A 111,042-nucleotide genomic window follows, 5' to 3' on the forward strand; every position below is an offset into this window, starting at 1 on the left:
GGTGCGGGGTGCGGGGTGCGGGGTGCGGGGTGCGGGGTGCGGGGTGCGGGGTGCGGGGTGCGGGGTGCGGGGTGCGGGGTGCGGGGTGCGGGGTGCGGGGTGCGGGGTGTCGTCAAACTCCGCCAGCGGTGACTTGGAGGCCGTATCCAACTCCAGCGGTCGAGTTGTGGAGTTCTGGCGACAGCGCGCACCGCTAGCGGCTGGTCGAACCCTCCTGGATCCGGACGGCGCGGCGAGCGAAGATCAGGTAGCCGACGAAGCCGATGATCAGCGCGGCGGCGACGCCGAGGTTGGCGCCGGCCCAGTCGCCCTCGCGGCCACCGATCGGGCCGAGCAGGTAGCCCTGCCAGCCGAGCCAGGGGGCTGCGGCGTTGGTGACCAGGCCCCAGCCGATCACCGTACCTACGATGATCAAGATGATCGGGACCGGCCGGACGTCGCCGTAGCGGCCGTCGGTCCGGTAGAGGTCGTCCTCGGTGTAGTCGGTGCGGCGCAGGGCGATGTCGGCGAGCATGATGCCGCACCAGACCGCCACCGGTACGCCCAGCGTGATCAGGAAGCCCTGGAACGGGCCGAGGAAGTCGCTGGCGACGAAGACGATGTAGATCGAGCCGATGATCATCAGGATGCCGTCGATCCCGGCGGCGACCCAGCGCGGTGCCTTCAGCCCGGCGCTGAGCAGGGCCAGCCCGGACGAGTAGATGTCCAGCACCGCGCCGCCGACCAGCCCCAGCACGGCGACGATCGCGAACGGGATCAGGAACCAGGTCGGCAGCAGGGTGGTCAGGGCGCCGATCGGGTCGCCGGCGATCCCCTCGCTGAGCGCGGGCGACGAGCCGGCCAGCAGCACGCCGAAGATCAACAGCAGTACGGGGGCCAGCGCCGCGCCGAAGGTGGTCCAGCCGACCACCGCGGCACTGTTCGCCGAACGGGGCAGATAGCGGGAGTAGTCCGCGGCGACGTTGACCCAGCCGAGCCCGAAACCGGTCATCATGAAGACCAGCCCGCCGATCACCTGCGGCACGGCGCCGGGCGGCAGCGAGCCGACGGCGGCGAGGTCGACGTGGCCCAGCACCAGGACGGCGTAGACCACGGTCAGCACGCCGGTGACGACGGTGATCACGACCTGCAGTCGCATGATCATCGTGAACCCGAACACGCCGCTGACGAAGATCAACGCCGCCACCACGATCAGGGCGACGATCTTGGTCGAGGTGCCGCCGTGCCAGCCGAGCGCGGTGAACACGGCCGACGTCGCCAGTACGGCGAGCGACGTCAGCGCGGTCTCCCAGCCGACCGTGAGCAGCCAGGAGATCACGGCCGGCAACCGACCGCCGCGGACGCCGAACGCGGCCCGGGTCAGCACCATCGTCGGCGCCGAGCCGCGCTTGCCGGCCAGCGAGATGATCCCGCAGAGGGCGAACGAGACGACGATGCCGATCACGCCGACGGCGATCGCCTGTCCGGCCGAGATGCCGAAGCCGAGCACGAACGCGCCGTAGCTGATCCCGAATACGGACACGTTGGCGCCGAACCAGGGCCAGAACAGTCCGCGCGGGCGTCCGGTCCGCTCGGCCTCGGCGATCGGATTCAGGGCATTGGTCTCGATCCCGCCGAAGACCCGGGCCGCCCGGCCGCCCGGATCCGCCGAGCCGCCCGGTTCTGAGGGTGCGGAGTCCGTCATCCCATGATCATGGCACGCGCGGACCCGTTCCGGATCCCCTTCCGCGGGTCCGGCGAACGTCGGCTCAGGGGCCGCAGGTCAGCGCGGTTGCGGCGGGGGAGGGTTGCGGTAGTCGTCGTACGTCCGGTCCACCTGCCGCCGCCACTGCAGGACTTCGGCCCGGTACCGGGCCAGGTCGTCGGCGGGGATCGTCTCGGCCAGATTCCTGGTCTCGCCGGGATCCGTGGCCAGGTCGAACACCTCGTCCGGCCGGTAGCCGTAGTGGTGGATGTACTTGAGCGAGCCCTCGATCCGGGCCAGGCACCGAGCCTCCTCGAAGCAGCTGATCATGACCGGCGGCCGTGCGGCCCGGCTGAGCAGCGACGCCGACCGGTAGCTGCCGCCGGTGATCGTGTAGCCGAGCAGGTCGGTGACGGTCGGCAGGATCGCCGGGTGCTGGACCGGCGTCGCGACCCGTTCGCCGCCGCCGAACCGCTGCGGGTCGTGCACGATCAGCGGGACCTGGACGCCCTCCTGATAGATCGTGTTGTCGTGCTGGCGCAGCTTGTGCTCGCCGAAGCCCTCACCATGATCACCGGTGATCACGAAGATCGTGTCGTCGTAGAGCCCGAGATCCTTGAACTGCTGGATCACCTTGCCCACAAAGCGATCCTGGTAGCGCAGCCCGTTCAGGTAGTCGTTCAGCTCCGGATCGTCGGCGAGCTGCTCGGTCTCGAACCCGTCCGGCATCGCGTAGTCGTGGTGGGCGGTGACGGTCAGGTAGCCGAGCAGGAACGGCAGGCTCTTGTCCCGCTCGATCCACTCGCGGCTCGGCTCCAGCATCACGTCGTCCTCGTAGCCGAAGTAGTTGGCCGTCGAGAAGCCGTCGGTCGGCAGGTCCTCGGTGCCGGCGAAGTCCTCGAAGCCGAACTGGTTCGTGATCACTTCGCGGCGCTGGTCGTAGGTCTCGGTCGCGGACTGGAAGAAGCCGGTCCGGTAGCCCTGCTCGGACAGCAGCTCCGGCAGGCAACGCGCGGCGACCCCACGCCCGTCCGGCTCCTCGAGGCCCGACTCGCTGTTCCGGGTGTCGAACGGCGGCTCGATCCCGCAGTACGTCGCGGTCAGCGACTTGGAGGTGTGCGGCATCACGGCGTACGCCTGCTCGGCGACCAGGCTCGACTCGGCCAGCGCGGCGAGATTCGGCGTGACGGACGGATCCGCGGAGTACGGGGCGGTCGAGATCGCCCGCTGCGACTCCAGCGTGATGATCACCACGTTGCGCCGCTGGGTCTTCGAACCCGCCACCAGCCGGGTGTCGACCGGCGGCGTGATCGTGTCCGGTTCCGGCAGATCGACCGGGCGGGTTGCGGCTCGGTCGTCGAGGCCGCTGAGCCCGACCGCGAGCACCGGCGCCCGGGAGAAGTAGCTCGGCGAGGAGGGCCCGCTCCAGACCGCGCCGGCCAGCAGCCCCAGGGTGAGCAGCGCCGCCGCCAGCGGCGGCCGGCGGGCTCCGGTGCCACGACCGGCAGCGCCACGACCGGCAGCACGCCGATCCGCGGCCCGGCGGGCGAACACCCGGAGCAGCAGGGCCGGCCCGGCGATCACGTACCCGACGGCGGACAGGAGCAAGATCACGATCGCCGGCTGCAGCTCGGCGGCGACCAGGCCGGAGATCTCGCCGGCCGAGTCGACCGCCGACGTGAGCCGCTTCAGCGTCAGCGGGGATCCCGTGCGCAGGTAGTAGACGTGGAAGGCCGTGGTCACCGCGGCGACGATGATCGCGGACAGGTGCAGGGCGCCGACGGCGACCGGCCGGCCGTAGCGCAGCCGGCCAAGGGTGGCGAAGATCACCATCCAGGCCAGCCCGAAACCCGCACCGAACAACAGATCCGAGCTCAGCTGGTCGAGCAGTGCGATGGGTCCGGGCAGCTCGCCGCGGTCGGCGATCCTGATGATCTTGAGGACGATTCCGTACCCGGCGAGGGGGATCAGCAAAGCCCCCAGATACCAGGCAGTACGGCGATCCAGGAACCACAGCCGGTGAGAGATCCGGTGATCGTCGGCGGCGGTCGAAGGGCTCGTCGGCTCGGCGGTCATCGTTCGTACGATACCTGTCGGCCGCGAACGATTCGCCGAGCGGTCACCCGGCCGTCGGTCGCCGTTCGCCCGGTCGCAAGATCAGGATCGCGGCCGTGATCAAGATCACCAAGCCGAGCAGTGCGGTCGTCGAGGCGATCAGGTTCTGCAGCGGCGACCAGCTGAGTTCGAGGTCGGCCCCACCCGGCAGTTGCTTGTACGGAGCGATGACGACCCAGCCGACGAAGACCCAGCCGAGGATCTGGAACCACCGCGGCAGCCCGCGCACTCGGCCGACCTGCCGGGGCAGCAGCGGACCGGCCAGACAGAGCGCGATCGGCACCACCCAGACGAAGTGGTGACTCCAGGAGACCGGCGAGGCGAGCAGCCCGGCCAGCCCGCACAGCGACACCGCGAACCCGGTCATCCCGCGGCGGTGCCAGAGCAGGCCGACCCAGGCGCCGAGCAGGGCGACGACGGCGCAGGCGGCGAGCGCGGCCAGCTGACTGCCGCGGCCGATGCCGAGCACCCGGACCACGTCGGCCATCACGGACTGGTTGGTGAAGTAGACGAAGCTGTTGCCGAGCCCGGTGTCGCCGTGCGCCAGTCGGCCCCAGAAGTCCAGCGAGGTGGCGGGGGCGATGGCCGCCGCGGCCAGGGTGAGCGCCGCCGCCGTGGCGATGCTGACCAGGCCGGCCCGCCGCTCCGGATCCAGCCCGCGCCGGCCGGCGCCGAGCAACATCAGCCAGAAGATCGCCGGGGTGAGCTTGACGGCGGCCGCCAGCCCGGTCAGCACACCGGGCGGCAGCAGCCGGCGGCCGGGCAGGATCCGCGGTCCGGGCACCAGGTCGAGCACGACCAGGGCGACCAGGAAGATGCCGACCTGGCCGAAGCTCAGGGTCTGGTTCACCGGCTCGGTGACGAAGATCGTCGCCGCGCCGATCAGCGACAACCGCATCCCGCTCAGGCCGAAGCGATGCAGCACGGCCAGTACGGCGAGCACACCGCCGACCGTCCAGACCACCTCGACCAGGGCCAGCGGCAGCAACGCCATCGGGACCGCGAGCAGGGCGGCGATCGGCGGGTAGAGGAACGGCAGCGATCCGGGCAGGTGATAGGGGTCGCCGCCGTCCAGCAGCGTGCGCCCGGCCAGCCGGTAGACCTCGAGGTCCACCATCACCGGATCCCACGGGAAGAGCGTTCCGCCGCGGAACGTGGTCGAGCCGACGTAGAGCCCGATCAGGATCGCCGGCAGGCTGATCAGGAACCCGGCCAGCAGCCGGCGCGGAGTCAGCGGCGGACCAGGCTCCGAGTCCGTGAACGGGTTGGCCCAGCGGCCGCGCCGGCGGCTGGAACTCGTCGCGCTCGACGTCGGCGTCGCAGATCTACGCGTGGACGGACCCATGGGTTCGATCTAACCAGTTGGCAGCGCGGCCCGTGAGGACGGTCGGCGGCCGCCGCGGTCCGCGTGACCGGGAACACCGTTGACCTCAACCTCACTTCAGGTCGCACCGTGGTGGGCATGAGAGCGATCAGACTTCATGCCTTCGGTGCGCCGGAGCAACTCGTCCTGGACGACCTGCCCGACCTCGAACCGGCGCCCGACCAGGTCCGGGTGGCCGTCGAGGCGAGCGGCGTCCACCTGCTCGACACGGTGCTGCGGCGGGGCGAGACGGGCGGCCCGATGCCGCCGCCGGAGCTGCCGACCATCCCCGGCCGGGAGGTGGCGGGCCGGGTGGACCGGGTCGGCGCGGCGGTCGATCCGGTCTGGCTCGGCCGCCGGGTGGTGGCCCATCTCGGCCTGGTGCCCGGCGGGTACGCCGAGCAGGCGGTGACCTCGCCCGACCTGCTGTACGACCTCGACGCCCTCGGTGGAACGGTGCCGGCGGCCGAGGCGGTGGCCCTGGTGGGCACCGGCCGGACCACGGTCGGCGTCCTCGGCAAGGCGGCGCTCGGGCCGGAGGACACGGTGCTGATCCCGGCCGCCGCGGGCGGGATCGGCTGGCTGCTGGTCCAGGCCGCGCGCTCGGCCGGGGCTGCCGTGATCGCTGCGGCGGGCGGTCCGGAGAAGCTGGACCGGCTGCGCGCGCTGGCGCCGGACGAACTGGTCGACTACCAGCGGCCGGACTGGGCGGAGTCGGTACGGAAGCCGCCGACGGTCGTGCTCGACGGCGTCGGCGGCGCGGTCGGCCGGGCCGCGTTCGACCTGCTCGCGCCGGGCGGCCGGATGATCATGTTCGGCTACTCGGCCGGCGAACCGACCCGGTTCAGCAGCGACGAACTCGTGGCCCGCAGCCTCACCGCGTCCTGGGGCTTCGGCTTCCGGCCGGGCACCGGGCCGAGCGCCCTGCGCCCGTACGTGGAGGAGGCGTTGCGCCGCGCCGCCCGCGACGAGTGGCATCCGCTGGTGAGCCCGTACCCATTGGCCGAGGCGGCCCGCGCCCACACCGACCTGGAACAGCGCCGCACCGTGGGCAAAGTCGTCCTCACCTGATCCGCCCCGAGAAGACCGATGCCCGAATTCCTCCCGACGTGCATTGGCGCGCACTGCTATAGTGCGTTTTGCACTAATCAGGAGGAGGGGTTCATGGCGCGCGGCGCTGATCTGGTCGGGCTCACGGTGCTGGCGATGCTCTCGGTGCGGGACAGTCACCCGTACGAGCTGCAGCGGTTCATCGTGGCGACCCACAAGGACTACGTGACCGGGTTGCCGCGCAGCCTGTACCACGCGGTGGAGCGGCTGACCCGGGACGAACTGATCGAGCCGGCCGAGACGGTCCGGGACGGGCGGCGCCCGGAGCGGACCGTCTACCGGATCACCGACGAGGGTCGCGGCCACCTGGCCGGCCGGCTGCGGACCTTGATCGAGGTTCCGGAGCTGGACCGGCGGACGTTCGTCGCGGCGGTGTCGCTGCTCGGCTGCCTGCCCGCGACGACGGCCCGGCAGGCGTTGCGGACCAGGGCGGCGACGATCACCGGCACGGTCACCGGGTTGGCCGAACAACTCACCGCGCTCCGCGGCGAGGGCCTGCCGGACGTGGTGCTGCTCGAGCTCGAGTACGAGCGCGCGGTGCAGCAGGCCGAGCTGGACTGGATCGGCACCGTGCTGGACCGGATCGAAGGCGGCGACCTCGACTGGTCCGGAACCGTCCGGCTCGACCTCCTCGACGACGTGCTGCGCGAACCCGACGAAACCCAACCAGGGAAGAGGACACCATGATCAACTCCACCGAGCCCGTGCACCAGCTGCTGCACCGCCTGACCGACACCTGGAACGCGGGCGACGCCGCCGGCTACGCCGAGCTGTTCACCGAGGACGCCGACTACATCACGTTCTTCGGGCTGCGGATGCGCGGCCGGGCGGCGATCGAGGAGGGCCACCGGGAGCTGTTCCGGATGCCGATCAAGCTCGAGCCGTACGCCGGCGAGGCGGACATCAGGTCACTGGCCGACGGTGCGATGTTGATCATCGCCGGCGGCTCGTCGTCCTTCGACGGCAAGCCCGACCCGACCCGCGACTCGGTGATCAGCCTGACCGCGGTGGACACGTCGGAGGGCTGGCGGTTCGCCTCGTTCCAGAACACGAGGGTGTCGGATCCCCGTGGCTGAACGGAAACTGCTGGTCGAGGTCGCCGGCCTGGTCGACGCCCCGGTCGACCAGGTCTGGCCGCTGCTCCGGGACAGTCTCGCGGCGACGGAGACCGACGGCTACACGGCGGCCCATCAGGGCGGCTGGTGGTACCGCGGGGAGTGGTCGGCCGAGGTCGCCGGCACCGGGACCATGATCATCCACCGGGTCTACAACGTCGCCCGGTGGCTGCGCTGGGGCGTTCCGCTGGCGAACCGGTTCTTCGTCGGCTTCCGGGAGGCGACCAGCTCCGGTTTCGAGCAGGGGATCGCCGAGGTGGCTCGCCGGCTCGGCACCGGCCACCGGCTGGTCGAGGTCGGTCAGCTCGCCCGATAGGTCCAGTCGCCGCCGAGCAGGGTGCCGTACACCGGCATCGCACGGAGTTGCTCGGCATTGGCGGTCAGCGGATCCAGCTCGGTGATCACCAGATCCGCCGGGTCGCCGGGCCGGACGAAGGCCCGGCCGTCCGTCGAGGCGTTCAGGGCCTCGGTGACGCCGATTCGCTGCTCCGGGTGCCACGGCGGCTCCGCTCCGGCGGTACGGTGCACGGCGGCGGCGATGGTGATCCACGGGTCGAGCGGCGACACCGGGGCGTCCGAACCGAACCGCAGCGTGGCCCCGGCCGCCAGCAGGCTCGCGAACGGGAACGCCCGCCCGGTCCGGCCGGACCAGTGGTGATCGGCGACCGCCCGGTCGGTGATCAGGTGATCGGGCTGCACGCCGGCGATCACGCCCAGCTCGGCGAACCGGGGCAGATCCTCGTCGCGGATCAGCTGGGCGTGCTCGATCCGGCCGCGGCGCCCGGCGGCCCGGAAGGCGTCCAGGGCCACGGAATTCGCCCGGTCGCCGATCGCGTGCACCGCGCTGTCCAGCCCGGCCGCACCGGCCTCGGTGATCATGGCGGTCAGGGTCGCGAGGTCGTACTGCAGCAGGCCGTGATCATGATCATCGGCCGGCTCGGGGTAGCGGTCCCAGCAGGCGGCCGTGCGGGTGTTCAGCGACCCGTCGGACATGATCTTGAACGGGCCGAGGGTGAGCAGCCCGTCGCCGTCGGGCAGCGGCTGGCCGGTGCGTAGGCCGAGTCTGGCCGCGTCGGCGAGCTGCGGGGGATAGACGCCGCACTCGACCCGGAGTGACCGGATGCCGGCCGCGACCCGGCGGGACCAGGCGGCGAGGTTGTCCTGCAGCTCCAGCTCGACGATCCCGACCACGCCGCGGGCCGCCGCCGCCCGGGCCGCCTCCGCGACCTGGCCGTCGGAACGTTCCTCGTCGCCGTCCCGGACCTGCTGCAGCACGGCGAACGCCGGGGTCTCCCGGACCAGGCCGTCCGGTGTCGGCTCGAGACCGTACCGGCGGAAGGCGGCCGAGTTCAGCCAGACACAGTGCAGGTCGTTCGAGGCCAGCACCACGACCGGCTCCGGTGCCGCCCGGTCCAGCCCGGCCAGCGTCGGCGGATCCGGCCAGGCGGCATCCCGGAAGCCGTACCCGATGATCATGGCCGGCGCGCTCGCGGCACGGTCGGCGACCAGCGCGGCGGTGGCGGCCGCCGAGTCCGTCCCGGTCAGGTCGAGCCGGCGCCGGGCGGCCGCCCAGTGATCGAAATGGACGTGGTGATCCCACAAGCCCCGCAACAGGAACCGGCCGTCGAGGTCGACCACCTCGGCACCGGCGGGATCACCGCCGACCCGGCCGTCGGTGATCACCAGATCGGTCGGGTCCGCCGCCGACCCGACCAGGCGTACCCGGCGGAGCAGGAGCGGGTGGCTCACTCCAGCCAGCCGCTGATCGTCCGGCCGACGCCGGACTCCTCGTTGCTCGGCACCACGGTGAGGTCCAGGTCGAGCAGCAGCGGGTGGGCGTTGCGCATCGCGTGCGGACGCCCGACCGTCGTCAGCAGATCAAGATCGTTCGGCATGTCGCCGAACGCGGCGACGTCGGACAGCGGGATGGCCAGGTCGGTGCAGACCTCGGCCAGCATCGAGGCCTTGCTGACGCCGAGCCGGCTGATCTCGATCAGGCGGGAGCCGGGCGTCGAGGAGTGGGTCACGGTGAGCAGATCGCCGACCAGCTCGGTGGCCGCGACCGCCAGTTCGTCGGAACTCTTGGACGGATGCCGCAACAGTACCTTCACATGATCACCACCGACGGCCAGTTCGTCGGCCGGGCCGACCGTCACCGCGGGATCCTCGACGGCGTCGTCGGTGAGCAGGTAGCCGGGTTCGTAGCCGAAGTTCTGACCGGCCTCGAACGCGAACCGGGAGCCCGGCAACGCATCGCGGAGCACTCGGATCGCCTGCAGGGCCAGCGATCCTTCGATCGTGTGGGACCGGACGATCCGCCGTTCCGTGACGTCGTACAGGACGGCGCCGTTGCTGGCGATCACCATCGGATGGATGCCCGGCAGGTCGCTGATCACGTCGAGCCACCGGATCGGCCGGCCGGTCGCGAAGATCACCGGGATGCCGGCCCGCTGGGCCGCGACGACGGCGTCCGCGTTGATCGTGGACACCGTGCCGTCGGGGGACAGGAACGTCCCGTCGAGATCGGAAACGATCATGGCCGGCGGAGCCACCGTGTCCCGCGTCCCGCCCGTGCTGCCCGGCCGCCGGCCGGGTTCCAGATTCGTCATCGCGCTACAGCCTGGACCGCGGCGAGGGCGTACCGGCCCCGGATTCGGACGGCGTCGGACCACCGGTCTGACCCGGCGACGGAGACCCCGACATGGACGGCGTCTGGCTGGGCGACCCCTCGGTCGGCGACGGCGAACCCTCGGAGGGCGACGGTGAGCCGGACGAGGGCGACGGCGAACCGGACGACGGGGACGGCGAACCCGAGGACGGGGACGGCGAACCCGAGGAGGGCGGCGGCGAGCCGGACGACGGCGGCGGCGAACCCGAGGACGGCGGCGGCGAACCGGACGGTGGCGGACTCGCTGTCGGCGGGACCGGCGGCGGCGGCGACTGCGGCGGCTGGTTCCGGAAGATCAAGATCGCGATCAGCACGGCCAGCGCGGCCAGCAACATCATCAGCAGCCAGGAGATCAGGATGCTCACCCAGCCGGCCCGGTCGTAGCGACCCGGCCAGGGCAGCGGCCAGAGCCGGGCCAGCCCCGGCTTGATCCGGTCGATCCAGTAGAGCCGGTAGTCCGGACCGGACGGCTGCCCCTGCATCGGCAGGGTGGCCAGCGTCACCTGGTCCAGCACCCGCTGCGCCTCCGCGGCGGCGGCCGGTGAGCCGTCGTAGGCGAGCGCGGCCCACGGTGCGGCCGGCTGCCCGTCCGGGGTCACCGGGTCGTTCTCGTCGGGCTGGTAGCGGCGGCCGAGTCGGCCGGAGTCCTGGCCCTCGCCGCCGCGCGCCAGCACCGTGTCGATGTGCATGGCGTTGACCACGCCGGCGAACCGGTCCCGGGCCGCGGCATCGCCGGCGGCGCCCTCGGACAGCAGCACGATCATCACCGGAACTCCGCCGGTCGGCGAGTCCCCGTGACCGGTGTAGACCACGCCGGACGGGGCGGCGGTCAGCCGCGCGTCGAGCCAGAAGCCGCCGATCTTGGGCGGATCGTCGGGCAGCAGCGGATGGACCGGGACGTACTCCGGCTGCCCCGGCGGCGGTTCGGGTGTGGACATCGCCACCCATCTCACCACATCCCGGGGCATCGCAGCGCGCCGACCGGGACCGTGGCGGACCCGCGCTGTGCGGAGCCTGTGAATCGATCCCCGCCGCGTGAATCCGGGTCTGCGCCTTTGTACGGTGGGAGGCCCTGAAGGTGGGCCGCTGCGATGGTGGAATGGCGCTGCCGCGTCGGCATCGGCCCGCGCCGCAGGCTGCTCCGGTGCCAAACCACGTCTGCGAGAATGACGTGGCGCCGGGGGCACCGGTAGGTTCGTGGGGCAAGCGGGCCAGCCGCACGACGGACCCGGTCGGTTCCGCGCGGCAGGCGAAGAACGACGAGGAGACTGAGTGAGCAGCGCGACACAGGGCCAGCAGACCCAGGGCGCCAATCAGCGAGTGGCCCAGCTGCTCGGCGAGGCGATCTCCCAGGTGCAGCGGGTCATCGTCGGCCAGGAACACATGGTCGAGCAGTTGATGGTCGGGCTCCTGGCCAAGGGACACATCCTGCTCGAGGGCGTGCCCGGTGTGGCCAAGACGCTGGCGGTACGGAGCTTCGCGACCGTGGTCGGCGGCGAGTTCGCCCGGATCCAGTTCACCCCGGACCTGGTCCCGTCCGACATCGTCGGCACCCGGATCTACAAGGCGAGCCAGGAAGGCTTCGACGTCGAGCTCGGCCCGGTCTTCGTCAACTTCGTGCTGGCCGACGAGATCAACCGCGCGCCGGCCAAGGTGCAGTCCGCGATGCTGGAGCTGATGGCCGAGCGGCAGGTGTCGATCGGCGGCAAGACCCACCCGGCGCCGAAGCCGTTCATCGTGATCGCGACCCAGAACCCGGTCGAGTCCGAGGGCGTCTACCCGCTGCCGGAAGCGCAGCGCGACCGGTTCCTGCTCAAGGTGGACGTGCCCTACCCGCGGGGCAACGAGGAGTTCGAGATCCTGCGCCGGATGAGCGTCGATCCGCCGAGCTCGAACCCGGTGCTCAACCCGGACCTGGTCCGCGACCTGCAGCGGCGGGCCGAGGACGTCTTCGTCCACAACCTGGTCGCCGAGTACATCGTCCGGCTGGTGCTGGCCACCCGGACCCCGGCCGAGTTCAACATGCCGGACCTCACCTCGGTGATCCAGATCGGCTGCAGCCCGCGCGCGACGCTCGGCCTGGTCGCCGCCTCCCGCGCGCTGGCCCTGATCCACGGCCGCGACTACGTACTGCCGACCGATGTCCAGTCGGTCGCCAAGGACGTCATGTCGCACCGCCTGGTGCTGGGCTTCGACGCGGTCGCCGACAACATCAACCCGGCCCAGGTGGTCGAGCGGATCGTCGCCATGGTGCCGCCGCCGACCCCGGTCTGGAACAACAACCAGCAGCAGGGTTCGCCGAACCACCAGCAGGCGCCGCAGCCGGACTTCCACTAGGAGAGCTGAGGGCCCAGCCGTTGTCGCAATTCCCACCACCCTCGGGGGCTCCCGCCTTCCCGCCGCCGTCGGGACCACCGGCCATGCCGTCGCCGGCAGTACACCTGCCGCCGCCCGGCGGCCAGCCGGTCGAGTTCGCCGAGCCGAGCCCTGGCCAGGCGGCCGAGCACGGGGCACTGTCCTCGGTCCTCGGTATGCCCACCCGGCCGACCATCCCGCTCAACAAGCTCGCTCCCGAGGCCGCGCTGCGCCGGCTCGAGCTGGCGATCGTGCGGCGGCTCGAGGGCTACCTGCAAGGTGATCATCTGGGCCTGCTGCCGGGCCCCGGAACCGACGCCAACGACGCCCGGGTCTACATCGCGGGCGAGGACGACGTCCGCAAGATCGACTGGGCGGTGACCGCCCGCACCACGGTGCCGCACGTCCGCGACACGATGGCCGACCGCGAGCTCGAGGTGTGGGCGCTGCTGGACGTGACGCCGTCGATGAACTGGGGCACCGAGGGCGTCACGAAGCGCGATCTCGGCATCGCCGCGGTCGCCACCATCGGCTTCCTGAGCCAGAAGATGGGTGACCGGTTCGGTGGCTACATCATGCGGCCGGAGACCCTGCGCCGGCTGCCGGCCCGGTCCGGCCGGTCCGCCCTGTACGGACTGCTGCGCCGGATGCTGACCGAGCCGTTCGTGCCCGACCACGCCCACGGCCCGATGTCCCTGGCCGCGTCGGTGGAGCAGCTGTCCCGGACCCAGCGGCGGCGCGGCCTGCGGGTCGTCGTGTCCGACTTCCTGACCCCGGGTGATCATGAGCTCGATCCGAACATCGAGCCGGAGTGGGAACGGTCGATGCGCCGGCTCGCCGTCCGCAACCAGGTGCTCGCCATCGAGGTGGTGGACAAGCGCGAGGTCGAGTTCCCCGACGTCGGCGACATGCTGATCCGGGACCCGGAGACCGACTTCGAGCGGTACGTCAACACGGGTGACTCCGACGCGCGGGCCCGGATGGACGCGGCCAGCTCCGCGCAGCGGGAACGGATCCGGATCGCGCTGCGCCGGGCCGGCGTGGGTCACATCCAGTTGCGTACCGACAGAGACTGGGTGCAGGACATCGCCAGGTTCGTGCTGGCGTACCGTCGGGTGGCCAGCATGTTGCACGCGCCACCGCAGGGAGTGGCCAAATGAACTTCATCGACTGGCTGAAGGACCTGACCTTCCTCTCGCCGGACCGGCTGTTCGTGCTGCTCGTCATCCCGCTGCTGATCGTCGGCTACATCTTCGCGATGCTGCGGAAGAACCGGCGCGGGATGCGGTTCACCAACACCTCCATGCTGGAGGCGGTGATCCCGAAGCAGTCGCAGTGGCGGCGGCACCTCGCGGTCGCGCTGTCGATCCTGAGCCTGGTCACGCTGACCGTGGCCTGGGCCCGGCCGAGCAACAAGGTGCCGGTGCCGCGGGAGCGGGCGACCGTCGTGATCGCCCTCGACTCGTCGCTGTCGATGCAGGCCGTCGACGTACAGCCGACCCGGTTGGACGCGGCCAAGAAGGCGGCCAACGAGTTCATCGAACAGTTGCCCGACAAGTACAACGTCTCGGTCGTCGCGTTCGCCGGCTCGGCGTCGATCCTGGTGCCGCCGACGCTGGACCACAACACGGTCGAGAACGCGATCAACGGCATCCAGCTGGCCGAGTCGACCGCGATCGGCGAGGCGATCGCGACCTCGATGCGGGCGCTGCGGCAGGCGCCGAAGGATCCGGACAATCCGGAGAACGTCGCGCCGGGAGCGATCGTCCTGCTCAGCGACGGTACGAACACGGCGGGCCGGGCGCCGAAGCAGGCGTCGGCTGCGGCGGCCGAGGCCAAGGTGCCGGTCTACACGATCGCGTACGGCACCGAGAACGGTTATGTCGACCTGGACGGCAAGCGGGAACCCGTTCCGGTCGACCATGCGTTGATGCAAGAGATCGCCCAGGACACCCAAGGCGAGTACTTCAAGGCCGCGACCGCCGACCAGCTGAAGCAGGTGTACGAGAACATCGGCTCCGAGGTCGGCTACCAGGACTCGACGGTCGAGCTGACCGCCCGGTTCGCCGGCTACGGCCTGCTGTTCGCCGTGCTCGCTGCGCTGGGCGCGATCTCGTTGGGGGCAAAATGGCCGTGATGATGATTCCGATGATCGCCTTCATGGAGCCGCTCCGGCTGCTGCTGTTGCTGCTGGTGCCGGCGCTGGTCGGCGTCTACCTGCTGCTGATCTGGCGGAAGAAGCAGCGCAGCAACACCTCCGGGCGCAGCATGTTCGACTTCGTCATCCCCAAGGAACGGACCTGGCTGCGGCACCTCGCGGTCGGGCTGGCCGTGCTCAGCCTGGCCACGCTGACGGTGGCGTTCGCGAAGCCGAAGGACGAGGTCGCGGTGCCGCGGCAGCGGGCCACGATCGTCGTCGCGATCGACATCTCGCTGTCCATGCTCGCCGAGGACGTCCAGCCGAACCGGTTCGACGCCGCCAAGGTCGCCGCGGCCGACTTCGTGAACTCGCTGCCGGCCAAGTTCAACGTGTCCCTGGTGTCCTTCGCCGGTACGGCCTCCACGCTGGTCCCGCCGACCACCGACCGGGACATCGTCACGGCGGCGATCCGCGACCTGCAGCCCGACCAGGGCACGGCGATCGGCGAGGGCATCTACACCTCGCTGGCCGCGCTGACCCAGGTGCCGCCCGATCCGGACGACCCGAAGGCCCCGGTGCCGGCCCGGATCGTGCTGCTGAGTGACGGCAAGACGCAGCTGGGCCGGTCCTCGGCGACCGCGGCCGAGCAGGCGAAGGCGCAGAAGGTGCCGATCTACACGATCGCGTACGGCACCCAGACCGGGACGATCGAGATCGGCGGCCGGATCGAACGGGTGCCGGTCGACCTGGCCGAGCTGCAACGGATCGCCAAGATCACCGGCGGCGAAGCGTACGAGGCCCGATCGGCCGGCCAGCTGAAGGAGGTCTACGCCGACATCGGCACCTCCGTCGGCACCGAGAAGGTGGAGCAGGAGGTCACCGAACGCTATGCCGGCTTCGGCCTGGCCTTCGCGATCCTGGCCGCCGTCGGCATGATCTCCCTCGGCGCCCGCTGGCCGTAGCTGTCGCGTCAGAGGATCGTGGCGAAGGCGGCGGACAGGGCGAGCGCGCCGCCGCCGAGCAGGGTCATCCGTTCGGTCGGGTCGGCCATGATCACGGTCGGCGTGACGCCGTCCCGGTCCGGGCTGTAGACGACCAGCCAGCGCTCCAGTAGTTCTCGCATCCGGGTCCCGCCGGCGCACACGTCGCCGTGCATCAGGTAGCGGCCGGAGGCGATCATCTGTTCGTTGTTGGCCAGCCCGACCGCGAGGTTCTGGGCGTAGAGCTGGAGCAGGTCCGCGGCTTCGGGATGATCTTGGTCGGCCAGCGCGGTGAGCCGGCCGCAGTCGATCATGGTCGGCTCCGGCAGCCCGCGCCGTTCGGCCTCGGCGCGGAGCCAGTTGAGGGTGGCGATCGTCTCCCAGCAGCCGATCCGCCCGCACGGGCACGGTAGGCCGTGCAGGTCGACGACGGTGTGGCCGTACTCGCCGCCGGCACCCTGCTCGCCGCGGACGATCTCGTGGTCGTAGACGAGGCCGAAGCCGAGCGCCTCGCCGGTGTAGACGGAGGCGAAGCTGGCCAGCCCGCGGCCGTGGCCGAACCACTTGTCGCCGAGCGCCTGCACCCGCGGATGGTGATCGATGTAGACCGGGACCCCCAGCTCGCGGCCCAGCCGTTCGGTCGCGGGGTAGTGGTTCAGTACCGGAGCCAGCTGGAGCGAGATGATCGAACCGCTGGCCGTGTTGATCGTGCCGGAGGCCGCGATGCCGACGCCGAGCAGGCTGGCGTCGTCGAAGCATTCGTGCGCGACGTCGAAGATCGTTTGCTCGATCTCGGCCAGCGGGCGGCTCGCGTCGATCGGCCGCTCGACCTGGTGCCGGATGGTGCCGTCCACGCCGAGCCGGGCGCCGATGATCGCGTGCGGTGCGATCCGCATCGAGCCGAGTTCCGGGCCGTCGGGCCGGAACCAGACCGGCCGGGCGGGTTTGCCGCCGGCGGGGGAGGCGGCGACCGACGCGCCCTCGACCAGGGTCCCGTTGTCGATCAAGGGGGTCAGGATCGAGGTGATCGTGGCCCGGTTGACGCCGAGGGCCCGGGCGAGCTGGGCCCGGGAGGCGGGGCCGTCGCGATGGAGCAGCTCCAGCACGCGGGAACGATTGGTCCGCCCGATCGCCGCGGGACTGAGTAGCCCCGCGCGACCACCCGAGCCGGTCACCGCCATCCAGACCTCCTTGCAGCGCAACCTTCGCCGTGACCGTAACAAGAGCTTCACCCAAGGGTCTCGACGGTCCTACTCGAAGTATGTATGGTTCTACAACAAACCTACTGGATCGAGGTGGAGCGCATGTCAGAAGCCAGCCGGCCACGGCTCGGTGTCGTGGGAGGTGGGATCCGCGGATCGGTGTTCGGTGCCGCGATCCAGCAGCACCGACAGGCCGACCTGGTGGCGCTCTGTGACCCCGACCCCGGGGTACGGGAGCGCGTCGGCGCCGAGCTCGGCGTCCCGACGTACCCGGATCTGGAGGCGTTGCTGTCGGCGCATCCGGACCTGACCGCGGCGGTGATCGCGACGCCCGATTTCGCCCATCGCGACGCCGCCGTACGGTGCCTCGACCAGGGGCTCGATCTCATGATCGAGAAGCCGCTGGCCACCTCGGCCGCCGACGCCGACGCGATCGTCGCCGCCGCCGAGGCGCGGGGTGCGAAGATCATGATCGCCTTCGAGAACCGGTGGAATCCACGTTTCGCCGAGGTCCGGCGGCAGCTGGCCGCCGGCGAGGCCGGAACGGTGATCAACCAGGTGATCAATCTGAACGACACGATCTTCGTGCCGACCTCGATGCTGTCCTGGGCGGCCCGGAGTTCACCGGCCTGGTTCCTGATGCCGCACAGTCTTGATCTTGCCTGCTGGCTGTCCGGCAGCCGGCCGGTGAGCGTGTTCGCCCGCGGCGTGAAGCGGGTGCTGCCAGGCCTCGGCATCGACACCTGGGATGCGATCAGCGCAACCTTCACGATGGCCGACGGGTCGATCACCGCGCTCCATTCGCAGTGGGTGCTGCCCACCTCGATGCCGGCCGTCTTCGATTTCCGGTACGAGCTCAATGCCGAACGGGCGAGCTATCGGCTGAACATCTCCGACAGCGGCCTGACCCGCTACGACGGCACCGCCGGCCAGTGGGTGCAGCTCGGCAATCACCAGCACTACGGCGAGCTGCGCGGTCTCAGCGTGGACATGATCAACGACTTCATCGCCCTGCTGCACGACGAGGACCGCGACGTCCCCGACGTACGGACGGGCCGGCTGATCACAGCCTCGATCGAAGCCGTCCACGCCAGCCTGGAGAGCGGCCTTCCGCACGACATCTGATCAACTCCGAGAAGGAGCAGCCATGCACAGCGTTTCAGGATTCTCTCGTCGAGCAGCACAGGATCGTCGACCGCTGACTCGCCGATCGGTGCTGGGGCTCGGCGCCGCGACGGTGGGTGGACTTACCTTCGGCGGCTGCGTCAGCGCCAACGACGCCGGCACCGGAGCCCCCGCCGGCGCGGACGCCCCGCTGAAGCCGGGCACGCAGCCCACCGGCCAGCTCACGATCGTCGACGACAACGCCAATGCCCTGTTCAAGACCTCGATCGTCGCCGCCTTCGAGAAGGCCAGCGGGATCAAGGTCGCGTCCTACAGCCAGGGCAACTTCAACGATCTCCATGATCGTTACACGACCCTGTTCGCGGCCCAGGACAGCAGCGTCGACGTGATCATGACCTGGGCCGGCTGGTCGGCCGAGTTCGGCCAGGCCGGCTGGCTGCAGGAGTTGGATCCGGCCGCCGTGCCCGGGGACTTGATCAAGCCCGCCCTGGATGCGGTGAGCTGGCAGGACAAAGTCTACGGCCTGCCCAAGTTCGGCAGCGTGCAGACCATGTTCTGGAACAAGACCGCGTTCGCCGATGCCGGCCTCGATCCGGACGCCGCGCCGGAGAACTGGGACTCCTTCGTGGCCGCGGCGAAGAAGCTGACCACCGATGATCGTTACGGCTACGCGTGTGACCTCGGCAACGCGTCCGGCGCGTACCAGAACTTCCTCCGGATGCTGCTGCTCAACGGCGGCGAGATGTACGACGCCGACTATCAGCCGATCTTCAACAGCGAGGCCGGCGTCGAAGCACTGACCCGGCTGGTCGAGCTGCTGCAGCTGCACAAGGTGATGGATCCGTCGTCGCTGCAGATCAGTCATTCCGCCGATCTGGCCGACCTGTTCGCCCGCGGCGGGGTCGCGACCGTGTTCAACTGGCCGTTCCAGTGGGCGACCGCCACCGGTGAGAAGTCGTCCCTGGACGCGGCCACCGTCGGCAACGGACTGATCCCCGGGATCAGCGTCCGGTCGGCGACGATCGACGGGGCCGAGGGACTGGCGATCAACAAGTTCTCCAAGAACAAGGAGGCGGCGCTGGCCTTCCTGCAGTTCGTCGCGTCCGGCGAGGTGCAGCGCGAGATCGTCGCCGAGGAGGGCTGGTTCCCGGTGTCGGAGTCGGTGCTGACCGACCCGGCGAGCGTCAAGGCCCTGCCGGTGCTGACCACGTATCAGGAGACGACCAAGTACGCCTCGAAGCGCTACGGGACACCGTGGTCGAGCGAACTGGACCAGCTGTTGTCGGTGCAGCTGAACCAGGCGATGAACGCCAAGATCACGGCCAAGGAGGCGCTGGACTCCGCGGTCACCGGCACCAAGGAGCTGGTGACGAAATACCTGCCGCGGTAGGAGGGTGATCATGAGCGTGGCCAACAGGACGGATGTCCGCCGGATCCGGGACGTACGGTTCGGAGTGCTGATGGCGCTGCCCGCGGTCGCGATCGTGGTGGCGCTGCTCGGTTACCCGATGGGATACGCCCTCTACATGTCGGGCTTCCAGTGGAACGACAAGATCGCCGGGGCCCGCCCGTTCGTGGCCTTGGGCAACTACGTGGAGCTGGCCACGGACGGCCAGTTCCTCGCCGCGCTGGGCCGAACGCTGTATTTCTCCGTCTTCACGGTGCTCGGCGGGGTCGCCCTTGCTGTCGCGATCGCGGTGCTGCTGAACCGGGAGTTCCGCGGCCGGACCGTGGCCCGGGTGCTGTTGCTGGTGCCCTGGGCCGTGCCGCCGGTGGTCAACGGGATCATCTGGAAGTTGATCTTCGACGGACCGGGCGGCATCGCCAACACGATCCTGCTCCGGCTCGGCCTGGTGCCGGAGCGGGTGCAGTGGCTGGCCGATCCGGGACTGACCATGAACGTGTTGATCTTCGCCGAGCTGTGGAAGCTGCTGCCGTTCCTCTGCCTGCTGATGCTGGCCGGGCTGCAGGGGATCCCGGCCAACATCTACAAGGCGGCGGTGATCGACGGCGCCGGCCCGTGGCAGCGGTTCACCCGCATCACGCTGCCCAACCTGCGCGGCCCGATCCTGTTCGCGCTGGTGGTGCAGTCGATGTGGTCGCTCAAGGTGTTCGACACGATCTTCGTGCTGACCGGCGGATCCGGCGGTCCGGCCGAAGGCACCACGACGATCAACTTCCTCGCCTACCTGACCTCGTTCAGCTTCCTCGACCGGGGTTACGGAGCGGCGATGGCCGTCCTCACGATGGTGCTGGTGATCGTGGTGACGCTGGTCTGGATCCTGATCTTCCGGCAGCGCGGTGAGGGGAGTCGATCATGAGCGCTCCGACGGGCTCAGGGCGCGGGCGCCGGGACCGGCGGCGGCTGGCCGGCACGATCGTGCACCGGGCGCTGGTCGCCCTGTTGTTGATCTATCTGTTGGCACCCTTCTGCTGGATGGTGGTGTACAGCCTCTTCCCGCCGGAGTCGTTGCAGGGCGGGGGATTCGCGATCGACCAGCTCACGCTGGGCGCCTATCAGCGACTGCTGGCCGACGGATCGTTCCTGGTGCCGATGGCGAACTCGGCGATCGTCGGGATCGCCACCACGGTGATCACGATGACGCTCGGCTCGGCCTGCGCCTACGTGCTGGCCCGGGCCCGGTTCCGCGGCCGGCAGGCGCTGCTGCTCGGCATGCTGACCGTGCAGGCGATCCCGGTGATCGTGCTCGCCGTACCGCTGTTCATCCTGCTCCGGGCCTTCGGGGCGTACGACCAGCTGATCGGGTTGATCATCACCTACACGGCGTTCATCCTGCCGCTGGTGGTCTGGATGATGGTCGGCTTCTTCGCCGACCTGCCGCCCAGCCTGGAACGGGCGGCGCGGATCGACGGCTGCAACCGGCTCCAGGTGATGACCCGGATCGCCGTACCGCTGGCGGCGCCGGGGATGGCCGCGACCGCGATCCTGGCCTTCATTACCAGCTGGAGCGACTTCTTCCTGGCCAAGGTGCTGACCACCAGCAAGGCGGTGACGCTGCCGGTCCGGACCGCGGCGTTCCAGGGGCTGTTCGCGATGGACTACACGTCGGCGGCGACCGCCGGAGTGATCACCGCGGTGCCGGTGTTGATCTTGGCGCTGCTGGCTCAGAAGTGGATCATCCGTGGCCTGGTCGAGGGCGCGGTGAAGGGATAATCATGGCCGAGATCAAGTTGGTCGGCGTCAGCAAGTCGTTCGGGCGAGGCAAGCGGTCCGCGATCGCCGTGCACGACCTCGACTACACCATCGAGGACGGACACTTCGTGTCGCTGCTCGGGCCCTCGGGCTGCGGCAAGTCGACCACGCTGAACATGATCGCCGGCCTGGAGGACGTGTCCACCGGCGAGATCCTGATCGACGGGCACCGGGTGGACGACCTGGAGCCGGACAAGCGCGACCTCGCCTTCGTCTTCCAGGACTACGCGCTGTATCCGCACATGAACGTCTACGACAACATCGCGTTCGGACTCCGGATGCGTAAGGTGCCGCGCGACGACACCGACCGCCGGGTCCGCGACGCCGCCCGCCGGCTGGACATCGAGCACGTCCTGGACCGGCGGCCGCGGCTGCTCTCCGGCGGCCAGCGGCAGCGGGTCGCGCTGGCCCGGGCGATCGCCCGGCGACCGGCGGTGTTCCTGTTCGACGAGCCGTTGTCCAACCTGGACGCGCTGCTGCGTGATCAGACCCGCAGCGAACTGAAGTTGCTGCATGCCGAGCTCGGCGCGACCAGCGTCTACGTCACCCATGATCAGGAGGAGGCGATGACGCTGTCGGACAAGATCGCGGTGATGAGTCGCGGCCGGCTGGAGCAGTACGGCACCCCGTACGAGATCTACCATCGGCCGGCCACCGAGTTCGTCGCGTCCTTCGTCGGCAAGCCGCGGATGAACCTGCTGGACGCCGAGCCCGCCGACCGGGGCCGGCTGGCGATCACCGGCACCCGGCTGCGGCTGGAGACCGCGGATGATCACGGCGGCCCGGTCCGGGTGGGACTCCGCCCGGAGGAGTGCGGCCTGCGGCCGGCCGCGGCCGAGCAGGCGGACGGGACGGTCCGGGTCGTCGAGCCGCTCGGCAACGCCTCGGACGTGATCGTCGACCTCGACGGCACCCCGTTCACGGCCCGGGTGCCGGGCTTCGGCGAGCTGAGCCCGGGCGACCCGGTCATGATCGACACCGGCCGCGCCACCGTGCACTGCTTCGACCGGGAGTCCGGCCTGCGTCGGTGACCGCAGCCGAATCAGACACCTACCGCTCATGAGCCGAAGTCGTTAGGATCACCCGTAATTACTCATTATGGGGGACCGAAATGGTGGCACGGTGGTGCGTTCCGCTGGCCCTGGCGGGCTTGTTGATCATGATCGCCGCGGGGTCGCCGACCCCCGCCACGGCGGCCGAACCGCAACAGCTCTACGTCAGCACGACCGGGTCGGACACGAATCCCGGCACCGCGGAGGCGCCGGTGGCGTCCCTGACCCGGGCCGCGCAGCTGCTCGCGGAGTCGTCGACCGCTGACCCGGCCGGCGAGGCGACGGTGTGGATCGGCCCCGGCACCTACTTCGAGCCTGCGGTGGTGTCGTGGGGCAAGGTCGCCCTGAGCCGGGTGAGCCTCCGGCCGACGGACCCGGCCGACGCGCCGACGTTCGACGGCAGCCGGGCCACCGGGACGCTGCACTACTGGATGAACACCGCAGGCGGGCCCGCCCTCGACGTTCGGGGCCTGGTGGTCACGCACTACCGGACCGGCGGCATCCGGCTCGACACCGACGGCAACGTGATCGACAACATGATCTTCACCGAGCTCGGCAACGCCTTCGTGCCGAACGGCCCCGGCTATGCGGCCCTGCACCTGCTCGGCTCGTCCGGCAACACCGTCACGAACACCGTGTTCCGCGACCTGATCAACACCGACTGCCCCGGCTGCATCCATGCCGCCTACGTGGCGAACGGGAGCAGCGACAACACCTTCGCCCACCTCACGATGGCCCGGATCACCGGCGATCCGGTACGGCTGCGTCACGACACGCACCGCAACGTCTTCGAGGAGATCGTCTTCGCGCAGTCGGGCAGTGCGTTCCCGCACCGCGCGATGGCCTCGTTCTGGCGGTTCAAGGACACCGAGGTGTGCGGGGTCGGCAATCGGGTCGAGCGGAGCGTCTCGGACGGCCGCTACTTCGACGGTACGGCCGGGCAGCGGACGATCGGGAACGGCGCCGAGCCGGGCCTCGAGGTCTGTGATCAGGCGCTGCGCGGCGACGGCAACGTGATCATCCCCGGGCTCGAGGTCCCCTGATCGCGATCCTCGTCGTACCACCGGCGCGCGCGGCTTCTGCTGGCTAGGCTGCCTCGTGCCCGACCGGAGGAGATGCCGATGACCGACCGTTCCGTGCTGCGCGCCCTGCGCGAGGACGACCTGACCTTCCTGGAACGCCTGAGTACGGACCCCGAAGCGCTCGGGCCGTTCGAGTGGCCGGGGTTCACCGACGTCCAGGCGCGGCAGCGCCGGTGGGAGCAGGACGGCTTCCTCGGGCCGCACTTCGGGATGATCGCCGTCACCGACGAGGACGACAACGCGGTCGGCATCGTCTCGTGGAAGTCCGAGGGGCGGGGATCCCCGATCGGCGTGACGTACGAGATCGGCATCGCGATCATGCCCGAGCACCGCGGCCGCGGCCTCGGCACGCTGGCCCAGCGGCAGTTGATCGACTACCTCTTCGACCACACCACCGCGAACCGGATCGAGGCGACCACGAACGGCGAGAACCACGCCGAGCAACGGTCCCTGGAGAAGGCCGGCTTCACCCGCGAGGGCCTGCTCCGCGGCCGTTCCTTCATCGGCGGCCGCTACCACGACACGGTCTACTACGGCTTGCTCCGGGCCGACGCCCGACCCTCCTCCTGACCGGTGCCGGGCTCGTCGAGCTCGGTGTGCAGGCCGAAGCTGGCCTGGTCAAGATGATCATGCATGGCCCGTTCGGCCCGGTCCGGGTCGCCGGCCTCGACCGCGTCGATGATCACCGTGTGCGCGTCGGCGATCTGGTCGATCGTCCGGCCGGCGTGCAGCCAGCCGCGCCAGCCGACCACCCGGGCCTCGTAGAGCAGGGCCGCGACGGCGTCCATCGACATCAGCAGCACCTCGTTGCGGGCCGCCTCGGCGATCGCCCGGTGGAAGGCGATGTCGGCCTCGAGCAGGGCCGGCGAGTCCTCGGGCAGGGCGCGCCAGGCGTCCATCCGGTCCCGCATCGTCGCGACGTCGGCCGCCGTGGCCCGGTCCGCGGCCAGCCGGGCCGCGCCGACCTCGAGCACCCGGCGGTAGTCGTGGAACTGCAGCACCGCGTCGGCCTCGCGCCGCATCCGGGACCGGAACATCCCCTCCAGGTCGGCCGCCGACGGCACCCGCGCGACCGTGGCCCGGCCCTGCGACCGGGTCAGCCGGCCCTGCCCGGCGAGCTCGGCGATCGCCTCCCGGACCACCGGTACGGACACCCGGAACCGTTCGGCGAGCTCCCGGGTCGGCGGGATCGGGTCGCCGGCGGCCAGCTCCTCGTCGTCGAGGTAGCGGCCGATCATGGCGGCCACCTGGAAGGACAGGGTGGTCCGCTGGACCTCATCGATCATGATCATGCTCCGTCACCGGGTGCGGGTTGGTCCGGCCGAGGGCCAGCACGGCGACGATCGTAGCGGCGCAGCAGACGGCGACGTAGCCGCAGACCAGCCAGGGCGAGCCGCCGCCCACCAGCACCAGGGCGGAGGCGATGAACGGGGTCGGCCCGGCGATCAGCACCCCGTTGGACTCCCGGGCGACGGCGACCCCGGAGTAGCGGTAGCGGACCGGGAACAGGTTGACCAGGAACGCTCCCTGGGCGCCGGCCATCGCGCCGAAGCCGAGCCCGAAGGCGATCGCCATCACCACGGTCGCGATGATCACGCTGCCGCTGCTCAGGCCGAGGAACAGCGGCACCACCCAGACGATCGCGAAGGCGGCGCCGAGGATGAAGATCCGCCGGTGGCCGAACCGGTCCGCGGCCAGGCCGATGAACGGGCAGCAGATCATGCCGGCGAACGCCGCGGTGATCACCGGGATCAGGGCCTCCGTCCGCGGCATCCCCATGGTCGTGGTCAGGTAGCTGAGCGCGAACGTGTTCAGCAGGTACGCCCACGCGTTGTGCCCCGAGATCGAGAGGAAGCCCAGGACCACCTCGCGCCGGCTGCCGCGGAACAGCTCGCCGAGCGGGAGCCGTTCCCGCTGCCGCCGCCGCTCCGCGGACTCCATCGCGGCCACGTACTCCGGCGTCTCGTCCATCCGGTTCCGGATGTAGAGGGCGGTGACGAACAGGACCGCCGAGATCAGGAACGGGATCCGCCAGCCCCAGGAGAGCAGCAGGTCGTCGGGCAGCCCGGCGACGGCGAGGAAGGCCAGCGTGGCGAAGGCCGAACCGCCGGCCGTGGCGGCGTTCGGGATCGCGGTGTAGAGCGCCCGCCGGCGTTGCGGTGCGTACTCGGCGATCAGGGTGATCGCGCCGGCCAGCTCGGCGCCGGCGCCGAAGCCCTGGACCAGCCGGAGCAAGATCAACAGCAGCGGCGCCAGCACGCCCAGGGTCTGGGCGCTCGGCAGCAGCCCCATCAGCACCGTCGCGCCGCCCATCAGGGCCACCGACATGATCATCGCCGGCTTGCGGCCGACCCGGTCGCCGATGTGGGAGATGATCACGCCGCCCAGCGGCCGGATGAAGAAGCCGACCGCGAACGTGGCGAAGGCTGCGAGCACGCCGGCTGCCGGGACCAGGTCGGGGAAGAACAGCCGGTTGATCACCAGTCCGGCGGCGGCACCGTAGAGCGCGTAGTCGTACCACTCGATCAGGGTGCCGACGGTGCCGGCGACCACCGCCTTGCGTGCGCCCGGACTCAGTCGGGTGGTCTGCTCGGAGGGATGGGTCATCGCACGCTCCCGTCGGCCGCGGCGCCGTGGTGGCAGGACTCTCCTAACTTATCTGAGAAGTTGATAGGTTGCACGCATGACCGAACCGGGCCTGCCCGCGGCGGACGCCGACCGTCTCGCGCTCGTCACCGAACGGCTCTACACCGCCGTCGTCGGCGACGTGCTCGACGCGATCGGCCGCTATCACCAGTTCCTGCCCTCGGCGGTACGGGCGCTGCGGCCGGACCTGCCGGTCGCCGGCCGCGCGATGCCCGTGCTGATGCGGGACGTGTTCGGGCCGGGTGAGCGGCCGTTCGGCGGGCTCACCGAGGCGCTCGACCAGCTGCAGCCGGGCGAGGTCTACCTCGGGCTGCCCGGTCGCTCCGAGGCGGCGTGCTGGGGCGAGATCCTCACGGCCGCGGCCCGGGCGCGCGGTGCCGTGGGCGCGGTCCTGGACGGTCACCACCGGGACACCGCGGCCGTGCTCGCGCAGGACTTCCCGGTCTTCTCCCGCGGTGCGTACGCGCTCGACTCGGGACCGCGGAGCGCCGTCGTCGACTACCGGATCGAGGTCGAGCTCGGCGGCGTGCGGATCCGGCCGGGCGACCTCGTGCTCGGCGACGTCGACGGCGTCCTGGTGGTCCCGCGGGAGGTCGAGGACGAGGTGCTGGAGCGGGCCCTGGCCAAGGCCTCGGCGGAGAACCTGGTCCGCCGGGAGATCGAGGCCGGCCTGTCGACGACCGAGGCGTTCGCGAAGTACGGCGTCCTCTGAGGGTCAGGACAGGCGATAGACCGGGAACGGCGTCCCCGGCTGCTGCTTGACGCCGACCATGATGCGCCGCACGCCGCCGCTGAGCGGATCGGTCTCGACCTTGACGCCCTCGGCCTCCGGCGTGCCGACGCCGTCCACCGTGTAGGTGGTGCTCTGGGTCGTGTTGCCACCGTTGGTGTAGAGGAACGAGTAGAGGGTCGGCAGGTCGCCGTCGCCGCCGCCGTACACGTAGAGGTATTTGTTGCCCGAGCCGACGCCGACGATGTCGAAGCCCTGGAACGATCCGTGCGGCCGGCTCGGCTCCTTGAACCGTGACTTGGTGAGGTCGGCGTTGCCCAGCACCGAGGCGATCGACAGCTGGCCGCCGGAGGCGGAGAGCATGGCCGCGGTCAGGGCCGACGTGTCGAAGACCCCGTAGTACGAAGACGACCCGGTCGCCCCGACCTGCACCCGCAGCGCGATCCGGTCGTCGCCGTCGGCCGTGGCGACCGCGACCCGGACGCCCTCCCCGGAGTAGCCGGGCGCGACCGCGGCGAGGCCGGTCAGCGAGCCCAGCCGGCCGTAGCTCGCGGGTTGGCCGCCGGCCGCCGGGTGGTACTCGATCAGGGAGACCCGGGTCGACCAGTAGAACTGCGTCGCCGTACTGCCGCTGGAGCCGACCCAGAGCAGGATCCGGCCGTCCTGTTGGTACGCCTCGAGCGACTCGCCGTGGCCGTAGCCGGTCAGCGTCACGCCGTCCACCCGGGCGCAGGTCCGGGCCGTGATCACGCAGCGGCTGAGCACGGTGTCCGCCCCGACCCGCTGGGTGACGAACGCCTGGCCGGCGCCGAGGTAGTCGAAGGTCTGGACCGCGGTGGTCGCCTGCAGCCCGGTCACGCTGAAGACGGGGGTCGGAGTGACGGCGGCGGCGCGACTCGGTGCGATCAGGGGCACGAGACAGGCGGCGACGAGGAGGGCGAGGGCGGTCCGGCCGGCACGCGTCAGACTCATGGGTCAAGGTCTCCCGCCGTTGAGGGTCCATGGGTTGGTTCTTGTCATGGACGGTTGCGGTGAGAGTACTGGCCGGTGGCCGACCCTGTCCCGGAATCGGTGCCGGAGGTGGACACATAGGGTGGCGTCCGTGGCGACGATTGTGGAGAACCTGGCGGCGGTCCGCCGGAAGATCGAGCGGGCCTGTGCGGCCGCCGGCCGGGATCCGTCGGAGGTCCGGCTGCTGCCGGTGAGCAAGACCCATCCGCCGGAGTTGATCATGGAGGCGTACCGGGCGGGGGAGCGGCTGTTCGGCGAGAACCGGCCGCAGGAACTGGCCGCGAAGGCCGAGCAGCTGCGCGACGTCGACGACCTGAAGTTCGCCGCGATCGGTCACCTGCAGACCAACAAGGCGAAGTTGATCACCGACTGGGCGTCCGAGTTCCACGCGCTGGATTCGATCAAGGTCGCCGAGGTACTGGACCGCCGGTTGCAGCAGGCCGGCCGCAGCCTGGACGTCTTCCTCCAGGTCAACTCCTCCGGTGAGGATCAGAAGTTCGGCCTGCCGCCGGAGGAGGTGGCCGGCTTCGCGGCCGCGCTGGCCGACTATTCCTCGCTCCGGGTGCGCGGCCTGATGACGCTGGCGATCTTCTCCGACGATCAGGTACGGGTCGGCGCCTGCTTCGCCCTGATGCGGGACCTGCAGGCCCGGCTCCGGGACGACGACGCCGCGGTCGGGAGCTACGACGAGCTGTCGATGGGGATGTCCGGCGACTTCGAACTGGCGATCGCGTACGGAGCGACCACGGTGCGGGTCGGCCAGTCGATCTTCGGCACCCGCCTCAATCCCGACGACTACTGGAATCCCGCGGGCTAGTGTCCTGACAGGACACTAGCCGAGGCGCTGGAGGGCTGCCTCGACAACGATCTCGACCCGGGGCGTCATGCCGGGTACGTCAACAGGGCGGCGCCCGGCGACCTGACGCCCCATCCACTTCAACTGGTTGTCGTTGTGGTGCAGCAGCGCGTACAGGTCCCACCACGGATGCAGGGTCACGCCGGCGATGGACTCGTACAGCGACCGGAGCTGCTCCGACCAGTCGGGCGATTCGAGCGCCGCCAGGTAGCGCCGGCACTGCCCGACGTCGATCGCGCGGGAGCCGCGATGGATGCCGTTCCAGTCGGTCAGGCCGGTGATCTTCCCGCGTGACCAGAGCAGGTTGACCGGCAGGAAGTCGCAGTGCAGAAAGACGGCCGGGTCCTCGGGCGGTGGCGCCGCCAGGACGCCGAACGCCGCCTCCCACACGGCCGGCTTCCGGGCGCCGGCCGGCACCCGAAGCTCGTCCAGCGGGGCGATCCAGGAATCCGTCCAGGGACTGAAGCTCTTTGCAGGCAGATCGAGGGAATGCACCAGGACGGCGAGTTCCGCGATCCGGGTCAGCCAGGATCGTGGTTCTGCCGGATCGAGTTCGACCCGCCCCGGCAGCCGGGTCATCAGCAGCGACGGCGCGCCGCCCGTCGCAGCACCGATGACATCGGCGGCCAGGATCTTCGGCACCGGGAGCCCGCTTCCGGCCACCACGCCAAGATGGGCGATCTCGTTCTGCAGGGGCTCGGCCAGGCCGAGCCCGGCCGGGTACTGCCGCAGGACGACGAACGTCCGCTCGCCACCTCGCTCGACGGACAGCCGGTGCACGGCAGAGCAGGCGCCACCGGTCATCCGGCGATGGCCGACGACGCGACTGCCCCGGCCCATCGCCGCCGCAACCCAGGCAAGCGTCTCCGCGGAGGGCCGCCGCCGCATGAACTCGCCATCTCGCCAGCTGCCGTCGGACATGAGCCCGACCCTAGTGTCCTGTCAGGCTGATCCGTCACATAATTCGCCGCACTGAAGCGGCGATCTACTGCGTTGTCGTCGGTCGACGTATTCCCGATACGCCTCTCTCCTCCGCCTTGTAGCTCACCACTTCAGCACGCCGACTTATGCAACGGATCAACCTGACAGGACACTAGGCGTCAGGGACCTGCGGCGAAACGGGATTTACAGGTTGTCGATCTTGATCGGCGGCAGGTCGTCGGCGGGCGTGAAGCCGAAAACCCTGCCCAGGAAGAACAGTTGGGCCTGGATCGAGGCCTGGATGTTCTCCGAGCGGCGGAAGCCGTGGCCCTCGCCGTCGTAGATCACCATCGCGACCGGCAGGCCCTTGGCCCGGACCGCGGCGGCCATCGTCTCCGCCTGGTTCGGCGGCACCACCTTGTCCTCGGCGCCCTGCAAGATCAGGATCGGCGCGTTGAGCTGATCGACATTGTGGATCGGCGAACGGTCCTGGTAGGTGTCCAGCGCCTCCGGGTACGGACCGATCAGCCCGTCCAGGTAGTGCGACTCGAACTTGTGGGTGTCCTTGGCCAGCGCCTCCAGGTCACCGACCCCGAACAGGCTGATCCCGGCGGTGAACCGCTCGGTCGCGGTCAGCGCGCGCAGCGTCGTGTAGCCGCCGGCGCTGCCGCCGAGGATGGCCAGCCGCTGCTCGTCGGCCAGGCCCTGCTCCACCATCGCCGTCGCACCCGCGACGCAGTCCTCGACGTCGACCAGGCCCCAGGTGCCGCGCAGCCGCTCCCGGTATTCCCGGCCGTAGCCGGTGCTGCCGCCGTAGTTGACGTCCAGCACCGCGATCCCGCGGGAGGTCCAGTACTGCACGTCGAGGCGCAGGCTGGCCGGGGTGAATCCGGTCGGGCCGCCGTGGCAGCGGGTGATCAACGGCGGCCGTTCGCCGTCCGGGCCGGTGTAGCCGGGATTCGTCGGCGGGTAGTACCAGCCGAAGACCGGTCCGGCCTTGCTGGACCAGGAGACCGGCATCGGGATCGAGATCACGTCGCGGGGGAGTGCCACGTCGCCGGCGGCCCGCAGCTCGGTCCAGGCGGGCTTGGCCAGTTCCATGATCGACAACGAGTCGGGCCGGTCCTCGTACCGCATGACGGTGGCCAGCCGGCCGCCGCCGGCGGTCACCGACCCGGGCTCGCCGCTGTCCGGGAACGGATGCAGGTCGCCGGTCCGTACCCCGAGCCGGCCGATCCCGGCGGCGCCGTTGCGGCGCCAGGTGCAGATCAGCTCGGTCGCGTCGATGATCACGTACGGCCGGTCGCCGATCGACCACGGCGGCTCGCAGAACTCGGCCTCGGCCCGATGCAGCGGGCGGACCGCGGCACCGTCCCAGAGATAGAGGTTCCACCAGTTGGTGCGGTCCGAGATGAAGATCAACTCGCCGGTCGGCAGCCACTCCGGGTAGATCGCCGACTCCGAGGGCCCGCCGGCCACCGGCGTCTGGTCCCGGATCCGGCCGCCGTCCAGCCGGCCCGCCATCACGGCGGTGGCGTCCCACGGCATGTTCGGGTGGTGCCACTCGACCCAGGCGATCCGGCCGTCGTGGCCGAGCCGCGGTGCGGCGTAGAAGTCGGACCCGGAGCAGAGCACCGTGCCGCCGTCGGCGTTGTCACCGGCCAGCTCGAGCGCGACGACCGTGTTGACCGGCTCGGCGTCGCCCCGGTGCTCCTCCCGGACCGCGAGGACCAGGCCACGCTTCGGGTGCAGCTCCAGATCGCCGTAGCGGTACCCGCCCGCCGGCGTGATCGGCACCGGCTCGGATCCCTCGGCGTCGGTGCGGTAGAGCCGCTGGTCGGCGAAGTTGGCGAAGACCACGACCCCGTCGACCGCCGCGTAGGCCCCGCCGCCGTACTCGTGCACCCGGCTCCGCACGTTGAACTCGGGTCCGGTGATCTCGGTCAGGGTCTCGTCGCCGGCGCGGCACCGGATCGTCGTCCGTCCGCCCTGGTCGGCCCTGGTTTCGGTCCAGAAGATGCGATCGCCGTCGATGATCGGCGAGCCCAAACTCGTCGTCTGGGCGGTCATCAGATGGGGGGTGACGGGCGAGGACCAGGATCCGAACGGCTCAACCGACATGATCACCACCCTAAACGCTGCAATCGCAAGCGCTTACCCGAACTGTGCCCGCTGGTGCAGTTGGTACGGATGGTGCAGAATGGGTGGCGATCAACCCGGAGCGTGCCGAGTCGAGGATGTCGGGGAAGGCAGCCCTCTGGCGCCGGTAGGAGCACTGGGAGGATCAATGAGCACAACTCGTGGCGTCCTGTACGTCCACTCCGCGCCGTCGGCGTTGTGCCCACATATCGAGTGGGCCGTCGGAGGCGTCTTTGGCACGCCCGTGCGGGTTGACTGGACCCCACAGCCGGTCGAGCGGGCGAGCTACCGTACCGAATATTCGTGGTCTGGCCCGGCGGGCACCGCCGGGAAGCTGGCCAGCGCCCTGAAGGGCTGGCAGCGCCTGCGGTTCGAGGTGACCGAGGAGGCGACCGCCGGGACCGAGGCGGAGCGCTACTCGTACACGCCCACGCTCGGGATCTTCCACGCCATCACCGGGATCCACGGCGACATCATGATCCCCGAGGACCGGATCCGGCACGCCATGGCCACCGCCTCGCTCGGCCGGCGTGAGCTGACCGCCGTCCTGGACGAGCTGCTCGGCAAGGAGTGGGACTCCGAGCTCGAGCCCTTCCGGTACGCCGGCGACGGCGCCCCGGTCCGCTGGCTACACGAGGTCGTCTGACGCGCCGGCGGTTCGTACACGCATCAGCAGGAACCCGGCTGCGATGAGGACCAGCACTCCGATCCCAGCCCAGACGAGGTACGCGCTGGCAGTCGACGCATAGTCCGCGAACGCGCCGAGCCCGGGGCGTGCCACGGCGATTCCGATCCCGCCGAGGCAGCTGATCGCCGAGCCGATCGTCGCTCGCACGGCACGCGGAGACTCGTGGTTGACGAAGACCTCGAGCGTGGTCCAACCCAGCGCGTACCCGAACCCCATCACGATCAGCCACACCATCGGGCCGAGGCCCGGCGCGAGTCCGGTCAGAGCCGTCGTCACGAACACGACCGCAAAGCCGATGCCGATGGCGATGCGACGACGGCGATCCGTGACGAAGCCAGCGACAAGCCCTCCGACGACCGAGGCGGCCGCGTAGCCGGCGTACATGAATCCGGAGGCGCCTGGACTGAGCCCGAGCTCGAGGACAAGTGGCTGGAAGAGGATCTGGATGCTCCAACCGTAGAAGAGCATCAGGATCGAGAGCAGTACGGCCTGTCGCAGGGCGCGGCCCATGAGGGCGTTCCGGAGGTCCGCGAACACCGACCTCAGAGTCGCCAGGGTGCGCTGGGAGCCGCGGATCTCGGGCAGGAACACGGTGAGCACCAAGGCGATTCCGGCCAGCGCCGACGTCACGGCGAACGGCAGCCGTCGATCCAGGTCGTAGAGCAGCCCGGCCGTGACCAACGAGACCAGGATCGCGCCGTGCCCAATCGCTCGGATCAGCCCGAAAGCCTTGGTGGTGTTGATCTTCAGCTCATCTTGCTCGACGAGCTCGTACAGATAGGCAGACCCGGCGCCTGAGGTCAGCGCCCACAGCACGCCCCAGACGATCCAGACGACGAACAGTGTCTGGAGCGAGTTGATCTGGGTGATCGCGCCGAAGGTGATCACTGCGAGCACACAGATCAACAGGTAGGTACGTTTTCGACCGAGACGATCCGCCAGCATGCCGAGCGGGAACTCGCAAGCGACGACGACTAGGCGAAACACCCCGTCGGCGAGGACGGCGATCGTGATCGTGAACCCGAGATCCTTCAGGTAGATCAGCCACAGCGGAAACCAGAACTGAACCTCGAGCAGGAACTGGGTTACGGCAAAGATCCGGATCGGCCGGCTCCGCAGGACGGTCCTCACGCCGACTGATTGCGTCGGAAGAAGAAGTACAGGGCGACCAGGAGCAGCGAGATCACGCCGGAGCCGAGGAGGATCGCGTCGGCGGGCTGCGAGGCGAACCACGTCGTCGCATCGCCGCTAGACACGTCGAAACCGGCGAGTCCGGGGTCGGCAGCCATCATCCGGCCGAACTCGGTGACACCGAGTGCGGTTCCGAGGATCGACGTCACGCCGATGCTGAGCAAGATCAGGTCGGTGAACAGTGTCGAGCGAGCGGCCCGTTTGGCCGCAAGATCAGCGAGTCTTTGCTCGCACACCTGCACCTTGTACAGCACCGGTTCCTCGATCAACTGCTGGAAGTCCCAGCCATCCAGGATTGCGTCCATGCCGGCGCGGACCGATCTCTTGAGATAGCGGGAGATGTCATGCAGTTCCATGATGATCAACTGCGCGCGCCGGGACAGCTGCTCCAGATCGGTGCGAAGGTGGCTCAGCCGGGAGGCTCCCGATGCGACCAGGGATTCTGCGAGCACCCGCCCGAGCTGCGTGTCGATTCCTTCCAGGGCCGCGTAGAAGAACTGGGCGTAGCGCATGGCCTGCCACTCGTCGTGGAAGGCGTCTTGCATCCGGCCAATATCTGGGCCGGACTCGATGAAGGCGTAGTTGAGCCAGCGGGTGAGATGCCGGAGTTCACCCGACATCAGCTGGTCCGCCGGATTGGCCATGCCGTTGCCGACGGCGGTCGAGTCCTTGATCCAGTGCCGCAGATACGGCTCGGTACGCGCCGTCGCTTCGCTCAGTACGAGGCTCCGCGTCACCCAGTGCACATGGCCGCCGACAAATCCCGTCTCCTCGCCCAACACTGGCTCTTCGTCGATGTAGTCCCCGGCGGCGTCCGCATCGAGCAGCCGGTCCAGCAGCGGCGCCAGTATCTGATCATGGCAGGTGGTCGCCAGGGCCGTGCCAAGGTTGATCGCCTGATCCTGCAGTGCATCGAGCTGCCCGACCACCTCGCCAGGCGAGTCGAGGTCAATCAGATCATCGACCTCCAGCAGTACCTCGAACAGGAAGATTCCATGATCGAAGATGCGACAGGTCAGTTCCAGCACATGTCCGCGGAACCTGGCGTTCTCGGGCGCATCGAACACGGCCGCGAAGTGATCTTCGACGCAGCTGATCGTGATCAGGTGCAGCGGGCGCTCCAGCGCGTCCTCGGCGATTGTCTGATAGCGGTTGAATCCCGTGGTCTGGGCGGCATGGTCGAAGGTGATCTTCGGCGGGGCGAACTCGACAGGTACGCCGTCGGTACGGAGGGGGTCTGCGTCGAACTCGGCCTGGCGGGACTGCCAGAAGTCCGCGTAGCCGACCGGGTCGCGCTGGGTGGCGCCCGGCGCGGTGAACAGGGCGATGGTCGCCGGGGCGAGCAGCCTCAACCTGGTCATCGGTCGCCCTCCTTCGCCGTACCGGTGCGCAGCTGGAGTGACCGCGCATCCACCTCGAGCACCCGCCCGGTTGCCGGTCCGTCGAGCACCTTCACCGGGACCATGATCGACTTTGTCGGCTGGTTCGGCGACCCGGTGACGAACGGTTCGGGCCAGTCCAGCACGAGGGCCCTGGTCCCCGTCGGGGTGACCAGGATGCTCTTGCTGCGGGGGTCAATGAGCGAGACCAGGCCGTCGTCGTGGGGGTGCAGCGTCACCTCGTCGCCGGCAGCGCCGTCGGTCAGACCGGCAGTCAGCGCTCGGTACTCGTCGGTCTTCTTGTAGCTGGCCAGAGCTTCGTTGAACCGGCTCAGCAGTTTTTCTGAGTCGCGCTGCTTCGGGAACATGAAATGCATCCCGCCGACGCTTCCGAGCAGCGGATTCTTGCTGTAGTCGAGGTGGTCGAACCGGCCGCTGTCGTACGCGAATCCCGGATCGGCGAGCACGGCCTGGCCGGACAGCCGACTCTCCGGGACCAAGTCGACCTCCCCGCGGGCAAGAGCCTGGAACGCCTCGAGACTCGAATTGAAGGGTATGAATTCGGTGACGGCCTCCTCCAACTCGGGCCAGTAGTCGTAGCCGGCGATGCGGGCGATCCGCAGTTCCCTCAGATCCTCCGGTTGGTCGACCGCGGCCGGTTTCCGGGCCTTGTCGTAGAAGAGCACGTAGTCGAAGTTGATCAACGGGTCGGACAAGTAGTAGTCCGCTCGCCGCTCGCCGCTGCTGGCGAACGGAAAGGATCCGTAGTTCTCGCCGCGCTTGGTCGCGTCGAGCGCCAAAGACCAGGTGGTGAATCTGATCTCAGGTTGGTAGCCCTCGCTCTGCAGGACCTGCGTGACGATCTGCGCGACCGGCCCGCCATCGGGCAGATCAGGACCGACGAACGGGGCCCATGGACCGCTGGTGATCACGATCGGTCGTGGCGGTGACGCCGGTGCCGCACGGAGGCCGCTCGCAATCACCCAGCCGGAGATTCCGATCAAGATCGCGAAGACCAGGATCGGTAACCCGGTGCGGAAAACAACGCCTGGCCAGGCCCTCTTGCGTCGTCGATTCCCAGTTCGCACCACGGCGCACCATCCTAACCATGCCTGGTGCCGCACGGCCGCGCCAGATTCCGAGTAGGAGGCCGAATCCGACGATCGCGAGGCCGACGAGCTCCGGCGGTGACGGGAGTCCGAGCCCGAGCACGTGGCAGGCCGCGATGGCGCCGACCGGGCTGAGGGCGTAGAACAGGCCGGACTGGGCCGGGCCGAGGCGCGGCAGGGCCAGATACCAGGCCAGGTTGGCGCCGATGGCGACGGCAATGGCCAGATAGAGCAGCCGGGCGGCGTCGGCGGGGGCCGCGACGACTGTCGCGGCCGCGCCCAGGCCGTCCACGATCAGGGCCGCGATGATCAACACGGCGCAGCCGGACACCGCGGCGAGGGTGGTGGTGGCGAAGGTGCCGAACCGCTCGATCAGCCGTACGGCGAGCAGGGTGAAGGCCAGCTCGCAGGCCAGGGCACCGGCGCAGAGCAGGATGCCGACCGGATCCGCCGCGCCGACGCCGGTGATGAACACGGTGCCTGCGGTGACGACGACGGCGCCGGCGACGACCCGGGCGGACGGCCGGCAGCGGACGAGCAGCGGGCTGACCACCGCGAGCAGGACCGGGGTGGCGGCGAGCACCGTACCGACGAGGGCCGGATCGACCCGATAGGACGCCGAGACCAGGAAGACGTTGAAACCGGCGATGCCGATCGTGCCGAGCAGCGCGATGTCGAGCAGGTCACGCCGCCGCGGCCGGACCATGATCGGACGCCGATCGCGCCCCTGGAGAGAATGGCGAATGATCATGATCGCCACCAGCAGGACGCCGGCGATGAGATAGCGCGACGCCTGGCCGGTCAGCAGCGGCACCTCGTGAATGGTGGAGGCGACCGGCGCGGACGTACCGATCAGGAACAGCGACAGACCGGCCGCCAGCGCGCCGGTTGCCTTGTGGCCCGGACCGGGCGCGACGGGGGACTGCAGGGTGGTCGATTCGCTCACACCTTCAGCCTGCCCACGTTCGAGGCTTAAGACCAGCAATGGAAGTGAGGGTGAGCGTTAAGCTGGAATGCATGCTCGACGTACGCCACCTTCGCATCCTCGCCGCGGTCGCGGACTCCGGCTCGATGACCCGCGCCGCCGCCCGGCTCTCGTACACGGCCTCGGCGGTGTCCCAGCAGATGGCGACGCTGGAACGCCAGCTCGGCACCCCGCTGCTGGTCCGGCACGCCCGCGGCGTCCGGCTGACCGAGGCCGGACAACTGCTCTGCCGGTACGCGGAGCAGGTCGAGGACCAACTTCGGCGGGCCGAGCAGGAGGTCCGGGACCTGGTCGAGCTGCGGACCGGCCGGCTGCGGCTCGGCGCCTTCGTCAGCGCGGCCTCCCGGCTGATCCCGGACGCCATCACCGAGTTCCGGCGGCGGCACCCGGAGATCACGCTGAGCCTCGACATCCTCGACCCGTTGATGGCGGTCGAGGCGGTCGCCGCCCGGCGGCTCGATCTCGCGGTGGTGTTCGACTATCCGCCGGATCCGGTGCTCGACTTCGGTGACCTCGTCCAGGAGCCGCTGCTGGACGATCCGGTGCTGGTCGCCCTGCCGCCCGGGCACGAACGTTCCGACGCCGACCTGGTCAGCGTCCGCGAGCTGGCCGCGGAGCCGTGGATCCGGGACTGCTCGCCGGACCCGATGTGCCGCGACATGCTGGACCGGTTCTGCCGGGAGGGCGGCTTCACTCCGACGATCGCGTTCGAGGCGGACAACTACCTGACCATCGGCCGGCTGGTCGAGGCCGGTGTCGCGGTCGCGCTGGTGCCGGGGCTGGCCGTCGACCAGCTGCCCGCCGACGTACCGCTGCGCCCGCTGACGCCGAAGGTCACCCGCCGGGTCTGCGTGGTGTCCCGGCCGGAGGCGGCGCCGACCGTGACCCGGATGACCGAGGTGCTCCGGGAGGTGACCGCGGCGCCGCGGGTGCCGGCTAGAGCGTCTTGAAGGCGAGGGCCACGTTGTGGCCACCGAAGCCGAAGGAGTTGTTGATGCCGGCCACGTCGCCGTCGGGCAGCTTCCGTTGCTCGGTGGCGATGTCGATGCCGAGGCCGGGCTCGGGGTTGTCCAGGTTGATCGTCGGCGGTACGACCCGGTGGTGCAGGGCCAGCAGCGTCGCCATCGACTCCAGGGCGCCGGCGCCGCCGAGCAGGTGACCCGTCATCGACTTGGTCGAGGTGACGACGGCGGTCGTGTTCTCGCCGAGCGCCTCCCGGACCGACAGCGCCTCGATGCCGTCGCCGGTCGGGGTGGAGGTGGCGTGGGCGTTCACGTGGACGACGTCGGCGGGGGACAGCTCGGCGTCCTGCAGCGACTTGATCATCGCCTTCGCCTGGCTGTGGCCGGTCGGTTCCGGCGCGACCATGTCATGGGCATCGGCCGTGATGCCTGCACCGGCCAGTTCGCCGTAGATCTTGGCGCCCCGGGCCTGGGCGTGTTCCAGCGACTCGATCACGAACATCGCCGAGCCCTCGCCCATCACGAAGCCGTCCCGGTCGACGTCCCAGGGGCGGGAGGCCCGCTCCGGATCGTCGTTGCGCCGGCTCATCGCCTGCATCTGGCCGAACGAACCCACGGTCATGGCGTGGATCACGGCCTCGGTGCCGCCGACCATCGCCACGTCGGCGCGGCCGAGTCTGATCATGTCCAGCCCGAGCGCGATCGACTCGTTGCTGGAGGCGCAGGCGGAGACCGTGGTGTGGACGCCGGCCCGGGCGCGGATCCGCAGGCTGACGTTGGCGGCTGCGGCGTTGGCCATCAGCATCGGTACGGCGAGCGGGCTGACCCGGCGCACGCCCTTGTCCCGCAGGGTGTCCCAGTTGCCGAGCAGCGTGCTGATCCCGCCGATACCGGTGCCGATGGCGACGCCGGTCCGGTCCGGATCAAGATCGTTCTCCTCGCCGAAGCCGAAGCCGGCATCGGTCCAGGCCTGCTCGGCGGCGATCACCGCGAGTTGGGCGTTGCGGTCCAGTCGCCGGGCGACGACCCGGTCCAGGACCTCCGACGGGTCGACCGCGACCGGCGCGGCGATCTTGACCGGGAGCTCGGCGATCCAGTCGACCTCGAGCTTGCGTACCCCCGACCTGCCGGCCAGCAGACCCTCCCAGGTGCTGGCCACGTCACCGCCGAGAGGGGTGGTGGCTCCGAGACCTGTGACAACGACACGGGTGCGAGACATGGGACGTGGTTCGCCTTTCTGGGTCCTCGACGGTCGAGAGATAGGTTCGCCGGGCCCGGCGGGGTGTTGCCGTGGCCCGGCGAACCGGCGCGTTGTTGGTTACGACGACGCGCGCTCGATGTAGGCAACGGCGTCGCCTACGGTACGGAGGTTCTTGGCCTCCTCATCCGGGATGCTCACGCCGAACTTCTCCTCGGCGGCATAGATGATCTCCACCATCGACAGCGAGTCGACGTCAAGATCATCGGTGAACGACTTGTCCAGCGCCACGTCGTTCGCCGGCACGCCGGCAACCTCGTTGACGATCTCGGCGAGGTCGGCGCGGATCTCTTCAGTGGTGGCCATTTCTCGATGGTCTCCTTGTCTGGGTGGTACGTGAGAGTTGGGATCTTGATCGCCCTACGGAAGGACGATCACCTGCCCGGCATAGACCAGGCCTGCCCCGAATCCGATGATCAACGCGATCTGGCCGCTGTGCGCCTCGCCGGAGGCGAGCAGGGCGTCGATCGCCAACGGGATCGAGGCTGCGGAGGTGTTGCCCTGGTATTCGATGTCCCGGGCGATCACCACCCGTTCGGGCAGTTTCAGGGCGCGGAACATGGCGTCGACGATCCGCAGGTTCGCCTGGTGCGGCGCGAACACGTCGATCTGATCCGGGGTGACGCCGGCGCGGTCCATCGCCTCGGCGGCGACCTTCGCCATCGTGTACGACGCCCAGCGGAACACCGGGTTGCCGTCCATCCGCAGCGTCGGGAAGTCCTGGTGCGTGGCGCCGACCTGGCGAGCGGCCTCGTCGAAGGCGGCGGTCTGGGTGATCAGATCGGCCTGATCGCCGTCCGAACCCCAGACGACCGGGCCGATCCCGGGCGTCTCGCTGGGGCCGACCACGGCCGCACCGGCGCCGTCGGCGAACAGGAACGCGGTGCCGCGATCATGCTTGTCGGTCAGGTCGCTGAGCCGCTCCACGCCGATCACCAGGACGTGCCGGGCGGTGCCGGTCCTGATCATGGAATCGGCCATCGCGACGCCGTAGCAGAAGCCGGCGCAGGCGGCCGAGATGTCGAACGCGGCCGCGCCCTTGGCGCCCAGCTCGGCCGCGATCCGGGTCGCGATCGCCGGTGTCGCGTGGAAGTGGGTGACCGTGGAGATGATCACGGCGTCGATCTGGCCCGGCGCCATGTCGATCTTGGCCAGGGCGTGCCGGCCGGCTGCGACGGCCATCAGCTGGATCGTCTCGTCGGGTTCGGCCCAGCGCCGCTCCTTGATCCCGGAGCGGGTCTGGATCCACTCGTCCGAGGAGTCGATCATGGTGCAGATCTCGGCGTTGGTCACCGAGCGGCGTGGTCGATAGCTGCCGACCGCCAGGATCCGCGAGTAGTCGGCGCCCCGGGACACCTGGAGCGCTGGGCTGGTGGTTGCGTCGTTCATCGGCTGACCTCCGGACCGGCGGATGCTGCGTGCTTCTCGACGAACTCTCGTGCTTCGGTGAGCTGATCGGGCGTGTTCAGCGCGTACAGCTCGATTCCCTTGAGGTTCCGCTTGGCGATGCCGGTCAGGGTGCCGGCCGGCGGCAGCTCCAGCAGGCCGGTGACGCCGAGGCCGGCCAGCGTCTCCAGGCAGAGGTCCCAGCGGACCGGGGCGGCGACCTGCCGGACCAGCCGGTCCAGCACCTCGCGGCCGTCGGCCACCTGCCGGCCGTCGGCGTTGGACAGCAGCCGGGTGCTCGGGTCCTTCGGCTCGAGGCCCTGCGCCACGGCGGCGAGCCGGGTCACCGCGGGCTCCATGTGCGTGGTGTGGAAGGCGCCGGCGACGCTGAGCGGGATCAGCCGGGCCCGCGCCGGCGGGTCGGCGGCCAGCGCGGCCAACTGGTCGACGGTGCCGGCGGCGACGATCTGGCCGGGCCCGTTGTTGTTGGCCGGGGTCAGCCCGTGCCGCTCGATCGCGGCCAGCACCTCGTCCGGCTTGCCGCCGATCACCGCGGTCATCGACGTCGGGGTCGCCGCGGCGGCCTCGGCCATCGCGCGGCCACGTTCGGCGACCAGCAGCATCGCCTGTTCGGCCGGGATCACGCCCGCGACGGCCGCGGCGGTCAGTTCGCCGACCGAGTGGCCGGCCACGACGCCCGGTCCGGGGCCGTCACCGAGCAGCCGGTCGGCCGCCAGCACGCCGGCCGCCACCAGCAAGGGCTGCGCGACCGCGGTGTCCCGGATCGCCTCGGCGTCGGCCTCGGTCCCGTAGTGGGCCAGGTCGAGCCCGCCGACCTCGGACAGTTGGATCAGGGCGCTCGCGTACGCGGAATCGGCGAGCCAGGGGCTCAGGAAGCCGGGGGTCTGGGCGCCCTGTCCGGGCGCGACGATCGCGAGCACGGTCCCAACTCTCTCTCGCCGGGCCGCCGCGCGCGGTACCGGGACATCACGAAAGTCCCCACGGCTGGTTGTGGGAACCCTACAAAGGGGTGAACTCCGGGGTGATCTCGCTCTCACTCCGGTGCCGCCGGCGGGCCGCGGTGATCATCCGGCGACCGGCCCGGACGGAGGACCGGGACGGCTCGGCTGGCCGGCCAGCGCGGCCTGCACCGCGGCCTCGTCCAGGTCGACCGTGCCGCCGCGGGCGACGTGCCCGCGGCGCCAGTCCTGCAGCGCCTCGTACGCGGCGTGGTCGAGGTGATCCACCCCGAGCTCGACCCGGGCGGGGACGCCGACCGGGACCGACCGCAGCGTCCGGACCAGGGACGCGACGCCGAGGAACACCAGCGAACCGCTCAGCCGGACGGTCCACACCCCTTCCTGCTCGGTCGCCGTGACCGTGGCCCGGGCCAGCCGGTGCAGCACCCGGCCGGTCGCCACCACCAGCCCGGCCAGGACTCCCTCGGCCAGGCCGAAGCCGGCGACGCCGAGGCCGGTGATCAGGTAGACGAGCAGCTCGTCGTGCCGGCGCAGGGTCCGGATGTGGGCCAGCTGGATCAGCTTCACCCCGGTCAGCAGCAGCACGCCCGCCAGCGCCGCCATCGGGATCGACTCCAGCAGAGCCCCGGCGGCCAGCACGAAGAGCGCGATCCAGATGCCGTGCAGGATCGCCGAGGCCCGGCTCCGGGCGCCCGCGGCCACGTTGGTCGAGCTGCGGACGATCACGCCGGTCACCGGCATCCCGCCGAGCAGGCCGGAGATCGTATTGGCCGCGCCCTGGCCGACCAGCTCCCGGTCCAGGTCGGCCCGCCGGCCGCGATGCAGCTTGTCCACCGCGACCGCGGACAGCAATGACTCCACGCTCGCGACCAGCGCGATGGTGACGACCGCGACGCCGATCTGCACCGGGCCACCGGCCGGCAGCATCGGCGGGATCAGGCTGCGCAACGGGTCGTCGGGCAATTGGACCCGCTCGACCGGCAGCGCCAGCACCGCCGCCGGCACCGTCACGGCGACGACCGCGACCAGCGGTGCCGGCACGGACTTCGCCTTCGGCAGCCGCGGCCAGATCAGCAGTACGGCCACGGTCGCCAGGCCGATCAGCACCGACGGCGGGTGATGGCCGACGATCTGGCCGGGCAGCTCGGCCAGGTTCTTGATCAAGGAACTCTGCGCGGCGCCGCCGAGCACCACGTGCAACTGCTGGAAGGCGATCGTCAGGCCGATCCCGGCCAGCATCCCGTGCACCACGGCGGGGGACAGGGACAGGGCGAGCCGGCCGATCCTGGTCACGCCGAGCAGGATCTGCAGCAGACCGGCGGCGCAGGTGATCGCGGCGGTGGCGGGCCAGCCGAACTGGTCCACCAGCCCGGCCACCACCACGGTCAGGCCGGCCGCCGGCCCGCTGACCTGAAGCACCGACCCGCCGAGTGCGCCGGCCACGACCCCGCCGACGACGGCCGCGACCAGGCCGGCGATCAACGGGGCGCCGGAGGCGGCAGCGATCCCGAGGGACAGCGGGATCGCGATCAGGAAGACCACCAGCGAGGCCGGCAGATCGTGCCGCAGCACCGACCGGAGTGATCGGGCGCCGGCGGCGTGTTCGTCGGTCGCCGTCGGCATCAGGCGATCAAGGGTTCCGCGGCTGGGCCGGCCGAGCCGACGCCGGTTCGGACACGGGCACAGCGTCGGACTGGATTACAGGGTCGGACAGGATCACAGGGTCGGACAGGATCACAGGGTCGGACAAGATCATCGGGGCCTCCGTCTCCGCAGTCACTGGCCACCCGGCAGGTTCACCGCAGTGGGCCGGCCCCGATCCCGGCGTTTGACCTGACAACTCGGCAACGCCGGACCGAGTTCCCGGATGATCGAAAACTCTGGTCCGGCGAAGCGATGATCAGAGAGTCAGCCGGTCCAGATCGGGTGCGCTGCCGTCCGGGTTGCCGAAGCTGATCTTGTTCTCGCCCGCCTCGAGGCGGACCGGCACCTGCAACGTCTGCGGGGTGTTCCAGTCCTCGTCGTTGCTGCCGGGTGCGTTGATCCAGGTGGTCCGGCCGTTGATCGTGATCTTGGCCTGGCGGGACGCGTCGGCGGCCACGTAGTCGATCGTCAGCAGGTACGTGCCGGCCGCCGGCGCGGTGACCGATGGGAAGGCCAGGGTGCCGGACCCGCCGATGTAGCCGGCCTTCTTGCCACCCGAGCAGCCCGAGCAGTCCCAGACTCCGGCGCCGCCGGCGAACTCGTTGCCGACCGCCTCACCCTGGTAGGTCCGCGGACCGTCCGGGCCGGTCGTGCTGAGCTGCAGCGGCGCGCCGGGAGCCGAGGCGCCCCGGGCGCCGAGAGCCCGCACCTCGAACCGGTACGCCGTGGCGGGATCGAGCCCTGTCACCGTGGCTTGCGGCGCGTCGGTCCGCAGCACCTCGGTGCCGTCCACGAGCACCGCGTACCGGGTCGCCGCGCCGTCGTCGGTGGCCGGCTGCCAGGCCAGCGCGACCCGGTCCGGGCCGGCGGCGGTCGCCCGCAGCCGGGTCGGGATCGAGGGCGCGTCGGCGTACGGATCGACCGGCCGCACCGTGTAGAGCCGCGAGCCGTGGGCCGGCAACTCGGCGCTCACGCCGGAGCGTTCGGTCCCGAGGTCGCGCCCCGCCCAGACGTCGCGGACCCGGGCCGGCCCGCTGAACCCGAGCTCGCGCCAGGTCGTCGTGACCTTCGCGGGTTCGCCAGCCAGGTTGAACAGCGCCACGGTGTAGCTGCCGTCGTCGTTGCTGGCCGACCAGACCTGCTGCTGCGACGCCTGGTCGAGCGGCCGGGCCGGGTTGCCGCGCTGGTTGATCGCGATCACCTCACGGTTGGTCAGCAGCTGCTTGCCGTAGGCGTCCAGCTTGGTCAGGTCGTCGCCGATGTAGAGCGGTGCCGCGGCGATCGACCAGAGCGTCACGTAGCTCTGCCGCTCGGCCTTGGTCAGCCCGTCCATCTCGCCGTTGCCGACGTTGAGCGAGTCGAGGTTGGGCCAGAAGCCGGGCTTGGCGTCGTCCAGCCACTGCACGGAGTCGAACCAGCGCTGGCGTACCGACTGGTTCCACGTGACCAGCGTCTCGCAGTAGCACTCGACGTCGGTGTCCACCCGGACGCCGTTGGACCACTGCTTCCAGTCGTCGGCGTAGCGGTGGCTGATCGCCCAGGAGACCAGGAAGTTCATCGGCCGGCCGGTCTTGGCGATCGCCTTCGACCAGGCCTCGATGTCGGCCCGGTTGTCGTAGTTCGGGCCGCCCTTGAACGAGCCCGGACCGACCCCGTCGATCTTGACGAAGTCGACGCCCCAGTCGGCGAACACCTTGGCGATGCTGTCCGCATAGGCTTGTCCGCAAGGGCTTTCGTAGTTGATCTTGTACGACATGTCCCAGCCGTTGGTGGTCCGCAGATCGTCGTAGACGAGGTCGGCGGTGGTGCAGCCAGGGGCGTCCTTGATCGGCGTCGTGCCGTCGCGGTAGACGTCCTTGCCGAGGCCGACGACCGTGTAGATCCCGAACTTCAGGTCGCGATCATGGAGGTAGTCGCCGAGCGCCTTCATCCCGCTCGGAAAACGATCTTGGTTGACCGTCGGCAGCCCGTGCTCGTCGCCGCCGGCCTGCCAGCCCGCGTCGATGTTGATGTACTCGTAGCCGTACTCGGCGAGGTCCTCGGCCATCACGTCCGCCTGGGCCCGGACCCGTTCCTCGGTCAGCCAGCTGCCCTCGCCGTCCGGGTTGACGCCCGGGTACTTGGTCGCCTGCAGGCTCCAACTGCTCCAGCCCAGGTACGGCTTCGCGGCCGTCACCGGGCGTTCGGCGGGTTGCGGAGCGGGCTCGGCCGCGGCGGGCGGCGCGGTCAGCCCGGCGGCCGTGACGGCCAGGGCCAGCCCGGCTGCGGCGAGCCGGCGCCAACGGAGTGATCGGGACCGGCGGGCGGGATCGGAATGCGTCATCGCAGTGCCTCCTGGGTCGGTCCTGTGACCGTACCCGGGGTTACTTCACGACGTCAACTATTTGGTACGGGTGCCGTTCCGGACCACCGACCGGAGCAGCGCGACGGCGGCGCCGCGGGCCCAGTCGGTGAAGCTGTGTGACCTGGTGCCGATCCGGCAGCGTTCGGCCGCGCCGAAGACATGATCATGGAACGCCGCCCGCATCCGGTCCTCGTACAGGTCGAAGTCGGCGACGCCCTCGCCGACCACCTGGATCACCTCCGGCCCGACCAGATTGACCACGGTGGCCATCGCGCGCCCGATCGCACTACCGGCGCGGGCGAAGGCGGCGACGGCAGCAGGGTCACCCTGGTGGGCCCGGCGGAGCGCCTCGGTCCAGGTCAGCTCCGGATGATCGGCGTCGTTCCGGATCGAGGTGAGGATGGCGGCGGAGGAGGCGACCGTCTCCAGGCAGGCCCGCCGGCCGCAACTGCAGGTCAGGTCCGGGTCGCCGAGCGGCAGGTGACCGATCTCGCCGGCCACGCCGAACGCTCCCTCGACCACGTCTCCGTTCAGGTGCAGCCCGCAGCCGATGCCGGTGCCGATCGTGATGATCGCGAACGAGGTCGTGTCCAGTCCGACGCCGAACCAGTGCTCGGCGAGGGTGAGCGCCCGGACGTCGTTCTCCACCACCACAGGGATTCCGGCCACCTCGCGGAGCCGGGCGGCCAGCGGCAGGTCCCGCCAGCCGAGCCGGACGGACTCGCGGACCACCCCCGCCCGGCCGTCCACGTCGCCCGAAACGGCGACGCCCAGCCCGAGCAGTCGATCATGGTCGAGGCCGGCGGTCAGCTCGGTGATCATGGTCCTGATCGCGTCGATCACCGTTGCGGGGTCGTCGGCGGTCAGGTCGGCGCGCGCCTCCCGGCGTACCTCGGCGGTGAGGCCGGTGATCACCCCGATCAGCTCACCGGGATTGATCTTGATCCCGGCCAGCAGGCCCGCGTCGTCGACCACCGACAACGGGTTCACCGGCCGGCCGGCGGTGCCCGCCTTGACCCGGGCGCTCCCGTGTTCGCGGACGTACCCGGCCTCGATCAACGGCGCGATTGCCTTGGTCACGGCGGCGAACGACAGCCCGGTGGCGCGAGCGATCTCCACCCGCGGCACCGGTCCGCGCGTGATCACGTGCGTGAAGACCTCGATCGCCGCCGGGCTGATCAGCGGCGGCATCCGGCGACCTGCGGTCAGCGCTGATCCGGTCGTGGCACACCTCGTTTCCGCGGGACGGGACTCGCGCACTCTATCCGGCGGCCCGGTGTCGGCGGACCGGCGATCGCGGTCGATCTTCCCGGCCACGGCGGCTCGGCGCCCGACCCCGGGGCATCGTTCGAGACCTGCGCCGCGGCGCAGGTGCGCTCGGTCCGGGTCCGACCGTAGAAACCAACTAGTCTCGTGCCCAAATTGGCAGGTTTAAGGGATGGTTGAGAGGTTCCGGGCGCTCCGGTCAGGGCTTCAGCAGCCGGCCGAGGGTGAGGGCCATCCGCAGGGTGTACGCGTCGCGCGGGTCGGTCGGACCGTAGCCGGTGACCTCGTGGATCCGCCGCAGCCGGTAGCGCACCGTGTTGGCGTGGACAAACAGCGCCCGGGCCGCGGCCTCGACCGAGTTGCCGTGGTCGAGGAAGGTGATCAGCGTGTCGAGCAGTCCGCCGCCGGCGCCCGCCAGCGGAAGGTAGATGTCGTGGGCGAGGGCCCGGCGGGCGTGCCCGTCGCCGGACAGCGCGCGTTCCGGCAGCAGGTCCTGGGCGCTGACCGGGCGCGGGGCCTCGGGCCAGGCGGCGGCGGCGCGGTAGCCGGACAGGGCCGCGCGGGTGCTGGCCGGGGCGTCCATCAGGTGCTCCACCGGCGGCCCGACCACCACCGATCCCGGCCCGAACCGGTCGACGAAGCGTGCGGTCGCGGCGGTGGCCCGGTCGGGTTCGGCGAGTTCGGCGCCGCCCAGGATGATGGCCAGCCGGTCGCCCTGGACGGCGCCCAGCATGTCCAGGCCGTCCTTCGCGGCGGCGTGCCGGATCGACTCGATCGCCTGCGCCGGTTCGTGTTCCGGGGCCGGGCCGACGACGACCACCGCCGTCGTGGCCGAACCCCAGCCGAGCGTCGAAGCCCGCGAGAGTACGGCCTCGTCGGTCTCCCCGCGGAGCACCGCGTCGACCACCAGCGCCTCCAGCCGGGCGTCCCAGGCGCCGCGCAGTTCCGCGGCCCGGGCGTAGATCTCGGCCGCGGAGAAGGCCAGCTCCCGGCTGTAGTGCAGGATCGCCGCGTGCAGGATCGGCCGGTCCGCCCGCGGCATCACCTCGTCGATCTGCTGCTCGACCACGTCGATCGTGGTCCGGACCAGCTCGACGGTCTGATAGAGCGAAATCTTGCGGGCCAGCTCCCGCGGCGCCGAACCGAACACGTCCATCGTGCTGGGCTCGGCCGGTTCCGGCTCGCTGAACCAGTGCACGAACCCGTCGATGCCGGCCTGCGCGACCAGGGTGATCCAGGACCGGTGCTTGGCGTCCAGCCGGACGAACCAGCTGTGCCGGGTCTCCATCTCGGCGACGGTGGCCGTCGCCATCGCTCCGGTGACGGCCGAAAGCCGGCGACCGATCGCGGCGCGTGTCTTGGCCGAGGGGAGCAGCGACTTGATGATCCCTCGAGTGGTCGCGGCCATGGCCTGAGCCTATTGCACCCACCGCCGGCGGCCCGCCCTAAGCTTCGGTGAGGGAGAGGAGGCAGCCCGTGAGCGACGTCGAGACCAAGCCGGACGAGTACGCCTGCACCGCGTCCGGCGCCGCCGGCCCGGAGGAGTTGCTGCTGACCGGCCGTACGGTCTGGCTGGGCAAGACCACCCAGGTCGTCCGCGCCCTGCCGGACCGGCAGATCCGGATGATCGGCGCCTGGTGCTTCCTTGATCATTTCGGGCCGGAGGACGTGGCCGACGCTCCCGGGATGCAGGTCTGGGCGCATCCGCACACCGGTCTGCAGACGGTGACCTGGCTGCTCGAGGGTGAGATCGACCACGCCGACAGCGTGGGCAGCCGGGTCCGGGTCCGGCCCGGCGAACTGCACCTGATGACGGGCGGCCGCGGCATCGTGCACAGCGAACTGTCACCGGCGGACAAGCCGCCGACGATGCACGGCCTGCAGCTCTGGCTGGCCCTGCCCGAGTCCGCCCGGTTCGCGGAGCCGGCCTTCGCGTCGCACCGCTCCCTGCCCGGGCTGTCCGGCGACGGCGGGTCCGGGACCGTTCTGCTCGGCTCCGTCGGGACGGTACGGTCGCCGGCGCACACGTACACGCCCTTGCTGGCGGTCGATCTCGAGCTGCAGCCGGGCGGCGAGCTGACCCTGCCGCTGCAGCCCGGGTACGAGCACGGAGCGTTCGTGGCCACCGGGACCGTCGAGATCGCCGGCCGCCCGGTCGACCATGATCAACTTCTCTACCTCGGCAACGGCCGGGACACGGTGACGCTGCGCAGCGAGGTCGGCGGCCGGGTGCTGCTGCTCGGCGGCGAGCCGTTCGCCGAGGAGATCGTCATGTGGTGGAACTTCGTCGGCCGCAGCCATGACGAGGTGGCCGGCTACCGGCAGGAGTGGCTGGAGCGGGCGGACCGGTTCCCGGCCGTCGTCGATCGTTCCGAGCGTGTGATGGAGGCCCCCGACATGCCGACGGTACGACTTCGGCCGCGCCCCCGTCGAAGCCCCGAGCGAAAGGACGCGTGATCATGAACCCCGTCGTCGCCCTGCGCGAGATCGGCTTCCTGCTGGAGCGGAGCCGAGCCGACACGCACCGGGTGAAGGCGTACCGGCGTGCGGCCGATGCGGTCGACCAGCTGTCCGAGGCCGAACGGAACGATCATCAGGGGCGCGGCAGCTGGGGCAAGATCACCGGCATCGGGCCGAAGACCGCGGCCGTGATCGGCCAGGCGATGGCGGGCGCCGTCCCCGAATACCTGCAGCAGCTGCGGGACGCGAAGGTGCCGCTGACCCAGGGCGGTGATCAACTCCGGGCCAGGATCCTCGGCGACCTGCACTGCCACAGCGACTGGTCCGACGGCGGCAGCCCGCTGGACGAGACCATGATCACGGCGCGGACGCTCGGCCACGAGTACTGCGCGATCACCGACCACTCGCCGCGGCTGACGGTCGCGCGCGGCCTGACCACCGAGCGGCGCCGGCAGCAATTGGCCGTGATCGAGGACCTGAACCAGGCCCTGGCACCGTTCCGGATCCTCAAGGGGATCGAGGTCGACATCCTCGACGACGGCTCGCTGGACGCCGAGGACGACCTGCTCGCCGACCTTGAGGTAGTGGTCGCCAGTGTGCACTCCAAGCTGCGGATGGACTCGGAGTCGATGACCCACCGGATGGTCACGGCGATCGCCAACCCGCGCACCAACATCCTCGGCCACTGCACCGGCCGGCTGATCGAGGGCGACCGGGGCACCCGGCCGGAGTCGACGTTCGACGCGGAGGTCGTCTTCGAGGCGTGCCGGGCGTTCGGCGTCGCGGTGGAGATCAACTCGCGGCCGGAGCGCCGGGACCCGCCGACCCGGTTGCTCCAACTGGCGGTGGAGATGGGCTGCCTGTTCTCGATCGACACCGACGCCCACGCGCCGGGTCAGCTGGAATTCCTGGCGTACGGCTGCGAACGGGCCGAGGCGGCCGGCATCGACCCCGATCGGGTGATCAACACCTGGCCGGTGCAGCGGCTGCTGGACTGGTGCGCGAGCCGTTCCGCCCGGTCGATAGGGTCGTGACGTGAACGATCCCGATCTTGCTGCCGACCTGGTCCGAGACGCCGGCACGCTGGCTGCGGCGATGCTGGCGGACGGACTGGAGACCCACTACAAGACGTCGATCTCCGATGTCGTCTCGGCGGCCGATCATGCGGCCGAGGAACGGGTGGTGAGCCGGCTGCTGGAGCACCGGCCGGACGACGGCGTGGTCGGCGAGGAGGGCGCCAGCCGGCCCGGGGCCCGGACCTGGTACATCGACCCGGTCGACGGTACGTACAACTTCCTCACCCAGGTCCCGTACTGGTGTTCCGCGATCGGGCTCGTCGACGAGCAGGGTCCGATCGTCGGCGCGGTCTACTACCCGGCCCGGGACGAGCTCTGGGTCGGCGGCCCGGACCGGCCGACCACCCGCAACGCGAAGCCGGTCGCGCCCCTGTCCGACCAGTCGCTGGACCGGGTCTCCGTCTGCACCTATCTGCACCCGGACAAGTTCGCCGACGATGATCATTTCCAGCCGTGGCGGTCCGTGGTGGCCGCGACCGCGACGGTCCGGATGCTCGGCTCGGCCTCGATCGACCTGTCCGGCGTGGCCAGCGGCTGGTCCGGCCTGTTCCTGCAGAAGAACCTGAACCTCTGGGACTGGCTGCCCGGCGCCGCGCTGGTGCTGGGCGCCGGCGGAGCGGCCGAGATCGTCGAGCACCGCGGCCAGCACTGGAACCTGGCCGGCTCCCGGCAGGCCGTCGCCGAGGCCACCGAATTGATCTTGGCCAGCTGACCCTTCCAGGGTCAGCGGGCGGCGGTGCGGGCGATCGACAGCGCCGAATCGCCGTGGATCTCGACCTCGATGCCGTCGGCCTCGACGATGTCCAGCGCCTGCCGGACCAGGCGGACCTGGTCGCCGGACCGGTGCAGGTCCACGTCGAAGCCGCGGACCCGCTGGTCGAACCTCGTGTCGGTTGACCAGTAGCGCAGCCCGACGCCGTACAGGTCGATCCGGCGGACGCCGCACCAGCGCAGGATCTGCAGGGCGCCGAAGATCACGTTGTAGCCGTGGCCGAGGCCGATCCGCGGCTCCCGGGAGAACGTCTCGTAGTCGAGCATCCGGATCGGGATCAGCCGGTCGTCGACGATGCCGGCCTGGTGGGCGATGTCGGCGTTGGCGGCGAAGAACCTGGTCCGGTCGAGGTACGGCAGCAGGGCCTGCGGCTTGGTCGCGATGAACCGCTCGTCCTGCACCCAGTACAGATCGGCCATCGCGTCGTGCTCGGCCATCAGCTTCAGCCCGGCGTTGACCGTGGCCACCCGGACCGACGGCCGCGGCCGCCACATCGTCGCCGTCGGGCCGTTGCCGACCAGGTCGACCGACGTACCGGCGAAATGATCACGCAACCGCGTCAGCGCGTTCGCCATGCCCCGCCTTCCCGGCCCGGTAGATCTCGTCGTAGATGCCGACCACCCGTTCGGCCGACATGATCCGCCAGTAGTAGTCGTGCGCGGCGTCCATCCAGTCGGCCAGCAGTCGCCGGTCGGAGGCGAGCCGGCCCAGTTGCTCGGCGAACCCGTCCAGATCGGTGCGCAGGAACGGCGGCGGTTCGTTGGTACGGAAGCCCATCGCGAACGCCGCCAGCGACAGCTCGTCGGCTCCGTTGACGACCACGTTGCCGGCCGCCATGCCCTCGTAGGAAACCAGGTGGAAGCCGCCGGTGAGCACCTCGTCGATGCTCACGTCGGCCATCGAGCGGGTCGCCGAGAGTCGCTCCGGCGACACGTCGGTGACCTTGATCAACTCGAACCGGCGGTTGTCGCCCAGTTGCTTCAGCTGGGCGTCGAACGCGGGTGACGACTTGCTGCTCCACCGGGCCCGCGACGGAGTCGAGGGGGAGAAGACGACCCGGACCGGACCGTCGAAGCGAGGCCGGGACCGCAGCCGCGGCGTCAGCCAGTCCCGGTACAGGCAGTTCGGCACCGGCGTCATCGTCGGGAAGAGCCGCGGATGGATCTGCGACACCGCGAGCCGGGCGTCCCATTCCAGGCCGACGGCGTCGGAGAGATCGCGATAAATGGGGCGTTCCCGAGTCGGCGAATGCACCTGATAGATCAAGGTCCGTTCGTTGATTCCGTCGACTTCGGCAAGCCAGGACAAGGCGAACGGGGACACCAGATTATGGACGTGAATGACGTCGGCTTCGGAAATGTGACGCCGGACCAGTTCCGCGTCCAAGGAATTCGCCTTGACCGGAATGGTGTTGATCGACATGAGATCCCGGAAATGTCCGTGATCACCGGTCCGGAAATGCACCGCGTCGTAGCCGTACAACTGATTCTGGGCGCGGGCCAGCATTCCGGGCGCTCCGGCCAGCGCGGAGCCGGACAGATGGACGATCTTGATCGGCGTGGTCATCGTCCGCTCCAGACCGGCTGGGCGGTGAACTGGCCGGACAGCACCCGCATCCGGGCGCCGCGCGAGATCAGCCGCTGCAGCAGCAGTTCCGGCCGGTCGTCGCGGATCAGCGACTCGTGGCTGTAGAGGAACCGGGAGTGCACCGCGACCAGCTCGGAGCGGTCGATCAAGGCGGCCAAGTAATCGGCGAAGGTGGTCATCGCGCTGGCGTCGACCGCGCCGTCCTCGACGACGCAGACGATGTCGGTCTCATGATCGACAGCCGCCGGCAGATCCTCGATCCGGCCCTTCACCGCGAAGTGGTAGCCGGGCGGCCGCTCCACCGAGCCGCTGACCAGCGCCTTGACCTGGGCCAGGGCGTCGTCGAACTCGAAAAACCTTGTCAGGAAGGGAATCCCGAGACCCTCGTACGGCTTCGGGTCGACCGAATCCGCGACCAGCAGCGCGTCCACGTCGGCGAAGGTGGACGGCTGGAACGGGCTCGGCCGGGTCAGTAGGACCACGGTCCGGGTGCGGCTCCAGGTGGTCGAGATCGACGTCGCGGTCCGGGTCGGCGGGTCGACGACGACGAGCAGGTTCCGCTGCTCGGTGAACTGCTCGGTGGTCGGCGCCGTTCGGGTCCGGCCGAGCAGGGTGAGCAGGTCGTACGTCGAGGTCAGTTCCGGGTTCAGCTCGTCGATCAGGCAGACCAGGTCGCGATTGGCCGACGGGAAGACGCGCTCGCCCAGCACGTTGGCCAGCGAGGTCGCGGCCGGATCGTGGTTCACCCGCCAGACGGCGATGTGGTCCCACTTCGCGATCCGCAGCGGATCCGCCCAGACGACGCCACGCAGCGCGCCGAAGAATGCGGGCGAGCCGGGCTCGATGTCGAGCTTGGAATTCACCCGGACCTTGAGCGCGATCGGGACCTGGGCACCACTGCGTTCGATCGGGTGTCGGACGACGCTGTACCGCAGTGCCTGGAAGTACCGATTGTTCCGGATGAGTTCATTCTTCGTCAGCTTCCGCACCATTGTGTTGCGGGCTAGCCGGCGGACCAGGTGTGCCACGGGCATGACCGTAGCAGTCTCCAGATCGTGCTCAGGTCGGGAAGCCGGCTGGTCCGGCGTTCGTCAATTCACGGACATCGGCCGGACATGTGTTGTTCATTTTGGAGTCGTGAGGTCGAGGCCGGGGAATTGCGTACGGGGGTACGTCATGGCGATATCGGTCGACGACCGGGCCGAGCCGCAGCGTTCCCGGAACCTGTCGACGGGTCAAGCCGGATCGGGCCGAACGCTTCGACCGGCCCGGGGCGGGATGTGGCCGGCGGCGGTGGTGATCATGGTCGGCCTCGGCGGCGCGGTCGTGCAGCCCTTGAACGGCGACATCCGGTTCGAGGCCGGAGCCGAGTCGGCCTCCTGGTGGGGGATCGCCGAGACCTTCACCCACCGGCCGCTGGCGTACCGGCTGATGACCGCGGCCGCCTTCGCGCCGGCAAGGCTGTTCGGCGAGGGCGGTGCCGGGTTCGAGATCGCGCTGCAGGTGATCGCGCTGGTCCTCTGTGCGGCAGCGGCCGCGCGGCTCGGGCGGGCCCTGGTCCGGCGCGGAGTTCCGGGTCCGGTCGCCGGACCGCTCGCCGTGGCCGTCGGTGCGGCGGCGGCCTTTCAGGGCGCGGTGTCGGTCTGGGAGCCGGACTGGCTGGCCACGGTGCTGACCGTGCTCGCCGTCGCGGTCGGGCTGACCGGTGCCGGGCGCCGCACCAGGCTGGTGACCGGACTGCTGGCGGGAATCCTGCTGGCCGCCGCCGCGGCGATCAAGATCGTGACCTTGCCGATCGCGCTGATCGGGCTGATCGCGATCGGCTGGCTGGACCGGAGACGCGCCCCGGTCGTGCTCGGGTCGGCGGTGGCCGCCGGCCTGGCCTGGATCGGGGTGGTGGCGGTCCGCTGGCCCGTCGAGCTGACCTGGTTGATCGAGCTGTCCGTCCTGCAGCCGAACCAGGACGGGCTGCTCGGCCGCGCCGCGTCCGGACTCGGTGGCGCGCTGCTGACCTGGCCGGTGTTGATCATGGTGCCGGCGGCGATCCTGCTGCTGTCGGCCGGCCGGTCGGGGACCGACCGGCTCCGTACCGGCGGCGTCCTGGCGGCGGTGGTCCTGCTCGGGCTCGCGCCGGCAATCCTGCAGCGGCAGTACTTCGTCTACCACTTCGCGGCCCTGCCGGTGCTGGCCGGCGCGCTGCTGGTCCCGGCGGCGGTACGGGCCGGCCGGGTCGGTGCCAGCCGGCTGCTGGCGGGACTGGTGACCGGCACGATCGCCGCAGCGGTGCTGACCCGGATGCCGGCGGACTGGCGGCTGCAGCACCAGGCCGCGATCCTGGCCGGGCTCGGCGCGCTGATGATCATCACCGCCGTCGCCGTACGGCCTCGACCCGGGATCCGGCCGCGACCGAGCGACGACCGGCTCTGGCCGGCGGCGGTGATCGCGGCCGCGTCGATGATCACCACGCTGCTGCCCGGCCAGACCTCGACGGTGCCGCTGGTCGACGGGCCGGCCGGCCTGCTGAACGTGAACACGGCCGCCGTGACCGCCGCCCAGCGCGAGACCGGTCGCCGGATCCGGGCCGAACTCGGCGCGGGGACCCCGGTGCTCTACCTGGCCTACGGCGAGCTGGCGTACTTCGTCGGCAACGCGACGCCCTGTCGCTACCTGTCACCGACCTGGCTGCAGCGCGCCCGCTACAACCCCGAGATCCGGCACACCAGGAGCTACGCGGACAACCTGTCCTGCCTGGCCGCGCCGGAACCCCGGGTCCTGTTGCTGCAGACCGACTGGTTCCGGCTCGGCCGGCAACCCGCCTCGCTCCGGCAGGCGATCGAGCGTCGCTACGACTGCTCGACCGCCCCGGAGATCGACGGCATCCTGCTCTGTCCCCGGCGCTGACGGTGGCCGGCGCCGGGCTCAGGGCCGGTCAGGCGCCGGCGCCCTCCTGCGCGACACCGGCCACGGCGGTCGGGTCGCCCAGCGAGTACTTCTGGTAGGCCGCGGCGGCCGCGTGCCGGTCGTACTTGCCCTCCCGGGCCAGCGACTGCAGCGTTGCGACGACGATGGCCTGCGCGTCCACCTGGAAGAACCGGCGGGCGGCGGCGCGGGTGTCGGCGAAGCCGAAGCCGTCGGTGCCGAGCGAGCACCAGGTGTGCTGCACCCACGGCGCGATCTGGTCCTGCACCGCGCGCATGTAGTCGCTCACCGCGACCACCGGTCCCGGCTTGCCGTGCAGCGCCTGCGTCACGAACGGCCAGCGACGGTCCTCGTCGGGATGGTTGAGGTTGTACTTCTCCACCTCGACCGCGTCCCGGCGCAGCTCGTTCCAGGAGGTCACCGACCACACGTCGGCGGCGACACCCCACTCCTCGGCCAGGATCCGCTGCGCCTCCAGGGCGTTCGGCATCGCGACGCCGGAGGCCAGGATCTGGGCCGGCTGCGCGTTCTCCACCTGCGGGGCGGCAGCGTAGTGGTAGATGCCCTTCAGCAGACCGTCGACGTCCAGGTCGGCCGGCGCTCCCGGCTGGTGCACCGGCTCGTTGTAGACGGTGATGTAGTAGATCAGGTTCTCGCCCTCGGGATGATCATCGTCGGTGCCGAAGCCGTACATCCGGCGCAGCCCCTCCTTGACGATGTGGGCCACCTCGAAGCCGAACGCCGGGTCGTAGTGGACGACGGCCGGGTTGGAGCTGGCGAGCAGCGGCGAGTGCCCGTCGGCGTGCTGCAGGCCCTCGCCGGTCAGCGTGGTCCGGCCGGCGGTGGCGCCGATCATGAAGCCGCGGGCCAGCTGGTCGGCCATGGCCCAGATCGAGTCGCCGGTCCGCTGGAACCCGAACATCGAATAGAAGATGTAGACCGGGATCATCGGCTCGCCGTGCATCGAGTACGCCGAGCCGGCCGCGATCGTCGAGCCCATCGCGCCGGCCTCGGAGATGCCCTCGTGCAGCAGCTGGCCGTCCGTGGATTCCTTCCAGGACAGGAGAAGCTTGCGGTCGACCGAGTCGTACGTCTGCCCGTGCGGCGAGTAGATCTTGGCGGTCGGGAACATCGAGTCCATGCCGAAGGTCCGGAACTCGTCCGGCGCGATCGGCACGATCCGGCGGCCGATCTCCGGGTCCCGCATCAGGTCGCGGAGCAGCCGGACGAACGCCTGGGTGGTCGCCACCTTGGCCTTCTCGCCGGCCGACTCCATCAGCGGCGCGTACACCTCGTCGCCGGGCAGCTTGATGATCGTCGGCTTGACCCGCCGCTCCGGCAGGTAGCCGCCGAGCGCCTTGCGCCGCTCCTGCAGGTACTCGTACTCCGGCGAATCGGTGCCCGGGTGGAAGTACGGCGGGTTGTAGGCGTCGGTCAGTTGATCATCGGCGATCGGCAGGTAGAGCCGGTCCCGGAACGCCTTCAGGTCGTCGGTGGTGAGCTTCTTCATCTGGTGGGTGGCGTTGCGCGCCTCGAGCGCGTCGATCGTCCACCCCTTGACGGTCTGGGCCAGGATCACGGTCGGCTGGCCGACGTGCTCGGTGGCCGCCTTGAACGCCGCGTACACCTTGCGGTAGTCGTGGCCGCCGCGGGACAGATGACGAAGATCATCATCGGAGAGGCCGGCCACGATCTGCTTGAGCCGCGGGTCGCCGCCGAAGAAGTTCTCCCGGATGTAGGCGCCGTCCTCGACCGAGTAGGTCTGGAACTGGCCGTCCGGCGTGGTGTTCATCTTGTTCACCAGCACGCCGTCGCGGTCGGCCGCCAGTAGCGGATCCCAGTCCCGGCCCCAGAGCACCTTGATCACGTGCCAGCCGGCGCCGAGGAAGATCGACTCGAGCTCCTGGACCACCTTGCCGTTGCCGCGGACCGGGCCGTCCAGCTGCTGCAGGTTGCAGTTGATCACCCAGGTGAGGTTGTCCAACTCCTCGCGGGCGGCCAGGCCGATCGCGCCGAGCGACTCGGGCTCGCCCATCTCGCCGTCGCCGAGGAAGGCCCAGACCCGCTTCTCCGAGGTGTCGGTGATCTTGCGGTTGTGCAGGTAGCGGTTGAACCGGGCCTGATAGATCGAGTTGATCCCGGTCAGGCCCATCGACACCGTCGGGAACTCCCAGAAGTTCGGCATCAACCGCGGGTGCGGGTACGAGGACAGCCCGTTGCCCTGGCCGCGGGACACCTCCTGCCGGAACCCGTCCAGGTGATCGGTGCTCAGCCGGCCCTCGAGGTAGGCGCGGGCGTAGATGCCGGGGGAGGCGTGGCCCTGGAAGAAGACCTGGTCGCCGCCGCCCGGATGCTCGTGGCCGCGGAAGAAGTGGTTGAAGCCGACCTCGTACAGGCTCGCTGCGCTCTGGTACGTCGCGATGTGACCGCCGACCTCGAGGCCCTTGCGGTTGGCCTTGCTGACCATGATGGCCGCGTTCCACCGGATGAAGGCACGGATCCGTCGCTCGACGTGCTCGTCACCGGGGAACCACGGCTCCGACTCCGGCGGGATCGTGTTGATGTAGTCGCTGCTGCGCAGGGCCGGCAGACCGATCTGCCGCTCGCGGGCGCGCTCCAGCAGCTTCAGCATGATGAATCGGGCCCGGTGTCGGCCCTGTTCGTCGAGCAGACCGTCCAGGGATTCCAGCCATTCGCCGGTCTCCTCGGGATCGATATCGGGAATCTGCGACGGCAAACCCTCGGCGGTGATGGCCGGTCGGGGTCCGGGCTTGGCCATTGAAGGCTCCTCTTCATCAACTCCCGGCGGGGTGTGCCGGGACCGTACATCTCGGATGCGTCCAATCCTGTCACTCCGTCGGAACGTTGTCTCAACCGCGTCCCAACGGCCGAATCGACGGCGACACGACACTAGTCCGTCGTGGCATGACGCGCCGAAATGTGTCCGGGGTTCCCCAATCACGCGCGGCTCTGGCAGGCTTGGCGCCACAAGGATTCCCTCGGGTTCCGTCCAGATGACCAGGGCGGACTCCGGGGGAGCGGGATTTCGAGTGGAGGCAGGGGAGTGAGCTCGTCAGGGCCCGAGACCGTAGGTACCGGGGACAACAAGCTTGGGCTTGGCAGCGGTCTGGTCGTTCAGGAACTCGGCTGGGACGAGGACGTTGACGAAGACGTCCGGATCATGGTCGAGGACACGATCGACAGCGAGCTGTTCGAAGAAGTGATGGAGGCAGCCGACGTCGTCCTCATGTGGTGGCGCGACAGCGACGGCGACCTGGCGGACGGGTTGGTCGATTCGCTGACCGACCTGGCCGAGGACGGGTACGTGTGGCTGCTGACGCCGAAGGTCGGACGCGAGGGGTTCGTCGATCCGGCCGAGGTCAACGAGGCCGCGGTGTCCGCCGGTCTGTCCGTCACCGTCAGTGCAACGGTGTCCGCCGACTGGGCAGCGAACAAGCTGGTCCGCCCCAAGAGTGCCCGTCGCTAAGCCCCCCGCAGAACCCGTCGTCGCGGGCGCCGTCGCGCCCGACTTCCGCGGCCCCAATCAGCACGGACAGGAGATCCGGCTGTCCGCCTTGCGCGGACGCCGGGTCGCCCTTGTGTTCTATCCGTGGGCGTTCTCGTCCATCTGCACCTCCGAACTGGCCGAGTTGCGTGAGCTCGCTCCGCGGCTCGCCGAGCGTGACCTCACCGTGCTGGCCCTTTCCTGTGACGCCATGTTCACCCTGCGTGCGTACGCGGACGCCGAGCGGCTCGCGTACGACCTGGTCAGCGACTGGTGGCCGCACGGCCGGATCGCGGCGGCCTACGGCGTTCTCGACGCCGAACTCGGCTGCGCCCGGCGCGGCACCTTCCTGATCGATCCCGACGGCGTGGTCACCAGCGCGACCGTCGCCGCGATCGGCGAGCGGCGCGATCTGCCGGCCCTGCTGCTCGGCTGACTCTCCCTAGTTCGTTCAGCTCAGTGATCTATTTGTACGAGTCTCGCCTGCTCACGTTTCCCCTTGACGCCCGGAACGGGCGCGGCCTAACCTCGTTTTAGTCTGGCAAATAGTCCTAATTGGGAACTGGGGTCGAGGCGCTATGTCCGAGCAGGCCAGCCGCCGTCCGGTCGTCGTGAGCGCCGTGGGCGTGGTGCCGCCGGCCTATCCCGGGCCCGGCCGCAGCGAGGACCGGCTGGTCGACGCGATGGTCGCGTTCTGGCGCTCCGAGATCGAGGCGGTGTTGCCGGACCGGCCGGATCTGATCCTGCTGCCCGAGTTGTGCGACCGCTACGAGGGCATCGACCCGGCCGCCCGGATCGCGCTGCAGCCGGCCATGCAGGCGGCGATGCGCCCCGCGCTGGCCGAGCTGGCCCGGTCGGCCTCCTGCTACCTCGGCTACGCGTCCGCGATGCCGGACGCCGACGGGATCTGGCGCAACGCCGTGACCGTGATCGACCGGTCGGGGGTCGAGGCGGGCTCGTACGCGAAGAACTGGCTGGTGGTCACCGAGACCGAGTTCGGGCTGGTGCCCGGCTGTGGCCCGGCGGTGATCGAGACCGACTTCGGCCGGATCGGCGCAGCCATCTGCTTCGACCTCAACTTCCTCGAACTGCTCGAGGGCTACCGGCCGCTGCAACCGGACCTGATGATCTTCCCCTCGCGCTATCACGGCGGCACGATGCAGCCCTACTGGGCCTACCAGCTGCGATCCCACTTCGTGGCGTCGGTCGGGGTCGGCAACCTGACTAGCGATGCCTGGTCGCCGGTCGGGCGCCGGATCGCGGCCAGCACGAACTACGCCCCGACGGTGACGACCATGATCAACACCAACTGCGCCGTCGTCCATCTGGACTTCAACCGGCCGGGCCTGAAGGCTCTGAAACGAGCCCGTGGAAGGGCTGTCACGATCACGGACCCGGGCGAGCTCGGTGCCGTGATGATCACCGGCGAGGACCCGGCGGTGCCGGTGGCCGGCCTGCTCGCCGAGTACGAGATCGAGCCGCTGGACGCGTACTTCGAACGCTCCCGGCACCACAACGACCGGCATCGTCGCTGACGACGGTGCAGCGGAGGAGATCGAGATGGACCGACGCACCCTGTTGACCCACGGCGGGCGGCTCGCCGTCGCCTCGGCGGTGGCGCCGCTCGCGGCCGGCTGCGCGACCGGTGCCGGTGAGCGCGACACCGGGCAGCGCAACGCCGGGGTGGCGCTGCCGGAGCATGTCCGGTTCGACGCCGTGAAGCCTGATCTTCCGGCTCAGCACCCGAATGCCGTCGATGGGTTCCTCAGCTACCCGCGTCCGGCGCACGACGCGGTCACCGAGCCGCCCGGCGACGGCAGCGAGGTCACCGGCTTCACCGTGACCAGCATCAGTGCGGCGCCGCCGATGCACAGCAACCGCTGGTGGCAGAACGTGAACCAGCAGCTCGGCTCGACGCTGAAGCTGGAGTACGTGGCCGACGCCAACTACCAGCAGAAGTTCCAGACCATGATCGCCGGCGGCGGTCTGCCGGACCTGGTCCGGATTCCGTCCGTGCCGCGTCTTGATCAACTTCTGCCGGCGACCTTCGCCGACCTGACCGAGTACGTGGCCGGGGATGCGATCAAGGACTATCCGATGCTGGCCAACCTGCCGACCGACGCCTGGCGCAGCTGTGTCTACGCCGGCGGGATCTACGGCGTGCCGGTGCCGCTGCTGCCGATCGGCACCCGGCTGGAGGCACGGCTGGACGTGATCGAACGGCTCGGCCAGTCGATCGAGCTGGAGTCCGGAGCAGCCTTCCTGGAACTGTGCCGCGCCGTCACGGACCCGAAGCAGAACCGGTGGGCGATGGTGCAGCCGACCGCGAACTTCATCAAGCTGATGTTCGGTCTGCCCAACGTGTGGCAGGTCGAGGACGGGACGTTCCGGCACGAGGTGGAGTCCGAGGCCTATCCCGACTGGCTCGACTTCGTCGCCAAGATGTGGTCCGAAGGTCTGTTCCACCCGGACTCGTTCGGCCAGCCGCAGTTCGTGCCGCTGTTCTCCGGCGAGCGGTTCATGCTGTTCCAGGTCGGCGGGATGGGCTTCACCCGTGCCTACTCGACCTATCGCGCCGGCGCTCCCGACCTCGCCGTGTCGCCGGTGATCCCGCCGCGGTTCGAGGGCGGCGGCCCGGCGCCGGTCCAGCTCGGCCAGCCGAAGTCGGCCATGATCGCGATCCGCAAGGACGCTCCGCCGGACCGGATCCGGATGCTGCTGCGGGTGCTCAACTGTCTCGGCGCCTCGTTCGGCACCCAGCAGTGGCTCGACGCGCAGTACGGGCTCGAGGGCGTGGACTGGACCTGGGACGACACGATCAAGGGGCCGAAGCCGACCAAGCTCGGCACCGTCGAGCAGTGGCCGGTGACCCAGTTCCCGGGCTACCCCAACATCATGTACACGCCGGAGGGGCCGCAGGTGACCCGGGCCGAGTGCGCGTACGAGAACGCCGTCGGGCCGGACGCGCTGCCGCTGGAGACGATCGGGCTCTACTCGTCGACGGACTCGGCCAAGGGCCCGACGCTGACGACCATGATCAACAGTGAGGTGGGCGACATCATCCAGGGCCGCAAGCCGGTGTCCGGCTGGAGCGAGGTGGTCGACCGCTGGCGCGCCGAGGGTGGCGACGACATCCGCCGCGAGTACGAAGAGGCGCGGGCCGCCGCCCGATGATCGACCTCTCCTCCTGCTCGGTCGTCGAGGCCGAGTCCTCGCTGTCCGCCCACGAACTCCAGACCCCGTTGGTGATCAGCAGCGGGTCCGTCACGACCTTGATCGAACTGACCGCCACCGTGCGGGTGACGGCGGGCGGCCGCACCGCGGTCGGCCGCGGCTCGATCTGCCTGAGCGACCTGTGGGCCTGGCCCGGTGCGGACCGGCCGCGCGAGGCCAAGCTGGCGGCCATGATCGACTACGGCCGGGGGATCGGGGCGTCACTGCGGGACCGGACCGGCGGGCCTTCGCATCCGCTGGAGCTGGGCCTGCGGCTGCACGCGAGCGTCGCCGCCGACCATGATCATCCGGCGCCGATGCTGGCCCGGTCGGTGTCGGCGAGCCCGTACGATGCGGCGCTGCACGACGCCGTCGGGCAGCTGGTCGGACGGTCCGCGTTCTCCTTCTACGACGAGGATGCGGCGATCCCGAGTGCGGATCGGCTGTTCCCCGGCGGCACCGTGCGCGCGGTCCGGGAGGCGCTCCGGCCGCCGCGGCGGGAGCTGCCCGGCTGGTGGCTGATCGGGATGACCGATGATCTTGCCGCGGTCGGTGATCAGGTCCGGGCGCGGGGCTTCCGCCGGTTCAAGCTCAAGTTGTCCGGCGAACCGGCCGCCGACGCTGCCCGTACCGTGGAGATCTTCAGGGCCGCCGCGGGCTGGACCCGCGAGCCCCGGTTGTCGGTCGACACCAACGAGGCCAGCCCGGACCCGGGCGCCGTGCTGGCGTACCTGGAGGCCGTCGAGCGGGACTGCCCGGAGGCCTACGCCCGGCTGGACTATCTCGAGCAGCCGACGCCGCGGGCCTCGTTCGAGGAGTTCGACTGGCATCCGGTCGCCGCCCGCAAGCCGGTGCTGCTTGACGAGGGCTTCACCGGGCTGGACCAGCTCGAACCGGCGCGCGCCCGCGGCTGGAGCGGGCTGGCGCTGAAGACCTGCAAGGGCCACAGCGTCGCCCTGGCCGCCGCGGCCTGGGCCCGGCAGCGCGGCCTGCTGATCACCGTGCAGGACCTGACCAATCCCGGCCTCGCCGCGATCCACTCCCACCTGCTCGCCGCGCACCTCGACCCGATCAACGGCCTCGAGCTCAACTCGCCGCAGTACATGCCGGCCGCCAACGCGGCCTGGCTGCCGCGGCTGAGCGGCCTGTTCGCCGTCCGCGACGGTCGCCACCGCCTCGACCCCACGACCCTGACCGGCCTCGGCTCCACCCTCTGATCCGACAGCTGCGGCGGCGAGGTCAGGCCGCGGCGACGGCTTCGATCTCGACCAGGAGACGGGGGTCGGCCAGTTGGTCGACGATGAGCAGAGTGCCGGCCGGGCCGGGCTGGGGGACCGCGTCGGCGCCGGCCTCGAGGAAGCCGGGCAGGTCGGCGGCATCGGTCAGGTAGATCGTGTACTTGATCACGTGCTCGACCCCCATCCCGGCCTCGGCCAGCACCGCGCGCAGGTTGCCGGTGGCGATCTTGGTCTGCTCCGCGATGCCGTCACCGACCCGGCCGTCGGCGGTCACGCCCACCTGGCCGGAGACGTAGAGCGTCCGGTCAGGGCGGGTGATCAGCACGCCCGGGCTGAGGAACGGCGACGGCGCGATGCTGGTCGGGTGCAGGTGGGTGATCATGGATTTTTCCCTTTCCTCGAAGAAGATTTGGTACGTCCGCGATCCGCCCGCAGCCGGGCGAACTCGTCGCGGACCGCGGCCTCGGCGGTGTCGTCGAGCAGCCCGACCCTGGCCAGCACAAGGACACCCTGGGCCAGCAGCAGCAACCGGGTGGCGGCCGGGCCGGCCGCGGCCGTGCCGAGCTCCCGGCCGAGGACCTCGGAGAACCGGGTCCGCATCAGCTCCAGGGCCCGGACGACGAGGTCGCGCTCGGCGGCGGGTTCGCTCGCCACCTCGATCGCGCTGTTGGTGATCAGGCAGCCGAAGCCGTCGTTCAGCGGCGGCGCGAACAACTGCAGCAGGTAGCGCTCAAGATCATCGAGCGTCGCGGCCTGGCCGGCCAGGGCGTCCAGCCGTGCGGAGACGAACCCGGACAGGTAGCGGTCGAGCGCCGCCCGACGGAGTCCGGCCTTGTCGCCGTACGCGTGATAGAGGCTGCCGACGCTCAGCCCGGTCGCCTGCTCCAGCTGCTCGACCGAGGTGCGTGCGTAGCCGTACCGGCGGAAGGCGTGCATCGCACCGTCCAGCACGACGTCCGGATCGAAGGTTCGGCGGCGGCCCATGGACCCGAATACTAGAATGCAGATTCTAGAAAGTCGAGTCGGGTCCGGCGGCCGCGGGGTGCGGCATACTCGCGGGATGATGATCACCCGGCGCGGCTTCCACCGGCGGGCCGGCCTGTTGATCGCCGCTCTCGGAACGACGGCGGCCGGCTGCGCCCTGCTGCCGCCGGAGCCGCTGCCGCTGACCCCGTTCGGCGCCTTCACCGTGACCGTCACTGGCGGCGTCGCCGGCATCTTCCGCCAGCTCCGGGTGACGCCCGATGACGGGATCGGGCTGGTCCTCACCGACAGCCCGGCGGCCGGCCGGATCGGGCGGCAGACCCTCGACCGGATCGGCACCCTGCTGGAATCCGAGGCCTTTCGTCGCGAGGCGGCCAGGCCGCGGCCGGACGAGATGCGGTGCTCCGACACCTTCGTCGCGACGCTGCGGATGGGGGCGCTCACCGCGCGTCGTGAGGACCCCTGCGCTCCGTCGCCGGCGCCCGAGTGGGACAAGCTGACCGCGCTGCTGCAGCCGTTCTGGGAGGGGAACTTCGAGGAGCCGCTGCCGGAGGCGCCGGCGCCGCCGCCGATCCTGGTCCAGGAGATCGCCTCCGGGCGACCCACCGGCCGGCGGGTCGAACTGGGACCGACCGGGCAGGCGACGCTGCGGACGGCGGACCGGGTGCTGCAGACCCGTCGGCTCGAGGCTCCGCAGCTCGAGGCGCTGACGGTACTCGCGACCGGGCCGCTGTGCCGGCCGTCGAGGACGTTCGACGACGGCTTCCTGATCCGGATCGGTGATCAACAGCCGGTTGGGCCGGTGGGCAACCGGATCGGGTCGGACTGCCCGGAGCTCGGTGCGATCGCCCAGCTCGCCCGGACCGCCGTCGATCTCTGACAACCATCGCCAAACCGGTCGGTCCCTTCTATCCTCGGAACAGGAGGTGATGGCTGATGCAGGCCAAGGTCGGCGACAGGCTCCTGGTGCACGGTCGCAAGGTCGGCGACGCGGAGCAACACAGCACGATCATCGAGGTCCGTGGCTCCGACGGTGCCCCGCCCTATGTCGTCCGCCACGCCGACGGCAGCGAGGGCCTGGTCTTTCCGGGGCCCGACTGCCTCGTCGTGCACGACGAGGAGCGGCCCGGCGAGTCCTGACCCGGAGCGGTTCCGTGATCATCGGCTGCGGGCGGTGGTCCGCCCGCGCCTCCGGGCGGCGGGTCATGATCATTCCAAAGAGTGATGTGTCCCTGCGCGGTGCTGCCTACCGTTGACGACTCGTACCGAACGAGGGAGGTCTGCGGTGAAGCGTAAGGAACGGAAGCGGTTGGCGGCGTTCGTGCAGGCACGCACGGAGGAACTGGCCGATCCGGCGCTGCGGGAGTCGCACCGGGCCCTGCTCGCGCTCAGCGTACGGCTGCGCAAGGAGGCCACCCGGGACGCCGACTGGGACTGGGTCGAGAGCGCCGCGTTCGGCGCGGCCGACTGGTTCGGCGGCGGTGGGGGAGCGGACTGGGCCGACGAGGAGATCGGTGACTCGATCTTCGGGGACGACCCGGAGAGTGAGGCCGACGCGCTGACCGTCGCGATCCAGCGCGCGCTGGCCCTGGCCCATGCGGGCCATCCCGACTACGACCCGGCCTGGCGGCCGCGGCTTCGCCGTTGATCTTGACCGCGGTCGAGCGCCCAGAGGGGTCAGGGGATGGTGCTGTGTGATCGCCGGCCGGCCGAGCCTGGACCGGCGTGATCATGAATCGCGTGGCCGTAACCTTCGGGGGTGGCGGCGGCCTCGTACTCCATGATCACCGGGAACCGCTGATCAAGGGGTCATGACAGTCCAGAGTTGTTCGCAGGGAAGGTGAACCAGGCCATCCACGGCCGCCCGGTCGACCTTGATCATGATGCCCGGGAAGCGCAGGCCCATGGCCTTCGCGTACTCCGTAGCCGCTGTGGGCTCGGCGCGATACTCCCGGAGCAGGTGCTGCCCGAACCAGAGCTGCACCCGGTGTTCAACCAACTCGCCCGCCATCGGGTCTTGCCTCCATCCGCTAGTCCTGGAGGCGAGGCCAAGGCGCCGGGGTATGCGTACCGTCCGACACCCCGACCTGCCGAGAACTACCTTCCTCCTATCGGTCTAGTACGTCAAGACCAAAAACCACAGACTGATCTGCCAGTGTTGGGCTATGCTGCAGGTCGTGTCGAGGTATCGCGAGATCGCCGATGACCTGCGGTCGGCCATCATCAATGGCCGGGCTGTCGGCGGCAAGGAACTCACTCGCGGTGCCCAGCTGCCCACCTACACGGAGCTTGAGCGGCTTTACAACGTCTCGCGAGAGACGGTGCGCCGTGCGGTGGCCGAGCTTCAGGCCGAAGGCCTGGTGGCGACACGAGGTCGGGACGGCATGGTGGTCAGGAACCCAGCCGTGCTGCCACATCCGAGTCACGTCTCTCCGTTCACTCACGAGTGGTCCGAACGGGCCAAGGAGATCGGCGAGCCGTCCTCGGACTTCGACATGCGCATCGTTCCGGCGCCGAACTCGATCGCCTTCCGACTCGGTATCGAGCCGGAGACGATGGTCGTCGTGCGTCGGCAGCTCCGGAGGATCGACGGGATCCCGTGGTCTCTGGAGGAGTCCAGCTATCCGCTGGACGTTGCGCACAAGGCCGGTCTGGACAACCCTCGGGACATTCCAGGCGGGACGGTGGCAGCGTTAGAGGGGGCGGGGATGCCTGAGACGAGGTGGCGGGTTGAGACCTCGGCCAGGTTTGCTACCACGGATGAGCAAAGCTTGTTGGCGATGGGTGCGGGCGCTGCCCTGCTCCTCCGTAACGAAAGCGCCTATTCGGGGGATATAGCCGTGCGCGACACGATCGAATTCCTGCCTGCGGACAGGAACGTGATCGTGGAGCAATATCCCATAACGGAAGGTGAATGACATGGATGCACCGATTTTCCCGACCGAGCGGAAGTCCGAGACGGAATTCCAGGCCACGGACCTGGTCGTCCTTCCGGCGACGTCGAGCGACGCCGCGCGGGCCGAACTTCAGGCCGGGAGCGAGTACCGCATCGAGCGGCTGGCCAATGGCTGGTCCTGGATGCAACGTCCGGTGGGCGGCAGTGGTGCCGACTGGAGCATGGTCGGCAAGATCAGCGACCTGCCGCCGTACGTTCCGGCGGACCGGGCCCAGAAGATCGTCAAGAACCGGGTCGCCTGGCACATCCTGGACGACGGTTTCCAGGAGAAGTCCGAAGGTACCTGCGACGCGTAGGACCCCACAAAACAAAGGCCCCCGGCTCCTGATGGAGTCCGGGGGCTCTGTGTTTCACGCGAGCGGTCGCGGCTGGTGCGGGGTCAGCGGGCGTCCCCGGTCAAGATCAACTCGGACGCTTCCGCATCCGGCGTCTCGGCCGGCTCGGTGGGCCGGTCCAGCAGCCGTACGAAGGGGAACGCGGTCAACGCGATGGCGATGCCGACCATGATCGCGGCCGAGGCGAGCAGCGCCTGCGGTGCGGACACGTTGTTGATCAAGTAGCCGAAGCCGAGCGAGGCGACCGCGCCGAACAGGGCGCCGTTGGCGGCGCCTAGGCTGCCGACCCGGCCCAGCAGTCGCTGCGGCGTACGGGCGTAGAAGGCGGTGAACGGGACCGCGAACATCACGCTCATCATCGTGCCGGCCACGAAGCTGACCATGATCGCCGGGATCGAGCCGGGCTGCAGGAAGAACAGACCCAGCAGGGCGGTGCCGTACAGGCCGGTCGCGCCGATCAGCCAGGTCCGCTGGGGCAGCTTCTGCGCCAGCGCGGCGAAGATCGCGCCGCCCACCATGCCGCCGACGGCGCCGGCGCCGAGGAAGGTGCCGAGCGCCCGGGAGTCCTGCTGGCCGAAGACGAACCAGGCCGGGAAGATCAACGCCGAGATCGGAATGATCACCGCACCCATCAGCGGGCCGACCAGCTGCATCTTGCCGAGGAAGGGTTCCTTGATCAGGAAGCGGACCGCTTCGCGCAGGTCACGGACGGCCTGGACCGGCGACATCGGACGCTCGTGCGTGATCACCTGCTTCGGCAGCCGGGCCACCAGCACGATGCTGGTCAGGAAGAGCACCGTGGTGACCAGCAGCGTGTTCGCCTCACCGACGGTCGCGATCAGCAGGCCCGCGGTGATCGGCCCGACGAAGGTCGCGACGCCCTGCAGGGTCTGCGACGAACCCATCGCGCGGGTGATCGGAATGCCTTCCTTCTGGGCGGCCGCCGGGACCATGGTGGACTTCGCGATGTTGCCCGGTCCGTCGAAGAAGACTCCGAGGACCTGCGTCGCGGCGACCAGCCAGAGCGAGAAGGAGTCCAGCCAGAGCGCCGCGGCCAGCATCAGCGCCGTGATCAGGCTGAGGCTGTCGGCCAGCGCGGAGACCCGGCGGCCGCCGATCCGGTCGGTGACCAGGCCGCCGGTCAGCGTCCCGGCCAGGGCGGCGATGCCCATGATGAAGGCGATGGTGCCCGCGCTCGCCGCGCTGCCGGTGCGGGTCAGCACCAGCCACGGTACGACGAGGGCGATCACCTGGTTGGCGAACGTCGATGCCGACTGCGCCGACAGCACGCGCAGCAGCTGCTTCGCCTTGAGAAGGCTCTTCTTCTCCTGGTCCTGGCCGGTGGTGTTCATGATCGGGTTCCGTTTCGGGTCGGTGGTCCGCCCCGTCCGGGCGTCCGCTCACCCTTACGACGAACCCAGCCGGCCCGATCGGACAGCGGCGTCGCTACGAATTCGCCGGCGGCCCGTACGAGAGCCGGTCGAAGACCAGGATGTTCTCGACGATCTTCCCGTCCCGGACGGTGAAGCACTCGCCGGCCGGGGTGTCGGCGGTCGTCGCCGTGCGCGGGTAGTAGAACAGCGCGACGCGATCCTCGGTGGCGAAATCGGCGATGTCACCGATCTCGGTGAGCATCGGCGCGAAGCCCGCCAGATACTCGCGGTAGGCCTCCTTGCCGACCAGGTCGACTCCCGGGGCTCGGCAGGTGATGTCGTCGGCGACCAGGGTCATCGCCTGGTCGACGTCGCCGCTGGTCCACGCCCGGTGGTAGTCCCGGACGACAGTGTGGGCGGTGCTCAGCGTCATGATCAGTTCTCCTGGTGGTCTCGGTGCTGTCGGTCGGTTCCCGGGCGCCAGGGATCGGCGCCGGCCTCGCCGCCGGTCGCGGCGATCCGCAGGCGGGGCAGGAAGTGCTGCCAGCCGTCCTGGTGACCGGGAAGATCAGGTTCGGGCAGGTCCGCGTGGGTCAGCTCGACCAGCGTTCCGCCCGCGGTCGCGGTCAGGACGAACTCGACGGTCGAGGACCCGGGCGGCAACTCCGCGGCACCGACGCTGCCCCAGGAGACGACCACCCGGCGCGGGGGCTCGACGTGCAGATATTCGCCGCGGATCGCGTACCCGGCGATGTCGACGGCGAACCGACCGCCGGGCCGCGGGTCGAGGCTGGCGTGCTGGCCCATCCAGGCGGTCATCCCGGCGTCGGTGGTCAGATACTCGAACACCACCTCGGGCGGCGCCTCGATCTCGATCGACGTCTCAAAGGCGGCCACGTCGGTCGTCCTCCCGCGATTCGATGGCGGCCTTGAGCGCGGCGAGCTTCGTCGGCCAGAAGTCGTCCAGGTACGACCGCACCGCCGCCAGCCCGTCCGTGTTCACGGCGAACAGATGCCGGGTGCCCTCCGTGGCGCGACTCGCCAACCCGGCCGTACGGAGGACGCCGAGGTGGTGCGACGTCGTCTGCTGCGACAGCCCGACCTCCTCCGCGATCTGCCCGACCGGCCGCGGCCCGTTCCGGACGACGGCCAGGATCGCCCGCCGATTCGGGTCGGCCAGCGCCCGCAGGGCGAGGTCGAGGTCGGCGCCGGGTTCGGTGGCCATGGCGCGACCGTACCACAAATGGCGGCTTGTACTTATGGCTATCTGTGGAGACCTGGGTGGAGTCGGCGACTAGCCTCCTGGCCATGCGACGGGGTCAGGACGGGCTGGTGGAGGCCGGCTACGACGAGATCGCCGTGCCCTACCAGGCGTGGGTCAGTGAGATCGCGGACGATCCACGGCTCGGTTTCCTCGACAAGGTCCTGAACCAGATCACAGCGCGGCCCGAGTCGCTCGATCTGGGCTGCGGCGCCGGGGTGCCGTGCACGGCGGTGCTCGCGGAGCGGGGTCACGCAACGGGCGTCGACCTCTCTGCTGCTCAGATCGAACTGGCCGGGCGCAATGTGCCCGACGCGCAGTTCATCAAGTCCGACATGAGTGCGCTCGAGTTCCCTCCGGAGAGCTTCGACTTGGTCACCGCGTTCTACGCAATTCCGCACCTCCCGAGGGAGGACCACGGTGCTCTGTTCCGGCGTATCGCCGGCTGGTTGCGACCCGGTGGCCGGTTCCTCGCCGCTCTCGGTCATCGCAATGTCGACGTCGTCGCGGACTTCCTGGGCGTGCCGATGGTGACCAGCAGTTACGACGCTGAGACCAACCGCAAGCTCCTTCTTGCAGCCGGCTTCACCGTCCAGACCGACGAGGTTGTCACCTGGTACAACGGTCACGTGACCTACCAGTGGGTGATCGCGGCCAAGACGTGAGGTTGAGGTCGGGCCGTCACGGTCGGTCGGAACCGGCCTTGATCGCGTCGACGATCAGTGGGACCTGCCAGGCGAGCTGGACGACGCCGAGCGCCTTGACCCAGCGGGGCTTGTCGCTGTGCAGCCAGTCCCGGGTCAACTTGATCTTGGCCGGCATGACGCCGATCAGGAATGCGGTCGCGGCCATGGCGGCCGGGCGCCTGGTTCCCGCGGTGGTCAGGCCGGCGCCGATCGCCAGGGCCGTGGCGCCGGACAGGTAGGTGTAGGTACGGGTTCGGCCCGGCAGTCCGGACGGAATGATCTTGTCGAACCAGTCGGGCGCGAGGAAGTGCATGCTGCCGCCGAACAACAACATCGCGGCGAGCCGCCGAGTCGCCTTCTCTGTCGGCATCATCGCTCCCCGGATCCCGTCGCGAGGCTGGCATAGTGCGGCTCGAGCTCCTCGTACCGGCGGATCCAGTTGGGCATGGCCGCTCCGGACAGGTGCGCCGCGAGGCGATCGAAGTAGGCGTGGGTGCCGGGCAGGAAGCCGCGGCCGTTTGGCTCGGACAGGCCGCGGTGGGTGAAGCGCAGCACCGTCGCGTCACCTTCCGCCTCGAGTTCGTACCGGACCACGCCGTCCTCGATCGGCGCCTGCCGCCACTCGTGTTCCAGGACGCGGGGCGGGTCCCAGGTCAGGATCCGTCCGGTCATCCGCTTGTCCGGGACCGGAGCGGCCGGGCCGGTCGGCACCAGCTCGATCCGGCCGCCCTCCCGGCCGTCGATCATGGTCGGGCCGAACCACTGCCGCCGCTGCTCCGGGTCGGTGAGGGCTGCCCACACGGTCTCGATCGGGTACGGCAGCCGCCGGACGAAGCTGATCACCGGTCCGTCGTGATCATGGTCGAGAGTTCCGTGCTGATCAGGCATCGGTCGAACGCTCCAGGTGCCGCTCGAGCGAGTCGAGATGATCGGCCCAGAACCTGCGATAGCGGCCGATCCACCGGTCGATCTCGGTCAGTCCGTCCGGCCGCAGCGCATAGATCCGGCGCTGCCCCTCCGGTCTGACCTCGACCAGCCCGGACTCGCGCAGGATCCGCAGGTGCCGGGACACCGCAGGCTGGCTCAAACTCGGCAGGGTGGCGACCAGGGTTCCGGCCGGCTGCTCGCCGTCGGCGAGCAACTCCAGCACGCTCCGCCGGCTCGGGTCGGCCACCGCTTCGAACACGTCCATGCGGAAAGAATAACCAAACTTCTATATACGCAAAACCTGATCTATCGGCCGCGCACGGGAGAGCCGAGTCCGCGGGGGATCCGTTCGAGCAGTTCCTCACGGGCTCTCGGGGACGTGTTGGCCGGGTTCGGGGACGTTCGTGAGGGCGGAGAGCAACTTGTCGAGGCTGCTCATTGCGGCCGTCGATACGTAGGGGCCGACCGCGACGAGGGATGAGATCAATGCGGCCGCCTCGCCCGGCGTGAGAGTGATGGGAGGTAATGCTGTTCGTGCATCGATGCGGTAGCCGCCGCCCGGTCCGTGGCGAACGTCGATGGGGACTCCCGCGGCGCAGAGTCGGGCGATATCGCGGGCGACCGTACGGACGGACGTACCGGTGCGTTGCGCGAGTCTGGCTGCGCTCAGGTGGCGTGGTGCGGAACTTCGTAGTTCTTCGATGAGTGCATGCTGGCGTTCGACCAGGACGACCGCCTCATGCAGCCGCACGGTCCCGGTACCGGGCGACTTTGGTGCCAATTACTCACGCTCCCTGAGCCGATGGCTGCCATCACATTGTCAGCTACTCGAATCTACTGTGCCTAGATGCGAATTGATCATGAACGCCTGGATCGCGCGTACGGGATCGTGGCCGACGCCGTTCGAGAGGGCGAGATGCAGACGGCGGTGCTCGCGGTCGCCACCGCTTCCGAGGTTGTTCGTTGTGAAGCATTCGGCGAAGGTGGTGTGCCCGGCGCGGGGGTCGAGAGCATCTACATGTTGGCCTCGATCAGCAAGGCCATCACCGCGACGGCTGTCATGACGCTGGTCGACGACGGCCTTCTCGCGTTGTCGGCGCCGGTCGCGCGCTATGTCCCGGAATTCGGTGCCGGAGGCAAGGAGGCGGTGACGGTCTGGCATCTGTTGACCCATACCTCCGGCCTGATCGATGAAGGCATTCCCTGGGAGTCCTGGCGCCGGGACCGGGTTACCGCAGCCCAGATCGTGCAGTCCGTCTGCGCGACGCACCTGGAGCATCCGCCCGGATCCCGGTTCCACTACTACACCGGTGGGTTCTCCGTGCTGGCCGAGGCGATCACCCGCCTCACGGGCATGAACTATCCCGACTACTTTCGGCGGCGGGTGTTCGACCCGGCCGGTATGGCCGACATCAGCTTCGATCCGTGGCAGGAAGGCCATGGGCAGCGGGTGATTCCGCCGGTTGGCCTGACCGATGACGGCACCACCACCTCAGCCGAGGTCATCCGCTACTTCGCGACGCTGAACTGGCCCGGCGTGGCACTGTTCGCCACGGCTCCCGATCTGGTCAAGCTCGGCCAGACCCTGCTGTTGGACCGAAGCGCCGGCCGCAGCAAGATCCTCTCGCCCGCCGCGATGGAGCTGATGAGTCGCGATCACACCCGAGGAATCTTCAAGATCGAGGGTGACCTGGTGATGCCGGTCCGCTACGGCCTGACCTGGCGCAAGGGCAGCATCGATGGGCGCTCCACCCTGCCTGGATCGGCGGACGTCATTGAACACGACGGCGCGACCGGAACGTGGCTGTGGATCGACCCGGCCTGGGATCTGGTCTTCGTGCTCCTGACGAACCAGAACTGGGCTGTCATGGACCGTACGCAGGCGAGGGTGCTGGCCACGGTCTACTCGGCGTGGTCAGCCGGCTCCGGACGCCACTTATCCGATTGAACCCCGCATCCGCTCCGGCGAGGATGTCGCGCATGGCGTCGAGCGCGGCACGGGACGGATCATCGCTCATCGGTGCGGACGGCCGCGTTCGGAATGATCCAGCAGCGGTTGCTCTCATTCATCATCGAGCTCGTGCTGAAGCTGCGTTGCGTGGCCTGGCCGACCTCAGAGTCTTCGGGGCGGAGTGGGGCAGCAGTGGTCTCCATTTCGCCGGAAGGTGGACAGCTTCGGGCGCAGAGGTGATCTTGAAAGTCGGCGTATCGCCGCCCCAACGCTGGTGGACCGAGAAGATCTCCGAGGAAGACCCCGGCCTTGCACCGACGCTGTTTGCGAGCGGGAGTCAACTCGGCGATGTCGAACTGGGGTGGATCCTGACGGAGCGGCTGCCTGGCGGTCTTCACGCGGGCTGGGACGGCGTCGAGTTCGGGATGTTGATGGCGGCCGGTGCGCGCTTCCAGCGCTTCGCCCGCCATCACCCCACGGGGCCTCACTCCGTCACGGCAGCTGCTGACGTCGCCGACTGGATCCGTTCCGCGATGGTGCGCGGTGCGCCCGGACCGGCCGCGTCCTTGCTCGACAGCCTCGATCACGACTGGGGGTTCGTCCGTGACGTCTGCCCGCCGGAGATCTGTCACGGAGACCTCCACATGGCGAACGTCCTCAGTCGCACGCCGGCGCCGCACCTCAGTGACGCCGTCCTGATCGACTTCGAACCGAGCTTCATGCCCTGGGCCTTCGAAGCCGCCTACTGCCAGATCCTCAACTCCGATCCGGCCCGCGTCGGCTGGCATGGGCTCGTCCCGCTGATGGCTGAGCGGCGTGCAGCCCTCGGGCTGCCGACGGTCGGCAGCGAAGCCGACCTGAAGCGGGTCGAGGCCATCACCCTCGGGTGGTACGCACTGCGGATGTGGTCGATCCTCGGACCGGATACGGATCCGTCGTGGCGTTCTCCGGCGGTCTGGCGTGCCGCAACCGAACGCTACGTCACTCAGGCTGCCACTGGTGCATCCCTTGAATACAAGGATTTCTGGTGGGCGCAAAGGGACTCGAACCCCTGACCCCCTGCTTGTAAGGCAGGTGCTCTAACCAGCTGAGCTATGCGCCCGCACCGGGTGTGCGTCGACTAACAGTAACGGCAGCGGGGGTGGTGGGCCAACGGCGATTCCGCCGCAGCGCTTGACGTATGTCGATAGTGGAATATGATCTCGGTATGGCCAGGGCAGCGACCACCTCCGACGTGTTCAACGCGGTGGCCGAGCCCTGCCGCCGGGAGATCATCGGGGCGCTGGCCGATCGGGAGCGGTCGGTGGGCGAGCTGGTGGAGACGCTGCGGCTGCCGCAACCGGTGGTGTCCAAGCACCTTGCGGTGCTGCGTGCGGTCGACCTGGTGGGGGTACGCAACGACGGGCGACGCCGGGTCTACCGGCTGGAGCCGGCCGCGCTGGTGCCGATGGAGGAGTGGCTGTCCGGTCTCCGGCGGACCTGGTCGGACCGGTTCGACCGGTTCGACGCTCTGCTGGCCGAGTTGCAGGACGGCGGTTCATGATCAACGGGACCGTGGTGACACTGCCCAGCGAGACGGAGATCATGATCACCAGGACGTTCGACGCTCCGCGTGAGCTCGTCTTCACGGTGTGGACGACGCCGGAGCTGGTGCGCCGGTGGTGGACCACGAGCGACGCACCGCTGGTGGTCTGCGAGATCGACCTCCGGGTCGGCGGTCGGTGGCGGTACGTGTCCCGGGATGCCGGCGGCACCGAGCTCGGCTGGTACGGGACGTACCGCGTGATCGACCGGCCGCGCCGTCTCGTCACCACCGAAGGATTCGAGGGCAATCCGGGGGTCGAAGCGACCACCGAGCTGCGCCTCACCGAAGATCAGCCGGCCGGCCGGACCTCGATGATCATCACCGTGCGCCACGCCAGCCGGGAACACCGGGACAACCATGTCAGCTCCGGCATGGAGGCCGGGCTGAATCGATCTCTCCGGCGGATCGATGCCATTCTTGACCAACTGACGAAGGAGTGACGACCCATGACACCCGCTGATCGTTACCGGCAGGTCGCCGCAGGGTTCACCGACCGTGTCCGCAACGTCGCCGAACCGGACTGGGCCAAGCCCGCACCGCCGGACGGCTGGACGGCGCGCGACGTGGTCGGCCATCTGACCGAGTGGTTCCCGGCCTTCCTCGCCTCCGGCACCGGGATCACGCTGCCGCAGGGGCCGCCGGTGACCGAGGATCCGCTGGCCAACTGGACCACGGTGAGCGACGGCGTGCAGCAGTTGCTGGACGACCCGGCGACCACGGACCGTTTCCTTGATCATCCGGTGGCCGGCCGGCACTCGCTGCCGCAGGCGGTGCAGAACTTCTTCACGGCCGACGTCTTCATGCACACCTGGGACCTGGCCCGGGCCACCGGCCAGGACGAGACCCTCGACGAGGACTTCGCCGCGGAACTGCTGGCCGGGATGGAGTCGCTCGACGAGGTGCTGCGGGCCAGCGGGCAGTACGGGCCGAAGGTCGAGGTACCCGAGGACGCCGACGTCCAGACGAAGTTGATCGCCTTCATCGGTCGGCAGCCCTGAACTGGTGACCACCGAAATCCTCTTCTCTGCCGCGGATCGGTACTACCGCTACGCGGTGCAGGAGCTCAAACGATCACTCCCGGTTGTCGATCATGTCGCCGTCGGGGAGGACGCCGGCCTGATCCGGCTGGACGGGGCGGGCCTGGCCGAGGTCGCCGCCGCGGCGCGCAGCGGCGACCTCCGGTTCGTCCGCCACCTGGCCGAGGTGACGGCGCACCGCCCCGCCGCCGACGCCGACGACCCGGCCATGATCATCGACCTGGCGGCGTCGGCCGTCCCGGCGGACGGGCCGATCGCCTTGCAGGTCTGGGCTTCCGGCCGCAGCCGGCATCGTCCCGAGGCGGTCCGCGCGGCGATCGCCGACCGGCTGGCCGCGGACGGGCGGGAGGTCCGGCGGGCCGGCTGCGAGACCGTACTCGCCGTCTGTCTGGGTGAGCGGCGGATCGTCGTCGGCCGGGCCCGGACGGCCGACGCGCTGGCCGACTGGCCCGGCGGCCGGGTACGGCTGGCCGACTCGCCGCACCAGATCTCGCGGGCCGAGCACAAGCTGGAGGAGCTGTTCTCGCTGTTGCCGTTGACGATCGCCGGCGACGCGCTCGATCTCGGCGCGAGTCCCGGCGGCTGGTGCCGGATCCTGCTCGAGTACGGGGCTCGGCGGGTGCACGGTGTCGACCCGGGGGAGCCTGCTCCTGCGCTGGCCCGGCGGCCGGAGCTGAGCTGGCATCGGACCACCGCCGGCGAGTTCATCCGGCGCACCCAGCGGACCTTCCAGGTGATCGTCAACGACATGCGGATGGACCCGTTGCAGTCGGTCCGGACCATGATCACGGCGGCCCGCCTGCAGCGCCCCGGTGACTTGATCATTATCACACTCAAGATCACGACGAACCGGCCGGTCGAGACAATCGACCGTGCGCTTGAGAATCTCGCCGATTCGTACAAGATCATCTTCGCTCGTCAGTTGCATCACAACCGGAACGAGGTTACGGTCGTCGGCCGACGGCGGTAATCGCCGCTGCGACGGATGGTCACGGGGCTTTCCGGTGTCGAAGGCTGGCCCTGGGGCGCGCTCGTGAGTATCGTTACCAGGAGATTGTCAACAATCCTACGGCCGTCGGTGCTCGGAGGGGCGCCGCTGCCGTGGTTCGGGGAGCCCCGGGCCGGGACGGAGGAGAGTTCGATGACCGATGCAACAGCCGCCGAGTCCGCCAAGCCACCGCAAGACGTCGATCCCAGAACCCTGCGCCGGGCGGTCGGAGCGTCGGCCATCGGCAACGCGACCGAGTGGTTCGACTACGGCCTCTACGCCTACGGAACCACCTACATCACGGCGAACCTGATCCCGGGCGAGAACGCCCTGATCACGTTGGGCATCTTCGCGGTGTCGTTCCTGATCCGGCCGTTGGGTGGCCTGGTCTGGGGCCCGCTCGGCGACCGCCTCGGCCGCAAGCAGATCCTGGCCATCACGATCTTGATGATGTCCGGCGCGACCCTGTGCCTCGGCCTGCTGCCGACGTTCGAGACGATCGGTTACGCGGCCCCGCTGCTGTTGATCCTGCTCCGGTTGATCCAGGGCTTCTCGACCGGCGGTGAGTACGGCGGCGCGGCGACGTTCATGGCCGAGTACGCACCGGACAAGAAGCGCGGCTTCTTCGGCAGCTTCCTCGAGTTCGGCACCCTCGGCGGCTTCTCCTTCGGCGCGTTGCTGATGTTGCTGGCCCAGTTGATCCTCGGCCACGACGCGATGATGGCCTGGGGCTGGCGGATCCCGTTCCTGGTCGCCGCCCCGCTGGGCCTGATCGGGCTGTACCTCCGGTCCCGGATGGAGGACACCCCGGTCTTCCAGGAACTGGAGGAGGCGGGTCAGAAGGAGCAGCAGGCGAAGACCCTGTTCGTCGACATGTTTCGGGGCTACTGGCGGCCGATCGTGCAACTCTTCGGGCTGGTGATCGCCCTGAACGTGGTGAACTACACGTTGCTCACCTACACTCCGACCTACCTCCAGGGCGAGATCGGCCTGGACGAGAACGGCGCGCTGCTGGTCCCGATCATCGGGCAGTTGGCGATGATGATCTTCCTGCCGATCGCCGGCTCTATCTCGGACCGGGTCGGCCGGAAACCGATGTGGTGGGCCTCGCTGATCGGGCTGTTCGTGCTGGCCATACCGATGTACATGCTGATCGGCACCAACGCGATCGGTGCGGTGATCGGCTTCGCGGTGCTCGGCCTGCTCTACGTGCCGCAGCTCGCGACGATCTCGGCGACCTTCCCGGCGATGTTCCCGACCCACGTCCGGTACGCCGCGCTGGCGATCTCGTACAACGTGGCGACGTCGCTCTTCGGCGGTACGGCGCCGTACATCAACGAGGCCTTGATCGGGGCCACCGGCAACGGGCTGATCCCGGCGTTCTACATGATGGCCGCCTGTGCCGTCGGAGCGGTCGCGTTGATCTTCGTGATCGAGACCAGGGGAGCCTCGCTGCGCGGTCGCGGCGTGCCCGGCGTGATCTCCCGTCCCGCCGGCCGTCGCCCCGGAGCACCCGGCGGCCCGCTGCCCGACATCGGTCTCCGTTGATCTTGAACGGTTGACGGCCGAAGGGCGAGGTCCGGGTACGGGCCTCGCCCTTCGGTCCGTTCAGTGAGCGAGTACGGCAGCCAAAGCCTCGGCCCAGAGTCCGACGGCCTCGTCCACCTCGGCCGGCGACACCACCAGGGCCGGGATGAAGCGGACCACCTGACCGTAGGCGCCGCAGGTGAGCAGCAGCAGCCCGCGGCGGGACGCCTCCTGCTGGACGGCGGCCGCGGTGGCCCCGTCCGGTCGGCCGTCGGCGTCGCGGAACTCGTTGCCGATCATGAGGCCGAGGCCGCGTACGTCGGTGATCTGATCATGGTCCTTCGCGACCGTGGCCAGACCGTCGGTCAGCTGCCGGCCACGCTCCTCGGCGTTGCGAACCAGTCCTTCGGATTCGATCACCTCGAGCGTTGCGCAGGCCGCCGCACAGGCAACCGCGTTCGCCCCGTAGGTTCCGCCCTGCGAGCCGGGCCAGGCCTGCTCCATCAGGGCGGCGGGTGCGGCCATCGCCGACAGCGGGAAGCCGGAGGCGAGGCCCTTGGCGGTGATCAGGACATCGGGGCGTACCTCGAAATGATCACCGCCCCAGAACCGTCCGGTGCGGCCGAAGCCGGTCTGGATCTCGTCGATCATGAACAGGCAGCCGTGCCGGTCGGCCCGCTCCCGCAGCCCGGCGAAGAAGCGGGTGTTGCCGGGCACGTAGCCGCCCTCGCCGAGCACCGGCTCGACCAGGAAGGCTGCGGTGTCGGCTGGCGCGGAGACGGTCTGCAGCAGGTAGTCCAGCTGTTTCAGGGCGAAGTCCGTGCACTCCTCGACCGGCCAGCCGAAGTGGCCCGGGTCCGGGAACGGGGCGACGTGCACGCCGCCCATCAACGGCGCGAACCCGGACCGGAACCTGGTCCCCGAGGTGGTCATCGCCGCCGCCGCGACCGTACGGCCGTGGAAGCCGCCGTGGAAGACGATCACGTTCGGCCGTCCGGTCGCCTGCCGGGCCAGCCGGAGCGCCGACTCGATCGCCTCCGAACCGGAGTTGGCGAAGAAGAGCCGATCCAGTTGCGGCGGCAGCACGGCGCCGAGCCGGTCGGTCAGCTCCAGCATCGGCTTGTTGCGGACCGTTGTGTACTGCGCATGGATGATCGTTGCCACCTGTCGCTGGGCCGCCTCGACCACCCGCGGATGGCAGTGGCCGGTGCTGGTGACGCCGATGCCGGCCGTGAAATCGAGATAGCGGCGGTCCTCGTCGTCGAAGATCTGCACCCCGGAACCGCGGGCTGCGAGAACCGGATTCGCCTGCCCCAGAACCGGGGAGAGCTGCGCCATGGTGACTCCCATGATCGTCGGATTGTTGACAATAATTCCAGCCTAACAAGCGGCTTCCGAGGCGTCGAGATCAGCGAGTACGGTTACGACATGAGCAGCTCGCAGACGACGCAGTCAGCCCGCCCAGCCCTCGTGGATGCGGTGCCGAAGGACCTCTTCATCGGCGGCAGTTGGCAGCAGGCGACCAGCGGCAAGACCTTCGACGTCCTGGACCCGGCGACCGGCGAGGTGCTCTGCGCCGTCGCCGACGCGAGCCCGGAGGACGGCCGGCGTGCCCTGGACGCCGCGGTCGCCGCCCAGCCCGCCATGGCGGCTCTGTCGCCGCGGCAGCGGGCCGACATCCTGACCCGCGCGTTCGACCTGCTGCATCAGCGGATCGACGACCTGGCGGCGCTGATGACGGCCGAGATGGGCAAGCCGCTGGCCGAGGCGCGCGGCGAGATCGTCTACGCCGCCGAGTTCCTGCGCCACTTCGCCGGCGAGGCGGTACGGATCGACGGCGGGTTTCAGGTCTCGCCGGCCGGCGACGCCCGGTTCTTGATCACCAAGCAGCCGGTCGGCGTCGCGTTGTTGATCACCCCGTGGAACTTCCCGATGGCGATGGGCACCCGCAAGCTCGGCCCGGCGATCGCGGCCGGCTGCGCCAGCGTGATCAAGCCTGCCCCGCAGACGCCGCTGTCGATGCTGGCCCTGATCGACATCCTGCGCGAGGCCGGGCTGCCCGACGGCGGCGTGAACCTGATCACCTGCACCGACGCCGGCGGCGTGCTGGAGCCCATGATCAGATCGGGACTGGCCCGCAAACTGTCCTTCACCGGCTCGACGAAGGTCGGCCGGATCCTGCTGGAGCAGTGCGCCGAGAAGGTGCTCCGGACCTCGATGGAGCTCGGCGGCAACGCGCCGTTCCTGGTCTTCGACGACGCCGATCTGGACGAGGCCGTGACCGGTGCCGTGCAGGCCAAGATGCGCAACATGGGGGAGGCCTGCACGGCGGCCAACCGGATCTACGTCCAGTCCGGCGTGATCGACGAGTTCGGCCGCCGGCTGGCCGCCCGGATGGCCGAGCTGACCGTCGGTCCCGGCACCGGCGACGGGGTCCAGGTCGGGCCGCTGATCGACGCCGCCGCGCTGACCAAGGTGACCGAGCTGGTCCAGGACGCGGTGGACCGCGGGGCGAGCGTCCTCACCGGCGGCGTGCCGCTCGGCGGCCGGGGCTACTTCTACCCGCCGACGGTGCTGTCCGGTGTGCCCCGGGAGGCCCGGATGAGCGACGAGGAGATCTTCGGGCCGGTCGCGCCGCTGACCCCGTTCGAGGACGAGGACGACGCGGTCGCGCTGGCCAACGACACCGAGTTCGGCCTGGTCTCGTACGTCTTCACCAACGACCTCCGCCGCGCCCTCCGGATGGCCGAGCGGATCGAGTCCGGCATGGTCGGACTGAACCAGGGCGTGGTCTCCAACCCGGCCGCGCCGTTCGGCGGCGTCAAGCAGTCCGGCCTCGGCCGCGAGGGCGGCGCGATCGGCATCGACGAGTTCCTGGAGACGAAGTACATCGGCATCGCGATGCCGAAATGATCATGCTCCGGCCGGTGGGCTGAGCCGGTCCAGCCAGCCCTGTCCGTCCGCGCCGTACGGTCCGTCACCGGCCCGGACGGCCGCAAGCACGGCCTCGGCCGTGGTCCTGGTGCGGGTGATCACGTCCTCCGGGTAGCCGTAGCCGACGGAGTGCTCGGCGAACTCGTCCTCGTCGTCGATCCAGGTGCGCCCGTCCGAGGTCCGTATCACGTCGAGGTCGAGATCGATCGCCTCCACCAGCCAGCCGTCCTCGTCGCGCCGCCAGTCGGGCTTGTTGGTGATGTCGACGTAGATCAGGATCCGGCTCGGCGCGCCGTTGATGCTGGCCAGGAAGAATCCGTCGTGCGGGATCAGGAAGGCCGTCGCGACGTCGGTCCGGTACGAGGCGCCGGGCCGGGCCACGTCGACGCCCGGGAGGCTGCCCAGCCAGTGCCCGTGCCGGTCCGCGCCGAGGTACGGCATCGTCCAGCGCCAGTGCGGAGCCCCGTCCCACTTGCGGAACCACATGCGGACCGGGTCGCCAGGATCGGGATGCGTCACGCCGGCGACCCTACCGAGCGGGCGGGGGCACGACCTTGGCCAGCCGGCGGATCGCATCGTCCATGTGCGCGTCGAGCAGGCGGTCGAACAGTTGTCGATCTTGGTCGCGCATCGCCTCGGCGATCGCCTGGTGCTCCGGCACCCGTTCGTCGGGCGGGGGATAGCTGCCGCCGAGGGCGTTGATGCAGAGCTTCGTCTCGGTCATCAGGGTGCGGTGGATCCGGGACAGCCGCGGGCTCTTTGCCTGCGCCACCAGGCATTCGTGGAACTTCACGTCCCAGTGCCCGATCGCGACGACGTCGTTGCGCTGCCCGGCCTTCTCCATGTCCTGCCAGATCTTGATCAAGCGCAGGCCGGAGCGCTCCGGGTTGCCGGTGCGGAAGATCTCCTCCGCGGCGGCGTGCTCGATCGCGGACCGGGCCAGGTAGACGTCCCGTACGTCGGCTTCGGTCAGCTCGACGACGAACAGGCCGCGGTTCTTGATCGAGACCAGCAGACCCTCCTGGGTAAGCCGCTGCATCCCTTCCCGCAATGGTCCCCGGCTGACGCCGAACTCGCGGGCCAGGACGACCTCATGCAGCTGCTCGCCGGCCGCGAAGTGCCCGCTGTGGATCGCCGACCGGAGCCGGTCGGCGATCAGGCTCGCCGTCGACGCCGTCGGTACGGGCTCGATGGCACGACGCCCCGACATCGTTCCTCCCTCACCCGGAGGACCCGGCGAACAGACGCCCGAGCCCCGGCAGCGTGGTCGGGCCGCCGGCCAGCCGGAGCCCTTCCCAGACGGTCACCTGGTTGGCCGTGAGCACCGGCTTGCCGACCGCCGCCTCGAGGTCGTCCAGCCAGGCCAGCGAGTGCATCGCGGTGTCCGGCACCAGCACCGCCTCGGCGTCCGGATGATCATGGTCGACCGCGAGGCCGATCACCTGCTCGCGGCCGAGCGTGCCGACCTCGGCCGCGGTGATGATGTCCCGGAATCCCCAGCCGGCGACCTCGATGCCGCCGTGGCCGAGGAACTCGACGAACCGGCCGGCCACGTCCTCCGGGTACGAGGCCGCGACCGCGACCCGCTCAAGGCCGAGCGACCGGGCCGCCTCGACGAACGCGATCGAGGTGGACGAGGCGGGCTTGCCGAGCAGGTCGGCGAGCCGGTCGACCTGCTGCCGGGCGCCGTCCCAGCCGAACACGAAGCTGCCCGAGGTACACGCCCACATGATCGAATTGGGCCGGCTCTCGGCCAGCCGGCCGGCGCCGTCGGCCAGCCGGTCCGGGCCGCCGAGGTCGAGCAGGGCGTCCACCCGGTGCGCGTCCTCGCCGACGCTGGTGTGGACCAGCGGCAGCCGGATCCGGCCACCGAGCCGTTCGGCCAGCGCCGGGAAGTCGTCCTCGGCGCTGTGACCGGGATAGAGCAGCCCGACCGACACCGGCTCGGTCACGGGTCCGCCGGTCATGCCGCACCGCCGATCAGCCGGAGCGCCGTCAGCGCGTACGTGCGGGCGGCGGTGACCAGTTCCTCGACCGGTACGGACTCGTTGGGCCGGTGCGCGTGCTGGGTGACCGAGCCGGGCCCGAGCACCACGACGGGGATGCCGGCGTCCCGGGCGATGAACCCGCCGTCGCAGGCCGCGGTCCAGCCGCCCAGCCCCCACAGCGGGCCGCCGGCGTCACCGAGCGCGCCTTCGACGGTCCGGACCAGCGGATGGCCGGGTGCGGTCTCGAAGCCGGGCATGTCCATCGTCATCCGGACCTGGACGGAAAGCCCGCGGGCGGACAGTCCGAGCTCGCCGAGCCGGATCCGCGCGTCCTCCAGGACGGCGGTCGCCGACTCGCCCGGCAGCAGCCGCCGGTCCGCCACGATCGTGCACTCGCCGGCCACCACCGTCGGCCCGCTACCGCCGGCGATGCTGCCGATGCTCCAGGTGGCGGCGCCGGCCAGCAGGTGCGCCGACGCGGCCAGTTCGGTGTGCCACTGCTCGATCGCCCCGACCACGGCGGCGGCGCCGACGATCGCGTTCGCGCCCTCGCTGGGCAGGCCGGAGTGGGCATGACGGCCGGTCACCGTGAACTCGACGTAGGAGTCGCCGCGGGCGGCGATGATCGTCTGCAGGTCGGTCGGCTCGGCCGCGATGCAGCCGGCGAACCTGGCCCGCTCGTTGCCGAGGAAGTGCCGGATGCCCAGCCCGTGGTCCTCCTCGTCGACCACCGCGGCCAGTTCGACCGGGCCCGGCAGCGCCACGCCGGCGCGACGGATCGCCGCCATCGCGGTCAGGCAGGCGGCCAGCCCGCCCTTCATGTCGGCCGAGCCGCGACCGTACAGCCGGCCGCCGGACACCCGGCCGCTCCACGGGTCGCTGGTCCAGCCCTCGCCGATCGGTACGACGTCGGTGTGCCCGAGCAGCAGCAGGCCGGGCTCCTCGCCGCCGGGCAGCCGGACCGAGACGTTGGACCGGTCCGGTGCCACCTCGTTGGTGATCACGTCGAGTCCGAGCTCGGCGGCCAGTTCGGTCAGGACGGCGACGGTGGGCGCCTCCCCGCCGGGCGGGTTGACGTTCGGCGTATGTCGGGCCGGCGCCTGGACCAGGGCAGAGGCGAGCCCGGTGACCAGACCTTCGTCGATCTGATCGAGGACCTTCTGTTCGGTGTCGGTGAGCACCGAGGGATGCCTGGCTATCTCGTCACCTCCAGTTCGCGCGGCAACCGGCAGAGCGGTTCGGCTCCGCAGTCGGAGATGATCACTGGCTCGGACAACTCGTACCCCCAGCCGTCCAGCCACAGGCCGAGGATCACGTGGAAGGCCATGCCGGTGCCGAAGGTGCGTGCTTCCTCGCCCCGCAGGCTGATCGTCCGCTCGCCCCAGTCGGGAGGATAGCCGACTCCGATCGAATAGCCGATCCGCGATTCCTTGGTCAGCCCGTGCGCGGCGATCACCTGCTGGAACGCGGTGTGCGCCTCGCGAACCGGCCGGCCGGGCCGCATCGCCTCCAGCGTCGCCGCCATCCCGTCCCGGATCACCGCCGCCGCACCGGCCAGCCGGGCCGGCGGTTCGCCGATCATGACGGTCCGGGCCAGCGGTGCGTGATAGCGCTGGTACGTCCCGGCCAACTCGATCGTGGTCGCCTCGCCCGAGCAGAACCGGCGCTCGGACCAGGTGAGGTGGGGAGTTCCGGCGCTTTCGCCGCTCGGCAGCAACGGGACGATGGCCGGGTAGTCACCACCATGATCATCGGTGCCGCGGGTCTGGGCGGCGACGATCTCGGCCGCCACGTCGCACTGCCGGCGGCCCGGTGCCACCGCGGCGAGGGCGATTCGCATCGCCTCCTCGGCCAGCCGGCCGGCGATCCGGAGCCGGTCCAGTTCGGCCTCGGATTTGATCAACCGGACCCAGTTGACCAATTCGCCGCTGTCCACCAGTCGGGCACGGCCGACCCGTTCGGCCAGTGCCTGGTGCGCCCGTACCGAATAGAAATGCGCGTCGGCCTCGACCGCGATGATCGCGTCCGGCTCGGTCGGCAGCAGTCCCAGGGCGCGGGCCCGGTCGGCGATCCAGTCGTACGGGTGGAGGTCCGGCCGGTGCACCAGCGACTCGGGATAGCCCTCGATCCGGTCGGCCGGGAGCCGGGCCGTCGTGGCCGCGCCGTTGGCGTCCATCGCGCGCAGGAACAGCCGCGGCGGGCCGTCGGCCGGGATGATCAGGCACTGCGGCATGTAGAACGACCAGGCGTCGTAGCCGGTCAGGTAGTAGAGGTTGGCCGGGTCCGCGACGACCAGCGCCGACCATGATCGGTCGGCCAGTGCGGCGTGCACCCGGCGCAGTCGTTCGGCGTACTCCGCGTCGTCGATCGGCTTGATCATGTCCGCTCGACCAGGGCCTGGCCGGGGCCGACGGCGCGGCGGCCGATCAGGCGCAGCGCCGCCCAGACCGTCGCCTGGTTCGCGCTGACCACCGGCACACCGAGTTCGGCCTCGAGCGGCGCGATCAGGTCGTAGCTGCTGAGGTTCGTGCAGGCGAGCAGGACGGCCTCGGCCCCGGTGCCGGGCAGCCGGCGGATCAGCTCGGCCGTGGTCCGGTACGGGACCTCCCAGATCCGCGAGGTGAGCCCGAGGGAGCCGTACCCGGTCACCGTGATCGCCGCCTCGGCCAGGAACCGGACCAGTCGTTCGGTGATCACGATGTCGTACGGCGCCGCGACCGCGACCGTCCGGACCTCGAGGGCGGTCAGCGCCGCGAGCAGCGCACCGGACGTGGTCACCGCGGGCACCCCGGCGGCCAGCCGGATCGCCTCGGCCAGCGCGTGTTCGCCGGTGATTCCGTCGACGAAGCTGGCGGCCGTGCAGGCGTAGGCGTACGCGGCGGGTTCGATGGCGCCCAGCTCGCCGATGCAGGCCAGAATCTGATCATGGTCGTTCAGCCGTTCGACCAGGTTCAGGTCGACCGGGCCGGGCAGCCGCGGCGTCCGGGCGGCGTGCAGGCTGACGCCGTCGGGGATCCACCGGGCGAGCTCGTCGTCGAGCGCGAGATCGAAGGGCGCGATCAGTCCGATCCTGGTGCGTACCGGTGGTCCCTCCGGAAGCCCACCGGTCGCGGGCAGTGTCATGAAGTCATGATGCCTGCGGGTCAGATTGTTGACAATCCTTCGGCGCCGTTCTTAGTCTCGGTGAGTGTGAGCCCCGCCCGGACCCCGCCCGTGATTACGGTGCTCTGTGGGCCGGACGGGTCTCGTCCCGGTGGGCTGGAACCGGTCGCCGAACGGGCCGCGCTGCGGTACGTCGACGCGGCCGGTCTGGCCGCCGCGCTGCCGGACAGCCGGGCGCTGCTGCTCTGGGACTTCTTCTCCACCGCCGTGGCCGACACCTGGCCCGCCGCCGCCGGGCTGGACTGGATCCACGTCGCCGCCGCCGGGGTGGACTCGCTGCTGTTCGCCGGCCTGGCCGAGTCGCCGGTCGTCGTGACCAACGCGCGCGGGGTGTTCGACCAGCCGATCGCCGAGTTCGTGCTGACCTCGATCCTTGATCAACTCAAGGCCGTCCACCTGACCCGGGCGCAGCAGCAGGCGCGCACCTGGCAGCACCGGGAGACGCTGCTGGCGGCCGGCCGTACGGTCATGATCATCGGGACCGGGCCGATCGGCCGGACCACGGCCAGGCTGCTCCGCGCGGTCGGCTTCGAGGTACGGGGAGCAGGCCGGACCGCCCGCGCCGAGGATCCCGACTTCGGCTCCGTCGTCGCGTCGGCCGAACTGGCCCGGCACGCCGGCTGGGCCGACCACCTGGTCGTCGCCGCGCCGCTGACCGAGCAGACCCGGAAGTTGATCAACGCCGAGGTGCTGGCCGCCCTGAAGCCGACCGCCCAGTTGATCAACGTCGGTCGCGGCCCACTGGTTGATCATGAAGCGTTGATCATGGCCCTCACCGAGGGTCGGTTGGCCGGCGCGGCGCTGGACGTGTTCCCGGCCGAGCCGTTGCCGGCCGACGATCCGCTCTGGTCAACGCCGGGAGTGATCATCTCGCCGCACCTGTCCGGCGACGTGGTCGGCTGGCGGGACGCACTGGCCCGGCAGTTCGCCGACAACGCGCTGCGCTGGCTGGACGGGAAGCCCTTGATCAACATCGTGGACAAGCGACTCGGCTACGTGACCGGTCGGGAACAGGTGGAGGTGCCATGAAGCTCACCCCACGGCGCAGGACCCCCGGATGAACCCGTCGCCGCCGCGCCGGCTGCCCCGGACGACGACCGCACCGCCGGCTGACCTGACCGCGCTGACCGCCGCGGAACTGGTCGCCGGCTACCGGTCCGGCGCGTTCAGCCCGGTCGAGGCGACCCGGGCGGTGCTGGCCGCCATCGAGGCGTACGACCGCCGGGTCAACGCCTTCGTCCTGGTCGACGCCGAGCGGGCGCTGGCCGACGCGGAACGGTCCGCCCAGCGCTACGCGGAGGGCCGGCCGCTCGGGCCCGGTGACGGCGTACCGGTGTCGATCAAGGACATGTTCCTCACCGAGGGCTGGCCGACCCGGCGCGGTACCGGGCTGATTGACCCGGCCGGACCGTGGACCGAGGACGCGCCGCCGGTGGCCCGGCTGCGTGAGGCCGGGGCGGTGCTGGTCGGCAAGACCACGACACCCGAGTTCGGCTGGAAGGGCGTGACCGACTCGCCGACCTTCGGCGCCACCGGCAACCCGTGGCAGCCGTACCGGACGGCCGGCGGCTCCAGTGGCGGCGCGGCCGCCGCGGTCCGGCTCGGCCTCGGGCCCTGGTCGATCGGCACCGACGGCGGCGGCTCGGTCCGGATCCCGGCCTCGTTCACCGGCACGGTCGGGCTGAAGCCGACCTACGGCCTGGTGCCGATCTACCCGCCGAGCCCGTTCGGCACCCTGTCCCACGCCGGTCCGATCACCCGCACCGTGGCCGACGCGGCCGGGCTACTGGACCTGATCGCCCGGCCCGACCCGCGGGACTGGTCGGCGCTGCCGTCGCCCACGGGTTCGTACCTGGAGGGCTTGGAGGACGGGGTCGCCGGCCTGCGGATCGCGTACTCGGCGAATCTCGGGCACGTCGAGAACGACCCGGAGGTGGACCGGTTGGTCCGGGCCGCGGTCGAGGTGCTGGCCGGGCAGGGCGCCGAGGTGGCGGAGGCGGACCCGGGCTTCGACGACCCGGTGGCGGCGTTCTCGGTGCTCTGGTTCGCCGGTGCCGCAAAGGTGGTCGAGGGGTACGGGCCGGCGGCGCTGGACCGGATCGATCCCGGGCTGCGCCGCGGCGTCGAGTACGGCAACGGGCTGACCGCCTCGGACTACCTGGACGCGACCGCGGTCCGGATGTGGCTCGGCTCCGAGTTCGGCGCCTTCCACCGGCGCTATGACCTGCTGGTCACGCCGACGCTGCCGATCCCGGCCTTCGAGCTCGGCCGGGACGCGCCGGAGGGCTGGGGGAGCGACGCCTGGACCAGCTGGACGCCGTACACGTACCCGTTCAATCTGACCCAGCAGCCGGCGCTCAGCGTGCCCTGCGGCTTCACCTCCGACGGCCGGCCGGTCGGCCTGCAGATCGTCGGTCCCCGGCACGCCGACGCCCTGGTGCTCCGGGCCGGCCGGGCCTACGAACGCGCCACCGACTGGGCCGACCAGTGGCCGGTCCTGCTCGAAACGCAAGCCCCCTGATGATCGAGAAAGGATGGCGATGACGCGCTTCATCACGGTGACCCTGGAGGCCCGCGGCGTCTCCTGCAAGGCCGCGCTGCTCGACGACGAGGCGCCGCGGACCGCCGCCGCCGTCTGGGACGCGCTGCCACTGTCCGGGCCGGTGCACCACGGCAAGTATGCCCGGAACGAGATCTACAACCTGGTCCCTGCCTTCGCGAAAACCGAACCAGGCAAGGAGAATACGACGGTCACGCCGATCCCGGGCGATCTCTGCTACTTCGCCTTCGACGCCGATGATCTTGGAAATCCGGCGTACGGCTACGAGTCCGACTCCGGCCCCGGCGAGCTGACCAAGATCATCGATCTTGCCGTCTTCTACGGCCGGAACAACCTCTTGATCAACGGCGACCAGGGCTGGGTGCCGGGCAACGTCTTCGGCACCATCGTCGAGGGACTGCCCGAGCTGGCCGCCGCCTGTCAGGACGTCTGGATGGGCGGCGCCCGCGGCGAGACGCTGACCTTCGCCCGCGCCTGAACCCGCGATCCCCGGTGCGCCCGGACATCGACCGCCCGGCGATCCTCGAATCCACCGCCGGAGAGCGCATGTCCCGCCAGCTGATGGGAAACGTCGCCGGGCGAGGTGGCTGCCGTGCGGTCCGTCGAGCCGTAAGGTGAGGTGCGATGGCGACCAACGGCACCCCGAACCCGTACCTCCGGCTGATCCTCGGCCTGGGTGTCGGTGCGCTCACCCTGATCGGCATGATCCGGCTGGTGGCCGGCAACTTCGACGGCCGGCTGGCGATGTTCGCCTGGGTCGTGGTGGCGCTGACCATGATCCCGTGGGTCGCGTACTGCGGCTGGCGCGGCTGGCACGGGCGACTCACCCGGAACCGGGCCATCGCCGTCGCCGCCCTCGTCGTTGGCGGCCTGATCGTGGTCTGGCTCTTCGTGCTCGGGCCCGTGATCGCGCTGCTGGCGTCGCTGGCCGCCTTCGCCCTGATCTGGATCAGTGACTGGCCGGGCAAGCGGGTCACCACCGAGGAGAAGTTCGTCCGGCTCGAAGAGCTCGGCGAACCGGAGTACGAGGACGAAGACGTTCATCCCGACCCGGAGCAACCCCACGAGGGTGTCGAAGCCGAGCCCGAGCCCGAACCCGTGATCCAGCCCGAGGCTGCGGGGTACGAGGAGCCCGAGGATCCGGCCGTCGAGGTGGACCGGGATCCGCCGCACCACTCGGACCCTGACCCGGGACCGGACGACCCGCGCCTCGGCCGCGTCGCCGACCAGTCCGCGACCTGAACCTCAGCAACCCGCCGGTTCGACCCGAGTCACACGCCCGTCCCCGGATCGACTGGGCACCTCCGCAGCGACACGCCGCCGAAACGCCTGCTTTTGTGCCGGGTCAGCGGGTGGAGGTGGGGGTGAGGGTGAAGGCCAGGGCGGCGGCGCCGAGGAGGCCGGCGTTGTCCAGGACGGCGGGGCGGACCTCCAGCCCGGTCACGTACGGCAGCACGGCGAAGTCGCGCAGGTGCCGGCGCAGCGGCTCGAAGATCACCTCGCCGGCCTTCGCCACGCCGCCGCCGAGGACGACGGTCGGGATGTCCAGCTCGGTCGCGGTGGTGGCCAGGCCGGCGGCCAGCGCGCGCATGCCGCGGTCGATCACGCTGATCGCGGTCGGGTCGCCGGACCGGGCGGACTCGGTCAGCGCCCGGGCGTCGTCGCCGCCGGTCCAGCCGGCCTGACGGGCGGCGGCCACCATGCCCGGCCCGCGCGCATAGAGCTCGACACAGCCGTAGCCGCCGCAGACACACCGGCCGCCCCAGGCGTCGACGGTGATGTGGCCGAGGTGCACCGCGTTGCCGGTCAGCCCGCCGACCAGCCGGTCCCGCAGCACGGCGCCGCCGCCGACGCCGGTCGACACGACGACGCCGATGATCGAATCCAGGTCGCGGCCGGCGCCGAGCCAGTGCTCGCCGAGCGCGAAGCAGTGTCCGTCGCCGGCCAGCCCGACCAGCGGCTCGGTGCCGGTGAGTTCCTTGATCACGGCCCGGGTCCGGGGCACGATCGGGAAGCCACGCCAGGCGCCGATGTTGACCGGCGACACCGTCCCGGCGGGCTCGTCGATCGGTCCCGCGGAGCCGATCCCGACCCGGAGCGGCCCGGTCGTGGCGCCGGGCTCCAGCAGCTCGCGTACCGCGGCCTCCAGCCCGGCGAACACCGCGTCCGCGTCGGCCGACTCCGGCGTCGGCTGTACGGTCTCACGGCCGATCCGGCCCTCGTCGTCGACCAACGCCGCCGCGATCTTGGTCCCGCCGACGTCGATCGCCAGCACCTGTTCGGTCATCGGAGCCTCCCCTTGCGTCACCCGGCGCAGAGCATAGGGGATCGGCGTCGGTGGCTTTGAGTAGAGTGAACGGTTGTGGCAGTAACAGATTTTCCCTCCGTCCTGGCCGAGCTCGGCCATGCCCTCGATTCGATCGAGGCCGTCCTCGACCCCGATGCCAAGCGGGCCGAGGTGGCCGAACTCGAGATCGAGGTCGCCCGGCCGGACCTCTGGGACGACCAGGCGAACGCGCAGCGGGTCACCTCCCGCCTGTCACTGCTGCAGTCCGAGCTGGAGCGGCTGACCCGGCTGCGGTCCCGGCTGGACGACCTCGGCGTGCTGGTCGAGCTGGCCGAGGAGGAGTCCGACGCGGCGAGCCTGGCTGAGGCCGAGTCCGAGCTGACCTCGCTCCGGGCCGAGATCGACGCGCTCGAGGTGCGCACCCTGCTGGCCGGCGAGTACGACGAGCGGGAGGCGCTGGTCACCATCCGCTCCGAGGCCGGCGGCACCGACGCGGCCGACTTCGCGGCGATGCTGCTGCGGATGTATCTGCGGTGGGCCGAGCGGCACTCGTACGCGACCGAGGTCTACGACACCTCCTACGCCGAAGAGGCGGGCATCAAGTCGGCGACGTTCACGGTCAAGGCCCCGTTCGCGTACGGCACGCTGTCGGTCGAGCAGGGCACCCACCGGCTGGTCCGGATCTCGCCGTTCGACAACCAGGGCCGCCGGCAGACGTCGTTCGCCGGCGTCGAGGTGCTGCCGGTCACCGAGGAGACCGACCACATCGAGATCCCCGAGGCCGACCTGCGGATCGACGTGTTCCGGTCGTCCGGTCCCGGCGGCCAGAGCGTCAACACGACCGACTCCGCGGTCCGGATCACGCACTTGCCGAGCGGCATCGTCGTCTCCTGTCAGAACGAGAAGTCCCAGCTGCAGAACAAGGCGGCCGCCCTCCGGGTGCTGCAGGCCCGGCTGCTGGAGCGGGCCCGGCTGGAGCGCGAGGCCGAGATGAACGCGCTCCGCGGCGACGGCGGCAAGAGCTGGGGAGCGCAGATGCGGTCCTACGTGCTGAACCCGTTCCAGATGGTCAAGGACCTGCGCACCAACCACGAAGTCTCCAACCCGGACGCCGTGTTCGACGGGGACATCGACGGGTTCATCGAGTCCGGGATCCGCTGGCGCCGGACCGGCGCCGCCGTCAACTGATCCCGTGACCGAGGCTGACGGGGCGGCTGGGTTCGAGGAACTGGCCGAGCGGCACGGGGTGCCGGGCGCCGCCTTCGGCGTGATCGAGATCGGCGCCGAGCCGGCCGGCGACCAGGTTCGGGTCACCACCCACGGCGTGGTCAACACGGCCACCGGCCAGCCGGTGCTGCCGGACACCGTGTTCCAGATCGGGTCGATCACGAAGCCGTACACGGCGATCCTGCTGGCCCGCGCGATCGCGGACGGGCGGACGGCGCTGGACCAGCCGGCCGCTGAAATCCTCGGCCCCGACGTCCCGCTCAGCTCCGATGCCGAGGCCTCGGCCATGATCACGGTCGGGCAGCTGCTGACCCACCGGTCCGGCATCGACGGCGACCGGTTCACCGACACCGGGCGCGGCGATGACTGCCTGGCGCGTTACGTCGCCGGGCTCGGCGGGGTCGCCCAGATGTTCCGGCCCGGCGCCCTGTATTCGTACTCGAACGCGGGCTGGGTCGTCGCCGGTCGGCTGCTCGAGATCCTGTACGGGAAGCCGTGGCGGCTGGTGCTGCGGGACCAGCTGATCGAGCCGCTCGGGCTGACCCGCACCTCGACCCTCGCCGAGGAGGCGATCCTGCACTCGGCGGCCGTCGGTCACACCAGCGGCCCGGGCCGGCCGAACACCCCGGTGAGCTACTGGGCGCTGCCGCAGTCGATCGGGCCGGCCGGCGGGATCAACTCGACCGTCACCGAGGTGCTGACCGTGGCCGCCGAACTGGTCCGCGACGGCGGCCGGCTGCTGCCGCCGGACGCGGCCGTGGCGATGCTGGCCGATCACGGCGCCAACCCGCCGGGCCTGCAAATCGAGGGCCATCAGGGGCTCGGCTGGATGGTCGGCCGGTGGCAGGGCGAACCGGTGTTCGGCCACAACGGCCTGACCGTCGGCCAGTCCGCCTACCTGCTCGTGCTGCCGGGCCTGCGGCGTGCCCTCTGCCTGCTGGTCAACGGGCCCGGTGCCGCGAACCTGTGGTTCGAGCTGCGCCGCTCAGCCCTCGCCGGGTACGGCATCGCGGTGCCGCCCGGCTCGCTCGAGACCACCGGCACCGCCGAGCCGCTGGAGCCCTGGCTCGGCCGGTACGGCCGGGCGGGGGAGCGGATCGACCTGGTCGGCACCCCGGACGGCTACCGGGCCCGGGTCGAGCAGGACCTCGACCTCGGCGACGAGCCGGAGTGCGTGGACTACCCGCTGAGCCCGGTCCGGGACGGTCTCTGGGCGGGCCGGGTCGACGGCCAGCTGTCGCCGACCCCGTTCCGGGTCGGCCGGTTCACCGACGAGCAGCGCGCCCCGGGCCGCCCGGTCGGCGACGATCGCTATCTTTATGCCGGTTCCCGGATCAACCACCCGGCAGACTGACCGCGGTGGTCCGACGCGAGTTACGGTCGTCGGGAGTGAAGGAGCCGGACATGCAGCAGCACACCTTGGTCAGCCTCATCGAGCGCCACGGCATCGACGTCAACGAGCATCTGGACCGCGACCTCACCATCCCCGTCCTCGCCGGGATGCAACGGCAGGGCGACCTTCTCGTCGTTCCCGTCGCCGAGGTCACCGCGAAAGCTGAGGTGCCCGACCACGGCACTCCGGTCGCGGTCGGCGGTGCCGGCGGGCACGCCCACACGATCGTCGCGGACGGCCCGGTCCGATGCGACCTCCGCCGGCCGACCTCCGATGTTCCCGTCGCCGCCGTCCTGTTCGTGCCCGAGGGTTCGGTCGGCTGGCTGGCCCACCCCGAGCACGCATACCTCGGCATTGCGCCCGGCAGCTATGAGATCCGCCGGCAACGTGAGCAGCCGATCGGGCAGCCGGTCCGCCTGGTCGAGGACTAGCGGCGCATGGCCCATGTCGGACGCGCCGTGGAACGGCTGAGCCGCGACGAGGAACTGGCGCGGGTACGGGCCTTCGGTCGGGACTGGATCGAGCGCAACCAGCGGCCGGGATCCCTGACGGAGGCGGAGTGGGCGACCTGGGAGGCCGGCGCCCGTGCGTGCTACGGCTACGCGGACGTCCCCTGGCCGAGCGTCGTCGTCCGGGTCGGGTCGCCCATGGTGGGCGAGATCGCGGCACCGGCGGCCCAGGCTGCGATCCGGCTGCTCCGGACCGGCACCGTGACGATCATGGCGGACGACGATCGTCTCAACCTCTTGATCACCGATGCGGTGAACGTGATCGGCCGGGTGTTCGATGCTGCGGAGTTCGCGCTGTACCAGGAGCTGGAATGGTCGCTCCAGGGCCGAGTCGACGGGGACGGCAGTTCGGCTGTCGGTTCGGTCACCCGCGAAATCGTTCTGGGGTACGAACGAGAGACCGCAGCCGGGGTCAGCCGGGCCTGGGCGGAGGCCTATGCAAAGCTGCGGACCCAGCTGCCTGATGAGACCGAGGCAAGCCGCGAGGCGGAACGCGAGGCCGCGCGCCGGGTCGTGAGCGATGCAGCACGTGGCGCCGTGCACACAGTGGTGCGGCGAGCCGTCCCGGAAGCCACCCCCGCCGACCTCGACGACGCGGTCCATGCGTCGCTGACCCGCTCCCTCCAGTGGGGCGGGAACGCCTCCGCCCCGACCTGGCTGCCCGGACGCTTCGGGGCCAGGGCGGCGCAGGGGATCGTCGCGTACTTCCGTGATGTCGTACAGCTGCGCCTGGGCCGCTCCGCCTGGACCCGGAGCCGCGCGCACGAGGACGCCTCGTCGGCCGGGCCGTGGTGGCCGTACCGCGACTTCGTCATGGTCTCCGACCCACCGACGGAGGTGCACCTCGAGCCGCTGTCGGAGGGCGGTTGGCGACCAGCGGAACGGCTGCACAACGGGACCGGTCCGGCGATCCGGTGGCCGAACGGCGACGGGCTCCACTTCTGGCACGGTGTCCCGGTGCCCGCCGACCTGGTCGAGGCCGGATGGTCCGTCGACCGGATCCTGGCCGAGCCGAACGCGGAAGTCCGCCGCTGCGCGATCGAACGGCAGGGCTGGGACTGGTTCATCGAGCGGGCCCGCCTGACCCGGGTCGGCGAACCCGTGGCCGATCCGGCCAATCCGGGCCAGACGCTGTCCCTGTACGAGCTGCCCGGCGACGACTTCGCCGAACCGTCCCGAGTCCTGCTGTGTACGAACGCCACGGTGGAACGCGACGGCACCAGGCGCCGCTACGGGCTCGTCGTGCCGGCCTCGGTCGACGACCCGGTCAGCGCGGCTGCCTGGACCTTCGGCCTGACCGAGGCGGAGTACCGCACCCTGCAGCGCGCGACCTGAGCCCGGGACAGTGAGCGCCGCCGACTCGCCGCGGCACCCAATGGTCTTGGATCACGAAAAGGTCACCTAGACTCGACCCCGGCCGGTTCCCGGTGCCGTCAATGCGGCGCGCTCAGATCGTCTAGCCCGGCCGAGGCGCAAACTGTGATTCGTTTTGAGAGTGTTTCCAAGGTCTACGACAACCAACGCCGGGCCGCCCTGAACGAGGTCGACGTCGAGATCGAGAAGGGCGAGTTCGTCTTTCTGGTCGGCGCCTCCGGCTCCGGGAAGTCCACCTTCCTCCGCCTGATCCTGCGGGAGCAGCGGCCGACCACCGGCCGCGTCTTCGTGGCGGGCCGGGAACTGAACCGGCTGCACTCCTGGAAGATCCCGGGCATGCGGCGCCAGATCGGCACCGTGTTCCAGGACTTCCGGCTGCTGCCGAACAAGACCGTGCACGAGAACGTCGCGTTCGCGCTGCAGGTGATCGGCAAGCCCGCCTCGGTGATCCGCCGGGTGGTGCCCGAGGTGCTCGACCTGGTCGGCCTGGACGGCAAGGGCGACCGGATGCCGGACGAGCTTTCCGGCGGTGAGCAGCAGCGGGTGGCGGTGGCCCGCGCCTTCGTGAACCGGCCGAAGATCCTGATCGCGGACGAGCCGACCGGAAACCTCGACCCGGCCACCAGTGTCGGGATCATGAAACTGCTGGACCGGATCAATCGTTCGGATACGACGGTGCTGATGGCCACCCACGACTCCACCATCGTCGACCAGATGCGCAAGCGCGTGATCGAACTGGACGAGGGAATCGTGGTCCGGGATCAGAGCCGCGGTGTCTACGGATACTGAGGCCGGCCCCCGCTCGTGTACTGGACGTGTTTCGTGATTGAGGTTGATTGATGCGTTTCCGCCACATCGTCTCCGAGACCCTGAACGGGCTGAGGCGCAACCTGACGATGACCCTCGCGGTCATCATGACCATGTGGGTGTCCCTGTCGCTGTTCGGCTCGGGCCTGCTGGCCAGTCAGCAGATCGACCTGATGAAGGACGACTGGTACGACAAGATCGAGATCTCGATCTTCCTCTGCACCAAGGACACCCGGGGCGAGATGTGTACGCCCGGGCAGGACATCAGCCAGTCCCAGAAGGACGAGATCGAGCGCACCCTGAAGAGCAACCCGGAGGTGGCCGAGGGTGGCGTCTACTTCGAGACCAAGGCCGAGGCGTTCGCGGAGTACCAGGAGACCTACCGCGGCAACCCGCTCGGCGCAGTCCTGACCGAGCAGGACATGCAGGAGTCGTTCCGGGTGAAGCTGAAGAACCCGGAGCACTACGAGGGCGTCATGAGTGCCGTGATCGGCCTGCCCGGCGTCGACATCGTGCAGGACCTGCGCAAGGTTCTCGAGCCGTTCTTCCAATGGCTGAATCTGCTGCAATGGACCGCCATCATCGCGTCCGCGCTGCTCCTCATCGCGGCCGCTCTGCAAATTGGAAACACCATTCGATTGGCGGCGTTTGCGCGGCGTCGGGAAATCGGCATCATGCGCCTGGTCGGAGCGAGCAACCTCTATATCACGCTTCCCTTCCTGTTGGAAGCGATCGTCTCCGCCCTGGTTGGGGCCACCCTCGCATGTGTCACATTGGCAACAGGTGTTTACTTCATCACCCTGCGGGCTCAAGCTTCACTTCAGAGTTTTCCGTGGATTGGGACGCCTCAGACGCTCCTGGCCATGGGAGGGGTTGCGATCGTCGGGTTGCTTCTGTCTATCATTCCCACGCTGATAACAACCAGAAAGTACTTGAGAGTGTGAGCTGACTTCGCATTCTCAAAAACGCTCTCAGATTCGGGGCTGAGCGGCGAAAATCGAAATCTGTGATTGGGGAAAGCTGTGGTTCCGGATCTTCCCTACGCCCGAAAGGGCGTTCCGGGCGACAGCGAAGCACCGAAGAACGATGGTCGCTTCGCCCGGCCGAAGCAGGCGCCCGCCACCAGCGGCGCCGGTCGACTCGCCTCTCGGCAAGATGAGAACGTCCCTGTCCGTTTGCGGAGCGGGGCGGGGGTTCAAGGGGGTCGTCCCCCTTGCCGACAACTGTCGCCGCTCGCTCGCCGCATGCGGGCCTGGCTCGTGATCGTGGTCGCGACCGCTGTCGCGATCGCGCTGCCCAGCGGGCTCGCAACCGCCGACGATCTTGACGACCAGAAGGCCAAGGTCGAGGCGCAACTCAAGCAGACCAAGCAGCAGCTCAACGAGTCCAGCGCGCAGTTGCAGAACGCTGTCGCCGCGGTCGAGCAGGCGCAGGTCGCGGTCGAGGCCGCCCAGGCGAAGCTGGCCAAGACCGAGGCGGAGCTGGCCGAGGCCAAGCGGGTCGACCAGCAGATGGCCGCGAAGCTCAAGGAGTCGCAGGCCGCGCTCAAGGCGGCCAAGGCCGCGGTCGAGGCCGGGCAGCTGAAGCTGGACCAGAAGGAGGCGCAGGCCGCCGCGGTGGTCCGCCAGCAGGTGCAGCAGAAGACCAACCTGATGCCGATCGCGCTGCTGGTCGGGAGCAATTCGCTGTCCGATCTGCAGACCCGGGCGCAGTGGTCGCACACCATGATCGAGACCTCGAACGCCCGGATCATCGAGCTGACCGACGCCCAGCGAGACCTGAACGCGGCCCGGGTCAAGCAGACCGACATCGAGAAGGAGGACCAGGTCCATCGCAAGGCTGCGGCCGCGAACCTGGTCCTGAAGCGCGAGCTGGAGGCGAAGGCCCAGTCGGAGGCCGACGAGGTCGCCTCGCTGCTGAACGCGAAGCAGGCCGCGGAGTCCGCCGCCTCCGACCAGCTCGCCGCCGACAAGCAGCAGTACCAGCAGCAGGTCGCCGAGCGCGAGAGCGTGGAGAAGCGGATCGCCGAGCGGATCGCCCGGGAGAAGGCCGAGGCGGCCCGCAAGGCCGCTGCCGCGCGAGCCGCCCGGATCGCCGCCGAGAAGCGGAAGAAGGCGGCCGAGGCGCGGGCCCGGGCCGAGCGGGAGGAAGCCGAGCGCGCGGAGCGGAACTCCGACTCGAACAACAACGACGACAACGACGACAAGCCGAAGAAGAAGAAGCCCAAGAAGAAAAAGAAGTCGTCCAACTCGTCGGCGTCGCACGGCTTCGACTACCCGGTCGACGCGCCGATCACCTCGCCGTACGGGATGCGGTTCCATCCGGTGCTGCACTACTGGAAGCTGCACGACGGGACCGACTTCGGCGCCGGGTGCGGCAGTGCCATCCGGGCGCCGTACAAGGGCCGGGTCGAGGAGCGCTACTTCAACTCCGGGTACGGCAACCGGTTGATCATCGACCACGGTGAGGTCGACGGCCGGTACGTGACGACCGCCTACAACCACGCCATCCGCTACACGGTCGGTGTCGGTGAGCGGGTGGAGCAGGGCGAGGTGATCGGGTACGTCGGCAGCACCGGCTATTCGACCGGCTGCCACCTGCACCTGATGGTCTGGCTGGACGGCGACATGAAGAACCCGATGTCCTGGTTCTAGCCCCAGGCGGCCCCGGATGTCGCGCGTCCGGGCGCCGGATGTCGGGGGAGGGCACCCGCGTTGGGTAACGTACCTGCGTGCGAACCAGCGTCGCGAGGCGATCGAGAATTCGAGCCAGCCGGATGCTGGGCTTCCATCCGGCGCGGACGATCTTCGTCGGCTTCCTCGCCACCGGCCTGATCGGCACCTTCCTGCTGATGCTGCCGATCGCCCGCGTCGGCGAGGGCGGAGCCACTCCGCTCGAGGCGGTGTTCACGGCCGTGTCGGCGCTCTGTGTCACGGGGTTGATCACGGTCGACACCCCGACCCACTGGACCGGGTTCGGTCACACGGTGATCCTGCTGCTGATCCAGGTCGGCGGCTTCGGCGTGATGACGTTCGCGTCGGTGGTCGGGATCGCGGTCCTGCGGCGGCTCTCGTACCGGTCCACTCTGACCACGGCGACCGAGGCCAAGAGCCTGGGGCTGGACGAGGTCCGGTCGCTGGTCTTCGGGATCGTCCGGATCTCGCTCGCCGTCGAGGCCGTGGTCGCCGCCGTGCTGACGGTCTGGTTCATGATCAGGTACGGCAAGCCGCTCGGCGAGGCGGTCTGGATCGGTGTCTTCCATGCCGTGTCGTCCTTCAACAACGCCGGCTTCTCGTTGTTCTCGGACAACATGATCAGCTATGTCGCGGACCCGGTCGTCGGCCTCTCGATGTGTGCCGCGATCATTCTCGGCGGGCTCGGGTTCCCGGTGATCATTCAGCTCCGCAAACACGTGCGGAACCCGCGGCTGTGGACGATGAACACCCGGCTGGTGCTGTCCGGCACCGCCCTGTTGATCATCGCCGGAACGATCTTCATCACGGCCCTGGAGTGGTCCAATCCGCGCACTTTCGGCGGACTCGACTGGCCCGCGAAACTGCTGGCGGGGTTCTTCCAGTCGGTCCAGACCCGGACCGCCGGCTTCAACAGCATCGACATCGGGGCGATGGAGAGCGCGACCTGGCTCGGCATGGACGTCCTGATGTTCATCGGCGGCGGGCCGGCCGGCACGGCGGGCGGGATCAAGATCACCACCTTCGCCGTCCTGCTCTTCATCATCCTCAGCGAGATCAGGGGCGAGGGCGCGGTCAACATCTTCGGCAAGCGGCTGTCGCGGGCCGTCCATCGGCAGGCGATCTCCGTCGCCCTGCTCGCCGTGGCGGTCGTCGTGATCAGCACGCTGGCGTTGATCCTGATGACGGACTTCAGCCTGGACCGGGTCCTGTTCGAGGTGATCTCGGCGTTCGCGACCGTCGGGCTGTCGACCGGGATCACCGCGCAGTTGCCGGCCGCCGGGCAGCTGATCCTGGTGGCCCTGATGTTCATCGGCCGGGTGGGACCGATCACCTTCGCCTCCGCCTTGGCGCTCCGCGGCCGCGGGCGTACCTACGAGCTTCCGAAGGAAAGGCCGATCATTGGCTAGGTTCAAAGTGTTCGGTGGGATCAACCCGGCGAACGTCGCGCATGCGGACTCCGTCGTCGTCATCGGCCTGGGCCGGTTCGGCCAGGCATTGGCCCTGGAGTTGATGGAGACCGGCGTGGACGTGCTGGGCATCGACGCGAACGAAGACATCGTGCAGAGCCTCAATGGCCAGCTGACCCATGTCGTACAGGGCGATTCGACCCGGGAGGACACGCTCCGCCAACTCGCCGTGCCCGAGTTCGACCGGGCCGTGGTCGCGATCGGCACCGACATCGAGTCGAGTCTGCTGACCACGTCGCTGCTGCTGCGGTTCCCGATCCAGGAGATCTGGGCGAAGGCGGTCAGCGACGCCCACGGCGCGATCCTGGACCAGCTCGGCGTCCACCACGTGGTCTATCCCGAGAAGGACATGGGCAAGCGCGTGGCCCACCTGGTGCGGGGCCGGATGCAGGACTACATCGAGGTCGGGGACGACTTCGCCCTGGTCAAGACGTCGCCGCCGGCCGACATCATCGGCAAGGCCCTCGGGGACACGAAGGTCCGGGCCCGGCACGGCGTCACCGTCGCCGCGGTTCGCCCGCCCGGGCAGCCGTGGACGTACGCCACCGCCGAGACCGTCCTGCACGCGGGCGACACCATCCTGGTGACCGGGTCGATCCAGGAGGCCGAGGCCTTCGGCCAGCTGGCCAGCAATCACGCGACCCGGGGTGGGCGCGAGAAGGACTGATCCACCGGGACAATATCTTCGTATTGCTGACAATATGCTGATATTGTCTGTGGCATGGGATAACTTCAGGACACTGGGGATCGCCCGGCCGCGGATCTGACGGCCCGGGCTCGGATCCGGGATGCGGCGCTGGCCGAGTTCGCCCAGCACGGTTTCACTGGGGCCACGATGAAGGGAGTCGCCCAGGCGGCGGGAGTCTCGATCGGCCTGGTCCAGCACCACTACGGCTCGAAGGAGGCGCTGCGGCAGGCCTGCGACGAGGCCGTGATCGACGCGTTCCGGCGACGGCTGACGGCGGCCGCCGCCGACGGAGAACTCGGCGACCCCGGCTTCCTGTCGAGTCTGTCCACGACGAGCCCGCCGCTGCTGCGCTACCTCGCCCGGGCGGCGACCGACGGTACGCCCGCGGCGGAGTTCGTGTTCGATCAGCTGGCGACCGGGGCCGAGGAGTTCCTGACCGCCACCTTCCCGGAGCGGTTCGAGGCCGGGTCCGCCGCAGCCAAGTCCGCGGCCGCGGTGATGGCGGCCATGCACAGCGGCACGATCGTGCTGCACGCGCAGTTGGCTCGGTGGCTCGGCGTCGACCCGCTCGGGCCGAACGCGTCGGTGGCGCTGTCGATCCTCGACCTCTACGCGGCGATGGGTGAATTCGTCGGCTCCGAGGTCGGGCAGCAGATCCGCAGCGCGGTCGTTGCGCAGGAGCAACTCCGGCAACAGGCGCGCCACGGGAAGCGGGCCGGCGATGAGTGAGGCCGTTCTGATCAAGGACCTGATCAAGCAGTACGGCACGGTGCGGGCCCTGGACGGTCTGCAGCTGACGATCGAGACCGGCGAGGTGCATCGCTTCCTCGGGCCGAACGGCGCCGGGAAGACCACGACCCTGCGCATCCTGCTCGGCCTGCTCCGCGCCGACCAGGGCACGGTCCGGCTGCTCGGCGGCGATCCGTGGGGCGACGCGACCGGGCTGCACCGTCGGCTGGCCTACGTGCCGGGTGACGTCACGCTGTGGCCCAGCCTGACCGGCGGCGAGGTGATCGACCTGCTCGGCCGGATGCGTGGCGCGCCGAGCGCGCAGCGGAAGGCGGAGCTGATCGAGCGGTTCGACCTGGACCCTCGACGGCGCTGCCGTACCTACTCGAAGGGCAACCGCCAGAAGGTGGCGCTGATCGCGGCGCTGGCCTCCGAGGTCGAGTTGTTGATCTTGGACGAACCGACGTCCGGGCTGGACCCGCTGATGGAGTCGGTGTTCCGCGAGTGCGTGGCCGAGGAGAGCGCGCGGGGCCGTACGGTCCTGCTGTCCAGCCACATCCTGGCCGAGGTCGAGACCTTGTGCGACCGGGTGACGATCATCCGCGACGGCCGTACGGTCGAGGCCGGAACGCTGGAGCAGCTGCGGCACCTGTCGCGGACCACCGTCGCCGCGGAACTGGCCGGCCCGGCGCCGCGCCTGGCCCAGCTGACCGGCGTGCACGACGTCACGGTCGATGGTCGGCAGGTGCGCTGCGAGGTGGACCGCGACGGGCTCGACGCGTTGTTGATCGAATTGGGTACGGTCGGCACCCGCGACCTGGTCGTGCAGCCCGCCACGCTGGAGGAGCTCTTCCTGCGGCACTACGAGACCCGACCGGTGACGGCGGTCGGATCATGACCGCCCTCGCCGGCACCGGGACGTCGATCCGGCTGATCCTGCGCCGGGACCGGGTCCTGCTGCCGCTCTGGCTGCTGATGATCATCGGCACCGTCCTCCAGTGGGTCGCTACCGCCGCCGCGGTCTATCCGACCGAGGCGTCCCGGCAGGCCCGGTTCGCGGAGGTCGCGGCGACGCCGATGTTCCTGCTCTTCCAGGGTCAGCTCTTCGGCACCAGCCTCGGCGCGGTGCTGGTCCAGCGGGCCGCTCCGGTGGCCCTGACGGTGGCCGCGCTCGGTGCCGCGCTGCTGGTGGCCCGGCACACGCGGGCCGACGAACAGAGCGGCCGGCGGGAGCTGCTCGGGTCGACCGGCATCGGCCGGTTGGCACCGCTGACCGCGGTGCTGGCCGTGCTGTTCGGGTCCGGGCTGGTGATCGCGGTGGTCTGCGCCGCGGCCCTGTCGCTGGCCGGCTTCGCGTTCGCCGGCGCGGTCTGTTTCGGGCTGGTCGTCGGGTCGGGCGTCTGGCTGACCGCGGCGACCACGGCGATCCTGGTGCAGCTGACCCAGCACGCGCGGGTCGCCGCGATCGGCGGGTTCGCCCTGTTCTACGCCTTCCACCTGGTCCGCGGCATCGGCGCCATGGGTGGCGCCTCGACCGAGTGGCTGGTCTGGCTGACGCCGAACGGCTGGCTGGAGCACACCCGGCCGTTCGCCGGCGAGCAGTGGTGGGTGTTCGCCCTGATCGCCGGATGGGTCCTGTTGCTCGGGACGCTGGCGTACGCCATCGCCGCCCGTCGTGATCTTGGTGCGGGAGCGGTCCCGGCGCGGTCCGGTGCGCCGGTGGCCCCGGCATCCCTGCGTGGACCGTTCGGCCTGGCCTGGCGGCTCCATCGCGCGATGTTGATCACCTGGATCGTTGCCGCGGTCGCGTTCGGGATGATCATGGGCATGGTCGGTTCCGGTGCCATGGCGGAGTATGCCGAGTCGCCCTGGGTGATCGACTTCGCCAGGGCGATCAATGCCGAGAGCGTCGCCGATGCCTTGTTCACGTACATCATCGGGGCCATGGCCATCGTGGTCGGCCTGTACACCGTGATGACCACACTGCGGCTCCGCGCCGAAGAGACCGAGGGCGGTGTCGAGGCGGTGCTGGCCGAACCGATCGGGCGCGCACGCTGGATGCTGAGCCATCTGCTGTTCGGGATGGGCGGGCCGGTGCTGATCCTCGCGGCGCTCGGGGTCGGCCTCGGTCTCGGCAGCGGTACGGCGAACGGCGACCTTGGCCAGGAACTGGTCCACATGCTCGGCCTGACGGTCCGGTACGCGCCCGCGGTCTGGGTGATCGCCGGCGTGACCGCAGCTGCCTTCGGACTCGTCCCGCGGGCCGCGATGGCGATCGGGTGGATCGGTCTGGCGATCGGCGTCGCCGCCGAGGTCGCGGTCAAGGCCCACCTGCTGCCGGAGTGGGTGTTCCGGGCCGTCTCGCCGTTCTCCCACGCCAGCCCCGCCTACGGCCCGACCGCCCTCAACTTCCTCGGCCTGACCATGATCGCCGGGCTGCTGATCACCGTCGCCCTGGCCGGCTTCACCCGCCGGGACGCGCCTGCCTGACGCCGAAGGCGGGTGCCTCGGGGGTCCGGGTGATCTAGAGTTCGAGGCGGCGTGCCGGGAAGTCTGGTCGGCGCCGGGATCGCGGCCGGCCGCTGGTTCGGCCGGACCAGGAACCGAGGGTGGGCGAGGGTTTCGGTGGCATCGGCGATCATCGTCGCCGGCGCGGCGGTGGCCGCGGGGATCGCGTACCGGCTGATTCAGCGCGGCATCGTCGCGACCGGCCCGGCGGGACTGCTGGAGCTGGTGTCGTTCCTCGTCGGCTTCGCCTGGACGACCGCCTTCGCGGTCCGGCTGATCCGGCGGCCCGGGCCCGCCGCGGTCAGCGGTCGAGCTGCAGCCGAACCCAGCTGAGCACGGTGAGCGCGGCGGACAAGATCACGAACAGCCCGAGGACGCAGAACTGGCCGGGCGAGACCCCGGGGCCCTGACCGAGCGCCCAGAGGGCGGGTGCCGCGATCGGCAGCCAGCCGCCCGCGCCCGCGAGCACCCCGACCTGGCCGACGACGACCAGCCCGACGGTGACCGCCACCCCGGCCAGCAGGGAGCGGGTGAGGGTGGCGATCCAGGCCACCGGGAGCGTGATCGCGGCGGTCAGGATCCCGAGGACGAACTGCCGGCCCAGGCCGGACAGGTCCGGTCCGGCCGGCAGCCCGTACCCGAGCAGCAGGCCGACGCCGGTCAGACCGGCGATGATCATGACGTTCACCGCGAGCGCCCAGCCGGCGAAGACGATGATCTTGGCGGACGCGATGCTGCCGCGGCCGACGGGCAGGGCGAACAGGCCGGTGATCGTTCCCTCGGTGAACTCGCGGGCGAACATCCAGGCCAGCACGATGCCGAACCCGCCGAAGGCTCCGGCCGCGGTGATCTGCGCGGACGCGGCGAGCAGACCCGGCCAGTCCGCGGTCGCCGAGGCGCCGAGCTTGGCCGTCAGGTCCGGCCGGCCGGACCGGATCGCCGCTGTGATCCCGCCGACCAGCACCAGCACGCCGCCGATGATCGCGGCACTGCCGATCACCCCGACCAGGGACCGGGTGAGCTTGATCGCCTCGACCCGGATGGCCGCCCTCATGCCTGATCACCGTCCGTCCGGTGTTGATCATCTGCGTGGATGCGGTCGAAGAAGGCGCGTTCCAGTTCGCTCCCACTGGGATCCAGCTCGCCGATCAGCCGGCCGCCGTTGATCAGCAGGATGCGGTCCGCGATCCGGGCCACCTCGTCGAGATGGTGGCTGCTGACCAGGACCGCGGTGCCGGCGGCGGCGCGGCGCCTAAGCACGTCGCGCAAGATCAACACCGCGGCCGGGTCCAGCGAGTTGCTCGGCTCGTCCAAGATCACCAGCGTCGGATCGTGCTGCAGGGCGGCGGCGAGCCCGACCCGCTGCCGGTTGCCCAGTGACAGCCTGCCGGTGCGACGTCCGGCCAGGGTGTCCAGCCGCCAGGTGGCCAGCGCCTCGGCGACGCAGCCCGGGTCGGCGGCGTGCAGGTCGGCGGCCAGCCGGAGGTTCTGCCGCACCGTCAACTCCCGGTACGCGAGCGGCACCTCGACCAGTTGCCCGACCCGCCGCCAGGCCGTACGCGGCACCCGTGGAAGGGGAGCGCCGGCGATCCGTACCACGCCCCGGTCGGGCCGCAGCATGCCCAGGGCCAGCCGCATCAGGGTGGTCTTGCCGGCCCCGTTCAAGCCGACCAGCGCGACGATCTCGCCCGGCTCGACCCGCAGGGCCAGCCCGGTCACGCCCGCACCGCCGCGGAACGTCCGGCTCACGTCGTCCAGTTCAAGCATCGCGGCCACCTCCCAGCACCCGCAGGGCGCCGACGACCGTGTCGATGAGATCGGCATCGGCGGACTTGGCGGGATCCGGCTCGGTCCCGGCCCAGTCGACCAACGCCGCGGTCAGGCCGGCGATCACCGCCGCGGCGACGATCCCCGCCTCGGCCTCCGTGGTGCCGCGGTCGACGAGGGCGGCGGCGACGGCGGCCCGGGTCTGGTCGGTGCCGTGCCGGAGGCTGCGGACCGTGGTCGCTTCGGCCAGGATCCGCAGCCGGTCCCGCAACGCGGTGATCTCCGCGGCCGGGATCCGCCGCCAGTTCTCCTCGAGCCCGGCCAGCGCGGCCCGCATCGGCGCCTCCGACCGGGGCCGGGCCCGGATCGCCTCCGCGATCATCGGATCGTAGGAATCCTCGAGCAGCAAGGCTTCCTTGGTCGGGAAGTGCCGGAACAGGGTCATCTCGCTGACCCCGGCCCGGTCCGCGATCTGCCGGGTCGTCGTCGCGTCGAAGCCGCGTTCGAGGAACAGCTCCGCCGCCGCTTCCAGCAGCGCGCTGCGCGTCCGCTCCCGTCGTCCCATGCCGGAAATGTTAGTCACTAACAGTACGAATTCGCAAGCGCGGTCGACCATCGACGGTTCCTTGATCACGGTGTAGCTTGGTGATCAAGGAGAGCCGGGAAGCCTGGTCGGCGCATGCAGATTCGTGCGTCTTGAGGAGGCTTCCGATGGAGATCGTCACGCTGTCCGCGATCGGCGAAGACCAGGTCGACCTGGTCGGCGGCAAGGCCGCCGGGCTGGCCAAGTTGATCAAGTCCGAGGAGCGGGTCCCGGCCGGTTTCTGTGTCACCACCGAGGCCTACCGGCACGGCCGGATCCCTGCCGACGCGGTGCTCTCGGCCTATCGAGAGCTGGGCGGCGGCCGGGTCGCGGTCCGGTCCAGTGCGACGGCCGAGGACCTGCCCGATGCCAGCTTCGCCGGCGTCCAGGAGACGGTGCTGGGGGTGGCCGACGGCGAGGCGGTGCTCGCCGCGATCCGTACCTGCTGGGAATCACTGGAGACGCCGCGGGCGATCGCCTACCGCGAGGCGCGCGGTCACGCGGACGGGCCGGCTGCGATGGCCGTCGTCGTCCAGCGCATGATCGATCCGGCGGCGGCGGGCGTGACGTTCACCGCGAACCCGATCACCGGCACCAGGTCCGAACTGGTGATCGACGCGGTGCCCGGGCTCGGCACCGGCGTGGTCGACGGCACCGGCGCAGCTGATCATTTCGAGCTGCGCGACGGTGACCGGCCGGTCCCGCACGGCTGCCTTTCCTTGCCCCAGTTGGAGGAACTGCGCAGCGCCGGCCGGCGGATCGAACATGATCTTGGTGGCCCGCAGGACCTGGAATGGGCCTTCGATCACGACGGCGTCCTGTGGCAGTTGCAGGCCCGGCCGGTCACGACGCTGTTCCCGGTGCCCGACCAGGACGGCCGCGGCCTCCGGGTGTTCCTCGAGGTCGGCCACATGCAGGGCCTGCGGGCCCCGGTGACGCCGATGGGCATGTCGGTGCTGACCCGGGCCGCCGACCACTGGTTCGAGGCGTACGGACTGACGGGCACCCAGGACGCGATGGTGCCGATCGCCGGCCGGATGTTCCTCGATCTCACCTTCATGTTCCGCGACCGGCGGCTCCGGCCCCGGATCCCGGCCATGTTCGAGATCTACGGCCCCGGAGTCGCCGGCGCCGCGACCCGCCTGCTGGACGACCCGAGGCTGTCTCCCGAACCGGGCCGGACGCTGCCGCTGAAGTCGATCATGAACGTGGCGGCGAAGGTGGTACCCAGCCTGCTCACCGGCTCGGTGGCCGCCCTGGCGCTGCCCGGCCGGACCCGGCGGCGCGCGTTCCGGCTGGCTGACCAGGCACGTGCCGCGGACGCGGCGGCCGGGTACCCGAGCGATGCGGCCGGCCTGATCACGGCGGCGGCCAACGCCCAGGACCGGGTGCTCACCGGGCCGATGATGGAGCTGCTGCCGCCCCTCTACGCCGGCCTGTCGTCGAGCCGCTTCGCCGCCGCCCTGCTCGGGCGGGTGGCCGAACCGGGCGAGATCGACGCCACCCAGCGCGGCATGCCGTACAACGTGACCACCGAGATGGACCTGCGCCTGTGGCAACTGGCGCAGGCTGCCCGGGCGCACCGCGAACTGCTGCTCGACACGGCCCCCGGCGAACTGTCCCGACGGTACCGGGCCGGCGAGCTGCCGGACCTCGGCCTGGACGGCTTTCTGGCGGACTACGGGCATCGCGGCGCGGCCGAGATCGATGTGGGCGTGGCCCGCTGGGCGGAGGACCCGGCGCCGTTGTTCGCCGCGATCGCCGGCTACCTGCGGGTGGACGACTCCGATCAGGGACCGGACCGCAGGTTCGCCCGGGCCGCCGTCGAGGCCGAACAGACACTCGACCTGCTGGTCGGCCGGGCGATGCGGACCCGGCCCCTGCGCGGCGCGGTCGCCGGCTGGCTGCTGCGGCGGTCCCGGGCCCTGGCCGGGCTCCGGGAGCTGCCCAAGTACGTCTGGCTCTTCCCGCTGCAGACCGCCCGGAAGCAGCTGCGGGAGGCCGGGACCGAGCTCACCCGGCTCGGCCGCCTCACCGAACCCGGCGACATCTGGTTCCTGACCCTCGAGGAGGCCGCGGCGGCCGCGGCCGGGGCTGATCAGCGGGGCCTGGCCGCCGCCCGCCGGGCCGATCATCTGCGGGAGACCCGTCGTCCTCGCGTGCCCGGCGTCCTGCTCTCCGACGGGACGATGCCGGAGAATCTCCCGTCCGCCGAACCGGCCGCCGAGGAAGGCCTCCTGGTCGGCATGCCCGCGGCGGCCGGCACCGTGACCGGAACCGCCAGGGTCGTCCACGATCCCGCCACCGCGCGGCTCTCGCCCGGGGACATCCTGGTCGCGGTCACCACCGACCCGGGCTGGACGCCGCTGTTCCTGACGGCCGGCGGCCTCGTCACCGAGACCGGATCGCCGATGGCGCACGGCCCGACCGTCGCCCGCGAGTACGGCATCCCGGCCGTCATCTGCGTGCCCAGGGCGACCACGCTGCTGGACGGCCGGACTGTGACCGTCGACGGCAGTTCCGGGACGGTCCGCGTCGTCGACTGAGCCCCCGCCCGGAGGTCTGCGGATTTTTCCAATCCACTGTCGGCGGGCGGTGACAGGGTGAGTTCCGTGACCGAATCACCGCTGGCGCGGCTCCGGGAGCGGCAGGAGTGGAAGTTCTTCGGGGTGCTGCCGAAGGCCGACCTGCCGCTCACCGTGCTGTGGTGGACGCTGCTGCTGCTCAGCGGGATCGTGCCGGCCGTGTTCGCGATCGCCACCGGCGCCGTCGTCGGCGCGGTCGCGACCGGCTCCTCGCTGGCCGGGCCGCTGGTGTTCGCGGGCGGGTTGTTCCTGGTGATGCAGCTGCTGCCGCCGGTGCTGCAGGCGGTCAGCATGAACCTCGGCAGCCGGGTCTCGGCCTGGCTCAATGACACCCTGACCAGGACCTGCGTGGAGCCGCCCGGCATCGCCCACCTGGAGGATCCGGAACTGGCCGAGGACCTGACCGTGGCCCGCGAGTTCGACCGCGGGATGACCGGGCCGCCGATGTTCCTCAACGTGGACTTCATCGCCGCCGGACTGCTCGGCACGATCGGCGGCGCGGCGTCGGCGATCGTGCTGTTCGGGTTCGCCTGGTGGGCGCCGCCGGTGCTCGTCGGCTGCTGGCTCGCCACCCACTGGCTGCTCCGGGAGAGCGGCGTCTGGGCCGACCGGAACACGCCGGAGGTCCGGGCGGCGCAACGGCACGCCGAGTATGCGTACCGGCTGGCGACCGATCCGGCCCCGGCCAAGGAGTTGCGC

General features: G+C 70.2%; 111 protein-coding genes and 1 tRNA gene (1 of these 112 only partly in view). 61 read left to right on the top strand and 51 right to left on the bottom strand.

What is annotated here, in order from left to right:
- Positions 1–193: 193 nt before the first annotated feature.
- From ACFQU4_RS00005 to ACFQU4_RS00015, 3 genes are all read right to left on the bottom strand, one after another.
- Positions 194–1,684 (bottom strand): purine-cytosine permease family protein, encoded by a 1,491-nt coding sequence (locus ACFQU4_RS00005; RefSeq protein ID WP_377485345.1) that lies wholly within the window; start codon positions 1,682–1,684, stop codon positions 194–196.
- 78 nt (positions 1,685–1,762) lie between these two features.
- Positions 1,763–3,760: an LTA synthase family protein gene (locus ACFQU4_RS00010; RefSeq protein ID WP_377485348.1), complete on the bottom strand. Its 1,998-nt coding sequence runs from the start codon at positions 3,758–3,760 to the stop codon at positions 1,763–1,765.
- Between the two features lie 43 nt (positions 3,761–3,803).
- The gene (locus ACFQU4_RS00015; RefSeq protein ID WP_377485351.1) at positions 3,804–5,144 is read right to left on the bottom strand and encodes a glycosyltransferase 87 family protein; all 1,341 of its coding nucleotides are present in this window, start codon (positions 5,142–5,144) and stop codon (positions 3,804–3,806) included.
- Positions 5,145–5,261: 117 nt separating this feature from the next.
- On the opposite strand from ACFQU4_RS00015, the gene ACFQU4_RS00020 reads away from it, so the two are divergent.
- The 4 genes from ACFQU4_RS00020 (at position 5,262) to ACFQU4_RS00035 (ending at position 7,703) form a co-directional block, all read left to right on the top strand.
- A complete protein-coding gene (locus ACFQU4_RS00020) occupies positions 5,262–6,233 on the top strand; it encodes a zinc-binding dehydrogenase (protein ID WP_377485354.1) in 972 nt (323 codons plus the stop codon).
- Positions 6,234–6,326: 93 nt separating this feature from the next.
- A complete protein-coding gene (locus ACFQU4_RS00025; protein WP_377485357.1) occupies positions 6,327–6,959 on the top strand; it encodes a PadR family transcriptional regulator in 633 nt (210 codons plus the stop codon).
- Complete coding sequence (locus tag ACFQU4_RS00030) at positions 6,956–7,348, top strand: SgcJ/EcaC family oxidoreductase (RefSeq protein ID WP_377485361.1); 393 nt, start codon at positions 6,956–6,958, stop codon at positions 7,346–7,348. The genes ACFQU4_RS00025 and ACFQU4_RS00030 overlap by 4 nt, the downstream gene beginning before the upstream one ends.
- Positions 7,341–7,703, top strand: coding sequence for a hypothetical protein (locus ACFQU4_RS00035; protein ID WP_377485363.1), 363 nt, complete (start codon positions 7,341–7,343; stop codon positions 7,701–7,703). The genes ACFQU4_RS00030 and ACFQU4_RS00035 overlap by 8 nt, the downstream gene beginning before the upstream one ends.
- Here ACFQU4_RS00035 and ACFQU4_RS00040 read toward each other — a convergent pair.
- The 3 genes from ACFQU4_RS00040 to ACFQU4_RS00050 are packed head-to-tail and all read right to left on the bottom strand — an operon-like array spanning position 7,688 to position 10,993.
- The gene (locus tag ACFQU4_RS00040) at positions 7,688–9,136 is read right to left on the bottom strand and encodes an amidohydrolase (RefSeq protein ID WP_377485366.1); all 1,449 of its coding nucleotides are present in this window, start codon (positions 9,134–9,136) and stop codon (positions 7,688–7,690) included. The genes ACFQU4_RS00035 and ACFQU4_RS00040 overlap by 16 nt on opposite strands.
- Entirely contained in the window at positions 9,133–9,996 is an 864-nt protein-coding gene (locus ACFQU4_RS00045) for an HAD hydrolase family protein (protein WP_377485369.1), read from the bottom strand. Before ACFQU4_RS00045 ends, ACFQU4_RS00040 begins: the two co-directional genes overlap by 4 nt.
- Before the next feature lie 4 nt (positions 9,997–10,000).
- The gene (locus ACFQU4_RS00050) at positions 10,001–10,993 is read right to left on the bottom strand and encodes a hypothetical protein (protein WP_377485372.1); all 993 of its coding nucleotides are present in this window, start codon (positions 10,991–10,993) and stop codon (positions 10,001–10,003) included.
- Positions 10,994–11,327: 334 nt separating this feature from the next.
- Here ACFQU4_RS00050 and ACFQU4_RS00055 point away from each other — a divergent pair, with 334 nt between their 5' ends.
- From ACFQU4_RS00055 to ACFQU4_RS00070, 4 genes are all read left to right on the top strand, one after another.
- Positions 11,328–12,392 (top strand): AAA family ATPase, encoded by a 1,065-nt coding sequence (locus ACFQU4_RS00055; protein ID WP_377485375.1) that lies wholly within the window; start codon positions 11,328–11,330, stop codon positions 12,390–12,392.
- 194 nt (positions 12,393–12,586) lie between these two features.
- Entirely contained in the window at positions 12,587–13,570 is a 984-nt protein-coding gene (locus tag ACFQU4_RS00060; protein ID WP_377487312.1) for a DUF58 domain-containing protein, read from the top strand.
- A complete protein-coding gene (locus ACFQU4_RS00065; protein ID WP_377485378.1) occupies positions 13,567–14,547 on the top strand; it encodes a VWA domain-containing protein in 981 nt (326 codons plus the stop codon). The genes ACFQU4_RS00060 and ACFQU4_RS00065 overlap by 4 nt, the downstream gene beginning before the upstream one ends.
- Positions 14,544–15,512: a VWA domain-containing protein gene (locus tag ACFQU4_RS00070; protein WP_377485381.1), complete on the top strand. Its 969-nt coding sequence runs from the start codon at positions 14,544–14,546 to the stop codon at positions 15,510–15,512. Before ACFQU4_RS00065 ends, ACFQU4_RS00070 begins: the two co-directional genes overlap by 4 nt.
- Before the next feature lie 8 nt (positions 15,513–15,520).
- On the opposite strand, the gene ACFQU4_RS00075 is transcribed toward ACFQU4_RS00070, so the two are convergent.
- On the bottom strand, positions 15,521–16,711 hold the full coding sequence (locus ACFQU4_RS00075; RefSeq protein WP_377485384.1) for an ROK family protein: 1,191 nt from the start codon (positions 16,709–16,711) through the stop codon (positions 15,521–15,523).
- A 123-nt stretch (positions 16,712–16,834) separates the two neighbouring features.
- Between ACFQU4_RS00075 and ACFQU4_RS00080 the strand changes: the two genes are divergently transcribed.
- The 7 genes from ACFQU4_RS00080 to ACFQU4_RS00110 all read left to right on the top strand — a co-directional run bounded on the left by ACFQU4_RS00080 (position 16,835) and on the right by ACFQU4_RS00110 (position 23,775).
- Positions 16,835–17,857, top strand: a complete 1,023-nt coding sequence (locus ACFQU4_RS00080; protein ID WP_377485387.1) for a Gfo/Idh/MocA family protein — start codon at positions 16,835–16,837, stop codon at positions 17,855–17,857.
- Positions 17,858–17,969: 112 nt separating this feature from the next.
- Entirely contained in the window at positions 17,970–19,247 is a 1,278-nt protein-coding gene (locus ACFQU4_RS00085) for an extracellular solute-binding protein (protein WP_377485390.1), read from the top strand.
- Between the two features lie 10 nt (positions 19,248–19,257).
- The gene (locus ACFQU4_RS00090; protein ID WP_377485393.1) at positions 19,258–20,178 is read left to right on the top strand and encodes a carbohydrate ABC transporter permease; all 921 of its coding nucleotides are present in this window, start codon (positions 19,258–19,260) and stop codon (positions 20,176–20,178) included.
- A complete protein-coding gene (locus ACFQU4_RS00095; RefSeq protein ID WP_377485396.1) occupies positions 20,175–21,032 on the top strand; it encodes a carbohydrate ABC transporter permease in 858 nt (285 codons plus the stop codon). The genes ACFQU4_RS00090 and ACFQU4_RS00095 overlap by 4 nt, the downstream gene beginning before the upstream one ends.
- 2 nt (positions 21,033–21,034) lie before the next feature.
- A complete protein-coding gene (locus ACFQU4_RS00100) occupies positions 21,035–22,102 on the top strand; it encodes an ABC transporter ATP-binding protein (protein ID WP_377485399.1) in 1,068 nt (355 codons plus the stop codon).
- An 80-nt stretch (positions 22,103–22,182) separates the two neighbouring features.
- On the top strand, positions 22,183–23,166 hold the full coding sequence (locus ACFQU4_RS00105) for a hypothetical protein (protein WP_377485401.1): 984 nt from the start codon (positions 22,183–22,185) through the stop codon (positions 23,164–23,166).
- A gap of 78 nt (positions 23,167–23,244) precedes the next feature.
- Entirely contained in the window at positions 23,245–23,775 is a 531-nt protein-coding gene (locus tag ACFQU4_RS00110) for a GNAT family N-acetyltransferase (RefSeq protein WP_377485404.1), read from the top strand.
- On the opposite strand, the gene ACFQU4_RS00115 is transcribed toward ACFQU4_RS00110, so the two are convergent.
- Together ACFQU4_RS00115 and ACFQU4_RS00120 are read right to left on the bottom strand one after the other, a co-directional pair.
- Positions 23,736–24,497 carry a FadR/GntR family transcriptional regulator gene (locus ACFQU4_RS00115; RefSeq protein ID WP_377485407.1) on the bottom strand — a complete coding sequence of 254 codons (762 nt, stop codon included), beginning with the start codon at positions 24,495–24,497 and terminating at the stop codon, positions 23,736–23,738. The genes ACFQU4_RS00110 and ACFQU4_RS00115 overlap by 40 nt on opposite strands.
- Positions 24,481–25,812: an MFS transporter gene (locus tag ACFQU4_RS00120; RefSeq protein ID WP_377485409.1), complete on the bottom strand. Its 1,332-nt coding sequence runs from the start codon at positions 25,810–25,812 to the stop codon at positions 24,481–24,483. The genes ACFQU4_RS00115 and ACFQU4_RS00120 overlap by 17 nt, the downstream gene beginning before the upstream one ends.
- A gap of 76 nt (positions 25,813–25,888) precedes the next feature.
- Between ACFQU4_RS00120 and ACFQU4_RS00125 the strand changes: the two genes are divergently transcribed.
- Positions 25,889–26,563, top strand: coding sequence for an RraA family protein (locus tag ACFQU4_RS00125; RefSeq protein ID WP_377485413.1), 675 nt, complete (start codon positions 25,889–25,891; stop codon positions 26,561–26,563).
- Between the two features lie 3 nt (positions 26,564–26,566).
- Here the strand turns inward: ACFQU4_RS00125 and ACFQU4_RS00130 are convergent, their stop codons facing one another.
- On the bottom strand, positions 26,567–27,553 hold the full coding sequence (locus ACFQU4_RS00130) for a hypothetical protein (RefSeq protein WP_377485416.1): 987 nt from the start codon (positions 27,551–27,553) through the stop codon (positions 26,567–26,569).
- Positions 27,554–27,683: 130 nt separating this feature from the next.
- Between ACFQU4_RS00130 and ACFQU4_RS00135 the strand changes: the two genes are divergently transcribed.
- A complete protein-coding gene (locus tag ACFQU4_RS00135; RefSeq protein ID WP_377485419.1) occupies positions 27,684–28,409 on the top strand; it encodes a YggS family pyridoxal phosphate-dependent enzyme in 726 nt (241 codons plus the stop codon).
- 15 nt (positions 28,410–28,424) lie between these two features.
- Here ACFQU4_RS00135 and ACFQU4_RS00140 read toward each other — a convergent pair whose 3' ends face one another.
- Positions 28,425–29,369: a phosphotransferase family protein gene (locus tag ACFQU4_RS00140; RefSeq protein ID WP_377485422.1), complete on the bottom strand. Its 945-nt coding sequence runs from the start codon at positions 29,367–29,369 to the stop codon at positions 28,425–28,427.
- A gap of 204 nt (positions 29,370–29,573) precedes the next feature.
- Positions 29,574–31,439, bottom strand: a complete 1,866-nt coding sequence (locus ACFQU4_RS00145; protein WP_377485424.1) for a prolyl oligopeptidase family serine peptidase — start codon at positions 31,437–31,439, stop codon at positions 29,574–29,576.
- Positions 31,440–31,656: 217 nt separating this feature from the next.
- Between ACFQU4_RS00145 and ACFQU4_RS00150 the strand changes: the two genes are divergently transcribed.
- Positions 31,657–32,154 carry a DUF3145 domain-containing protein gene (locus tag ACFQU4_RS00150; RefSeq protein WP_377485427.1) on the top strand — a complete coding sequence of 166 codons (498 nt, stop codon included), beginning with the start codon at positions 31,657–31,659 and terminating at the stop codon, positions 32,152–32,154.
- On the opposite strand, the gene ACFQU4_RS00155 is transcribed toward ACFQU4_RS00150, so the two are convergent.
- The 4 genes from ACFQU4_RS00155 to ACFQU4_RS00170 are packed head-to-tail and all read right to left on the bottom strand — an operon-like array spanning position 32,137 to position 36,821.
- On the bottom strand, positions 32,137–33,327 hold the full coding sequence (locus ACFQU4_RS00155; protein ID WP_377485430.1) for an MFS transporter: 1,191 nt from the start codon (positions 33,325–33,327) through the stop codon (positions 32,137–32,139). The two genes, ACFQU4_RS00150 and ACFQU4_RS00155, sit on opposite strands and share 18 nt — an antisense overlap.
- Positions 33,324–34,748, bottom strand: coding sequence for a hypothetical protein (locus ACFQU4_RS00160; RefSeq protein ID WP_377485433.1), 1,425 nt, complete (start codon positions 34,746–34,748; stop codon positions 33,324–33,326). Before ACFQU4_RS00160 ends, ACFQU4_RS00155 begins: the two co-directional genes overlap by 4 nt.
- Positions 34,745–35,698: a substrate-binding periplasmic protein gene (locus tag ACFQU4_RS00165; RefSeq protein WP_377485436.1), complete on the bottom strand. Its 954-nt coding sequence runs from the start codon at positions 35,696–35,698 to the stop codon at positions 34,745–34,747. Before ACFQU4_RS00165 ends, ACFQU4_RS00160 begins: the two co-directional genes overlap by 4 nt.
- Positions 35,658–36,821: a DMT family transporter gene (locus ACFQU4_RS00170; RefSeq protein WP_377485439.1), complete on the bottom strand. Its 1,164-nt coding sequence runs from the start codon at positions 36,819–36,821 to the stop codon at positions 35,658–35,660. Before ACFQU4_RS00170 ends, ACFQU4_RS00165 begins: the two co-directional genes overlap by 41 nt.
- A 71-nt stretch (positions 36,822–36,892) precedes the next feature.
- Between ACFQU4_RS00170 and ACFQU4_RS00175 the strand changes: the two genes are divergently transcribed.
- Positions 36,893–37,810 (top strand): LysR family transcriptional regulator, encoded by a 918-nt coding sequence (locus ACFQU4_RS00175; protein WP_377485442.1) that lies wholly within the window; start codon positions 36,893–36,895, stop codon positions 37,808–37,810.
- On the opposite strand, the gene ACFQU4_RS00180 is transcribed toward ACFQU4_RS00175, so the two are convergent.
- From ACFQU4_RS00180 to ACFQU4_RS00215, 8 genes are all read right to left on the bottom strand, one after another.
- Entirely contained in the window at positions 37,797–39,041 is a 1,245-nt protein-coding gene (locus tag ACFQU4_RS00180) for a beta-ketoacyl-[acyl-carrier-protein] synthase family protein (protein WP_377485446.1), read from the bottom strand. The two genes, ACFQU4_RS00175 and ACFQU4_RS00180, sit on opposite strands and share 14 nt — an antisense overlap.
- Before the next feature lie 99 nt (positions 39,042–39,140).
- Positions 39,141–39,386: an acyl carrier protein gene (locus ACFQU4_RS00185; RefSeq protein WP_377485448.1), complete on the bottom strand. Its 246-nt coding sequence runs from the start codon at positions 39,384–39,386 to the stop codon at positions 39,141–39,143.
- A 54-nt stretch (positions 39,387–39,440) separates the two neighbouring features.
- A complete protein-coding gene (locus ACFQU4_RS00190; RefSeq protein ID WP_377485451.1) occupies positions 39,441–40,469 on the bottom strand; it encodes a beta-ketoacyl-ACP synthase III in 1,029 nt (342 codons plus the stop codon).
- On the bottom strand, positions 40,466–41,407 hold the full coding sequence (locus ACFQU4_RS00195; RefSeq protein WP_377485454.1) for an ACP S-malonyltransferase: 942 nt from the start codon (positions 41,405–41,407) through the stop codon (positions 40,466–40,468). Before ACFQU4_RS00195 ends, ACFQU4_RS00190 begins: the two co-directional genes overlap by 4 nt.
- Positions 41,408–41,551: 144 nt before the next feature.
- A complete protein-coding gene (locus ACFQU4_RS00200) occupies positions 41,552–43,069 on the bottom strand; it encodes a SulP family inorganic anion transporter (RefSeq protein WP_377485457.1) in 1,518 nt (505 codons plus the stop codon).
- 277 nt (positions 43,070–43,346) lie between these two features.
- Positions 43,347–45,413 (bottom strand): fibronectin type III domain-containing protein, encoded by a 2,067-nt coding sequence (locus ACFQU4_RS00205; RefSeq protein WP_377485460.1) that lies wholly within the window; start codon positions 45,411–45,413, stop codon positions 43,347–43,349.
- Positions 45,414–45,470: 57 nt separating this feature from the next.
- Complete coding sequence (locus tag ACFQU4_RS00210; RefSeq protein WP_377485463.1) at positions 45,471–46,625, bottom strand: ROK family protein; 1,155 nt, start codon at positions 46,623–46,625, stop codon at positions 45,471–45,473.
- 274 nt (positions 46,626–46,899) lie between these two features.
- On the bottom strand, positions 46,900–48,108 hold the full coding sequence (locus ACFQU4_RS00215; protein WP_377485466.1) for a PucR family transcriptional regulator: 1,209 nt from the start codon (positions 48,106–48,108) through the stop codon (positions 46,900–46,902).
- A 68-nt stretch (positions 48,109–48,176) separates the two neighbouring features.
- On the opposite strand from ACFQU4_RS00215, the gene ACFQU4_RS00220 reads away from it, so the two are divergent.
- The 3 genes from ACFQU4_RS00220 to ACFQU4_RS00230 are packed head-to-tail and all read left to right on the top strand — an operon-like array spanning position 48,177 to position 50,948.
- On the top strand, positions 48,177–49,157 hold the full coding sequence (locus tag ACFQU4_RS00220) for a pirin family protein (protein ID WP_377485469.1): 981 nt from the start codon (positions 48,177–48,179) through the stop codon (positions 49,155–49,157).
- A 2-nt stretch (positions 49,158–49,159) separates the two neighbouring features.
- Positions 49,160–50,194 (top strand): PHP domain-containing protein, encoded by a 1,035-nt coding sequence (locus ACFQU4_RS00225; RefSeq protein WP_377487314.1) that lies wholly within the window; start codon positions 49,160–49,162, stop codon positions 50,192–50,194.
- Between the two features lies 1 nt (position 50,195).
- A complete protein-coding gene (locus ACFQU4_RS00230) occupies positions 50,196–50,948 on the top strand; it encodes an inositol monophosphatase family protein (RefSeq protein ID WP_377485472.1) in 753 nt (250 codons plus the stop codon).
- 11 nt (positions 50,949–50,959) lie between these two features.
- Here ACFQU4_RS00230 and ACFQU4_RS00235 read toward each other — a convergent pair whose 3' ends face one another.
- The 3 genes from ACFQU4_RS00235 to ACFQU4_RS00245 are packed head-to-tail and all read right to left on the bottom strand — an operon-like array spanning position 50,960 to position 53,623.
- Positions 50,960–51,583 (bottom strand): hypothetical protein, encoded by a 624-nt coding sequence (locus ACFQU4_RS00235; RefSeq protein WP_377485474.1) that lies wholly within the window; start codon positions 51,581–51,583, stop codon positions 50,960–50,962.
- A complete protein-coding gene (locus ACFQU4_RS00240) occupies positions 51,555–52,574 on the bottom strand; it encodes a hypothetical protein (RefSeq protein WP_377485477.1) in 1,020 nt (339 codons plus the stop codon). Before ACFQU4_RS00240 ends, ACFQU4_RS00235 begins: the two co-directional genes overlap by 29 nt.
- On the bottom strand, positions 52,571–53,623 hold the full coding sequence (locus tag ACFQU4_RS00245) for a hypothetical protein (RefSeq protein WP_377485479.1): 1,053 nt from the start codon (positions 53,621–53,623) through the stop codon (positions 52,571–52,573). The genes ACFQU4_RS00240 and ACFQU4_RS00245 overlap by 4 nt, the downstream gene beginning before the upstream one ends.
- 148 nt (positions 53,624–53,771) lie before the next feature.
- On the opposite strand from ACFQU4_RS00245, the gene ACFQU4_RS00250 reads away from it, so the two are divergent.
- Positions 53,772–55,496: a hypothetical protein gene (locus tag ACFQU4_RS00250; RefSeq protein WP_377485481.1), complete on the top strand. Its 1,725-nt coding sequence runs from the start codon at positions 53,772–53,774 to the stop codon at positions 55,494–55,496.
- Positions 55,497–55,524: 28 nt separating this feature from the next.
- Here ACFQU4_RS00250 and aceE read toward each other — a convergent pair whose 3' ends face one another.
- On the bottom strand, positions 55,525–58,293 hold the full coding sequence (gene aceE / locus ACFQU4_RS00255; protein WP_377485484.1) for a pyruvate dehydrogenase (acetyl-transferring), homodimeric type: 2,769 nt from the start codon (positions 58,291–58,293) through the stop codon (positions 55,525–55,527).
- Positions 58,294–58,578: 285 nt separating this feature from the next.
- Between aceE and ACFQU4_RS00260 the strand changes: the two genes are divergently transcribed.
- From ACFQU4_RS00260 to ACFQU4_RS00280, 5 genes are all read left to right on the top strand, one after another.
- Positions 58,579–59,001: a DUF3052 domain-containing protein gene (locus ACFQU4_RS00260; protein WP_377485486.1), complete on the top strand. Its 423-nt coding sequence runs from the start codon at positions 58,579–58,581 to the stop codon at positions 58,999–59,001.
- Entirely contained in the window at positions 58,988–59,455 is a 468-nt protein-coding gene (locus ACFQU4_RS00265; RefSeq protein ID WP_377485488.1) for a peroxiredoxin, read from the top strand. The genes ACFQU4_RS00260 and ACFQU4_RS00265 overlap by 14 nt, the downstream gene beginning before the upstream one ends.
- Before the next feature lie 142 nt (positions 59,456–59,597).
- Entirely contained in the window at positions 59,598–60,554 is a 957-nt protein-coding gene (locus ACFQU4_RS00270; RefSeq protein WP_377485490.1) for a carbon-nitrogen hydrolase family protein, read from the top strand.
- A 25-nt stretch (positions 60,555–60,579) separates the two neighbouring features.
- Positions 60,580–62,193, top strand: a complete 1,614-nt coding sequence (locus ACFQU4_RS00275) for a hypothetical protein (RefSeq protein WP_377485491.1) — start codon at positions 60,580–60,582, stop codon at positions 62,191–62,193.
- The gene (locus ACFQU4_RS00280; RefSeq protein ID WP_377485493.1) at positions 62,190–63,449 is read left to right on the top strand and encodes an enolase C-terminal domain-like protein; all 1,260 of its coding nucleotides are present in this window, start codon (positions 62,190–62,192) and stop codon (positions 63,447–63,449) included. The genes ACFQU4_RS00275 and ACFQU4_RS00280 overlap by 4 nt, the downstream gene beginning before the upstream one ends.
- A gap of 22 nt (positions 63,450–63,471) precedes the next feature.
- On the opposite strand, the gene ACFQU4_RS00285 is transcribed toward ACFQU4_RS00280, so the two are convergent.
- Positions 63,472–63,852: a RidA family protein gene (locus ACFQU4_RS00285; protein WP_377485495.1), complete on the bottom strand. Its 381-nt coding sequence runs from the start codon at positions 63,850–63,852 to the stop codon at positions 63,472–63,474.
- Complete coding sequence (locus ACFQU4_RS00290; RefSeq protein WP_377485497.1) at positions 63,849–64,454, bottom strand: TetR/AcrR family transcriptional regulator; 606 nt, start codon at positions 64,452–64,454, stop codon at positions 63,849–63,851. Before ACFQU4_RS00290 ends, ACFQU4_RS00285 begins: the two co-directional genes overlap by 4 nt.
- Before the next feature lie 76 nt (positions 64,455–64,530).
- Between ACFQU4_RS00290 and ACFQU4_RS00295 the strand changes: the two genes are divergently transcribed.
- From ACFQU4_RS00295 to ACFQU4_RS00305, 3 genes are all read left to right on the top strand, one after another.
- On the top strand, positions 64,531–65,334 hold the full coding sequence (locus tag ACFQU4_RS00295) for a hypothetical protein (RefSeq protein WP_377485499.1): 804 nt from the start codon (positions 64,531–64,533) through the stop codon (positions 65,332–65,334).
- A 56-nt stretch (positions 65,335–65,390) separates the two neighbouring features.
- Positions 65,391–65,594, top strand: coding sequence for a DUF1918 domain-containing protein (locus tag ACFQU4_RS00300; protein ID WP_377485500.1), 204 nt, complete (start codon positions 65,391–65,393; stop codon positions 65,592–65,594).
- Between the two features lie 145 nt (positions 65,595–65,739).
- On the top strand, positions 65,740–66,102 hold the full coding sequence (locus ACFQU4_RS00305) for a hypothetical protein (RefSeq protein WP_377485502.1): 363 nt from the start codon (positions 65,740–65,742) through the stop codon (positions 66,100–66,102).
- A 153-nt stretch (positions 66,103–66,255) separates the two neighbouring features.
- Here ACFQU4_RS00305 and ACFQU4_RS00310 read toward each other — a convergent pair whose 3' ends face one another.
- Positions 66,256–66,465, bottom strand: a complete 210-nt coding sequence (locus ACFQU4_RS00310; RefSeq protein ID WP_179749047.1) for a hypothetical protein — start codon at positions 66,463–66,465, stop codon at positions 66,256–66,258.
- A gap of 154 nt (positions 66,466–66,619) precedes the next feature.
- On the opposite strand from ACFQU4_RS00310, the gene ACFQU4_RS00315 reads away from it, so the two are divergent.
- Positions 66,620–67,372 carry a GntR family transcriptional regulator gene (locus ACFQU4_RS00315; RefSeq protein ID WP_377485504.1) on the top strand — a complete coding sequence of 251 codons (753 nt, stop codon included), beginning with the start codon at positions 66,620–66,622 and terminating at the stop codon, positions 67,370–67,372.
- 1 nt (position 67,373) lies between these two features.
- Positions 67,374–67,706 carry a hypothetical protein gene (locus ACFQU4_RS00320; RefSeq protein ID WP_377485506.1) on the top strand — a complete coding sequence of 111 codons (333 nt, stop codon included), beginning with the start codon at positions 67,374–67,376 and terminating at the stop codon, positions 67,704–67,706.
- Positions 67,707–67,789: 83 nt separating this feature from the next.
- Here the strand turns inward: ACFQU4_RS00320 and ACFQU4_RS00325 are convergent, their stop codons facing one another.
- The 4 genes from ACFQU4_RS00325 to ACFQU4_RS00340 all read right to left on the bottom strand — a co-directional run bounded on the left by ACFQU4_RS00325 (position 67,790) and on the right by ACFQU4_RS00340 (position 70,343).
- Positions 67,790–69,097, bottom strand: a complete 1,308-nt coding sequence (locus ACFQU4_RS00325; RefSeq protein WP_377485508.1) for an MFS transporter — start codon at positions 69,095–69,097, stop codon at positions 67,790–67,792.
- A gap of 94 nt (positions 69,098–69,191) precedes the next feature.
- Positions 69,192–69,551: a nuclear transport factor 2 family protein gene (locus tag ACFQU4_RS00330; RefSeq protein WP_377485510.1), complete on the bottom strand. Its 360-nt coding sequence runs from the start codon at positions 69,549–69,551 to the stop codon at positions 69,192–69,194.
- Between the two features lie 2 nt (positions 69,552–69,553).
- A complete protein-coding gene (locus ACFQU4_RS00335) occupies positions 69,554–70,015 on the bottom strand; it encodes an SRPBCC domain-containing protein (protein ID WP_377485512.1) in 462 nt (153 codons plus the stop codon).
- Positions 70,002–70,343: an ArsR/SmtB family transcription factor gene (locus tag ACFQU4_RS00340; protein WP_377485514.1), complete on the bottom strand. Its 342-nt coding sequence runs from the start codon at positions 70,341–70,343 to the stop codon at positions 70,002–70,004. Before ACFQU4_RS00340 ends, ACFQU4_RS00335 begins: the two co-directional genes overlap by 14 nt.
- Before the next feature lie 83 nt (positions 70,344–70,426).
- On the opposite strand from ACFQU4_RS00340, the gene ACFQU4_RS00345 reads away from it, so the two are divergent.
- The gene (locus tag ACFQU4_RS00345) at positions 70,427–71,044 is read left to right on the top strand and encodes a class I SAM-dependent methyltransferase (protein WP_377485516.1); all 618 of its coding nucleotides are present in this window, start codon (positions 70,427–70,429) and stop codon (positions 71,042–71,044) included.
- Positions 71,045–71,060: 16 nt separating this feature from the next.
- On the opposite strand, the gene ACFQU4_RS00350 is transcribed toward ACFQU4_RS00345, so the two are convergent.
- The 4 genes from ACFQU4_RS00350 to ACFQU4_RS00365 all read right to left on the bottom strand — a co-directional run bounded on the left by ACFQU4_RS00350 (position 71,061) and on the right by ACFQU4_RS00365 (position 72,743).
- Complete coding sequence (locus tag ACFQU4_RS00350; protein WP_377485518.1) at positions 71,061–71,435, bottom strand: hypothetical protein; 375 nt, start codon at positions 71,433–71,435, stop codon at positions 71,061–71,063.
- Positions 71,435–71,953, bottom strand: a complete 519-nt coding sequence (locus tag ACFQU4_RS00355) for an SRPBCC family protein (RefSeq protein ID WP_377485520.1) — start codon at positions 71,951–71,953, stop codon at positions 71,435–71,437. The genes ACFQU4_RS00350 and ACFQU4_RS00355 overlap by 1 nt, the downstream gene beginning before the upstream one ends.
- Positions 71,946–72,257 carry an ArsR/SmtB family transcription factor gene (locus ACFQU4_RS00360; RefSeq protein WP_377485522.1) on the bottom strand — a complete coding sequence of 104 codons (312 nt, stop codon included), beginning with the start codon at positions 72,255–72,257 and terminating at the stop codon, positions 71,946–71,948. Before ACFQU4_RS00360 ends, ACFQU4_RS00355 begins: the two co-directional genes overlap by 8 nt.
- A 96-nt stretch (positions 72,258–72,353) precedes the next feature.
- The gene (locus tag ACFQU4_RS00365; protein WP_377485524.1) at positions 72,354–72,743 is read right to left on the bottom strand and encodes a helix-turn-helix transcriptional regulator; all 390 of its coding nucleotides are present in this window, start codon (positions 72,741–72,743) and stop codon (positions 72,354–72,356) included.
- 96 nt (positions 72,744–72,839) lie between these two features.
- Between ACFQU4_RS00365 and ACFQU4_RS00370 the strand changes: the two genes are divergently transcribed.
- Positions 72,840–73,940, top strand: coding sequence for a serine hydrolase domain-containing protein (locus tag ACFQU4_RS00370; protein WP_377485526.1), 1,101 nt, complete (start codon positions 72,840–72,842; stop codon positions 73,938–73,940).
- Positions 73,941–73,972: 32 nt separating this feature from the next.
- Positions 73,973–74,998: a hypothetical protein gene (locus ACFQU4_RS00375; protein WP_377485528.1), complete on the top strand. Its 1,026-nt coding sequence runs from the start codon at positions 73,973–73,975 to the stop codon at positions 74,996–74,998.
- On the opposite strand, the gene ACFQU4_RS00380 is transcribed toward ACFQU4_RS00375, so the two are convergent.
- Positions 74,969–75,045 (bottom strand) — tRNA-Val (locus ACFQU4_RS00380). The genes ACFQU4_RS00375 and ACFQU4_RS00380 overlap by 30 nt on opposite strands.
- Before the next feature lie 105 nt (positions 75,046–75,150).
- Between ACFQU4_RS00380 and ACFQU4_RS00385 the strand changes: the two genes are divergently transcribed.
- The 5 genes from ACFQU4_RS00385 to ACFQU4_RS00405 all read left to right on the top strand — a co-directional run bounded on the left by ACFQU4_RS00385 (position 75,151) and on the right by ACFQU4_RS00405 (position 79,101).
- On the top strand, positions 75,151–75,486 hold the full coding sequence (locus tag ACFQU4_RS00385; RefSeq protein WP_377485530.1) for an ArsR/SmtB family transcription factor: 336 nt from the start codon (positions 75,151–75,153) through the stop codon (positions 75,484–75,486).
- Complete coding sequence (locus tag ACFQU4_RS00390) at positions 75,483–75,968, top strand: SRPBCC family protein (RefSeq protein ID WP_377485532.1); 486 nt, start codon at positions 75,483–75,485, stop codon at positions 75,966–75,968. Before ACFQU4_RS00385 ends, ACFQU4_RS00390 begins: the two co-directional genes overlap by 4 nt.
- 6 nt (positions 75,969–75,974) lie before the next feature.
- Positions 75,975–76,526, top strand: a complete 552-nt coding sequence (locus ACFQU4_RS00395) for a TIGR03086 family metal-binding protein (RefSeq protein ID WP_377485534.1) — start codon at positions 75,975–75,977, stop codon at positions 76,524–76,526.
- A gap of 4 nt (positions 76,527–76,530) precedes the next feature.
- Positions 76,531–77,535, top strand: coding sequence for an SAM-dependent methyltransferase (locus tag ACFQU4_RS00400; protein ID WP_377485536.1), 1,005 nt, complete (start codon positions 76,531–76,533; stop codon positions 77,533–77,535).
- Between the two features lie 171 nt (positions 77,536–77,706).
- Complete coding sequence (locus ACFQU4_RS00405; protein ID WP_377485538.1) at positions 77,707–79,101, top strand: MFS transporter; 1,395 nt, start codon at positions 77,707–77,709, stop codon at positions 79,099–79,101.
- 60 nt (positions 79,102–79,161) lie between these two features.
- On the opposite strand, the gene ACFQU4_RS00410 is transcribed toward ACFQU4_RS00405, so the two are convergent.
- Positions 79,162–80,418, bottom strand: a complete 1,257-nt coding sequence (locus ACFQU4_RS00410; protein WP_377485540.1) for an aspartate aminotransferase family protein — start codon at positions 80,416–80,418, stop codon at positions 79,162–79,164.
- A gap of 90 nt (positions 80,419–80,508) precedes the next feature.
- Between ACFQU4_RS00410 and ACFQU4_RS00415 the strand changes: the two genes are divergently transcribed.
- The gene (locus ACFQU4_RS00415; protein WP_377485542.1) at positions 80,509–81,993 is read left to right on the top strand and encodes an NAD-dependent succinate-semialdehyde dehydrogenase; all 1,485 of its coding nucleotides are present in this window, start codon (positions 80,509–80,511) and stop codon (positions 81,991–81,993) included.
- On the opposite strand, the gene ACFQU4_RS00420 is transcribed toward ACFQU4_RS00415, so the two are convergent.
- The 6 genes from ACFQU4_RS00420 to ACFQU4_RS00445 are packed head-to-tail and all read right to left on the bottom strand — an operon-like array spanning position 81,994 to position 87,125.
- Positions 81,994–82,533 (bottom strand): DUF402 domain-containing protein, encoded by a 540-nt coding sequence (locus tag ACFQU4_RS00420; RefSeq protein ID WP_377485544.1) that lies wholly within the window; start codon positions 82,531–82,533, stop codon positions 81,994–81,996. It abuts the gene before it with no gap.
- A 10-nt stretch (positions 82,534–82,543) separates the two neighbouring features.
- Positions 82,544–83,224 carry a GntR family transcriptional regulator gene (locus tag ACFQU4_RS00425; protein ID WP_377485546.1) on the bottom strand — a complete coding sequence of 227 codons (681 nt, stop codon included), beginning with the start codon at positions 83,222–83,224 and terminating at the stop codon, positions 82,544–82,546.
- A 10-nt stretch (positions 83,225–83,234) separates the two neighbouring features.
- The gene (locus ACFQU4_RS00430) at positions 83,235–83,981 is read right to left on the bottom strand and encodes a maleate cis-trans isomerase (protein WP_377485548.1); all 747 of its coding nucleotides are present in this window, start codon (positions 83,979–83,981) and stop codon (positions 83,235–83,237) included.
- The gene (locus tag ACFQU4_RS00435; RefSeq protein ID WP_377485550.1) at positions 83,978–85,183 is read right to left on the bottom strand and encodes a M20 family metallopeptidase; all 1,206 of its coding nucleotides are present in this window, start codon (positions 85,181–85,183) and stop codon (positions 83,978–83,980) included. The genes ACFQU4_RS00430 and ACFQU4_RS00435 overlap by 4 nt, the downstream gene beginning before the upstream one ends.
- A 14-nt stretch (positions 85,184–85,197) precedes the next feature.
- Positions 85,198–86,382 carry a M24 family metallopeptidase gene (locus tag ACFQU4_RS00440; RefSeq protein WP_377485552.1) on the bottom strand — a complete coding sequence of 395 codons (1,185 nt, stop codon included), beginning with the start codon at positions 86,380–86,382 and terminating at the stop codon, positions 85,198–85,200.
- Positions 86,379–87,125, bottom strand: a complete 747-nt coding sequence (locus ACFQU4_RS00445) for an aspartate/glutamate racemase family protein (protein ID WP_377485554.1) — start codon at positions 87,123–87,125, stop codon at positions 86,379–86,381. Before ACFQU4_RS00445 ends, ACFQU4_RS00440 begins: the two co-directional genes overlap by 4 nt.
- 90 nt (positions 87,126–87,215) lie before the next feature.
- On the opposite strand from ACFQU4_RS00445, the gene ACFQU4_RS00450 reads away from it, so the two are divergent.
- From ACFQU4_RS00450 to ACFQU4_RS00465, 4 genes are all read left to right on the top strand, one after another.
- Positions 87,216–88,193 (top strand): D-2-hydroxyacid dehydrogenase, encoded by a 978-nt coding sequence (locus ACFQU4_RS00450; protein ID WP_377485556.1) that lies wholly within the window; start codon positions 87,216–87,218, stop codon positions 88,191–88,193.
- A gap of 28 nt (positions 88,194–88,221) precedes the next feature.
- Positions 88,222–89,685, top strand: coding sequence for an amidase (locus ACFQU4_RS00455; RefSeq protein ID WP_377485558.1), 1,464 nt, complete (start codon positions 88,222–88,224; stop codon positions 89,683–89,685).
- Between the two features lie 19 nt (positions 89,686–89,704).
- Positions 89,705–90,202, top strand: coding sequence for a DUF3830 family protein (locus ACFQU4_RS00460; RefSeq protein WP_377485560.1), 498 nt, complete (start codon positions 89,705–89,707; stop codon positions 90,200–90,202).
- A gap of 146 nt (positions 90,203–90,348) precedes the next feature.
- Complete coding sequence (locus ACFQU4_RS00465) at positions 90,349–90,966, top strand: hypothetical protein (RefSeq protein WP_377485562.1); 618 nt, start codon at positions 90,349–90,351, stop codon at positions 90,964–90,966.
- Between the two features lie 103 nt (positions 90,967–91,069).
- On the opposite strand, the gene ACFQU4_RS00470 is transcribed toward ACFQU4_RS00465, so the two are convergent.
- Positions 91,070–92,011, bottom strand: a complete 942-nt coding sequence (locus ACFQU4_RS00470; protein ID WP_377485564.1) for an ROK family protein — start codon at positions 92,009–92,011, stop codon at positions 91,070–91,072.
- Between the two features lie 75 nt (positions 92,012–92,086).
- Between ACFQU4_RS00470 and prfB the strand changes: the two genes are divergently transcribed.
- From prfB to ACFQU4_RS00535, 13 genes are all read left to right on the top strand, one after another.
- A complete protein-coding gene (gene prfB, locus ACFQU4_RS00475; protein ID WP_377485566.1) occupies positions 92,087–93,199 on the top strand; it encodes a peptide chain release factor 2 in 1,113 nt (370 codons plus the stop codon).
- Between the two features lie 4 nt (positions 93,200–93,203).
- On the top strand, positions 93,204–94,592 hold the full coding sequence (locus tag ACFQU4_RS00480) for a serine hydrolase domain-containing protein (protein WP_377485568.1): 1,389 nt from the start codon (positions 93,204–93,206) through the stop codon (positions 94,590–94,592).
- A 50-nt stretch (positions 94,593–94,642) separates the two neighbouring features.
- A complete protein-coding gene (locus ACFQU4_RS00485; RefSeq protein WP_377485570.1) occupies positions 94,643–95,062 on the top strand; it encodes a hypothetical protein in 420 nt (139 codons plus the stop codon).
- A 6-nt stretch (positions 95,063–95,068) separates the two neighbouring features.
- The gene (locus tag ACFQU4_RS00490; RefSeq protein ID WP_377485572.1) at positions 95,069–96,475 is read left to right on the top strand and encodes a DUF6745 domain-containing protein; all 1,407 of its coding nucleotides are present in this window, start codon (positions 95,069–95,071) and stop codon (positions 96,473–96,475) included.
- Positions 96,476–96,619: 144 nt separating this feature from the next.
- Entirely contained in the window at positions 96,620–97,303 is a 684-nt protein-coding gene (gene ftsE, locus ACFQU4_RS00495) for a cell division ATP-binding protein FtsE (RefSeq protein ID WP_377485574.1), read from the top strand.
- A gap of 50 nt (positions 97,304–97,353) precedes the next feature.
- A complete protein-coding gene (gene ftsX / locus ACFQU4_RS00500) occupies positions 97,354–98,265 on the top strand; it encodes a permease-like cell division protein FtsX (RefSeq protein ID WP_377485576.1) in 912 nt (303 codons plus the stop codon).
- Between the two features lie 300 nt (positions 98,266–98,565).
- Positions 98,566–99,975 (top strand): peptidoglycan DD-metalloendopeptidase family protein, encoded by a 1,410-nt coding sequence (locus ACFQU4_RS00505; protein ID WP_377485578.1) that lies wholly within the window; start codon positions 98,566–98,568, stop codon positions 99,973–99,975.
- Positions 99,976–100,052: 77 nt separating this feature from the next.
- Entirely contained in the window at positions 100,053–101,423 is a 1,371-nt protein-coding gene (locus tag ACFQU4_RS00510) for a TrkH family potassium uptake protein (protein WP_377485580.1), read from the top strand.
- Positions 101,416–102,150 (top strand): potassium channel family protein, encoded by a 735-nt coding sequence (locus tag ACFQU4_RS00515; RefSeq protein ID WP_377485582.1) that lies wholly within the window; start codon positions 101,416–101,418, stop codon positions 102,148–102,150. Before ACFQU4_RS00510 ends, ACFQU4_RS00515 begins: the two co-directional genes overlap by 8 nt.
- A gap of 114 nt (positions 102,151–102,264) precedes the next feature.
- Positions 102,265–102,900 carry a TetR/AcrR family transcriptional regulator gene (locus tag ACFQU4_RS00520; RefSeq protein WP_377487316.1) on the top strand — a complete coding sequence of 212 codons (636 nt, stop codon included), beginning with the start codon at positions 102,265–102,267 and terminating at the stop codon, positions 102,898–102,900.
- Complete coding sequence (locus tag ACFQU4_RS00525; RefSeq protein WP_377485584.1) at positions 102,893–103,798, top strand: ATP-binding cassette domain-containing protein; 906 nt, start codon at positions 102,893–102,895, stop codon at positions 103,796–103,798. Before ACFQU4_RS00520 ends, ACFQU4_RS00525 begins: the two co-directional genes overlap by 8 nt.
- Positions 103,795–105,390: an ABC transporter permease gene (locus ACFQU4_RS00530; RefSeq protein WP_377485586.1), complete on the top strand. Its 1,596-nt coding sequence runs from the start codon at positions 103,795–103,797 to the stop codon at positions 105,388–105,390. Before ACFQU4_RS00525 ends, ACFQU4_RS00530 begins: the two co-directional genes overlap by 4 nt.
- 51 nt (positions 105,391–105,441) lie before the next feature.
- Positions 105,442–105,741, top strand: a complete 300-nt coding sequence (locus ACFQU4_RS00535; RefSeq protein ID WP_377485588.1) for a hypothetical protein — start codon at positions 105,442–105,444, stop codon at positions 105,739–105,741.
- On the opposite strand, the gene ACFQU4_RS00540 is transcribed toward ACFQU4_RS00535, so the two are convergent.
- The 3 genes from ACFQU4_RS00540 to ACFQU4_RS00550 are packed head-to-tail and all read right to left on the bottom strand — an operon-like array spanning position 105,710 to position 107,740.
- Positions 105,710–106,462 carry an ABC transporter permease gene (locus tag ACFQU4_RS00540; protein WP_377485590.1) on the bottom strand — a complete coding sequence of 251 codons (753 nt, stop codon included), beginning with the start codon at positions 106,460–106,462 and terminating at the stop codon, positions 105,710–105,712. The genes ACFQU4_RS00535 and ACFQU4_RS00540 overlap by 32 nt on opposite strands.
- Positions 106,459–107,175, bottom strand: coding sequence for an ABC transporter ATP-binding protein (locus ACFQU4_RS00545; protein ID WP_377485592.1), 717 nt, complete (start codon positions 107,173–107,175; stop codon positions 106,459–106,461). The genes ACFQU4_RS00540 and ACFQU4_RS00545 overlap by 4 nt, the downstream gene beginning before the upstream one ends.
- Complete coding sequence (locus ACFQU4_RS00550) at positions 107,168–107,740, bottom strand: helix-turn-helix domain-containing protein (protein WP_377485594.1); 573 nt, start codon at positions 107,738–107,740, stop codon at positions 107,168–107,170. Before ACFQU4_RS00550 ends, ACFQU4_RS00545 begins: the two co-directional genes overlap by 8 nt.
- A 146-nt stretch (positions 107,741–107,886) precedes the next feature.
- On the opposite strand from ACFQU4_RS00550, the gene ACFQU4_RS00555 reads away from it, so the two are divergent.
- Together ACFQU4_RS00555 and ACFQU4_RS00560 are read left to right on the top strand one after the other, a co-directional pair.
- Entirely contained in the window at positions 107,887–110,304 is a 2,418-nt protein-coding gene (locus ACFQU4_RS00555; protein WP_377485595.1) for a PEP/pyruvate-binding domain-containing protein, read from the top strand.
- A gap of 66 nt (positions 110,305–110,370) precedes the next feature.
- On the top strand, positions 110,371–111,042 hold the 5' end (the start) of the coding sequence (locus tag ACFQU4_RS00560) for an ABC transporter ATP-binding protein (RefSeq protein WP_377485596.1). The gene runs 1,158 nt beyond the window's last position; the window shows 672 of its 1,830 coding nt (coding positions 1–672); the start codon lies at positions 110,371–110,373; its stop codon lies off the right edge, out of view.

It is taken from the genome of Microlunatus sp. GCM10028923 (assembly GCF_042666975.1).
Classification (GTDB): domain Bacteria; phylum Actinomycetota; class Actinomycetes; order Propionibacteriales; family Propionibacteriaceae; genus Microlunatus.

Excerpts from the sequence above, each read along its gene's own strand:
- ACFQU4_RS00350 (WP_377485518.1), bottom strand. The coding sequence starts at position 71,435 with ATGCCGACAGAGAAGGCGACTCGGCGGCTCGCCGCGATGTTGTTGTTC.
- ACFQU4_RS00010 (WP_377485348.1), bottom strand. The coding sequence starts at position 3,760 with ATGACCGCCGAGCCGACGAGCCCTTCGACCGCCGCCGACGATCACCGG.
- ACFQU4_RS00120 (WP_377485409.1), bottom strand. The coding sequence starts at position 25,812 with ATGACCCATCCCTCCGAGCAGACCACCCGACTGAGTCCGGGCGCACGC.
- ACFQU4_RS00005 (WP_377485345.1), bottom strand. The coding sequence starts at position 1,684 with ATGACGGACTCCGCACCCTCAGAACCGGGCGGCTCGGCGGATCCGGGC.
- ACFQU4_RS00060 (WP_377487312.1), top strand. The coding sequence starts at position 12,587 with ATGCCCACCCGGCCGACCATCCCGCTCAACAAGCTCGCTCCCGAGGCC.
- ACFQU4_RS00150 (WP_377485427.1), top strand. The coding sequence starts at position 31,657 with ATGAGCACAACTCGTGGCGTCCTGTACGTCCACTCCGCGCCGTCGGCG.
- ACFQU4_RS00095 (WP_377485396.1), top strand. The coding sequence starts at position 20,175 with ATGAGCGCTCCGACGGGCTCAGGGCGCGGGCGCCGGGACCGGCGGCGG.
- ACFQU4_RS00225 (WP_377487314.1), top strand. The coding sequence starts at position 49,160 with ATGAACCCCGTCGTCGCCCTGCGCGAGATCGGCTTCCTGCTGGAGCGG.
- ACFQU4_RS00020 (WP_377485354.1), top strand. The coding sequence starts at position 5,262 with ATGAGAGCGATCAGACTTCATGCCTTCGGTGCGCCGGAGCAACTCGTC.
- ACFQU4_RS00470 (WP_377485564.1), bottom strand. The coding sequence starts at position 92,011 with ATGACCGAACAGGTGCTGGCGATCGACGTCGGCGGGACCAAGATCGCG.
- ACFQU4_RS00080 (WP_377485387.1), top strand. The coding sequence starts at position 16,835 with ATGTCAGAAGCCAGCCGGCCACGGCTCGGTGTCGTGGGAGGTGGGATC.
- ACFQU4_RS00550 (WP_377485594.1), bottom strand. The coding sequence starts at position 107,740 with ATGGGACGACGGGAGCGGACGCGCAGCGCGCTGCTGGAAGCGGCGGCG.
- ACFQU4_RS00075 (WP_377485384.1), bottom strand. The coding sequence starts at position 16,711 with ATGGCGGTGACCGGCTCGGGTGGTCGCGCGGGGCTACTCAGTCCCGCG.
- ACFQU4_RS00160 (WP_377485433.1), bottom strand. The coding sequence starts at position 34,748 with ATGACCAGGTTGAGGCTGCTCGCCCCGGCGACCATCGCCCTGTTCACC.
- ACFQU4_RS00295 (WP_377485499.1), top strand. The coding sequence starts at position 64,531 with ATGATGATCACCCGGCGCGGCTTCCACCGGCGGGCCGGCCTGTTGATC.
- ACFQU4_RS00315 (WP_377485504.1), top strand. The coding sequence starts at position 66,620 with ATGCTGCAGGTCGTGTCGAGGTATCGCGAGATCGCCGATGACCTGCGG.
- ACFQU4_RS00275 (WP_377485491.1), top strand. The coding sequence starts at position 60,580 with ATGGACCGACGCACCCTGTTGACCCACGGCGGGCGGCTCGCCGTCGCC.
- ACFQU4_RS00240 (WP_377485477.1), bottom strand. The coding sequence starts at position 52,574 with ATGACCACGCCGATCAAGATCGTCCATCTGTCCGGCTCCGCGCTGGCC.
- ACFQU4_RS00025 (WP_377485357.1), top strand. The coding sequence starts at position 6,327 with ATGGCGCGCGGCGCTGATCTGGTCGGGCTCACGGTGCTGGCGATGCTC.
- ACFQU4_RS00555 (WP_377485595.1), top strand. The coding sequence starts at position 107,887 with ATGGAGATCGTCACGCTGTCCGCGATCGGCGAAGACCAGGTCGACCTG.
- aceE (WP_377485484.1), bottom strand. The coding sequence starts at position 58,293 with ATGGCCAAGCCCGGACCCCGACCGGCCATCACCGCCGAGGGTTTGCCG.
- ACFQU4_RS00370 (WP_377485526.1), top strand. The coding sequence starts at position 72,840 with ATGCGAATTGATCATGAACGCCTGGATCGCGCGTACGGGATCGTGGCC.
- ACFQU4_RS00465 (WP_377485562.1), top strand. The coding sequence starts at position 90,349 with ATGGCGACCAACGGCACCCCGAACCCGTACCTCCGGCTGATCCTCGGC.
- ACFQU4_RS00415 (WP_377485542.1), top strand. The coding sequence starts at position 80,509 with ATGAGCAGCTCGCAGACGACGCAGTCAGCCCGCCCAGCCCTCGTGGAT.
- ACFQU4_RS00045 (WP_377485369.1), bottom strand. The coding sequence starts at position 9,996 with ATGACGAATCTGGAACCCGGCCGGCGGCCGGGCAGCACGGGCGGGACG.
- ACFQU4_RS00320 (WP_377485506.1), top strand. The coding sequence starts at position 67,374 with ATGGATGCACCGATTTTCCCGACCGAGCGGAAGTCCGAGACGGAATTC.
- ACFQU4_RS00525 (WP_377485584.1), top strand. The coding sequence starts at position 102,893 with ATGAGTGAGGCCGTTCTGATCAAGGACCTGATCAAGCAGTACGGCACG.
- ACFQU4_RS00425 (WP_377485546.1), bottom strand. The coding sequence starts at position 83,224 with ATGTCGGGGCGTCGTGCCATCGAGCCCGTACCGACGGCGTCGACGGCG.
- ACFQU4_RS00360 (WP_377485522.1), bottom strand. The coding sequence starts at position 72,257 with ATGGACGTGTTCGAAGCGGTGGCCGACCCGAGCCGGCGGAGCGTGCTG.
- ACFQU4_RS00185 (WP_377485448.1), bottom strand. The coding sequence starts at position 39,386 with ATGGCCACCACTGAAGAGATCCGCGCCGACCTCGCCGAGATCGTCAAC.
- ACFQU4_RS00300 (WP_377485500.1), top strand. The coding sequence starts at position 65,391 with ATGCAGGCCAAGGTCGGCGACAGGCTCCTGGTGCACGGTCGCAAGGTC.
- ACFQU4_RS00175 (WP_377485442.1), top strand. The coding sequence starts at position 36,893 with ATGCTCGACGTACGCCACCTTCGCATCCTCGCCGCGGTCGCGGACTCC.
- ACFQU4_RS00210 (WP_377485463.1), bottom strand. The coding sequence starts at position 46,625 with ATGCCGCCGCTGATCAGCCCGGCGGCGATCGAGGTCTTCACGCACGTG.
- ACFQU4_RS00405 (WP_377485538.1), top strand. The coding sequence starts at position 77,707 with ATGACCGATGCAACAGCCGCCGAGTCCGCCAAGCCACCGCAAGACGTC.
- ACFQU4_RS00485 (WP_377485570.1), top strand. The coding sequence starts at position 94,643 with ATGCAGCAGCACACCTTGGTCAGCCTCATCGAGCGCCACGGCATCGAC.
- ACFQU4_RS00410 (WP_377485540.1), bottom strand. The coding sequence starts at position 80,418 with ATGGCGCAGCTCTCCCCGGTTCTGGGGCAGGCGAATCCGGTTCTCGCA.
- ACFQU4_RS00330 (WP_377485510.1), bottom strand. The coding sequence starts at position 69,551 with ATGACGCTGAGCACCGCCCACACTGTCGTCCGGGACTACCACCGGGCG.
- ACFQU4_RS00130 (WP_377485416.1), bottom strand. The coding sequence starts at position 27,553 with ATGAGTCTGACGCGTGCCGGCCGGACCGCCCTCGCCCTCCTCGTCGCC.
- ACFQU4_RS00430 (WP_377485548.1), bottom strand. The coding sequence starts at position 83,981 with ATGACCGGCGGACCCGTGACCGAGCCGGTGTCGGTCGGGCTGCTCTAT.
- ACFQU4_RS00015 (WP_377485351.1), bottom strand. The coding sequence starts at position 5,144 with ATGGGTCCGTCCACGCGTAGATCTGCGACGCCGACGTCGAGCGCGACG.
- ACFQU4_RS00355 (WP_377485520.1), bottom strand. The coding sequence starts at position 71,953 with ATGCCTGATCAGCACGGAACTCTCGACCATGATCACGACGGACCGGTG.
- ACFQU4_RS00145 (WP_377485424.1), bottom strand. The coding sequence starts at position 31,439 with ATGACCGCCCAGACGACGAGTTTGGGCTCGCCGATCATCGACGGCGAT.
- ACFQU4_RS00545 (WP_377485592.1), bottom strand. The coding sequence starts at position 107,175 with ATGCTTGAACTGGACGACGTGAGCCGGACGTTCCGCGGCGGTGCGGGC.
- ACFQU4_RS00205 (WP_377485460.1), bottom strand. The coding sequence starts at position 45,413 with ATGACGCATTCCGATCCCGCCCGCCGGTCCCGATCACTCCGTTGGCGC.
- ACFQU4_RS00200 (WP_377485457.1), bottom strand. The coding sequence starts at position 43,069 with ATGCCGACGGCGACCGACGAACACGCCGCCGGCGCCCGATCACTCCGG.
- ACFQU4_RS00215 (WP_377485466.1), bottom strand. The coding sequence starts at position 48,108 with ATGGCCGCGACCACTCGAGGGATCATCAAGTCGCTGCTCCCCTCGGCC.
- ACFQU4_RS00340 (WP_377485514.1), bottom strand. The coding sequence starts at position 70,343 with ATGGCCACCGAACCCGGCGCCGACCTCGACCTCGCCCTGCGGGCGCTG.
- ACFQU4_RS00140 (WP_377485422.1), bottom strand. The coding sequence starts at position 29,369 with ATGTCCGACGGCAGCTGGCGAGATGGCGAGTTCATGCGGCGGCGGCCC.
- ACFQU4_RS00250 (WP_377485481.1), top strand. The coding sequence starts at position 53,772 with ATGGCGATATCGGTCGACGACCGGGCCGAGCCGCAGCGTTCCCGGAAC.
- ACFQU4_RS00030 (WP_377485361.1), top strand. The coding sequence starts at position 6,956 with ATGATCAACTCCACCGAGCCCGTGCACCAGCTGCTGCACCGCCTGACC.
- ACFQU4_RS00290 (WP_377485497.1), bottom strand. The coding sequence starts at position 64,454 with ATGGGCCGCCGCCGAACCTTCGATCCGGACGTCGTGCTGGACGGTGCG.
- ACFQU4_RS00125 (WP_377485413.1), top strand. The coding sequence starts at position 25,889 with ATGACCGAACCGGGCCTGCCCGCGGCGGACGCCGACCGTCTCGCGCTC.
- ACFQU4_RS00270 (WP_377485490.1), top strand. The coding sequence starts at position 59,598 with ATGTCCGAGCAGGCCAGCCGCCGTCCGGTCGTCGTGAGCGCCGTGGGC.
- ACFQU4_RS00375 (WP_377485528.1), top strand. The coding sequence starts at position 73,973 with ATGGCGTCGAGCGCGGCACGGGACGGATCATCGCTCATCGGTGCGGAC.
- ftsX (WP_377485576.1), top strand. The coding sequence starts at position 97,354 with ATGCGTTTCCGCCACATCGTCTCCGAGACCCTGAACGGGCTGAGGCGC.
- ACFQU4_RS00490 (WP_377485572.1), top strand. The coding sequence starts at position 95,069 with ATGGCCCATGTCGGACGCGCCGTGGAACGGCTGAGCCGCGACGAGGAA.
- ACFQU4_RS00285 (WP_377485495.1), bottom strand. The coding sequence starts at position 63,852 with ATGATCACCCACCTGCACCCGACCAGCATCGCGCCGTCGCCGTTCCTC.
- ACFQU4_RS00105 (WP_377485401.1), top strand. The coding sequence starts at position 22,183 with ATGGTGGCACGGTGGTGCGTTCCGCTGGCCCTGGCGGGCTTGTTGATC.
- ACFQU4_RS00445 (WP_377485554.1), bottom strand. The coding sequence starts at position 87,125 with ATGACACTGCCCGCGACCGGTGGGCTTCCGGAGGGACCACCGGTACGC.
- ACFQU4_RS00180 (WP_377485446.1), bottom strand. The coding sequence starts at position 39,041 with ATGTCTCGCACCCGTGTCGTTGTCACAGGTCTCGGAGCCACCACCCCT.
- ACFQU4_RS00190 (WP_377485451.1), bottom strand. The coding sequence starts at position 40,469 with ATGAACGACGCAACCACCAGCCCAGCGCTCCAGGTGTCCCGGGGCGCC.
- ACFQU4_RS00390 (WP_377485532.1), top strand. The coding sequence starts at position 75,483 with ATGATCAACGGGACCGTGGTGACACTGCCCAGCGAGACGGAGATCATG.
- ACFQU4_RS00280 (WP_377485493.1), top strand. The coding sequence starts at position 62,190 with ATGATCGACCTCTCCTCCTGCTCGGTCGTCGAGGCCGAGTCCTCGCTG.
- ACFQU4_RS00540 (WP_377485590.1), bottom strand. The coding sequence starts at position 106,462 with ATGAGGGCGGCCATCCGGGTCGAGGCGATCAAGCTCACCCGGTCCCTG.
- ACFQU4_RS00455 (WP_377485558.1), top strand. The coding sequence starts at position 88,222 with ATGAACCCGTCGCCGCCGCGCCGGCTGCCCCGGACGACGACCGCACCG.
- ACFQU4_RS00050 (WP_377485372.1), bottom strand. The coding sequence starts at position 10,993 with ATGTCCACACCCGAACCGCCGCCGGGGCAGCCGGAGTACGTCCCGGTC.
- ACFQU4_RS00100 (WP_377485399.1), top strand. The coding sequence starts at position 21,035 with ATGGCCGAGATCAAGTTGGTCGGCGTCAGCAAGTCGTTCGGGCGAGGC.
- ACFQU4_RS00460 (WP_377485560.1), top strand. The coding sequence starts at position 89,705 with ATGACGCGCTTCATCACGGTGACCCTGGAGGCCCGCGGCGTCTCCTGC.
- ACFQU4_RS00345 (WP_377485516.1), top strand. The coding sequence starts at position 70,427 with ATGCGACGGGGTCAGGACGGGCTGGTGGAGGCCGGCTACGACGAGATC.
- ACFQU4_RS00310 (WP_179749047.1), bottom strand. The coding sequence starts at position 66,465 with ATGGCGGGCGAGTTGGTTGAACACCGGGTGCAGCTCTGGTTCGGGCAG.
- ACFQU4_RS00440 (WP_377485552.1), bottom strand. The coding sequence starts at position 86,382 with ATGATCAAGCCGATCGACGACGCGGAGTACGCCGAACGACTGCGCCGG.
- ACFQU4_RS00110 (WP_377485404.1), top strand. The coding sequence starts at position 23,245 with ATGACCGACCGTTCCGTGCTGCGCGCCCTGCGCGAGGACGACCTGACC.
- ACFQU4_RS00530 (WP_377485586.1), top strand. The coding sequence starts at position 103,795 with ATGACCGCCCTCGCCGGCACCGGGACGTCGATCCGGCTGATCCTGCGC.
- ACFQU4_RS00115 (WP_377485407.1), bottom strand. The coding sequence starts at position 24,497 with ATGATCATGATCGATGAGGTCCAGCGGACCACCCTGTCCTTCCAGGTG.
- ACFQU4_RS00395 (WP_377485534.1), top strand. The coding sequence starts at position 75,975 with ATGACACCCGCTGATCGTTACCGGCAGGTCGCCGCAGGGTTCACCGAC.
- ACFQU4_RS00325 (WP_377485508.1), bottom strand. The coding sequence starts at position 69,097 with ATGAACACCACCGGCCAGGACCAGGAGAAGAAGAGCCTTCTCAAGGCG.
- ACFQU4_RS00065 (WP_377485378.1), top strand. The coding sequence starts at position 13,567 with ATGAACTTCATCGACTGGCTGAAGGACCTGACCTTCCTCTCGCCGGAC.
- ACFQU4_RS00505 (WP_377485578.1), top strand. The coding sequence starts at position 98,566 with ATGCGGGCCTGGCTCGTGATCGTGGTCGCGACCGCTGTCGCGATCGCG.
- ACFQU4_RS00090 (WP_377485393.1), top strand. The coding sequence starts at position 19,258 with ATGAGCGTGGCCAACAGGACGGATGTCCGCCGGATCCGGGACGTACGG.
- ACFQU4_RS00385 (WP_377485530.1), top strand. The coding sequence starts at position 75,151 with ATGGCCAGGGCAGCGACCACCTCCGACGTGTTCAACGCGGTGGCCGAG.
- ACFQU4_RS00235 (WP_377485474.1), bottom strand. The coding sequence starts at position 51,583 with ATGGCGAACGCGCTGACGCGGTTGCGTGATCATTTCGCCGGTACGTCG.